The organism is Phyllobacterium sp. 22552 (assembly GCF_052044585.1).
GTDB classification, from domain to species: domain Bacteria; phylum Pseudomonadota; class Alphaproteobacteria; order Rhizobiales; family Rhizobiaceae; genus Phyllobacterium; species Phyllobacterium ifriqiyense.
This window is the reverse complement of the sequence record NZ_JBQENG010000012.1, coordinates 1-95,722: the sequence shown is the minus strand read 5'-3', so window position 1 is coordinate 95,722 and position 95,722 is coordinate 1. Positions and strand designations below refer to the sequence as shown.

Sequence of the window (95,722 nt, the reverse complement as noted above, 5' to 3'; positions counted from 1 at the left end):
GCCCCGCCCTCGTTGTGTCGGTATATAGACCCCACTCCACAAAACTGTCAACAACGTTTTTGAACTTATTATGAAAAATATGACAGAGCCTGTGAATTTCGCTTTCGCATATAATTATGTGTCCCAAACTCCGCGTGGCCCTGTGGATAAACAGCGGGGTCACAAACATGCCCGATTTGCGAAATAGCGCTCCTTCACTGCGTGGTGGCTATCCACATAATGAGAGTTAAAGACACGTCGCGTTGACACAGCGATCTTACGGGGGCAAAACTGCGACCGCATGAAATAGCAAGGCGAGGCCGCAAGGCTCGTATGCTGATCATCTCGCAAAGCCTTAATCTGATAAATGGCGATAGGTTCGACACGTAATCGTATGAATGAGTATGAGGGGCATTCTCTGATCGATCCAGGCAATGAGCCTCCGCTGATTACAGACGGGCGCCGAGGCCCTCCGGATCGCCGTGAGGTTTCCGCGCGTTGGCTTGCGGGCACGTTTTTAACCGGCATTACGTCGAGCATGCTTATTGGTGTTGCGCTCTTTGCTGCTCTTGATGGGCGCGAACAACTGGCTACGCCGCCTGAGCTTATGGCGCGCAACGCAATGCCAAGCGCCAATAATAGCGATGTTGTTAAGGGCGCCCGTGTTGCGGCGACCACCCCTATTCAGAAAAACCGCGACCGCCGACGCCTTGATGTATCAACGATGTTTAAAGAGGGTGAACGCGATGTTATTCGTACAATGCCTTTTGAACTCGTTCATATAGCGCTCGCAGATGTTCACAACACCAATCGCAGATATCCTTCATTTAATCCGCTGAATGTGTTTGCCGAAGCAAATGCCAACACCGATCCTGCCCCCCGAACCGGCTTGATCTATGGTGCCAAGGTTGAGAGTGAGGTCAGCCTGCGAACATTGGACTTTCCCTTGGCAACAGCCCAATACGATCCTTCTGACGATCTGAGCGTTGATGAGGTTGAAGAAGTCGTCCGGAATACCGGCGCGTTGCTTTCCGATGGTGCCATTCAAGTCGCCTCACTTCATTATGTGGATCCATTGCGCTTTGGTTCCGATGAGGACCCTTACAACTTGCGCAGCCCCCTTGCGGTCAAGATTATTCAAGAAAATGTAAGCGTATCGCCCAGAATGGCTGAGGACGCTGTGAGCGCCGGCTATTCGGAGGAGCTGATTCCATTCCGGCGCGACAATGACGTACTCGCTGCGCTTAGCGATGCCGGCTATGAAGGAAGCGACGCCGAAGGCATGGCAGGGGCAATCTCAAAGCTGCTAAATTCCACGCGACTGAAAGCTGGCAGTGTATTGCGGCTTGGTGTTGAGTCGGAAAACAATACCGACCGGATCATTCGTGCCAGCGTTTATAATCGTTCGACCCATATTCTCACAATCGCTCTCAATGATAATGAGCAATATGTTCCCGCTGACGAGCCGGAGATGACACCGGGACTTCAGGTCGCATTCGACGATAGCCCGCCCGTCATGCGCCGCGCTGAAGACCTGCCGACCGTCTATGATGGTATCTATAGAGCAGGACTGGCATATGGCATGACCGACACGATGATCCAGCAGCTGATAAAGATGCTGGCTTCCGATGTCGATTTCCAGGCTCAACTATCGCCAACCGACCAGCTGGAAGCATTGTTCTCTTTGCCAACAGGCTCCGAAAAAGCCGATGAACAGTCTGAAATTCTTTATGTAGCTGCCAATTTCGGCGGTGATCTGAAAAAATTCTACCGGTTCCATAGTGATGATGGCACCACGGATTATTACGACGAGAATGGCAAGAGCTCTAAACAGTTCCTGCTGCGCAAGCCTGTTCCAAATGGCGTCTTCCGGTCACCCTTTGGAATGCGTCGGCATCCAATTCTCGGCTATTCGCGCATGCATACCGGCGTTGACTGGTCAGCGCCTCGCGGCACTGCAATCATCGCGTCGGGCAATGGCGTGGTGGAGCGGGCCGGATGGACCAACGGTTACGGCAATCAGACTTTGATTCGCCATTCCAATGGTTATGAAAGCAGCTATTCCCACCAAAACGCTATTGCGAGCGGTGTAACCCCCGGTTCAAAGGTCCGGCAGGGACAAGTCATCGGCTATGTCGGTTCAACGGGTCTTTCGACCGGTCCACACCTGCATTATGAAGTGATGGTGAATGGGTCGAAAGTCGATCCGATGCGCATACGCCTTCCAAGCGGCGGCGAACTTCGCGGAGATGAGCTCGTAGCGTTCAAGCGTGAACGCGAACGAATCGACCAGCTCATTCAGGATGATGGAACACCGCCGACCAAAGTGGCAGCCAGCGGCTGATCCTATTCGTGGAACTCTACCGTCACGCCTTTTTGCACGAGCTTTGACAGTTCCGTCGCGTCCCAATTGGTAAGACGCACGCAACCATGGCTGTTGGTCTTGCCGATCTTGGAAGGTTCCGGCGTTCCATGAATGCCATAAGTCGGTTTCGACAGTGCGATCCAAACCGTCCCGACCGGACCATTGGGGCCGGGCGGAATTGTCAGCACCTTGTCATTTTCGCCCTGCTTGAAGTTCAGCTTTGGATTATAGGTATAATTGGGATTGAGTGCGATGCGCTCGACCTGAACTGTTCCGGAAGGCGAAGGCGTGTCTGTTGATCCGATTGTCGCCGGATAAGCCACAATCAGCTTGCCCTCGGCATTATATCCACGCACCTGTTTGCGCCCCTTGTCCGCAATGATCTTGGTCACCGCGCCACCGGCATTCTGTCCCGTATTAACAACCTGAATCGTTACCCCAGGCGTATTAAAATCAACGCCCGGATTAATCTCTTTCAGATAATTCTCATCCATATGGAACCGTTCCGCCAGCAATTCCGTCACTGAAGTAAATGCCATGCGCTCAAGCTGAGCCTTGTGAGCATAGTCCTCGGGAATGGAAGCGACATAGGGGTATGCGGCATCCTCCGATGAGATCGTATAAGATGTGAAAGCGGGACCGCCGGTTTGCTCTAGCGAAGCATTGATCCCCTCTTCATTCAGCGGATCAAACTGCTGTCCTGTCATTTCTTCAAATGCGGCGACGGCTTTATCAACGTTACCGCCCTTATGGCCGTCGATAACGCCAGGTGAGACGCCAATTCTGTCGAGCAAGACCTGAATAGCCGTAATCTTCGCCTTGGCGCCCTGCCCTTTCGGCAGTTCGACAGTTGGAGCTGGATTTGGATGAGCTGGAATTTGCTCTTGAGGCGCATCGCTCAACCCGTCAGCTGGAAAATCAGGATCAATGAGATTGGGATCAGATGGCTGCAAACCGGGTTCGCCATTTGCAGGCGGCAAAGGCTCACGGGACACACTTCCATAGTCCTGCTCGGAGGGGCCAGATGGTTGCCCGCCATAGGGATCGTTGGGAATTGCGCCTGTACCGTAAGGATCTTGCGGCGCTTCGGGAAAGTAATCCGGGCTTTCGCCATATTGATCGTTTTGCGGCTCTTCGACAGATACAATCCTGCCGCGGCGATCTACCGTAACCCGGCGGCCATATTCATCAAAATAGGATCGGAATGCTTCACGGCGCGGACGACGTTCTTGCGGCTCGAATAATTGTGCAACCTCAAAGGATTTCTGGTTGTTCGCATTCACGCCAGGTTCGGCAGCCGCCATTCCCATGCCTATGGTGCCCGCTGAAGCAGCGAGCAGAATCTTCATCAACGAACCGTGGTAGAACGTCATGCCTAAGCTTCCGATTTCTCTAATAACTTGTCATTAATCATAAAATGACGCGTTTTCATGTTTTTATGGTTAATGAACAGAATGATCGTCGCATTTATCGGATGAACGAGACATGAAAATGGCCGCTATGTGGCGGCCATTTTGTATCTTGAGAAAGCCGCCTACGCAGCTTCATTGTCCTCAATGACCGGACTCGCTTTCGAAGCCTTGAAATTGAGCCGGTCCGATCCAGACGTAATCTTGACAGTCGAGCCGTCCAGTATTTCGCCGAGAAGAATCTTCTCCGCTAGCGGATCCTGCACCTGCTTTTGGATAACGCGCTTGAGAGGGCGTGCGCCATAAGCGGGATCATAGCCCTTATCAGCAAGCCAATTTGTAGCATCGTCGTCGATTTTCAGAACGATCTTTCGATCGGCGAGAAGAGACTGCAAACGCTGGAGCTGGATCGCAACAATGGTGCCCATTTCCTTGCGCTTCAAACGGTGGAACAGAATCACCTCATCCACCCGGTTGAGGAACTCCGGCCTGAACGAGGCTTTGACCACGTTCATCACATTCTCGCGCACATCCTCAACATCCTGGTCCTCACCCAGCGAAACAAGATATTCCGCGCCAAGATTGGATGTCATGATGATCAGCGTGTTGCGAAAATCGACAGTGCGACCCTGTCCATCGGTCAGGCGACCATCATCAAGAACCTGAAGCAGCACATTGAACACATCAGGATGCGCCTTTTCGATCTCATCGAAGAGAACAACCTGATAGGGACGACGACGAACCGCTTCAGTCAGAGCTCCACCTTCTTCATAGCCAACATAGCCGGGAGGCGCACCGATCAAACGGGCCACCGAGTGCTTTTCCATATATTCCGACATGTCGAGGCGAACCATTGCCGTTTCATCGGAAAACAGGAACGAAGCCAGCGATTTTGTCAGCTCGGTTTTACCCACACCTGTCGGTCCGAGGAAGATGAACGAACCGATAGGCCTGTTCGGATCCTGCAAACCGGCACGGGCACGGCGCACTGCTCTGGATACAGCTTGCACGGCCTCGCCCTGTCCAACCACCCGTTTGGCAAGTTCATCTTCCATGCGGAGCAACTTGTCGCGTTCACCTTCCAGCATCCGGTCAACCGGAATGCCGGTCCAGCGGGAAACGACCTGTGCAATATGATCCGGCGTTACGTTCTCCTCAACCATTGAGGTCGAACCGTCATTCTTCTCCGACTCAGCCAGTTGTTTTTCCAATTGCGGGATCGTGCCATAGGCCAACTCGCCCGCCTTTTGAAATTCACCATTACGCTGTGCCGATGCCAATGCATTGCGTGCGTCATCAAGCTGACGTTTGAGATCAGCTGCCAGACCAAGCTTCTGCTTTTCCGCCTGCCACGTATTGGTAATTATGGTCGACTGCTCTTCCAGATCGACAAGTTCTTTTTCCAGTCTCTCGAGACGGTCGCGGGAAGCATTGTCTGTCTCAACCTTCAAAGCCTCGCGTTCGATCTTCAGCTGCATGATACGCCTATCGATTTCATCCAGCTCTTCGGGCTTGGAATCCACCTGCATGCGGAGTCGCGCAGCACTCTCATCGATCAGATCAATGGCCTTGTCCGGCAAAAACCTGTCCGTGATGTAACGGTTCGAAAGAGTGGCAGCAGCGACAAGCGCCGAATCGGAAATGCGCACCTTATGATGCTGCTCGTATTTTTCCTTCAAACCGCGAAGAATCGAGATTGTATCTTCAACAGTTGGCTCATCGACAAACACGGGCTGGAAACGCCGCGCAAGGGCAGCATCTTTCTCGACATGTTTGCGATATTCATCAAGCGTGGTGGCGCCAACGCAATGAAGTTCACCCCGGGCAAGCGCTGGCTTCAGCAGGTTCGATGCATCCATCGCACCTTCGCTTTTGCCCGCGCCAACAAGCGTGTGCATCTCATCGATAAACAGAATGATATCGCCATTTGCAGACGTGACTTCGGAAAGCACACCCTTCAGGCGCTCCTCGAATTCACCGCGATATTTTGCACCTGCAATCAATGAACCCATATCGAGGGCCATCAATTGCTTGTCCTTGAGTGATTCAGGCACATCACCATTGATAATACGCAGCGCCAGTCCCTCGGCGATAGCTGTTTTACCAACGCCAGGTTCACCGATAAGCACCGGATTGTTCTTGGTGCGGCGCGACAAGACCTGAATTGTCCGGCGAATTTCATCATCGCGGCCAATGACAGGATCAAGTTTCCCCGCCCGCGCATCGGCAGTCAGATCCCGTGCATATTTCTTCAAGGCATCATAGCTGTTTTCCGCCGAAGCAGAATCAGCCGTCCGGCCTTTGCGGATATCGTTGATAACTGCATTGAGACCCGCAGCCGTAACGCCGGCGCGGCTCAATATTTCGGAAGTCTTGGATGATTTTTCGATAGCCATGGCCGTAAGCAGCCGTTCTACCGTGACAAAGCTGTCACCAGCTTTCTGCGCCACTTCCTCGGCTGTAGCAAAAACTTTTGCCAGCGGCTGGGCAAGATAGAGCTGGCCATTACCGCCTGTTACTTTAGGCAAAGCGTCCAGGGCCGCCTGCAGCCCAAGCCGCACATCGGCAATTCGCCCGCCGGCCCTTTCGATCAAGGACGCAGCAAGACCTTCTTCATCGTCGACCAAGACTTTCAGAAGATGCTCTGGGGTAAATTGCTGATTATTGGATGAGAGGGCAAAAGTCTGCGCGGACTGTATGAAACCGCGAACCCGTTCGGTATATTTTTCAATGTTCATTCTTGTCTCCTTTTACCCGGCAACCCGATTTCGGCATTGCCTGGCGTGTTGGTGACGGATCCCCTGCAACGAGGCAGATCCATTCGCTCGATGCTGATATGGGAATATTATCCCCGGGGTACAAGACCGGATATTCTGCTTTTATGACGCTTTAAATCTAGCATGTATGCCCCCTCCTTGCCACGCCCGCTTTTGCGTCTGGCTATTGCTTGGTGGGAAAGACGGGCGGTCATCGAAGCGCGTCTTTGTAGTAGGTTAAGCGATCCGAAGACCGCCCGTCCGGCGATTTTGCATTCTGCCCGTTCCGCTTGGGAGGCCTCGGCTACCCAAGGCATGCCATTTGCGGCATGCCATGCGTTAGCCTTGCGCCCCTTAAAGTGCTCGTCCAGCACGCACCGTTCCTAGTAACGGCAGGGGAACCCTTGGACAGAACGTCCCCGGATAACGGGTCCGTAACCCGCCATCGGAGGCGCCCATCCTTCCCCAAACTTCGAACGGCTCCGGAAGCTGTTCCCCGCGGGAAGGACAGGAGCAGAATAATTCAGAGCGGGAACTGTTGGATAAGTTTGTCGAGATTATTTTAGGAAGGCCTGATTTGCACAAGCCAAGTGCGTCCTTCGACAAGCTCAGGATGAGGAAGGTGGGTTGATTGCAGGGAGCTATATTCTGGAACGCCGAAGATTACCTGTGCAGTTCGCCAATCTTCCTCATGGTGAGCTTGTCGAACCACGCACCAACTTCAAATGCAGTCAAATAAAAACGCCACCCGCAGGTTTCCCTGCGGGTGGCGCATTATTCAACTCGATCGGATCAAACGTCAGATTCAGCCGCAGCGCGGCGCTTTTTGACTTCAGCCACAATACTGGCCGGAGAAAGATCCGACGCAGCTTCCGGAGCGTTTGCCGCTTCCGCAGTGCCTTCAGTTACCCGTGGCTCACGCGGACGGGCAGGTCTGCGACCACGCGGTGAACGGCGAACAGCGGGCTTTGCCTCCGCAGCTTCTTCCGAACCAGCAGCGACAGCTTCAACTTCCTGATTTTGAGCAGGTTGGGCCTGCGGCTGACGCTGGCTGACAGTGTCATCATCATAAGCAACCTCGGCGGGCGTGCCTTCGATGACGGGCTGAGGACCGCTGCCATTGATCGGCTGGTGCACAACGCGCTCGGGTCGGTCACGGCGTTCTGAACGTTCCGGACGATCCTGGCGTTCGTGGCGCGGCTGGCGCTCCTGCCGGTCTTGACGTTCAGGGCGTTCCTGACGCTCGGCACGATCCTGACGTTCAGGACGTTCCTGGAACTCCTGCTCGTTATTGCCGACATTGTTGCCGTCGTCTTCGTAATTATTGTCGTCATCCTGTTCCTGATCATCGCGATCATCGCGCTGATATTGAACGGGTGCTGCGGCCTGTGCAGCCATGATGATTCGATTGTAGTGTTCTGCATGCTGAAGATAGTTTTCAGCCATAACGCGATCGCCCGCACTTTGTGCATCACGTGCAAGGGTCGTATATTTCTCTGCTACGTGCTGAGCATTTCCCCGAATTTTAACGTCAGGACCGTTGCTCTCATAGTTACGGGAAAGTGGGTTAGGACCTTTGCTGCGGTTATTGTTGTTACCGCGTCCGCGCATGCGCCTATTCTGCTGTACTGGCCTCATACTTATCTCTTTTCAGAAAATCAGGGGCGCTCATTTGCTCAACATTTCGAGTCAAAAAGCTTCGCTTCTCAAGTGCCGATCTGAAGCGCGCCCCGCGCTTCAATCGCATCCAAAGTTCATAAAACTTTTGTGCTACCCCAAGAACCATTTCTCCAAAACAAATGTAGGGAGAAATCAAACCCCGGAAATTTGCGTATCAATTATCTTGATAGGCAGAACCAGAGTTGTTCGGTTTCGAGCGGTAACTGGAAACTAGCGGGCTTCTCCGCAAATTCCAAGCCTTTTTTCATTATTTTTCGATTGTTGTGAACAGAAGGGCGCGGTCGTGCCCTCCGAAATCCTGCCTCACACCGCTCATCACGAAATTCCTGGCGCTAAAAATCGCCTCAATATCCTGCCGCTGCCCTGCCCCGATCTCCAGTGCGACCACGCCACCAGGACGCAAGTAACCAGCGGCATGATCAGCAATGATCCGATAGGGCTCCAGCCCGTCTGGACCTCCATCCAGCGCCCGAACCGGATCATGAAGAACAACTTCTCTTTGCAACTGCGCAATATCGCTAGTGCGGATATAGGGCGGATTGGAAATAATCATGTCATATGAACCAGTTAGCTCCGAAAACCAGTTGGATGACAATGCCGCAAAACGCGAAGAAACATTCGAAAGCACCGCATTTTCACGCGCGGTAGCAAGGGCACCGGCTGATATATCCACGCCCACGGCGCGCAATTGCGGCAACTGATCGAGCAGCGAAAGGGCGATCGCTCCTGTTCCTGTTCCAAGGTCAACAATGTCGGCGACACCATGGTTGGAAATGCGGTTTTGGAGAAAGGGCAAAGCCAGTTCCACAAGCGCTTCCGTGTCGGGACGCGGCTCGAGCGTTTCTGTGGAAAGGCTCAATTCAATGCCGAAAAATGCCCGCTTGCCGATAATGCGATGCACCGATTCACCCTTGATTCGGCGAGCAAGCATGGCCTCAAGCGCCTCATATTCATGCTGGCCAAGCTCGCGATTCGGGTTACGGATTATTTCCAGCCTGTCGCAGCCTGCAATCCATTCAAGCAAAAGACGAGCATCAAGCTCCGCAGATTCTATTCCCGCTTCGGCGAGAGAAGCACGCGCGCTCCGCAGAACATTCATCAATTGGTGTCTGTAGTCAGAAGCCGTCATTCATCTGTGCCAGCAAAGCGGTTTGGTAATCGGAAATGAGCGCGCCAATCAACTCATCCAGATCGCCTTCCATGATGCGGTCCAGCTTATAAAGGGTCAGATTGATCCGATGGTCCGTGACCCGTCCTTGCGGAAAATTATAGGTGCGGATGCGTTCGGAACGATCCCCTGAACCGACCTGGCTGCGGCGGGCTTCGGAACGTTCGCTATCTGCTTTTTGACGCTGCATATCGAACAGGCGCGAGCGCAGCACCTGCATGGCGCGGGCGCGGTTTTGATGCTGCGACTTTTCGGCCTGCACAACGACAATTCCAGATGGAATATGGGTGATGCGAACGGCCGAGTCGGTTGTATTGACGTGCTGTCCGCCCGAACCCGATGCACGCATCGTATCGATACGGATGTCATCGGGGCGAATGTCAATGTCGATCTCTTCAGCCTCCGGCAGCACCGCGACAGTTGCTGCCGATGTGTGGATGCGTCCGCTGGCTTCGGTATCGGGGACCCGCTGGACACGATGGACACCCGATTCAAACTTCAGTTTGGCGAATACGCCCTTGCCGGAAACCATGGCGATAACTTCTTTGTATCCGCCCGCTTCGCCGTCACTGGCCGAGATCAGCTCAACCCGCCAGCCATTGGCCGACGCGTAGCGTTCATACATGCGGAAAAGATCGCCGCCAAAAAGTGCCGCTTCCGAACCGCCAGTACCTGCGCGTATCTCGAGAATGGCGTTGCGCTCATCGGCAACATCCTTGGGCAAAAGCAGAACCTGAATATCCTTTTCAAGCTCTTCAATGCGCTCTTCGATTTCCGGCAATTCAGCTTCGGCAAGCTCGCGCATGTCGCGATCGGTTGAGCCGTCATCCAGCATTGCCTGCAAATCAGCCGCTTCGCTGCGGGCGGCAAGAAAATCGCGGATCTTGAATACGACCGGCTCCAGTTCGGAATATTCCGAAGCAAGCTTCACATATGTTTCGGAATCGGGATTGCTCGCCATCTGCGTTTCCATCATCGAAAAACGCTTCAGCAGCTGATCCATGCGATCCTGCGGAATAGACATCAGATTAGCCTCACAGTGATATGCCTGCCCGCTCTGCAAATTTGGTCAGGATGTGGCGCAGCGAGCCGGTATCGCCATGATTATCCATGGCATCAGCGAGTTGCGCCCCAAGCTCGTTCACATCAAGCGAACCAAGCATTGCCTTGATCGGCCCGATGGAAGCAGGCGACATTGAGATCGAGCGAAACCCAAGGCCAAGCAGTGCGAGCGCCGAAATTGGCTTTCCGGCCATTTCGCCGCAAAGCGTTACATCCGTATTATTGCGGATGCCTGCTTCGACGATCTGGCGAAGCACGCGCAGGAATGGCACGGAAAGATTATCGAAGCGGTTGCTAATGATCGAATTGCCTCGATCAACCGCCATGACGAATTGGAACAGATCGTTGGAACCAACCGAGACGAAATCAACCACCGACATCAGTTCGTCAAGTTGCCACAGCAAGGAAGGCACTTCCACCATGGCGCCGATCTTGACCCGGGTTGGCAGATTGTGAGCAAAGCGCGAAAGGTGCTGCACCTCGCGGTTGATCAACTCGCTCGCTTTGCGAACTTCGGCGATTTCAGTGACCATTGGCAGCATGAGGCGCAGCTCGCGGCCGCCAGCAGCTTTCAACAAGGCGCGAACCTGTGTGCGCAATAGCCCCGGGCGATCAAGCGTCAGGCGGATCGCCCGCCAGCCCAATGCCGGATTTTCTTCATGGGTCTCGCTGCGGAAATAGGGCAGTACCTTGTCGCCGCCAATATCGAGCGTCCGGAAAGTCACCGGCTTGTCGCCTGCAGCTTCAAGCACGGAACGATAAAGCCGCTCCTGCTGCTCCGCCCGCGGGAACGTTGATGCAACCATGAATTGCAATTCCGTCCGGAAAAGTCCGATACCGGCCGCGCCTGCCTCAACGAGTTGCGGCAGATCGACCAGCAAACCCGCATTCATCAGCAAGGTGATCGGCACACCGTCCCTGGTCACCGAAGGACGGTCGCGCAATTCGCGATAAAGTGCCTGACGCTTGGCTCGGAACTTGACCTTCTCGGAATAGGCCGCTTCAACGTCCGATTGCGGACGTAAATGCACCTTGCCATCATCGCCGTCGACAATGATCGCATCATTGTTTTCAGCCATGGACACGACGCCCTTGACCTGACCGGCAACGGGAATACCCATAGCGCGGGCAACGATCACCACGTGACTCGTCGCAGCGCCATCTTCCAGCACCAGGCCTCGCAGGCGTTCGCGCGGATAATCCAGCAGCTCGGCAGCGCCCATGGAACGCGCCACAATGATCGCATCCTTGGCCAGCGATCCAGCCATGGTCTTCACGTCACGGCCCATCAACTGACGCAACAACCGATTGGCGAGATCATCGAAATCGCTCAACCGCTCACGCATATAAGGATCGGTCAGATGCATCATGCGCGCACGTGTGTCGCTCTGCACTTTTTCCACTGCCGCTTCCGCGGTCAAGCCGTTGCGGATCGCTTCTTCAAGACGGCGAACCCAGCCATTATCATGGGCAAACATGCGATAGGCTTCCAGCACCTCGCGGTGCTCGCCCTCAAAGGCCACGTCACGGCGCGACAGCATGTCATCAATAGAAACACGCAATGATCCAAGCGAGCTTTCGAGCCGGTCGATCTCGGCATCAATATCTTCATTGAACAGGTTGGTCACAACAATGCGCGGCTCGTGCAGCACAACATGCCCAAGACCAACACCATCATTGAAAGCACTGCCGGCAAAGCTCATCGGCTTGCCCATATCGAGTTCTACGCCCGGACGCGCCAGCCGCGTAAGACTGCCCGCTGCAACCATCTCGGCCAACACCATGGCCGTGGTTTCCAACGCCTCAATCTCATCTTCGCGGTAGACCCGCTTAGTCCTGTTCTGGACAACGAGAACGCCGAGGGTTCGCCCTGCCCGCAGGATAGGTACACCAAGGAATGAATTGTAAATTTCTTCCCCTGTTTCCGGCAGGTAGGCGAATGCCGGATGGGTTTGCGCATCTGTAAGATTGAGTGGACGCGCACTAGCAGCAATCGTACCAACAAGACCTTGACCAAGGCGCAGTTGCGCCAGATGAACGGCCGAGGGGTTCAAACCTTCGGTGGCATAAAGCTCAAGCACGCCATCGGAACGCAGCACATAAAATGAGCACACTTCCGCGACCATGTTCTGAGCAATGTCGCGAACAATGCGGTCAAGCCTCTCCTGTGGCTCAAGAGCCTCCGCCATCAATTCGCGGAGCCGCTTCAGCATGACACGAGGGCCGGTTGTCTGCTCGCGCGTGGGCACCATTTGCTCCATAGCATTTATTGGCAAAGCCGGAATGACCTTGCCAATGTGAACTTTAGATCATCTTAGTCGGCAGAAATACCGGCAAACAGAATCTCTTCTGTCAATGCTTATCCAGACCGTAGACAGAATGCAAAGTGCGTACTGCAAGTTCTGCGTATGGGCCGTCAATTAGAATGGAAATCTTGATTTCCGATGTGGTGATAGCTCGGATATTAATGCCCTTGTCAGCAAGCGCCCGGAAGGCCGTTGCTGCAACACCCGCATGGCTGCGCATGCCGATGCCGATTACCGATACTTTGACCATGCCAGCTTCCGACTGGATAATATCGCAGCCGATTTCGGCTTTGACCTTTTCCAGCACCGCAAGCGCCTTATCAAGATCACCGGATGGAACGGTGAATGTCATATCGGTCTTGGTGCCGTCTTCAGACACATTCTGTACGATCATGTCGACATTGATATGGGCCTCAGCAAGCGGGCCAAAAATACCTGCCGAAATACCCGGACGATCCGCAACGCGGCGAAGCGATATCTGTGCTTCGTCCTTGGCATAGGCAATTCCTGTGACAACCTGCTGTTCCACGATTTCTTCCTCGTCGCAAATAAGAGTACCGGGCGGATTGATCAGATCACCCATGCCCGGTGCATCGGGGTCTTCGAAACTGGACCTGACAAATGTGCGCACTTTATGCACCATGGCAAGCTCGACGGACCTGACCTGCAAGACTTTCGCGCCAAGCGAAGCCATTTCCAGCATTTCTTCAAATGAAATGCGCGAAAGACGGCGCGCCTTGGGCTCAACCCGGGGATCGGTGGTGTAAACACCGTCGACGTCCGTATAGATATCGCACCGATCCGCCTTGACCGCTGCTGCAATGGCGACAGCACTTGTGTCCGAGCCGCCGCGTCCGAGCGTAGAAATGCGATTGTCCGGGCCGATACCCTGGAATCCGGCAATAACAGCCACCTGACCTTCCTCGAAGCGCTCAATCAGGAAGGAGCCGTCAATATCGGTAATACGCGCAGCACCATGCGCATTGTCTGTCTTGATGGGTATCTGCCAGCCTTGCCAGGAGCGTGCATGAACGCCCATCGCCTGCAAAGTGACCGCGAGAAGACCGGCCGTTACCTGCTCACCGGAAGCAACGATAGCATCATACTCGCGCGCATCGTGCATGGGCGAGGCCTGACGCGTCCAGGCAACGAGTTCGTTGGTTTTGCCCGCCATGGCCGAGACAACCACTGCGACTTCATGACCGGCATCGACTTCACGTTTGACATGCCGGGCCACATTACGGATGCGGTCGATATCGGCCACCGAAGTGCCACCGAATTTCATCACAATGCGAGCCATGGGAATTACCGTTCTGGAAAGGCCTGAAATTATATTGGAAGAGAACCAGTCGAATGAACAGGTTCCGCGCCAGTTGAATGCGGCTTCCCATAACCAAATTATGACATAACTGCAAGAACGCGGGACGATTTGCGCCTTGACATTTTTTATGTGAATGGGCCACTCGATAGGAAGAGCAAAGGATAAGGCAATGGCCCAGGCAGAGCGCAGTACAATTGATGCCGCAGAAGTGGAGCGTTTTTCACGCATGGCTGCGGAATGGTGGAACCCACAAGGCAAGTTCCGCCCGTTGCACAAGTTCAATCCGACCCGTCTTGCCTATATCAAGGAAAAGGTCTGCGCTCACTATAATCTCGACCCGAACAGCCCCCAGCCATTCAAGGGTCTGCGATTCCTCGATATTGGTTGCGGTGGCGGGTTGCTGTGCGAGCCGATGGCACGGCTTGGCGCGACGGTAGTCGGTGCCGATGCTGGCGAAACCAATATTGAAGTTGCCAAAATTCACGCCGCCCAAAGCGGATTGGACATAGACTATCGCGCGACGACAGCAGAAGCCCTGGCCGAAGCCGGCGAAAAATTCGACGTTGTTCTCAACATGGAGGTCGTCGAGCACGTGGCTGATGTCGATCTGTACATGTCCGCCTGTTCGCAAATGGTCAAACCGGGCGGCATGACCTTCGTCGCTACGATAAACCGGACATTGAAAGCCCTTGGCCTTGCAATTTTTGGCGCGGAATATGTGTTGCGCTGGTTACCACGCGGCACGCATCAATATGAAAAACTCGTGCGCCCTGAAGAGCTGGAAACGGCACTCGTCGCAGCCGGTCTGAGTGTAACCGAGAAAGTCGGCGTGACCTATAATCCCTTTGCCGATAGCTGGAACCGCTCAAACGATACCGATGTGAATTATATGGTGCTGGCTGTTCGAAACTAAACCACGCCAGACCTAAGCAATCGTCTATCCTGCTTTTGTCGCCATCAGTTGCGCCTTCGTGGTCATGCCCACACCAACTGTAATAATTGCCGCCCCCAGCCACGTCGTCAGCCCATAGGTTTCTCCCAAAAACAGGGTTCCTGCCAGTAAGGCTACCGCCGCTCCAACATATCCTATCTGGCTGAGATAAACCGCGCCACCAACCGCTTGCAGCCGGAAGTAGAGTGCAAACATGCAGGTGGAGGCCAGAATTTGCGCTAGCACCAGCCACGGCACATTAGCCAACGGCGCAACTGGAAAGCCACCGGTCATGAGCCAGATAGCTGGCACCAGCATGACCGCCGTCACGATATGGCTCCCTGCCGCCAATTCAGTCGGGTCAGCACCTTTGGGCCAATCAATGGTGCGATAAACATTGCCCAAGGCAAGAAGAACCGGAATCAACAGGCCGATTATAACCCAGAGCGGTTCGGCTGGCTGGCCCACCTGACCGCGGGTAAATCCAACGATCACTGCGCCGATAAAACCAACCAATATGCCCAAAAGTCCAAGCAGGCTGGGGCGTTTGAGTTTGAACAGGATCGACAGCATTAAGGTGAATACTGGCGAAAGCGTATACATGATGCCCGTATAGCCAGACCCAAGATGCGGGATAGCCGAAAGCGTCATGACATTAGGCACGGCATAGGAAATAAATGCGGCGATAAGGTAATAGCGCACCATATGCACGTCCAGCCGCGGGCGTTTGCCCATAAGCAGGAAGGCAATCAGCAAAACGGTTCCCGCACCGGTTGAAATAACGAAAGCCCAGAGCGAAGGCGCAATCCCGGCAGAAAAAGCCAATTTGCCGAATGGCAAAGTCAGCCCCAAAAACGCCCCTGTTAAAAGCAGCAGCAAGGGCGCGGAATTCAAAAATTGCATGGAAAATCACCCGGGCGGTCAGAATCGACCACCGCACCATAGACCTTAGTGCTATGAGATCAATTGTGATCTTCGGGAAAGACAGGAAGCGGCATGACATCCACGCCATCTTCCAGCAGGGCTTCCACATCTTCGGGAGTGGCTTCGCCATAAATGCCCCGCGCCTCGGCCTCGCCGAAATGAATTTTGCGTGCCTGTTCCGCAAATTCCGCGCCAACATAATCCGCATTCTCGCGGACCTTCTTGACCATTTCCTTCATTTCCTTGGCCATTTCGCTCATGGCAATGGCAATTTTCTCTTTTTGCCTGCCTGTCGAAACAGAAGGTGCCATTAGAGCTTTGCCGACCTTGTTCGAGCCGCATGATGGGCAGCTTACGAGACCTTTTTCAGCCTGAGAATCGAAGTCGTCATTGCTGCGGAACCAGCCTTCAAATTCATGGTCCTTGTCGCAATGAAGAGAAAAACGGATCATGACGCGTCTGCCAGTCTTTCGCTCCGGCCATCATTCTCGACAAGCACGCCGAACGGGCGGGCATTTTTCAAATTAGGCACTTTGGCACGGGCAGCCGCACTCAATGCCGGATCAATATCAGCAATGATGATCGCAGGATCGGCATGTGCCGCTTCAGCCAGAACTTCACCCCAGGGCGCGACAATGATGGAATGGCCAAATGTCTCGCGGCCATCTTCATGGACGCCACCTTGCGCAGCAGAAATCATGAATGCACCATTTTCAATTGCGCGTGCACGTTGCAGCACATTCCAGTGGGCTTCGCCCGTCTGGCGGGTAAAGGCCGCAGGCGCAGTGATGACCGATGCACCAGCCAGTGCCTGCGCCCGGAACAATTGCGGGAACCTGACATCATAACAAATGGCCAGACCCAGCTTGGCAAATGGCAAATCAAGAACCACCGTATCGTTGCCAGGCGAATAGACAGCAGATTCGCGCCAGCTCTCGCCATTATCCAGATCAACATCGAACATGTGGATCTTATCGTAGCGTGTCAGGATATTTCCGTCCGGACCGAAAAAGAAGGCACGATTGGCAATTTTGCTATCCTCAACCGCAATGGCCGTCGAGCCGATATGAAGGTGAATTTTGTGACGCGCCGCCAATTCGGAAGCTGTGCGAACAATTATGTCCTCGCTCTCGCCCCTTAAGACGCTGGCAAGGGCCTTGCGATCCCGCTGCAGCGCCCCGGTCATTTCCGGGGTTTGCACATAGACCGCCCCTTTGCCAACAGCATCGTCAACATAGTCAACGAGATCAGCAGCATTGCGCTGCGGGTCGACGCCCGAGCGCATCTGGATAGCGGCAGCACGAAATACACTCATTCCACTGTCCTTAAACGAGTTCGCCAGTCTTCAACAGTCCGTCAAGTCGGCCCTGGCTTTCAAGCGCGTACAGATCATCACAACCACCAACATGGGTCTTGCCTATGAAAACCTGAGGAAATGTTGTGCGCCCATTGGCACGAGCCAGCATTTCCTGCCGTGCATTTGGTTCCACAGTTGCATTGTGCTCAACAAAGGCTACGCCTTTTTTCTCAAGCAAGCCTACAGCTGTCGTGCAAAAGCCACAGCCGTTACGCGTATAGATTGTCACATCGACCATCATGGCACTCCAATTTTTCCCTTATATAGGCGTGAAAACCTGACGGGAAAAGGCCCGTTCGTTGCGCAAAAGCCAGCTTAGACAGACAATTCGTCTCCCATAACCCTGGCGAAGGTCAATACATCGACACTTTTTGCTCCAGCCCGCAGGAGTGCGCGGGTTGCTGCCTTGACCGTCGCGCCAGTCGTATAGACATCATCGATCAGAAGGACATTGCGCCCTCGAACCTTTATCTCCTGCGCCTCAGGCACTTTAAAGGCACCGCGAACATTTGTAAGGCGCTGGCTCGGACCAAGCCCCACCTGTTGCCGCGTTTTTTTGATGCGTTTGAGGGCGTCAGGTTCAAAGGCTTTGCTGCTGACATTCGCCAGATAACGGGTAAGCTCTGCCGATTGGTTGAAACGGCGCAACCAGAAACGCCTCGCATGCAGCGGCACTGGCACGATCACGTCACAATCATCGATCAGTTCGCGCCCTGCCCGCGCCATCCACCCTGCCATCCAGCGGCTTAGATCGGTGCGATCATTATATTTGAGCCGGTGAATCATATCGCGAATGACGCCTTCATGAATTGCAACGGCGCGGGCACGAGCAAAGGGCGGCATATCCGCGATTGCTTCAGCCGAAAGAATTTCAGAACCCAGATCATGGCTGAAGGGCGTTCCAAGCACCGGGCAATAGGGCTTTTCGATAAATCTGACCTTGGTCCAGCATGTTCCGCACAAGGAACCGGGTTCAGCCACATGCTTGTCACATCCGGCACAAACAGGCGGGAAAAGCACATTAAACACCTCCCGCACGGCACTGCGCGCGCCTATGCCGATGCTTGTGCGGACAGTTTTCCCAATAGTTTTCATTGCAATTCATGTCCAAGCGACGCATCTACCGGGCAATTATACATTCATCAGAGAAATTCGGAATGGATCGGCATCAGCTATTCGATCGAACTTTAGTCCTACAAAGAAGATTACGCGCGCTCAAACAGCACGGAACTTCTGCGGATTTTCTGCTCGCACGCGCAGCCGACGATCTTGAAGAGCGACTATCGGCTGTCGAGCGCCAGTTCGAAGTTGCGATTGACCTCGCCAGCCACACAGACCTTGCAGCCGAAGCGATGCAGCGCTCGGGCAAGGCTTCAATCATCATTCGCATTGAAGAAGCTGCGCCGTTCCTGACAACCCGCTTTCCCGCAATTGTCGCCGATCAGGAAATATTGCCACTTGGAGCTGCAAGCATTGACCTTGCGGTTTCCTTGCTGTCGCTGCATTTGACAAATGACACACCGGGGACCTTGCTCCAGATAAGGCGGGCATTGAAGCCGGATGGGCTGTTTCTCGGCGCCATGGCCGGTGAGAACACTCTGACCGAACTACGCGAATGCCTGATTGCCACTGAGAGTGAAATCAGCGGGGGCGTATCACCGCGTGTCGCGCCGTTTGCCGATGTGCGCGATGTCGGCGGTCTGCTGCAACGGGCGGGTTTCACATTGCCCGTCACGGATATTGAAACCTATACGGTGCGATATGATAATCTTTTCGCGCTAATGCGCGACTTGCGGGCGATGGGCGTCCAGAACAGCCTTTTCGGGCGTTCCCGTAAGCCGCTGACCCGGCAATTCTTCATGCGGGCAGCAGAAATCTATGCCGAACGCTTTAGCGATCCTGATGGCCGCATTCGCGCGACATTTTCATTCATTTGGATGTCTGGCTGGGCGGCGCATGAATCGCAACAAAAGCCGCTCAAACCCGGCTCTGCGAAGGCTTCACTGGCAGATTTCCTTAAAGAAGCTGAAAAAGATTAAAGCCCCTAACAGTCGCCTGTTTTTGTGCCATCGCTTTTGAGAATGCAAACCGAATTTGGCGTGCTTTGCAGCACGCTGCGGCGGACCGTATAGGTCGATGGATCAGCTTTCTTGATTGATCCTGTCTGGATTTCGTCCAGCGAACGTCCTGCCGAATAATCCACGACAGCTTGACTGCTCCGATTGGCAAGCGGGGCTATGATCAGCGCCAATGCGACGGCAGCAGAGCCAAACAGCAATGTAATCCGCAGGATTCCTCCAGCTGCCCCGGACAAACCGCCGGTTCGCATCATCAGATCATCATCGATGTAATCGTTTTTGCGCGCCATAAACCACCTGAAAAATGCGCCTCAAGAATGTTTAAAAGTCGCTCAATCAGGTGAAGGATGAATTAACCGTTAGAGTTAACGGGCGAGAATACAACTTAACATTGTATAAAATTACAGAAGATCGATCAAAAACGGTATGAGCGGAATATCGGCTGCGGGCATTGGATAGTCACGCATATCTTTAGGACGCACCCATTTCAGCGCCTGCCCCTCCATCGAACGGGGCATGCCTTCATAACGCCGGCAAATGAACAGCGGCATGAGAAGATGGAATTTCTCATAGGTGTGGCTGGCAAATGTCAGAGGTGCAAGACAGGCGGGTTTGACCGTAATGCCAAGTTCTTCTTGCAGTTCTCTGATAAGGCTGGCTTCCGGAGTCTCGTTCGGTTCAACCTTACCTCCGGGAAACTCCCACAGCCCGGCAAGTGATTTTCCCTCCGGACGCTGCGTCAACAGCACCCTTCCGTCGCTATCGACCAAGGCACAGGCCGTGACCAGCAGAATCGGGAGTGTTTTGTCAGTCATATTCTGCCCGCCAGTAAGCGTATCGGTATGCTTCTTTGAATCCCATGGATTGATAAAGGGCGATAGCGCCTGCATTACCCGCTTCAACTTGAAGCCACGCCTTGCGGGCACCTTGCATGACTGCCCACTTCAGTGCCGTTTTCACAATGGCGCGCCCATGCCCGCGCCGGCGCTCAAGTTCTGCCGTTTCGATTCCAAGCAGCCCAGCCATCGCGCCGTCACATATGCAAATAGCCGCTGAGACAGGTACATCTGCGTCTTCGCGGACAAACAGGCCTTTTGCCGGTCTTATGGCGTTGATCACGTCGACCAGGCTGGATTTCTTTTCAGGTGATTCTGCCTGAACACGCAACGAGGCAGCGGCGAACCGATCAGTATCCCTCTCCGGTTCCTGCTCTCTCGCATCGGATAGATCGACATCCGCCAAATCCGCAATCATCACCAGCGATTCGTCGAATCGTGTCCATCCGGATTTTTCCAGATATGATTCAAGCTTTTGCGGTGCCAATGGAGAAAGTCTGAATATAAGCGCACGACCTGCGGCCCGAAACCGCTCCGCGGCCGCGGCCACCCGCTTTTCAATATTCTCCGTATCACCCGGATCAAGCGGATTAACCGAGTTCAGCCGTTTTGCCGGATGATTTGGAGTGATTCGGATACTCCAGCTTCCGTCATAATGGACGGATGAAGCTGGCCACGCCCGGAAGCCCAGCGCCTCTATCTGCCTGACTTGCGTTAAAGCGAACGGCATCAGCTGCGGTAATCACCATTGATCGCCACATATTCCTTGGTCAGATCGCAAGTCCAGACTGTGGCTTTGCCTTTGCCAAGACCGATATCGGCGCGAATTTGGATATCTTCGTTCTTCATATAGGCCGAGGTCGCAGCTTCCGAATAATCCGGATCGCGTTCTCCTTCGCGGGCAACGCGGATATCGCCGAACCAGATTGCCAGAAGATCGCGGTCTGCTGGTTCGCCAGCCTTACCCACAGCCATGACAACCCGGCCCCAATTGGCGTCCTCACCAGCGGCTGCTGTCTTGACCAAGGGAGAATTGGCAATGGACAAGGCAATCTTTTTGGCCGATTTGTCCGATTTTGCGCCGGTGACCGTGATCTCCAGCATCTTGCGGGCACCCTCACCATCGCGCACGACCTGCAAAGCCAGATTCTTGAGAATGCGTTCCAAAGCCTTTTCAAAGGGCTTGAGACGCTTGTCTTTCAGCTTGGTGACAGGCGCCGCACCGCGTTCGGCAGCCGAACCGGTCGCAAAAAGCAGCAAAGTGTCGGACGTGGACGTGTCACTGTCGACAGTTACTGAATTGAAGCTCTTGCCCACCGACTTGGAAAGAAGTTCCTGCAAAACATCGGAAGCGATCGGAGCATCTGTTGCAACGAATGAAAGCATCGTTGCCATATCCGGCGCGATCATCCCCGCGCCCTTGGCGATTCCGTTGATGGTAACGGGAACCCCGCCTAGCAATACGGTTTCCGTGGCAACTTTTGGGAATGTGTCGGTCGTCATGATCGCACTGGCCGCATCCTGCCAACGTCCGGAGACTGCCTGCTTTGCCATGTCGCCAAGCAGATGGCTGAACTTTCCGGCATCAAGCGGCTCACCGATTACGCCAGTGGAGGCAAGGAATATCTCACCTGGCTTGCACCCTACAGCTTTGGCAGCAGCAGCAGCAGTGACCTTGGTTGATTCCCTACCCTTTTTGCCCGTGAATGCGTTGGCATTGCCGGAATTGACAATAACGGCGCGCGCATAACCACCTTTCAAGCTGGATCGGCAGAAATCCACCGCAGCAGAGGGGCATTTCGAACGGGTGAAAACGCCCGCCACAGCTGCTGGCTTATCGAAAACCATCATGACAACATCGGTTCGGCCCTTATATTTTATGCCTGCCTCAGCAGTCGCAATCCTGACCCCCTGAATCTCGGGCATTGCTGGATAATGTTTGGGAGCAAGGGGCGAAACTGCTGTGGACATCTACAACCTCGAAGATGGAAATGAAGGATCTAAAGGAGTAAAGGCCCGCTCTTTACCAGCGGGCCTTTGATTTTTACTGCTGGCCTTCGGTGGCTGCCTTGAAAGCTTTTTCAACTTCGGGGTCGGCATAGACAATCTTCAGCGATGTCCGCTCCTGCTTGATCAAATCCGTATACCGATCGCGGATCAACATGGACTTGACCTGATCCTTCACCTGATCAAATGCCGGCGGCTGCTTGGCACGCTTGTCTTCAAGCTTGATCACATGGAAACCGAATTGAGTCTGCACCGGAGTCTTCGAGTATTTTCCAATCTCGAGCTCGTTTGCTGCCTTTTCGAACTCTGGAACCATTTGCCCCTGTCCGAAATATCCAAGGTCACCACCCTGAGCTGCGGAACCGTCTGTCGATTTTTCCTTGGCAATGTCCTCGAACGAGGCTCCACCATCCAGCTGCTTGATGATTGCTTCCGCTTCTTCCTTGGTCTTCACCAATATATGACGGGCGCGAACTTCATTCGTCGCTGGCATTGCAGCGATTTCCTTGTCGTAGCGCGCGCGGACATCCGCATCCGTGATCTTGTCGATAACCTGCTGCTTGAAATATTCATTGTGCAGGGCGCGTTCTTTGAGGAAGGCCATGCGCGACTTGAAATCCGCCGTCTGATCGAGCTTATCTGCCTCAGCCTTCACAGCAAACGCCTTGATATCAATAATTGCTGCAAGGGCGGCAACGCGACGCTGCTCTTCAGGCAATTGGGAAATCTGCGGGTCGAGATCTGCGGATGCCTGATCCAGATCCTTCTGCGTAATCTTGTTGCCATTCACAGTGGCAATAACCGTTGTCGGGTCCAGCGGGGCAGCTTTTGCAGCCGGTGCGGGGGTCGCATCCTGGGCCAACGCGCTGTTTTGGACCATGGCCACAGTGGAAACGCCCGCCAAAAACGTGGCTACAGTCATCAATGAAATCGTCTTACGCAATAGTTTCATTTTCAATTTTCTCCTTGGGAGGATCGGTACGAGCTATGAATATGGCAGAATTTGGCCGTAGTGAAGCAACGCTTCAACATTGACATCATTCAAGGCCCCTCTTATCTGTCCAACGGCTTTGCGTCCAGATAGCTTGGCAGAAGTTGCTTTATACCTTTGACTTGTTAGCTCAGATATATGGCAGCTTTGTAGTTCCGGACATCAGACGCTTCAAATGCCGGGACTCACCGGCAGAACGTATTTAAAGAGAGGACCAGGGATGGTCAGTTTCGGCGGCTTAGCTCGCAAGCTTTTTGGCTCTTCAAACGAGCGTCGCGTAAAAGGATTCAAGCCTCGCGTTGATGCAATCAATGCGCTTGAACCGGAAATTTCGGCCTTAACGGACGAACAACTCAAGGGCAAGACTGCGGAGTTCCGAGCGCAGTTGGCAAATGGCACAAAGCTGGATGACCTGCTGGTGCCCGCATTTGCTGTGGCACGCGAGGCCGCCAAGCGCGTTCTCGGCATGCGTCCCTTCGACGTCCAGCTTATCGGCGGCATGGTCCTGCATGAGGGCGGCATTTCGGAAATGCGGACCGGCGAAGGCAAGACACTCGTCGCGACCTTGCCGGTTTATCTGAATGCGCTAGAGGGCAAGGGTGTTCACGTCGTTACCGTCAACGACTATCTGGCCAGCCGCGATGCGCATTGGATGGGCCAAATCTATAATTTCCTCGGCCTAAGCTACGGCATCATCGTCCACGGACTCGATGATGAAGAACGCGCCAAAGCCTATAATGCCGATATTACCTACGCGACCAATAATGAGCTGGGCTTCGATTATCTGCGCGATAACATGAAGTACGAGCGCGTGCAGATGGTTCAGCGCCCGCACAATTATGCCATCGTCGACGAAGTGGATTCGATCCTTGTCGATGAGGCGCGTACGCCGCTGATCATTTCAGGCCCGCTGGATGACCGCTCCGATTTCTATAATCTCATCGATACATTCATCCTGCCCCTGCAGCCGGAAGATTATGAAATCGATGAAAAGCAGAAAACCGCTATCTTCACGGAAGACGGCACGGAAAAGCTGGAAAACCTGCTTCGCGATGCCGGACATCTGAAGGGTGATGGTCTTTACGATATTGAGAACGTTGCCGTCGTCCATCACGTCAATAATGCACTTCGCGCCCACAAGCTTTTCCAGAAGGACAAGGATTACATCGTTCGCAACGATGAAATCGTCATCATTGATGAGTTCACCGGCCGCATGATGCCGGGCCGCCGTTTCTCGGAAGGTCTGCATCAGGCGCTTGAAGCCAAGGAACATGTGACAATCCAGCCGGAAAACCAGACACTGGCTTCAATCACTTTCCAGAATTATTTCCGCATGTACAAGAAGCTGGCCGGTATGACCGGTACGGCCTCCACCGAAGCGGAAGAGTTCGGCAATATTTACGGTCTTGAGGTTACGGAAATTCCGACAAACAATCCGGTCAAGCGTCTGGATGAAGATGACGAAGTTTACCGGACTGTCGAAGAAAAATATAAAGCCATTGTTCGCGATATCCGCGAAGCAGCGGCAAAGGGCCAGCCTGTCCTCGTCGGTACGACCTCCATCGAGAAGTCCGAGCAACTGGCCGATCGCCTGCGCAAAGAAGGTTTCAAGGACTTTCAGGTTCTGAACGCCCGGTATCATGAGCAGGAAGCCTATATTGTGGCACAGGCGGGCGTGCCGGGTGCTATTACAATCGCTACGAACATGGCTGGTCGCGGCACCGACATTCAGCTCGGCGGCAATCTCGAAATGCGCATTGCGCGTGAACTCGACGACATGCCTGCTGGCGAAGAGCGCAAGGCCAAGGAAGACGCTATTCGTGCCGACATCGCTGTCCTGAAGGAAAAAGCGCTGGCTGCGGGCGGTCTTTACGTTTTGGCGACGGAGCGGCATGAAAGCCGCCGCATCGACAATCAGCTGCGCGGTCGTTCAGGCCGTCAGGGTGATCCGGGCCGTTCGAAATTCTTCCTGTCCCTGCAGGACGATCTGATGCGTATCTTCGGTTCCGAGCGCATGGATGGAATGTTGCAGAGACTGGGTCTCAAGGAGGACGAAGCCATTGTCCACCCTTGGATCAACAAGGCACTTGAAAAAGCGCAGAAGAAGGTCGAAGCGCGCAACTTCGATATCCGCAAGAACCTTCTGAAATATGACGATGTGATGAATGATCAGCGTAAAGTGATCTTCGAGCAGCGTCTCGAAATCATGGATGGCACGGACCTCAGCCAGACGACCAAGGAAATGCGCGAGGACGTGGTTGAGGACCTGACCAACCGGCATACGCCGGAAGGCGCTTATGCGGAACAGTGGAACATCAAGCAGCTGGATGAAGACGTCCGCAATATTCTCAATCTCGACCTTCCGGTAACAGATTGGGCGCTTGAAGACGGTATAACGTCAGATGATGTTCGTGAACGCCTGTTCGACGCGGTCGAAAAGGCTGCGGCGGATCGTGCTGAGCGCTTTGGGCCCGAAATCATGGCCTATGTCGAAAAATCGATCATACTTCAGAGCCTTGATGCGCTTTGGCGCGAGCATCTGGTCAATCTTGATCACTTGCGTTCGGTGGTAGGTTTCCGTGGTTATGCGCAGCGTGACCCGCTCAATGAATACAAGACCGAAGGATTCGAGCTGTTCCAGACAATGCTGGTCAACCTGCGCCAAAACGTGACATCGCAATTGATGCGCGTTGAACTGGTTCGGGATGCGGCAGCTACTCAAGAGCCGGAATTGCCTCCGATGGAAGGCCATCATATTGATGGCACGACCGGCGAAGATGATTTCGGCGAAGGCAGCATGCTTGCCGTGCAAGAAGATTTGCGCATCGTGGATCCGGCGGATCGCGACCCCAATAATCCACAAAGCTGGGGCAAGATTGGCCGCAACGAAGCCTGTCCTTGCGGCTCGGGCAAGAAGTACAAACACTGCCACGGCTCTTTTGCCTGATTACAAAAAAGGCCGCTTTAACGCGGCCTTTTCATTACCGAGCATTCGTGTCTACTTTTCGAACCGTTTCTAAAGGTTTACTGAGTAAAGCTCCCTCATTGGCCATAATTGGAGCTGCCCATTGCGATTTTCTGCGGTACAGACTGCAGACCGGTTTCTGCCGGAGAAACTGACCCGCCAGCTCCATCCATGGCTCCTTCGCCTGGATGCTTTGCTTGACGGGACCAATCAGCACGCCGTAGCGCAGCGCGTCTCGTTGATTGCTTTCGGCATTCGTATTATCAGTGCAGCCATAGCTCTCCTGTCGCAGGTCATATTCGCCCGCTGGATGGGGCAATTTGAATATGGAATTTTTGTTCTCGTATGGGTGACAGTCGTCATCCTTGGCAATCTTTCCTGTCTCGGCTTCCAGACCAGTATTATCCGCTATGTCCCGGAATATCTTGAGAGCAACCAGCTAAATCGCCTGCGCGGTATCCTGTTTACCAGCAAGATATTTGCCATATCCATGACGACCTTTCTGGCGCTTGCCGCCGCGGCAGGCATTTATCACTTCCGCGATGCGCTGGAAGCTTACTATGTCACGCCCTTCCTGCTTGGATTTGTTTGTCTTCCGATGATCGCCCTCGGCGATACGCTTGACGGCACAGCACGCTCACGCTCATGGGTTCTGGTTGCCCTCACCCCAACCTATATCGTCAGGCCGGTCCTGACCCTCATCATCATGAGCATTGCCCATGCGGCCGGCTTTACGCCGACAGCTATTATCGCCGTGATCTGCTCAATTATCGCGACCTATCTTACAACGCTGGTTCAATTGCTCGTGGTCAATAACCGGTTCAAGTCTGTTATTCCTCCTGGAAACAGGTCCATTCGTTTCGGCGAATGGTTCACAGTCTCGCTACCTATCTTCCTTGTTGAGGGCTTTTTCTTTCTTCTCACCAATGCGGACGTGCTGATGGTCGGGCGGTTCATGGAGCCTGACAAGGTCGCCACCTATTTTGCCACTGTGAAACTTCTGGCTCTCGTGCACTTTGTCTATTTCTCGGTAAAAGCCGGTGCCGCGCAGCGATATTCCGAACTGATCCATACAACCGACCACGCCCAACTGGCTGCATTTGCAAGAGACACGGCGCGCTGGACATTTTGGCCCTCTCTTGCAATGGCGCTGGTGCTGCTTTTGCTGGGCAAACCACTGCTCTACCTGTTCGGTGACGAATTCACGGAGGGCTATCCCCTCCTTTTCATCATGGTTATCGGTGTGGTTGCCCGGGCGTCGGTTGGGCCGGCTGAAAGCCTGCTGAACATGGCCGGAAAACAAAAAATCTGTGCTGCAGTTTATGCTCTCACACTGATTGTTAATATCTGTCTCAGCATTGTGCTCATCCCGGCCTATGGTTTGACCGGAGCCGCATGCGCCACCGCTTTTTCAATGGTATTTGAAGCTGTGACCTTAACGCTGACTGTTTACAAACGTCTGAACATTACGATGTTCGTTTTTGCCGGCAGGGTAATCGAGAAACCTGCCAAGGAAGAAGTCTGATGGCCGCGATCCCGCTCCTTGAAGAACTGGCCGGTGGTCCTTCTGCGCATATCATTGCGCAGTTGTCGGGCATGGAATCTTCGCGCGATGCGACAAAGCAGTTCGAGGAAACTCTTAGCACGCACGCCATTCCCCGCAAGCTTTCCATCTATTCGGCTTCCGCCGGTTTTGAACTCCTTGATGAGCTGGAATATCTCACCTACCGGACGATCGAGCCAAACATCTTTTTCAATCCCCGGTTTCTGGCGCCCGCCATGCCACGCCTCGATGACAGGCAGGTCCGGTTCATGGTTATGCGCGACGAGAACGACATCAAAAGCCGCCTTCGCTTCCTGATGCCCTACACGATAGAGCGCCCGGGCTTTGCTTTTTCAGGTTCGATCTTGCGCGCTTGGGCGACGCCGTTTGGACCACAGGGAACGCCTTTGATCGATCGCGACGACCCCGTTGGCGTTCTGAATGATCTCTTCGATATGCTGGGCCGCAAACATCTGAAACTACCGGAAATCCTGGTTTTCCCGGATATGCTGCTTGACCGCCCAGTGGCGCAGCTTATCCGTTCAATAGCCATGGAACGGAACCTGCCACTGGTCACGACGCACCAGATGGAACGTCCCGCAATTGAAAGTACCAAAGAGGGGGCCGAATATTTACGCGAAGCCATTGGCGCAAAACATACCAAGGAGTACCGCCGGCTCTGGCGGCGTCTCTCAGAAAAAGGCGCCCTCACTTACGTCGTCAGCCGTAGCGAAGAGGATATAAGACACAAACTCGAGGATTTCCTGGCACTGGAAGCCAGTGGCTGGAAGGGACAGCGCGGCTCGGCGATGGCCGTAGACCGGTTCCGTGCGGCCTTTGCGCGTGAGGCCGTCAACAATCTTGCTGCACGTGATCTGGCTCGCATCCATACGCTGGAATTGGATGGCAAAGTAATCGCGGTGCTGATCGTGTTCATCGAAGCGGGCGACGCGTGGACTTGGAAAACCGCCTATGATGAGCGTTTGGCGAGTTTCTCGCCGGGTGTTCTTTTGATGATTGAAGTGCTGAAGAATCATTTGGAAGATCCCAATATTGACCGGACTGATTCTTGCGCCGTGCCGGATCACCCCGTTGCGTCTCGTCTTTTCCAGGAGCGGGAGAAAATCGGAACTCTGGTCATCGGCCTTACCCCGCAAGCAGATCGCGCCACCCGGCAGGCGGCTTCACAGATCCACCTTTACCGGCGCACCCAGAATATTGCCCGCCTCATGCGCGAGCGCTTGCGCAATTTGACCGGACGAAACTAGACCCTTTCTTGCTTATGCTTGGCATAGCCCAGATTTATCAGATGGCGCATGACATCGGCCGGAACATCAGCATCTGAAAACTGGTCATGATATGCTCCCGTATGCTCGAAGGGGTTTTCAGATACGTGGTCCCCATTGTTTTCGGCATCCGACCCCAACAGCACATAAGCAGCATGCCCGGCGCTCTGCAGTGTAAACCCGCAATAGTCGGCAATGTCTGCGGCGATCTTCTCGGGATACTGCAGCAAGTCCTCCTGTCTTATTGCAAGGTGATCAACCCGATCTTTCCATGAAAGCCAGGCTTCAATGGAATTCACCCACCGTTTGAAACCTGGGCCGGGATCTTTCTCTATGGTCTTGCGCAACATGCTGGCGACAACGTCGCGCCCATCACGATAAATGTAGATAATTTTGGCATTAGGAAAATGGGCTTTGACAGCGTCAACGTGGAAAACATAATCCGACCACTTGTCTCCCCAACGCCAAGCATCACGCCTGCCATAGACCGAGTGCAAGGCTGCCGAATAACCTTGCTCCGCCTCCAAACCTGTCAGCTCGATTTTATAGTGCCAGAACTGCAGCCAAAGGTTTTTCTCCACTTGAGCACGTTTGTTCTCAAGCCACTCAGCCAATGAAAACTGCTCTTGCCAAGCGGGCCACGCAAACAATGCCCATTCATTGGAAATCATCATTCCATTATCGTTCAAAATCCGAACAATGGCGGTCGTACCACTTCTTTGACACCCGCAAACTATTATCGGGCTGCCTTCAGCATGTTCATTCATTAATCTTCCCCAATTTAGATTTATTTTCTACAGGATCGGAAGAACTCACAATACAGATCACGACAAAATAGCCCCCAACACATTGATTTAATATTGTATCTTCTCGCCCTTGAGAAATTTGATCGAGCAAAAGACAGCGCGGTGGCGCCGCCCTGAGAAAACATCTCAACTGAAATCCGTTTCACACACGGCCCATCACGCGCTAAACAGACGACTACCGCTGATCAATTGGAATGAAGCCTATGACCGATACAGTTACCGACCGCTTTCTTCGCTATGTCGTGATCGACACCCAGTCGGATGCCAGTTCTTCAACACAGCCCACGACCCAGAAGCAGCTTGATCTTGGCCGCATACTTGTCGCTGAACTGCTCGAAATTGGCCTGACCGACGCCCATCTGGACGAACATGGTTATGTCTATGCAACCATCCCCTCCAATGTCGACAAGGACGTGCCGGTCATTTGTTTCTGTTCGCACATGGATACGGCGCCCGATTTCACAGGGACAAATGTGAAGCCCCAACATGTGCTGAATTATCAAGGCGGGGACATTCAGCTGACCGGAGATACGCAGCAGATCATTCGCGTGAAAGATCATCCTGTCCTGCTTGATCAGATTGGCAACGACATCATCACAACCGACGGCACCACTTTGCTTGGAGCCGACGACAAAGCGGGTCTCGCCGAGATCATGACGGCTGCGCAAATCCTCATGGATAATCCCGACATCAAACATGGCACCATTCGCATCCTGTTTACGCCGGATGAGGAAGTAGGGCGCGGCGCTGACAAGGTTGACCTTGAAAAGCTCGGTGCGCAATTTGCCTATACTGTCGACGGTGAAACCGCCGGACATATTGAAGATGAGACATTCTCGGCAGATGGCGTTGAGATCACCATTCAGGGTGTCGCAATCCATCCGGGTTTTGCCAAGGACAAGATGGAAAACGCCATCAAGATCGCCAGCGCGATTATTGCCGCTTTACCCAAGAATATTGCCCCCGAAACGACTGAAGGCCGCGAAGGTTTTATTCATCCGGTCAATATTACGGGTTCCATGGAAAAGGCCACGCTCGCCCTTATCATCCGTGACTTTAACGATGAGGGTCTGGCGGTAAAGGAAGCCATGCTGGAAGATCTGGTCAAGAAAGTGATCTCCGATTTCCCCGGCTCTTCTTACAAATTCACTGTGAAACAGCAGTATCGCAATATGAAAGCGATTCTCGACCGGAACCCCGAGATCGTGGAAAACGCAATCGAAGCGATTCGGCGCGCGGGCATGAAACCCGTGCGCGGCAGCATAAGAGGTGGCACGGATGGCTCAAGACTATCCTATATGGGCCTTCCTTGTGCAAACCTCTTTGCCGGCGGCCATGCCTTTCACTCGCCGCTAGAATGGGTCAGCAGGCAGGACATGGAAAGAGCTGTAAAGACAATCGTGGAATTGGCAAAAATATGGGAGGAACGCGCGTGAGGATGGCTCATCGCTTCATGCGTCCGCGTTGCCCACAAGTGGGCTAACGGTAATCTCATTGAACATTCCTCATTTAAGTTTCTATAGAGTTCGGAGGAAACACATGGGGGGGGAAATGATCGTCTGTGGAGTTGACTTAAAATCAAGTGAAGCGCGGCTAGTTTTGGTCTCGGTGGAGAACAACGACCCACATCTCATACCGTGTAAAACAAAGAAGCTCACTTTAGGAGACGATAAAGACAGCAGCGCTATCAAGTCGTTCCTTCAAGCCATAAAAACCTTTGCCCACGAAAACGGTGTCGCTGTCTTTGCAATTAAAGCGAGAGCGAAAGGCGGGCAAATGGGTGGAGGAGCTATATCATTTAAAATTGAAACACTCTTTCAGCTTTCAGATTGTGACGTGGTGTTTGTCAACGCTACCGCGCTGTCAAAATTTTCAAAGACAAACTTGGGAGGGATTCCAGACGGCGTACTAAAGTACCAATACGATGCCTACCGTTGCGGAGTGTTCCAGCTCGCCAAAGCCGGAAGATTATAATGGCTCTGGATTTTTCGCTTTTGCCGGAGTCCATCAGGCAAAAAGCCGAGGAGCTGACCAAAAATATAGAATTCAAACTGATGAACGACAAGGGAGCCAACGGTCATGTGCTGATCGGCTACAACACGCTCCTAAAGCGCGATGTCGTTGTAAAGTTCTACTATTGGGGTAACGGAGATCATGCAGAACCCGCCGTACTCGCTCAACTCGAATCCGATCACATTCTTAAGGTATATCATGCTGAAAGCATCAATAAAGACGATGCGTTTTTTATGACGCAGTATTGCACGTCTGGTGACTTAGACGACGCCTTGAAGAGTCGAAAATTTGGGACTGTTGAGGCGATTGATGTACTGAGCCAGATTGCAGGCGGGGCAAGCTTTTTGCATGGGAATGGCTACCTACACCGTGACTTGAAGCCTGCAAATATCTTTTGTTTGTCCAAGGACAAGTTCGTAATTGGAGATTTTGGTTCTGTTGTCGTCCAGAACGACGAGGGCTACGCAAAAACACTAACCCGACATTCGCTTCTTTATCGCCCACCTGAAGAGCTCGAAGAGAAACGGTCGTATCGTGAAGGGGATATATATCAGCTGGGGATGATTTTTTATCAACTCTTAGGTGGTCACCTGCCCTACGAAGAACGTGCATGGCTTTCTGAAAAAGAGGCCATAAAATATGACGGCCTCGGCGGTTGGGAACAGCAAAATTATGCCACGTCGATCATCGAATCAAAAATTGTTCGAGATCGTGTCGTTAATCGCTCAACGCTTCCCGCATGGGTACCGGCTGGTCTTAAAACGGTGGTTAGAAGATGCTGCGCTACCAAACGCGAAGACCGTTATTCGTCAGTCGCAGATCTGGTAGTACAATTAAATAATTTGAGAAGTACAGTTCCCGAATGGCGCGTTGGCGAAAATCCCATACTACATCGGGGCAAGAGACGGTTTCGTATCGTCCCACACAAAGGCAGCTATGTCATTGAAAAGTGTATTGGCGCTCAATGGAGAAAGGACCGGACTTTCTTACCAGAGACTTTGTTTGATGCAGTCAAATTCGCAGAGCAGCTTTAATCCTCTACTCTATTGAGTCCTAGACAAGCCTACATCATACTTTGGTGTCCGCCGTGAGCCACGTATGGATGCTCAACGCCCTGCTTAAATGATGTCGTGAAAAGCCTCTGGTGCCCCTTGCCGGAATCGAACCAGCACTCCTTGCGGAACCTGATTTTGAGTCAGGCGCGTCTACCAATTCCGCCAAAGGGGCCGCCAAAAAGCGTCGGAGATAAGCGAACTCAACTCCGTGACAGCCAAATACATGCAGAGGGCACCTTCGGTCAACAGCAATAAAAGCTTTTATCACGGATAACACACTCGTGTGTTGCCCCTGCCAGCGGTCAAAGCTAGAGGCGGGTGCAAGATACCTGCCAGCGAGGTTGCGAAAATTGATCGTCCCGATTCCATTTGGCGAATGTTTGCTCTAAGAGACCTTGCATATTTACTCCAGGCGGGAACCGATAATGCTGCGCAGACTGTATGATTGGACAATGTCACTGGCCGCGCGCAAGTCGGCTGAAGCATGGCTTGCGGTCATTGCCTTTGTCGAGAGCTCGGTTTTCCTCGTTCCCGCAGACGTGCTTTATCTGCCGATGGCCCTTGCCCGTCCCGAACGAGCCTATCGCTATGCGCTGGTTGCCACTATTGCCTCTGTGCTTGGCGGAATAGCCGGCTGGATGCTGGGCTTTTATGCTTATGAAACCCTCGCCAAGCCGATACTTGAAATGTATGGCAAGCTTGATGCCTTTGAGGCCATGCGCGGCTCCACCAGCGCTGACGCGATCCTGCTCCTGCTTGTTACATCAGGACTTGCTCACCTGCCTCCCATCAAGGTAGTCACCATTCTTTCAGGCGCGGCGGGTATCAACATCTGGCTGTTCATCGTCTCGGCAATTATCGCACGCGGTGCGCGCTTCTTCTTTCTCGCATGGCTTTTGCGCCGTTACGGCGAACCGATCCGCGATTTTATCGAAAAACGCCTCGGACTCATTGCCGGTGCAGCGGCGCTCATCCTGATTCTGCTCTACGCCGTGTTCCATTATCTTCATCTGTAGTTGCGTCAATTCAAGAGGACCAGCGCCGTCATGACCAATACCAAACCCCATTTGAAGACTGCACTTTTTCTGCTGCTGGCCATGATTGTCACAGTCGGCTCGGCATTGGGTTTTCAACATATTGGCGGCTATCTCCCCTGCAAGCTATGCCTTGAGCAGCGCTATCCCTATTATGCGGGTATCCCCCTGATGGTGCTGGCGGTCGCTTCATCTTCCCTGAAATGGCCTGCAGGTCTGACGCGGTTGCTTCTGGCTCTGGGCGGTCTGCTTATGCTAATCGGCCTTGGCCTTGCAATATTTCATGCGGGCGTGGAGTGGAAATTCTGGGCGGGCCCAACTGATTGCACGGCGGTGGCAATGTCGATCACAACGGACGCAGGCAGCCTTCTAAGCGATATGAATTCTGTTCGCCCGCCTGCATGCGATACCGCAGCTCTGCGCGTTCTCGGCCTGTCCTTTGCTGGCTGGAATGCCATTGCAAGCTTAGTTCTGATGATCGTAGCATTTCGCGGCGCAGCGAAATCCTAAATCTAATCCACAACGCAGAAACCTTCTGAGAATTCATCCCGATGAGTCAGGTGATGTGATTTTTGAGAACCGTAGCGCAGCGAACTTTCGGGTTCGTGAGCAACGGAAGCGCAGAAAATTGCAACAGATGGCCATCGGGGTGGATTGGCAGGAGGTTTCTACGGCTCGAGCTCGACATCCCAATAAAGATAATCCATCCAGCTTTCATGCAGATGGTTTGGCGGGAACATGCGGCCATTATTATGCAGATCGTGAACTGTCGGCGGGTAAGGCTTTTGCCTCGGCCACATCTTGGCGCGATCCGGCATAAGGCCTCCCTTGCGTAGATTGCAGGGCGAACAGGCAGCGACAACATTTTCCCAAACTGTTTCGCCACCGGCGCATCGGGGGATGACATGGTCGAATGTCAGATCTTCTTCCGAACCGCAATATTGGCATTCGAAGCGATCGCGCAGGAAAACATTAAACCGCGTAAAAGCCGGGTTGCGCGACGGCTTGATATAGCTTTTCAGCGAAACGACACTTGGCAAACGCATCGCAAATGAAGGCGACGAGACTTCATGCTCGTATTCGGCCACGATATTCACACGGTCAAGAAAAACCGCCTTGATCGCGTCCTGCCAGGACCAAAGCGACAAGGGATAATAACTGAGCGGACGATAGTCCGCATTAAGTACCAGAGCCGGCAGTCCGTCCGGCGAGACGGCTATTGTCAAGGAATCAACTCCAATCCAACCATCAGGCCTTCATATTGTAAGCTTGACGTGACAGGAATGTGAAGCGAATTGCTGCGCGGCAGCAGAAAAAGCACCGTTATTTCAACTTCATGCGACGGGTGTAGCATCACGGCCACGGGTTGCGGCGTAGTAAGCCCAGAAAAGTCTGGCAGCCACACCCCGCCAAGGCGACCAGCGCTCGGCAAAAGTCTTCAATGTTTTCGAATCCGGCCGCACTGATTCGCCATATGCATGCGCATAGGCATGTTGAAGCGCGACATCCCCTGCGGGAAAGACATCCGCATGACCGGCTGAAAAAAGCAGATAGACCTCGGCGGTCCATGGGCCAATCCCCTTGACGTTCGTCATCACCTGCATCGCCTCTTCGATGGGCCGCTCACAAAGGTCGAACAGGTCGAGTTCGCTGGCGACGATCGATTGGCTTATCCGGGCGAGCGTCGCCTGCTTGGCGCGGGAAAGACCCGCGATTCGCCACGCTTCCTCGCCCCCTGCCAGATAGTTTTCCGGCGTCAGCGGGTCGATAACGCCAATGAGGCGTTTCCATATAGAATCGGCGCTCGCCTTGGACACCTGCTGGGAAACGATGACCGATGCCAGGCTTTCAAAACCCGGCGCGGAGCGACGCAAAGGCAACGGTCCAGCCTTCTCCGCAACCACCGCCAGTTCGGGATGAGCGCGCAACAGGTCCGCAAGGCCTTCGGCAATATCGTCGAGTGTATCAATTCTGCGCATATGTCTTCATCCTTGCATGATCCGGCAAACACCGTATCAATGAGTGTGAACAACGCCAAGAATGTCCAGCGCGCATGACAGTTCCGGTTTTCAGATTCGCACCCAGCCCCAATGGCTCCCTTCATCTCGGCCATGCCTATTCCGCTCTTCTGAATCAACGGATGGCACAGAATATGGGTGGCCGGATGCTGCTCCGCATGGAGGATATAGATCGCGAACGCTGCACACCCGAACTTGAGCATTCAATGCTGAATGATTTGGAATGGATTGGCCTGAATTGGGAACAGCCTGTTCGCCGCCAGTCGGAACATTTTCCAATCTATCAGGAAGCTCTGGATCGCCTCGTCAAAATGGAACTTGTCTATCCGGCATTTCTTAGCCGCAGTGGTATCAAGCGGGAGATCGAGCGTTCCAACATGGATGATTGGCCGCGCGATCCGGACGGCGCGCCATTCTACCCTCCGATTGAACGCCTGCTTTCAAAGCGCGAACAGCAAACACGCATGGCAAGGGGAGACCCTTATGCTTGGCGCTTGAACATGGACCGCGCTCTTGAGGTGGCAGGAACGCAACTGATCTGGCATGAATTTGGTTCGCGTGAACACAAGGTCAATGCCCGGCCTCAGGACTGGGGCGACGTCATCATCGCCCGACGCGATATGCCCACCAGTTATCATCTCTCCGTCGTCATTGATGATGCTTTGCAAGGCATTACCCATGTGGTTCGTGGCAAGGATCTCTATCACGCCACCAGCGTTCACCGCCTGCTTCAACACCTCTTCGGCATTGAACCGCCGCTCTACCACCATCATAGGCTCGTTCTGGATAATGACGGCAACAAATTATCGAAAAGCCGCAGGGATACGTCCCTGCGATCTTTGCGTGAGCGAGGGGTAACACGTCAGGAGATATGTGATTTGATCGGTTTATGATCTATCGCATCTCACTTTGCGGGTATAAGTCAGTTGTCTCCTTCAATGATCCGGCTGTACCCCCAATGTCCGTACGCTTCCTTCCAGCCCTGTTCGTTCTTCTGTGGGCTACCGGCTTTATCGGCGCGCGCTACGCGATGCCCTATATGGAACCGTTTCTGTTTCTCATGGCACGCTTTGCCATTGCAGGCGCAATATTAGGCGTATGGGTTATTCTGGCGGGCAATAATTGGCCCGATAGGCGCGGAGCGATGCACGCAATCATCGCCGGCTGCCTGATCCATGGCGCTTATCTCGGAGCTGTGTTCTGGGCCATTCACAAGGGCTTGCCCGCTGGCATGTCTGCATTGGTCGTCGGCCTGCAACCCCTGATCACTGCGCTGATTGCGGGTGTAACGCTTGGCGAAAAAATACAGCCGCGTCATTGGGCGGGACTGGGTGTCGGCTTCATTGGCGTTGCCATGGTGCTTTGGCCCAAGCTTTCGATTTCTGCCGATGGTATTACCCCGGCAACTGTCGGCGCTTCGATCTTTTCGGTCATTGCCATCAGCGTCGGCACCGTCTGGCAGAAACGCTTTGTTGGCCAGATTGATTTAAAGGCAGGAACAACCTTGCAATATCTGGGTGCGATGGTGGTCATGGCAATCATGACATTGTTGTTCGAGACTCATGAAATCATCTGGTCAGGCTCACTGGTATTCGCCATGTTCTGGCTGGTCGTCGTTCTTTCCATCGGCGCGGTCCTGCTGCTGATGATCCTGATCAACCAAGGCGCAGTCTCGAAAGTCGCGTCGCTGTTTTATCTCGTGCCCGGCGTCACGGCCCTGATGGCCTATGTCCTTTTCGGGGAGACATTGACGTTATTTCAGCTGGTTGGCATGGCCATTGCCACGTTGGGCGTTGCGCTTTCGACCGCAGGTCAAAGCCGCCGCGCCACCCTTCCCTCGCGATAGATAATAATCGCAGCGTTTATTTCAGCTCCGATAATGAAGATGGCTGCGATTATATAAAGGAAAACAATAGCGGCCATAATCGAAGCAAGTCCCGCATAGGTCGAGATATAAGACGCAAATGTCTCCAGATAGCTGGCAAAGATCGTGGCCCCAATAGTCCAGGCAATCAGTGTAAGCAGAATGCCGGGCAGAATATCCACAAAACGCCTGTGCCCTGCTGGCAGCCAGAGATGAACCACAAGAAGGCCGATGATGAGCACGGCCGATGCAATGCAATAGCGCCAGAAGCTGATCGTTCCCGATAGAAGATAAATTTCAGGATACCATTTCGAAGCGATCCGCATCGCCAGCGGGGCAAGCACCAGCAGAAAGCTGATCGCCATGATGCCGATGGTCGCGATAATCACATAGCCAAGACTTTGCAGACGGCAATAAATGATCGAGCGCGTATCCACCACACGATAAGCCCGGTTGAGCGCGACCCGCAAAGCTTCAATACCATTGGATGCAAAGTAGGCAGCGGCAATCACGCTGATTGTCAACAACCCGCCGCGCTGCACATTGAGAACATTGCTCACTTCCTGCTTGATTGGGTTGGCGATCACCTCCGGCCAGGTGTCGAATACGACATGCACTGCCGTCTCGGTAAAAGCACTTGCTCCGAGGAAACTCGCCAATGCCGTGGCAAAAATCAGAAACGGAAAAAGCGCCATGATTCCTGACAGCGCAACATGGCTCGCCAGTGCCCATCCATCATCCGTGCTGAAATGCCCCAGAGCGTCACCAAGAATACGCCGAAGAAAACCATATAGTTTACGCATCAATGCAGGTTTGCCCCCATGGTCATGTACGCGAGATTGCAAGGCACAAACGAATATGTGAAGTGTTTTTTTGCGCAACCTATTGAATCGAAACCATGCCCCGTTCCAGAACGATTTTGATTACAGGATGTTCCAGCGGCATGGGCGCTTATTGTGCACGCGCCCTGAAGGCTGATGGCTGGACCGTTTTTGCTACTGCCCGCAAATTATCTGACATAGATGATCTTAAAGCGGAAGGCTTTTCGGCTCATTACCTTGACTATAGCGAGGCGCAATCCATCAGGGATACGGTCAGGGCTGTTCTTGAACAGACCGGCGGCACGCTCGACGCACTCTATAATAATGGCGCTTACGCGGTGCCCGGCGCTGTGGAGGATTTGCCGACAACGGCGTTACGCGAGCAATTTGAAGCAGCATTTTTTGGTTGGCATGAGTTGACGCAACTTATTGTTCCGGTGATGCGGCGGCAGGGTCATGGGCGAATTGTCCACTGTTCATCAATTCTCGGCTTGGTACCCATGAAACTGCGCGGAGCTTACGTCGCTTCGAAATTTGCACTCGAAGGGTTGATGACAACACAGCGGATGGAACTGGCTGGCTCCGGCATTCATGTATCGCTGCTCGAGCCGGGGTCGATCGAGTCCCATTTCAGGACCAATGCGGCGGCCCAAATAAGCAAATATATCGATATTGAAAAATCAGTGCATCGCGAGCAATACGAGAGAGAAATCGCCAAATTCTCACAGGCAAAGCCGCCACGATTCGCGCTTGGGCCAGATGCCATTTACAAGGTTCTGAAACACGCATTGGAAAATGAGCGTCCCAGACCCCATTATGTGGTGACGGTTCCAGCTAAGCTGGCAAGTTTTGCCAAAAGAATGCTATCGGCACGTGCGCTATATCGCATGCTTGCGAGCCAATCATGACAGGAGCAGACTGCAAGTCAGCCTGATAAGGAATAACATCATGGACATCATCTTCAAGTTTCTGGCAATTGTCGCCATTGCCGCCGTCGCTATCGTGCTTCTCGTCGGTCTGCGCAACATGATGAAGGGCGGCGATGCCAACTTCTCCAACAAGATGATGCAACTGCGTATTCTGCTGCAGCTCGTTGCCATCATCCTGATTGTTGGCGCCATCTACTTCCATCGCGCTGCAGGCTAGGGCGGATATAATGGTCAAGCTCAACAAGATTTATACGCGCACCGGCGATGATGGCACCACCGGCCTCAGCACTGGAGCGCGCCGTTTAAAGCATGACTTGCGCGTAGAGGCTTACGGCACTGTGGACGAGGCAAATTCCTTTGTTGGCCTCGCCCGATTGCATACGGAACGGGATTATCCCGAACTCGATGCCATGCTTTTTCGAATACAGAATGATCTTTTCGATCTCGGGGCTGATCTTGCCACCCCGGATACGGGTGAAACTCTCGCCTACGAGCCTTTGCGCATCATCGATACCCAGGTTTCAAGAGTTGAAGCTGATATTGACCAACTGAACGAAAAGCTTGAGCCTTTGCGCTCCTTCGTGCTGCCGGGAGGCTCCCCTGCATCAGCCGCTTTGCACCTGGCGCGCACGGTTTCGCGCCGTGCAGAACGTCAAATGGTCGAGCTTTCTCAAAGGCCCGATGAGATCGTCACGCCCGCCGCATTGAAATACATCAACCGCGTTTCCGATTTCCTGTTTGTTGCGGCTCGGGTTGTCAATGACAATGGCGCGAAAGACGTGTTATGGGTGCCGGGTAAAAATCGCTGACAGGCCTGAGGCAGGAACCCGGAATTAATGTTCATTCCACTATATGACGCCAATCGCCTCAAATACATCAAACTACAATATGTTACGCTTTCACTCATTGTTTTGAATGTTATGGTTTTTGGGCTTGTGGCCCTTTTCGATCCGGACACCCAAAAAGCCTCAATGATATTTGGCTACATCCCCGCCGTAGCGCAGGGTCTGGTTGTTCGCCCGCCGGAATATGACTTCATAGCTAGTGGATGGACCTACATCACCTATACGTTCATGCATGCCGACATCTACCATCTCGGCGGAAATATGCTGTTTCTCTGGGTTTTCGGCGACAATGTCGAAGATGCCATGGGGCATATAAAATTCCTGATCTTTTATTTTCTTTGCGGTGCCGCCGGTGCCTTAATGCACGGTTTTGTTTTTTCCGACTCTCATGGCCCATTGATTGGCGCATCGGGAGCGATATTCGGGGTCGTCGCCGCTTATCTCATGCTTCACCCGCGGGTCTGGGTTTGGGTCTTCGCCTTCGGACGCATTCCTTTGCCGCTTCCGGCAATCTATCTGCTTGCACTTTGGATCGCCGAACAGTTCTTGATGCTCTTCGTACATGGCGATGAACGCATCTCCTGGTCGGCCCATATCGGCGGAATTATTTCGGGCGCATTGCTGGTTGGTATTCTCAAACGCTGGAGCATTCCGCTGTTTGATCGCACCATTGTCACACCTCGCGCCGTCGTGACCGAAGACAAGCAAAACAATGAGGCCTGAAGCCGCGGCTTCAAGGTAGCGAAGAACTTACCTGTCTAAATTGGGAATCTGCTGGAGGTTGTTTGTAGACAATACCAAAGCTTTGGCTCAAATTCACCACGCACATTGGTTTCGGTGCGCTTCCAGTGTCCACGTCACGTCTCTCGATATCCGGTAGAAAGACACCAATGTTTATTCCACTGCATGACGCCAACAGCTTAAAATACATCAAGCTGCAATATGTGACACTTTCGCTGATAGCGCTGAATGTCATCATTTTTGCGCTGACCAGCATTGCCGGAGATCATGCGGAAGCCACAATTATTGGACTTGGCTATATACCCGCCATTGTCCATGACCTTGCAGCTCTGCCTGCAGCCTATGATATTGTGCCGCCAAATGCCACTTACATCACCTACGCATTTCTCCATGCCGACATTTTCCACCTCGGCGGCAATATGCTGTTTCTCTGGGTATTTGGAGACAATATTGAAGACGCTCTCGGCCACGTAAAATTTTTGATCTTCTATCTTTTGTGTGCGGCGGCGGGAGCTTTTCTCCATGGCGTCATTCTGCCGGATTCAGAGGCGCCGCTGATAGGCGCTTCCGGTGCCATAGCGGGTATTGTTGCCGCCTATCTTATACTCCATCCTCGCGTGAAAGTATGGGTTCTGGCCTTTGGACGAATTCCGCTGCGCATCCCGGCGATCTATCCACTCGTCCTTTGGGTTGCCCTGCAATTCGGTATGCTTTTGTGGGGTGGCGATGAGCAAATATCGTGGCCGGCGCATGTAGGCGGGATTATAGCAGGTGCATTGCTCATTCTCATTTTGAAGCGCCGCAATGTTCCGCTTTTTGACCGTGCCATAGTCTCTCCGCGTGCCGTCGTGGTCGAAAAAGAGCCAGCTATCGCCGTCACGCAAACCGAGCCTGCGAAATGGGGCAGATAGACCCACATCATTCAATCGGTTGAAGTACAGATTGTCGCATACCGCGCATTGACCTTTACGTCACTCATATTTACGGTCCCGCGCTGTTCAGACACAAACGTGTCGCTTTTTTCACCTCAATGTCGGCATCCGGCAAGCAGGTACTGTGATAGGACAGTTAAAGCTGTCATTTGAATGTTGAAGAGGGAGTCCCCATGAAAGTCCTCGTACCGGTAAAGCGGGTAGTCGATTACAACGTCAAGATCCGCGTCAAAGGTGACGGTTCAGGCGTTGAGCTTGCAAATGTGAAAATGTCGATGAATCCGTTCGACGAAATCGCGGTCGAGGAAGCGCTTCGTTTGAAGGAAGCCGGCAAGGTCGAGGAAGTTGTCGTCGTGTCGATTGGCCCGGCGCAGGCGCAGGAAACTTTGCGCACAGCACTCGCCATGGGTGCGGACCGTGCCATTCTGGTCAAGGTCGACGATATTGTCGAGCCGCTGGCCGTCGCCAAGATTTTGAAGGGCGTCGTTGAAGCCGAACAGCCGCAGCTCGTTATTCTTGGCAAGCAGGCAATCGATGACGATGCCAACCAGACCGGCCAGATGCTGTCAGCGCTGCTCGGCTGGAGCCAGGCCACCTTCGCCTCCAAGGTTGAACTTGGTGACAAGTCGGCCAAGGTAACACGCGAAGTTGATGGCGGCCTGCAGACCATTGAAGTCACTTTGCCGGCAATCGTCACCACCGATCTGCGATTGAACCAGCCGCGTTATGCTTCGCTGCCCAATATCATGAAGGCTAAGAAGAAGCCTCTCGATGAGAAGTCAGCTGCTGATTACGGCGTTGACACTGCGCCGCGCCTCAAGGTCCTGAAGACTGAAGAGCCGGGCGGACGCAAGGCTGGTGTGAAGGTCAAGGACGTTGCGGAGCTTGTCTCCAAGCTGAAGAACGAAGCTGGCGTTCTTTAAGGAAAAGGATAAGGAATTCACCATGGCTATTCTTCTTTTTGCCGAACACGATAACGAAACCCTTTCCGACCAGACAGCCAAGGCTTTGACCGCAGCGCTCGCCATCGGTTCGGATGTGCATGTGCTGGTAGCCGGAAAAGGCGCCAAGGGCGTTGCAGATCAGGCTGCCAAGCTTGCGGGCGTCAAGAAGGTTTTGCTGGCCGATAGCGATGATCTGGCCAACCGCCTCGCCGAAGCTACCGCTGCATTGATCGTCTCGATTGCCGACGGCTATGACACGATCATCGCCGCTGCCACCACCAACGGCAAAAACATCTTGCCGCGCGTTGCAGCGCTGCTCGATGTCATGCAGGTGTCAGACATTATCGAAGTTATCTCGGCTGACACATTCAAGCGTCCGATCTATGCGGGCAATGCCTTGCAGACGGTGCAGGCCACCGATGCCAAGAAGGTTATCACGGTTCGCACGGCAACCTTTGCCGCTGCTGGCGAAGGCGGATCAGCCTCCGTCGAGACCATTTCGGCGGCTGCCAATCCTGGCCTTTCGACCTTTGTTGAAGCAAAGCTTTCCGGTGGCGATCGTCCTGAGTTGACCTCGGCGAAGATCATCATTTCCGGCGGACGTGCTCTTGGCTCTAACGAAAAGTTCAAGGAAGTGATCCTCCCGGTTGCTGACAAGCTCGGCGCTGCGGTTGGTGCTTCGCGTGCGGCTGTCGATGCTGGCTATGCACCGAATGACTGGCAGGTTGGACAAACAGGCAAGGTTGTCGCGCCTGACCTTTACATCGCCGTGGGCATTTCCGGCGCGATCCAGCATCTGGCCGGCATGAAGGACTCCAAGGTCATTGTTGCCATAAACAAGGACGAAGAAGCACCGATTTTCCAGGTTGCCGATTACGGCCTCGTTGGCGATCTCTTCGTTATCCTGCCGGAACTTGAAAAGGCGCTGTAAAAAAATATAGCCGCAAGTTTGAAATGATTTGCATGGCCGGGGTAGACGAAAGCTACCCCGGCCATTTACTTTGGTGCTAGGAAGTTTGGGCTTGAACAAACAAACGGATGGAAACATGGCTGGATCGATCAAGACTGTAGGCATTATCGGAGCGGGGCAAATGGGCAGCGGCATTGCTCATGTATGTGCCGTCGCCGGCTATGACGTTTTGATCCATGACCAGTCTGCCGAACAGCTGGAAAAGGCTATAGCCACCGTTAATGGCAATATGGCGCGGCAGGTCTCGCACGGCAAACTCGATGAGGCGGCACGCGAAAAAGCCATGGCGCATATCCGCCCTGCTCTGCGCATGGAGGACCTTTCCAGTGTCGATCTTGCCATCGAAGCGGCGACCGAGGATGAAACAGTCAAGCGCAAGATTTTTGCGCAGCTTTGTCCAAACCTCAATCCGGAGGCGATCCTCGCCACCAATACTTCATCGATTTCCATCACACGGCTCGCTGCGACAACCGATCGCCCGGAACGGTTTATTGGCATTCACTTCATGAATCCGGTGCCGGTGATGAAGCTGGTTGAACTCATTCGCGGTATCGCGACCGAGAACACCACCTTCGAAAGTGCGCGCGAATTCGTTACCAGCCTCGACAAGACCTTGACTGTCTCGGAAGATTTCCCGGCCTTCATCGTTAACCGCATCCTGCTGCCGATGATCAACGAAGCCATTTACGTTCTTTACGAAGGTGTCGGCTCTGTGGATGCCATTGATACAGCCATGAAGCTCGGCGCAAATCACCCGATGGGCCCACTGCAACTGGCTGATTTCATCGGCCTTGATACATGCCTTTCGATCATGCAGGTCTTGCATGATGGTCTGGCGGATTCGAAGTATCGACCCTGCCCGCTTCTCGTCAAATATGTCGAGGCCGGTTGGCTGGGCCGCAAGAGCGGTCGTGGCTTTTATGATTATCGCGGGGAAAATCCCGTTCCGACACGCTGATCATGCCCGCATGAAATTATCCCATGGATAGCCAACAGGACGCGGAATATTCTGCCGGAACAAAGCGGCTATCCACCATTCTTGTTGAGCTTGGGGACACAGACGCGACCAGAATTTCCTTCGACGACATTCTTGTCGCCTTGTCGGAACGCAGCTTTGGCGCCTTGCTCATCCTGTTTTCCGCATTAAATCTGATTCCACTACCGCCGGGTTCATCCACGATATTCGGCATTCCACTGGTTCTGCTTTCCATCCAAATGTTGATTGGCTTCGAGAATCCGTGGTTTCCGGCCTTTCTGCGGCGCAAATCAATGCGGATAGAAACCTATCGTTCCGGGATCGCCAGACTGGAAAGCGTTCTTACACGTTTTGAGCGGCTTGCCCGTCCGCGTTATTGGCTCTTGCCGCAAATTATCGTCGAACGGGTCGTCAGTATCGTTGCGCTTTCAATGTCCCTGATCGTCATTTTGCCGATTCCGCTTATTAACCAGATACCGGCATTGAGCATAATCCTGCTGGCAATTGGTCTTGGCGAACAGGACGGCGTATGGTTGGGAACAGGATTTCTTGTTGCGGCCCTGGCAGCTGGAATTGCTATCGGGCTCGGCGCCTCTGTAGGTTTGGCCGCGCTGCATATTTTTGGTTGAGAATGACAGAACAGAAAAACATATCCATTTACGTCGATGCAGATGCCTGCCCGGTAAAAGCAGAAATTTATCGTGTTGCGGAAAGATATGGCGTCAAGGTTTTCGTCGTGTCCAATTCCATGATGGCAATCCCGCGCGATCCGATGATCGAGCGGGTCATTGTCAGCGACGGTTTTGACGCCGCCGATGACTGGATTGCCGAGCGGGTCTCCCGGGGCGATGTGGTCGTCACTGCCGATATTCCACTTGCAAGCCGCTGCGTAAAAGCCGGTGCAGACGCCATTTCCCCAACGGGTCGGGCATTTACCGAGGCATCCATCGGCAATACCCTGGCAACGCGTAACCTCATGGATGAACTGCGTTCGGCGGGCCAGATCACGGGTGGACCGCGACCATTTTCACCAAAAGATCGTTCCTCCTTTCTTTCTGCGCTTGATCTCGCTATTGTGCGGTTGAAACGTGCGGGCTTCACCTCCTGAAGGGTAAGTGGATGGGAGCTATGCGTTTCGTGGCATTGACGGAACGCGTCGCAGGCTCTACGAGAGCGCAACAAAGCTATATGCGTGCCGCTCGTGCTCCATTGACGCCGAGCTAAAAACACGCCCAAAACCAGCACTGAAAGTTCATTTATGACCATTTTCGATTCTATCGCTCCGGCGCTGTCCGGTGCTTTGAAAGCCCGTGGCTACGAGACCCTGACACCCGTTCAGACTGCAGTTCTCGCTCCTGAAGCCGAAGGAGCAGATCTTCTCGTCTCCGCCCAGACCGGCTCGGGCAAGACCGTTGCCTTCGGCATCGCCATCGCACCGACTCTTCTGGAAGATGGAGATCGCTTCACTTCTATCGGCGCGCCCTATGCACTGGTGATTGCGCCCACACGCGAATTGGCTTTGCAGGTTCGCCGCGAATTGGAATGGCTTTATGAGCCAACCGGGGCGCGCATCGCCTCTTGCGTTGGCGGTATGGACATGACCAAGGAGCGCCGCGCCCTTTCGCAAGGCGCGCATATCGTTGTTGGCACACCGGGCCGCCTACGTGACCATATCAGCCGTGGCTCGCTCGACATGAAAGAACTGCGCGCAGTGGTTCTGGATGAGGCCGACGAGATGCTCGATCTCGGTTTCCGCGAAGATCTCGAATTCATCCTCGGTGAAGCGCCGGAAGATCGCCGCACACTGATGTTCTCTGCAACAGTGCCGAAACCTATCGCGCTTCTGGCAAAACAGTTCCAGAAAGACGCGCTGCGTATTTCTGCCACCAATGACCGCGAGCAGCATGCGGATATTGAATACCACATCATGCCGGTTGCACCGCGTGAGCGTGAAAACGCGATCATCAATTCGTTGCTGTTCTACGATGCACAGAACACGATCATTTTCGGTTCGACCCGTGAGGCCGTCAAACATTTGACCAGCCGCCTGTCAAATCGTGGTTTCTCTGTGGTTTCCCTGTCGGGTGAACTCAGCCAGGCTGAACGCACCAATGCCTTGCAGGCCATGCGTGATGGTCGTGCCCGTGTTTGTGTTGCCACCGACGTTGCCGCTCGCGGTATTGATCTGCCTAATCTTGATCTCGTCATCCATGCCGATCTGCCGAACAATTCAGAAACGCTTCTGCACCGCAGTGGCCGTACAGGTCGCGCGGGTCGTAAGGGCATCTGCGTTCTGATCGTGCCGGCCTCGCGTCGCCGCACTGCCGAGCGTCTTTTGCAAGGTGCAAAACTAACGACAACGATGGTGCCGCCACCGGATGCCGACGCAATCAACAAGCGCAACAATGACCGCATCCTCAATGATCCTTCTCTGTCTGAAGTCATAACCGAGGACGAGGGAGATTTCGTACGCGAATTGCTCGCCCTTCATTCCGCTGAACAGATTGCTGCTGCTTATTTACGCCAGCAAATGGCTGCTCGCCCTGCGCCAGAAGAGCTTTCCAATACCCCGTCCCATGTTCTTGAGCCTATCCGCAAGGGTAGCTTTGAAGACCGCCCGGGCCGCGGCGAACGGACATCGCGCTCGGATCGCTTTACCGATTTTGAAAGCGGCGCATGGTTCAGCGTCAGTGTTGGTCGCAAGCAACGCGCCGAACCACGTTGGCTTTTGCCGCTTATCTGCAAGGCCGGTGATATTACCAAGACCGATGTCGGCTCAATCAAAATTCTGGAAACGGAAACACGCTTTGAGATTACCGCCAGCAAGGCTGATGCTTTCCTTGCACGCATCAAGCAGTTCGGTACAGGCGAAAAGGGTGTAAATATCACCCGCAGTGAAGGTCCCGGCGGTTCTGCTCCGCGCAGCGATTTCAAGCCGAAGAAGAATTTCGGCGAGAAGCGCGAATTCGACAACCGCAAGCCGCGCGGCAACGATACCAATCCACGTACAGAGTGGGCAGCCAAACCTGCAAAGGCAAAGCCGGAAGGCTGGACAGCGGAAAAGCCGAAAAAGCTTCCAAAGGAACGCAAGCCCGGTGAATTGCAGGGTTTTGACAAATACAAAGCAAAAAAAGCTCGCAAAGCCGCCACAACTGGCGAGTAAGCAATTGCCTTCCTTATCTCCCTCTTTGCGAGGGAGATAAGGAATATGCAATGATTTTGCATGAGCTTGGTGCGTGCTTCCACAAGCTCAGCATGAGGAAGTTAGTGGGTTGCAACATCTACCTGCGACGTCGTCTCGTAACATGTCAGAACTCGTTCCCTGCCAATCTCCACCTTCCTCATGCTGAGCTTGTCGAAGCACGCATAATGAATTTGCCAATCCAGCGGTCCTGATACAATTTTCTAAAGACCCAAAGCGGCATCCACAAATCGCAGAGCGTCATCGCTGGACCAGTCTGCCGGGCCGTTCATCGCTGCGATCTGGCAGCCTTCCTTATCGACCAGCATTGTAACCGGGAGCCCAAAGGCCAGACTTTTCCGCTTAAGCTCGTTGAACACGCCCATTGATGGATCACGGTAAAGATCGAGCGACTTGACGCCGATCTCGCTCAGGAATGCTTTGGGTTTCGTATCGTCACCCGTGTCAATATTGATCGTGACGACCTCAAATTTGTCGCTGCCCTTTTTTGTTTCCAGCGCATCAAGTGCGGGCATCTCCTCGCGGCATGGCGCGCACCAGGTCGCCCACAGATTGACCAGCAATGTCTTGCCCTTGAAATCGCTGATGCGCACCGGCTTGCCATCCGGTCCGGTGAAGGACAAGCTCGACATGGATTGCGGCTTGTCGGCACCGCGCATGGCGGCAATGGCACCAACAGCGGCAGCATCAATCGCTTTTGCGCCCTCTGCCTTCATCGGGCACTGATCAGCCGTATTAGTCACGGTGGCAATATTGCCAGATGGCCGTTCCATCACGTATACCGCAACCGCACCGGCGGCAATGCCGGCGAGCGCGGCAAGGGCGATGATCTTTTTGTTGCTATTGCGTGGCGTTTGTCGTGGGCCGTCTGTCATTTCCGTTCTTTCCGCTTCACACTCAAGGCGTTTTCCATGTCCGACAAGAAGAATAGCAATGAAATGTGGGGCGGTCGTTTCGCCTCAGGTCCTGCCGCGATCATGGAAGAAATCAATGCTTCCATCGGCTTTGACCAGAAGCTTTACGCCCAGGACATTCAAGGTTCCCTTGCTCATGCAGCCATGCTTGCGAAAACCGGCATAATTGCGAGCGACGATTACGACAAGATCACAAGCGGCCTGAACACGATATTGTCAGAGATCGAGAGCGGAAAGTTCACTTTCTCACGCAAACTTGAAGACATTCACATGAATGTTGAGTCGCGCCTTGCCGAACTGATCGGCGCATCGGCGGGCCGGCTACACACTGCACGCTCACGCAATGACCAGGTCGCGGTCGACTTTCGCCTATGGGTAAAAGCTGAGTTTGAAAAGACTGCGGTGCTGCTCAAGAAATTGATCGAGGCCTTTCTGAAGCGCGCCGAAGAACATTCAGCAACCCTGATGCCAGGTTTCACCCATCTCCAGACCGCGCAACCCGTCACCTTTGGTCATCATTGCATGGCCTATGTCGAAATGTTTGGCCGCGATCTGAGCCGAGTCAAAGATGCAATTGAACGTATGAACGAATCGCCGCTCGGCGCCGCAGCCCTTGCCGGAACCGGCTTTCCGATTGACCGGCATATGACGGCAAAAGCGTTGGGTTTCCGCGAACCGACCCGCAATTCGCTCGATAGCGTGTCTGACCGCGATTATGCGCTGGAATTTCTGTCAACAGCTGCGATCACTGCGACCCATCTTTCCCGGTTGGCTGAAGAAATTGTCATTTGGTCTACTTCCCAGTTCGGCTTTGTTCGACTGTCCGACAGTTTTTCGACCGGCTCCTCCATCATGCCGCAGAAAAAGAACCCCGATGCTGCCGAGTTGGTTCGCGCCAAAACTGGCCGCATCACCGGATCGCTCGTCGCTCTGCTGACAGTCATGAAAGGCCTGCCTCTGACCTATTCCAAGGATATGCAGGAAGACAAGGAAGCCGTATTCGACGCTGCAGAAACGCTGGAACTGGCGCTTGCCGCCATGACTGGCATGGTTGGTGATATGACCGTCAACACCGCCGCAATGAAGAAGGCCGCGGGTTCGGGCTATTCAACGGCCACCGACCTGGCCGATTGGCTGGTGCGGGAACTTGGCCTGCCTTTCCGCGAGGCACACCATGTCACCGGCCGGGCAGTTGCCCTTGCCGAGCAGAAAAAGATCGACCTTGGTAAATTGTCGTTGGAAGATTTGCAGCAGATTCACCCGGGGATTACCGCTGCCATCTTTGGATTCCTGACTGTGGACAAATCCGTGCGCAGCCGCAAATCCTATGGCGGAACGGCTCCGGAACAGGTGCGCAAGCAGATCAAATTCTGGCAAAAGCGCATTGCGAAATTGTAAAACAACATTGACCGGCCATGGGGGTGCAAAGCGCGCCTTCTTAGGCTAGAGCCTTTCTTGCTCAAATAGAATCGTTCTGCCGGAGGGAATTTGTGGACAAGGTCGAGGGGTTTTGCGAGACCGATGTTTATCCATCGGGCGAAGCTGAAACCCGATGGATTTGGTCCAAATTCACCCGGCCTTTGGGTTTCCGGCTGGCGGCCAATCACTTTGTCAGGCGGCATCGGACGTGGATAAACATCGACTTCGCCACCTTCCGCGTGAATTATCTCGCCATCCGAGAAACAGAACTGCTTCTATTTGAACAAGAAAGGCTTTAGACATGGCAGACCCATTTCGGACGACAGGATCAACAATGACAAGCCGTTCCCTATTATCGACAATTCTTATGTCGATCGCGATCGTAAGCGCCATATCGGCCTGTGGCCGCAAAGGCGCACTGGAGCCACCGCCCGCTTCCGTAACATCAATGCCCGGCGAGCCGAAAACTGTGGCGCCGCCCGTCCAGGACAAGCGTTTTATTCTTGACCCATTGATCTAGAGCAAGCTGGATTTTCCGTGAATCATTTTGATTATAAAGACGGCGTTCTTCATGCCGAAGGCGTCAGTATTCCTGAAATCGCCAAGGCTGTCGGGACACCATTCTACTGTTATTCGACAGCAACGATCGAGCGTCATTTCAAAGTGTTTTCGGCAGCTTTTGCCGACATGGACACGCTCGTCTGCTACGCGCTCAAGGCAAATTCCAATCAAGCAGTCCTGAAAACGCTTGCGCGACTTGGTTCTGGCGCCGATGTGGTTTCTGAAGGTGAATTGCGCCGCGCGCTCGCCGCTGGCATTCCAGCCGAGAAAATCGTTTTTTCCGGCGTCGGCAAGAAGCCCAGCGAAATGGATCTCGCATTGAGCGCCGGCATTCGTTGTTTCAATGTCGAATCCGAGCCAGAGCTTGCCATTCTCTCCAGTCGTGCCGTTGCGGCGGGAAAGATCGCGCCAGTTTCGCTGCGCATCAATCCCGATGTCGATGCAAAGACCCATAAGAAGATTTCGACGGGGAAATCCGAGAACAAGTTCGGCATTCCCCTGGCCAAGGCAAGTTCAATCTATGCACAGGCAGCCAGGCTGCCGGGGCTAAAGGTTGTTGGCGTGGACATGCATATTGGCAGCCAGATCACTGATCTTGAGCCTTTCGACGATGCATTCCGCCTGCTGGCGGAGTTGGTCGGGCAGCTGAAGGCCGATGGCCATGATATCAAGCATGTTGATCTTGGCGGTGGTCTCGGTATTCCGTACCACTTCGACAACAATCCACCACCACTGCCCGATGCCTACGCGCAGATCGTTCAAAAACATATCAAGCCGCTGGGATTGAAGACGATTTTCGAACCGGGCCGACTTATTGTTGGCAATGCTGGGATTCTTGTCAGCGAGGTAATCTTCGTCAAGGAAGGCGATGCGCGTAACTTTATCATTGTTGACGCGGCCATGAACGACCTCATCCGGCCCACGCTTTACGATGCGTTCCACATTATCCGCCCCGTCAAGGAACCTACGGCCAATCATCCCCGGATTCGCGGCGACGTTGTCGGCCCCGTTTGCGAAACAGGTGACTATCTGGGCTTGGATCGTGACCTACCGCGTCCTGCCCCGGGTGATTTGATCGCAATTGGCACAGCGGGCGCCTATGGCGCGGTTCAGGCTGGCACCTATAATACGCGGCTGCTCGTGCCTGAGGTTCTGGTCAATGGCGATCAGTTCCATGTGGTGCGTCCACGCACAAGCTATGAAGAATTGATCGGCCTCGATTCCATTCCGGACTGGCTTTAATTTTCACGCCTACACAGAAGTATGATTGCGTTTTGCCGGGTAAGGCCTCGCCTTTGCCATGATGAGTGGTATTGTTAGCTTTGTCTGGTAATGCCGATACCGGAAAGATGGAGCGAGAATGGCCGATCACAACCCGGAAGAACGGGAAGCGACCAGCATCAAATTCGATATTCTGAAAAATATCGATCGCCTCCGTTTGTCCGCATGGTTGATGATCGCGCTTGAGCGCCTTTGGCCGCTCTTGCTGCCCCTTTTGCTTGTTATTTCAGTCTTCCTCAGCGTGGCATGGTTCGGCCTGTTTCGCCTTATGCCGGATCTTGCAAGGCAAGCCTTGCTTGCCCTCTTTCTGCTGAGCATCCCTGTTTGCGTCTATCTGCTGCTGAAGTTCCGCTTACCTCGCCCGTCAGAGATCACGCAGCGGCTTGAAAACGTCAATGAACTGGCGCACCAGCCCATTACCGTGCAGACAGAAGAGCTTGCAGCCAACAGCACTGATCCCTTTGCGCAGGCATTGTGGAGCGAGCATCGCAAGCGCATGGCAACACGCATTGCCAATCTGCAAAGCGGATTGCCCCAGACGCGGATTGCTGAACGCGACCCTTGGGCTTTGCGCGGCGTTGCTGCGCTGCTGCTCGTCATTGCTTTTGCCTTTTCCGGTGGACCGCTGGGCGGCCGCATCAGCGATGCATTTCTCAGCCATGCCGCGAGCAATGCAATACGGCCTCGTATTGACGCCTGGGTTACCCCTCCGCGTTATACAGGTCGCGCTCCGCTATTTCTGACCACCGCAAGCAATTCGGCCGACACGCAGTTTTCAGTACCCCAAAACAGCACGCTTGTTGTCCGCATTATCGGTGGCAGTGGATCGGAAGCTCTCACACAGAAGCTGTCTGATGGAAAATCGGTAGAGATTGCAGCCAGGGAAACGCCTAAGATCGAAGACTCGGCAACTGGTAAAGCAACACCACGAAATTTTGAACTCACACTTGATCAAAACAGTTCTATTGATCTGGTGAATGGCCGCTCTGCCCTCTCCAGTTGGGGCTTCACAATCATTCCAGACCAGCCGCCCGCAATCCGTTTTACCAAGGAGCCTTCCAGCGCCGTCAATGGCACGATGGACGTCTTTTATGAGATCAAGGACGATTATGGCGCGATAGCTGCACAGGCAAAAATCGAACAGGCACTGCCTGCCGAAAAGGATGCACGACCGCTCTATTCCGCTCCGGAATTGCCGTTGGCATTGCCGCGTCGCGGTGAACAAGCCAAGGAGACTAAAACCACCAAGGATCTCACCCAGCACCCATGGTCTGGGTCTGAAATCCGCATGACTCTCATTGCGTCCGACGACGCAAAGCAGGAAGCCCGCAGCGAAGTCAAAACTTTCGTCATGCCCGAGCGACCATTCGCCAATCCGCTTGCTCGCGCGTTGATTGAACAACGCCGCAACTTGGCGCTGAATGCCAATGCCAAGCCCAATGTGCTGGAAATGCTGGACGCAATCACAATGTGGCCGGAAGAGACAATCAAAAACTCGTCCCACTATCTTGGGTTGCGCAGTGTTCGTTCCCGCCTTGACCTCGCAAAAAGCGATGAACAGTTGCGCGAGGTAGTAAGCTATATGTGGGACGTCGCCCGCGGCATTGAGGATGGTGCCTTGTCTGATGCGGAGCGGCGACTGCGGCAAGCGCAGGAAGCCTTGAAAAATGCCATCGAACAGGGTGCCAGCCAGGAGGAAATCGAAAAGCGCATGGCTGAGTTGCGCGATGCCATGAAGGAATTTCTGCGTGAATTTGCGCAGAAAGCTCAGAAAAACCCGAACATGGCGCAAAATCCAAATGCCAAACAGCTACGGCAGGAGGATATCGATAAAATGCTGAACCAGATTGAAGAGCTTGCCAAGCAGGGCTCTAAGGATCAGGCACAGCAATTATTGTCCGAGCTCGAAAACATGATGAACAACCTGCAGATGGGCCAGCAGCAACAGGCTCAACAAGGCCAGCAGGGACAGATGAAACAGCAGATGGACAAGCTCGGTGAGCTGATGCGCCGTCAACAGGACATGATGAACCAGACCCACCGGCTGGAACAGCAGCGCCAACAGGGCATGCAGCAGGACTTTGGCGAGGAGCAGCAAGGCGAACAGGGTGAGCAAGGACAAATGTCCGAAGAGGAAATTGCCAAGGCCCTGCGCGATCTTCAGCAAGGCCAAGGCAAGCTCCAATCCGAACTCGGCCAGTTGATGAAAGATCTGGAAGGCATGGGTATCAAGCCCGGTGAAGGATTTGGCCAGGCAGGCAAATCAATGGGTGAAGCTGGCAAATCACTCGGTCAAGCCGATGGCGATCAGGCACTCGGCCAGCAAAGCGATGCGCTGGATGCGCTGCGTCGTGGTGGTCAGGACATGATGAAACAGATGCAGGAGGCCATGGGGCAAGAGGGACAAACCGGGCAAGGCGATCAACGGCAAACCGGGGGGCGCGATCCTCTCGGCCGCCCGCAGCGCGACGGCGGGCCCGATGATGGCACCAATACCAAAGTCCCCGGCGAGATCGATATTCAGCGCGCGCGTGAAATTCTGGACGCCATCCGCAAGCGGCTCGGTAATTCGCTCAGCCCGCAAATGGAAAAGGATTATTTGGAGCGCCTGCTCAAGTTCAATTGATCAGAAAAATGTTGGGCTTTAATCGCGAACCACACCGACATAAGGCAGTTGCCGGAATGAATGGCCGACATCCATGCCGTAACCGACAACGAAATAGTCCGGGCATTCGAATCCTTTAAAATCAGCCTCTATTTCGGTCTTGCGCTTGACGCTTTTGTCCAGCAGCACGGCAATATAGACATTGCGCGCACCGCGTTCGAGCATGAGCTGGCGCGTAAACTTCAATGTGCGTCCTGATTCAAGAATATCATCGATCAAAAGTACGTCACGGCCATGCACATCGCTGTCAATATCGCGCATAAGTCGCACTTCAGTGCTTTCCGTGCCCTTGCCATAACTGGAGACAGTGATGAACTCCACATCCGGTTCTGCACCGGCATCATGCATGGCGCGGATCAGATCGGCGGCAAAAATAAACGAGCCCTTGAGGATCGAGATAACAAGCAGGTTTTCAAAACCTCGCGCCACGATTGCTTTGGCAAGTTCTAGATTGCGCGCGGCAATTGTTTCGGCACTGAAAAGAACATCAATATTTTTAGTCCCGACTTTTGGCATGCAAGTTTCCTGTGGCGCGTTTTCAGACCGAATTTCTTCATATAGCTCCCGCACCTATAGCCTGATCATCAGCCAAAATGCAAAAACCGGCGCTGCCGTATAAAATTCATGTTTCCAGTCATGCTGGTTCATGTTTGTTGGGGTGGTCAAATCGGCTCGCGCAAAATAGAACACGTTGCAGATAAGATCGGAAAGCACACTTGATTCGTTTTGAGAATGTCGGATTGCGGTATGGGATGGGCCCGGAGGTCTTGCGTGATGTCAGCCTCCACATATCGCCGCGATCATTTCAGTTCCTCACCGGACCTTCCGGTGCAGGTAAAACGTCATTGCTGCGCCTGCTTTTCATGACACTCAAGCCGACACGCGGTTCCATCACCGTCTTCGGCAAGGATATTGCAACAATTTCGTCCAGGGAAATGCCAATGCTGCGCCGGCGCATAGGCGTGGTCTTTCAGGATTTCCGGCTGCTCGATCATATGACCACCTATCAAAACGTCGCCTTGCCTTTGCGGGTACGCGGCAAGGAAGAAGCGACCTATCGCGCAGAGGTCGAAGAGCTTTTGCATTGGGTAGGACTTGGCGAGCGCATGCATGTGCTACCACCTGTGCTATCCGGCGGTGAAAAACAGCGTGCCGCTATCGCCCGCGCTTTGATAGATCAACCGGAAATTCTGCTTGCCGACGAGCCGACGGGCAATGTCGATCCGCCCCTGGCGCGGCGTCTCCTGCGCCTTTTCGGCGAGTTGAACCGCTCCGGAACAGCCGTTGTCATTGCCACCCACGATTTGACCCTGATGGACCAGATCAATGCGCGGCGTATGATCCTCGATCAGGGAAGGCTCGACGTTTATGATTGATGCCGCTGCCCTCAAGGATCGAGCCATCGAATTGGCGGACAGGCTTTGGACCCGTATCCGCAAAAACAGCGGACAAGCACCGATCGTGCCCGCAGGCAATGTGGTTGGCCATGCCTTGATGATCGTAATCGCCATCATGACCTTCCTCGCCTGCCTCACCGTCGGCTCAGTCAGCCTTGTTCAATCGACAGCCGCCACCTGGCAAAGTCAGATTTCCACCGAAGCGACTATTCAGATCAGGCCGGTGGAAGGTCAGGACATGGAAGCAATGCTCGCTGAAGCGAGTAAAATTGCGCAAGGATTTGCCGGCGTGAAATCCACGCGAATCATCGACCGGGATGCGACAGCCCGCCTTCTCGAACCATGGCTTGGAACCGGACTCGATATTGATGAACTGCCTGTTCCCCGGCTGGTGGTCGTTACGCTCGACGAAGCCTCGCCTCCAGATTTCGCAGCGCTTCGCAGCATGCTCGTCGGGCAGATACCGGCAGCCAGTTTCGACGATCATCGCACATGGGTCGACCGGTTGGTTTCCATGGCTCGTTCGACTGTTCTCATCGGCACCGGCGTGCTTTCTCTTGTCGTTGCAGCAACCGTCCTCACCGTGATTTTCGCCACGCGCGGAGCGATGGCCGGTAACGGCCATATTATTGAAGTGCTGCATTTCATCGGCGCGGAACAAAAATTCGTCGCCCGCCAGTTCGAGCGCCATTTTTTCTGGACAGCACTTAAAGGTGCAGCTTTTGGCGGTGCGCTTGCCATGTTCATTTTTCTGATGATCGGATGGTGGTCATCGCGTAATCTGGCAACACCCGAAGCCGATCAGGCGACAGCGCTCTTCGGCAATTTCTCCATTGGATCCGGCGGATATACGGGTGTAGTTTTGATCATATTGGCGGTCAGCGTTCTGACCATGATTACAACACGAATGACAGTCATAGCGCATTTAAGACAAGTTGATGGACGCACGGGCGAAAATCACGACACCTGAAATATTCATTTTATTTTATAGAAGTATCGCTTCCAGTTTATGAGCGGCAGAAGCACTCGAGCAAGGCATTTACGGCACAAGATGGACGGCCTTAACGACAGCAACAAGTCCCCCGATGCGGACGTAGCACGGACCCGTGGATTGTCTGCGACCATGGGCAGATATTTCGTGCGTTTTCTGTTCCTGCTTGCGATTCTTGCGATAGGTTTGTTCATCGGTGGGTTTATTGTCTTCAGCGATCGCGTCACCACGCTCGATATACCCGATATTACCGAGCCCGCTGACGGTATCGTCGTCCTGACAGGTGGCTATTCACGCATTGAGGGCGCTTTGGAATTGCTCAAGAACAAGCGCGGCGAACGTTTGTTCATCAGCGGCGTGCATCCCTCGACCAAGCGTAGCGAGTTGCAACGCGTCACTGGTGGCGATGCAACATTGTTCGAATGCTGTGTCGATATCGACCGGTCTGCCCTTGATACGGTGGGCAATGCGGTTGAAAGCATTAAATGGGCGAGCGCCAACCATTATAAGCGCGTGATTGTTGTCACCAACAACTACCACATTCCCCGCACCATGCTCGAACTCAGCCGCGCCTCGCAGGAAATCGAATTCATTGCCTATCCAATCACGAACACCAATCTCAAGGAGGGTGACTGGATAACGCGAGGACAGGTAGTACGGGTTCTGCTGATGGAATATATCAAATATCTGGGGGCCATTGTCCGCGCCCAATTGCCTGACAGTTTTTCGAGTGTCACTGATAAATTGCTGCATCAGATCAGGGAATAGCCAATTCCACGTCAGAAACTGGCATATACATGGTGCGTGGTTCGTCTTCGACAAGCTCAGGAAGGGCTCACCACGCATAACGAGCCTGCAACCCTCAACGAGATCTCCATGACAATAATCCGGTCGATCATCTTCAATGTGCTTTTCTACCTGAACCTGATCGTCCAGATGATCATTTTCACGCCATACTATTTTCTCAGCCCGCGTAAACGGGCTTGGGCCATTCCGAAGAATTGGGCGCGGTCAAATCTCTGGCTGCAAAAGGTTTTCGCCGGAACAGATATGGAAATTGAGGGCCTGGAGAATATACCGGATGGCCCCTATATCTGCGCGCCGAAACACCAGTCCTTCTGGGATGCCTACGCGTTCCTGCCCTATATTGCCGACCCGGTTTACATTCTCAAGCGCGAGCTGATGTGGATTCCGCTTTTTGGCTGGTACATCCAGAAAATGAAAATGGTGCCTATTGATCGTGGCAAACGCTCTGCGGCGATGAAGACGGCCGTCAAAGGCGCGCATTTTGCCGTGTCGGGAGGCCGGCAATTGATGATCTATCCCGAAGGCACACGCACCAGTCCGGGAGCCCCGCCCGCTTATAAATATGGTGTTGCACATATATACGGCGAACTTGGCGTTCCGGTTCTGCCTATCGCGCACAATGCAGGCCTCTATTGGCCCCGCCGCAGATTTCTGCGTCACCCCGGGGTTATCCGCTGCCGTATCCTGCCGCCCATCCAGCCCGGAATGGATAATGACGCCTTTTTGAGGAAGCTTCAGGAAGTCACAGAGGCCGCCTGTGACGAATTACTGGTCGAAGCAGCAACCTCCGCCAACCCGCCTCCCATGCCTCCCACCGCCGTCAGGCGCCTCAAAGAACTGGGTGTGGAAATCTAAGCCTTGTTGTGGTCCACCGCAGCGGCCACCGCTTCCATCCAATGGTCGCGTATATTCATCTTGCGCATATGGTCGAGCGTATTATGCACATAGTCCTCATTGCGGCCTGACACGCCCACTGAACCGCATACAGCCTCCGCAGCTTCGGCGACCGAGAGCGACCCCGCATACTGAACATGATTGCGGTCGACAATATAGGTCAAGGCTTCGACCCTCTGGCCATCGGGAAGCCGTATGCCAAGACGGCGCTCAAGATAGACATGAGTGACAAGCTCGCGCTCACGTAGATAGGCCACCACTTCGTCTTCAAGCTCGCCCGGCACGCGAAATGCCATGCCAAGGCAGGAACCACCACGATCCAGGCCGAGTACAAGTCCCGGACGTTCCGGCGTCCCGCGATGCACATAGGAGCGCACGCACAGTGCCCTGCGATAGCCATGAAGACGGGCATGATGCGTCTCTACATGTGCAAAGCCGGGCTTCCACATGAGTGAACCATAGCCAAAGACCCAAAAATCGCCCATATCCATCCCGATAGCTAGTGGTCTGATTCTAACATTTGCATCCCGTTTCGATCACGCTCGCAGCAAATGTTAGAATCAACAAGACCACTAGTAAGCCTATGTTTCTAGTGGAGTTTTCGAATTTGACATTTGTATAACAGTTTGCGATCGGATGGGAATCAAATGTCAAATTCACTCCACTAGATTTGAATCACATCATCTTCTGACCGATAGCGAGAGCCGCACCATGCCGTCAAGCAGCACCACTGAAATCCGCAAGTCGGGGAAGTTTCTCAAATATCTGGCAGGCTTCATCATCTTGCTGGCGATCATCTATACGGGCGGATGGTTTTATCTGGCCAACCAGCTTGAATCGCGTGTGGCAACAAACCTTGCCGCCTTCAAGCAGAAGGGCATCGACGCCACCTGCGACAATGCTGCGGCCAGCGGTTATCCGCTCAGGCTTGGCCTTGAGTGCACCAAAGTCGGCTGGGCCGATCAGGCGAAACAGCTTTCCGTCGTGGCAGGCAGTTTCAACGCCGCTGCACAGATTTACGATCCAATGCGCATTGTCAGCCAGATCGAAGGACCAGCCGCTATCGATGCGCCCGGCATGGTTCCCTTGGACATTACCTGGAAAGATCTTGGCTCCAGCGTCCGCCTCGATAAGCCGCTGCCCAAGCAGATTTCGGTTCAGGGCAATGATATTGTTGTCAATCAGCGCAATGCGGCGGCAGGGAGCGCGCCCATTGCCATCATGAAGGGTGGAAAGCTTAGCTTTTCAACCACTGAGCCAAAAATGAACATCGCGTGGTCATTTGAAAAGCTGAAAATCGCAGACAATATCGTTTATGAGCATCCCCTGCCTGAGCTGACGGGCGCCGCCGATATTGAGCTGGAAAATGGCTTTGCGCTTCTGGCAAAGCCTGAAAGAGATATAACGATTCTGCGTGGTCAATCGGGATTGTTGAACAATGTCGATCTGGGCTTTGCCGACGGCAGCGGCATTGCGATTTCCGGTCCGTTCTCAGTCGATAATGAAGGCCGGATCAGCGGCGATTTCAACGTGACCATGCGCAATCCGGAAGGTGTCGCCCAGGCAATGCGCGGCATTCTGCCTGGCGAAGAAAACACAATCTCATCCGTACTTCAGGCGATGGCTTTCGTGCCTAAAGATGCAAACGGCGCACCGACACTTCCCATTACCGTGAAAAACGGGAAAATGTCGGTGGGTTTCATCCGTATCGGGCGTCTGCCCTCTCTATGAGGGCGGCGTTGCCTTCTGGCGTCCGAAATCCGGTGCGTCGATTTCCTGCCCTGCATCGATAATACCGCGCCGCACGGCACGTGTGCGGGTAAAAAGATCAAACAGCGCGTCGCCATCGCCCCAGCGCACAGAGCGCTGCAATGATGCAAGATCCTCGGAAAAACGCGCCAGCATTTCGAGGATCGCGTCCTTGTTGTGCAGGCACACATCGCGCCACATCGTCGGATCGGATGCGGCAAGGCGAGTGAAATCACGAAAACCGGAAGCCGAGTATTTGATGACCTCGGAATTGGTGACTTCTTCCAGATCGCTGGCTGTACCGACGATATTATAGGCGATCAGATGCGGCAGATGGGAAACAATCGCCAGAACCCGATCATGATGCGCCGGATCCATCGTGTCTAGCCGCGAGCCGCAGGCCTCCCAGAATGTCTTCAGCCTTTCGATGGCAGTCGCATCAGTGCCCTCAAGCGGCGTCAGAATACACCAGCGATTGATAAACAGGTCGGCAAAACCGGCATCGGGACCTGAATATTCCGTTCCCGCCAGCGGATGCCCTGGAATGAAATGCACATTTGCAGGCAGTTCTGGCTGCATCTGCGCAATGACAGAGCTTTTGGTTGATCCCACATCGGTTACGATTGCGCCGGGCTTCAAGAAACCGGCAATCTGCTTTGCAACGGCGCCGGAGGAGCCAACCGGGACGGAAACCACGACGAGGTCGGCATTCTTGACGGCTTCACCACTATCAAGCGTATAAGCATCGCCGAGACCAAGTTCTTTGGCCCGTGCCAGTGTGCTTTCACTGCGTGTGGAAATGATGACATGGTCGGCCAGACCTTCGCGTTTGATCACGCGTGCCAGTGACGATCCGATCAGGCCAATGCCGATCAGTGCGATTGTATTGAAATGAGGCTTGGACATTTTTTACTTCAGGAATTCGGAGAGTGCAGCGACTACGCCGCGATTGGCTTCTTCGGATCCAATGGTAAGGCGCAACGCGTTGGGAAATCCGTATCCCGCAACGCGGCGCAAAATATAGCCCTTGCTCGTCAGATAGGCGTCTGCCGCTTCTGCCGATTTGGCCGCGTTGTCAGGAAAATGCACAAGCAGGAAATTTCCCACCGATGGCGTTACCCGCAGGCCAAGCTCTGTCAGCTGCTCCGTCAGCCAAGGGAGCCATTTTTCGTTGAACGCAATCGCCTGATCGACATGCGTCCGATCACGGATCGCGGCAGCACCGGCCAGAATGGCGGCGGAATTCAGATTAAATGGCCCACGTATCCGGTTAACGGCATCGACCACATGGGCAGGCGCGAACATCCAGCCGATGCGCAAAGCTGCAAGCCCGTGAATTTTCGAGAATGTGCGTGTCATCACCACATTTTCAGATGATGAAACAAGCTCTACGCCAGATTCGTAATCATTGCGGCGAACATATTCCGCATAGGCCGCATCGAGAACCAAAAGCACATTCTTTGGCAGTCCCGCATGCAGGCGGCGCACTTCTTCGAAAGGCAGATAGGTGCCGGTCGGATTGTTCGGATTGGCAAGAAACACGATTTTCGTGCGCGTCGTCACCGCATTCAATATTGCGTCAACTTCAGCCTGCTCGTTCTTTTCGCGGGCGACAACAGGCGTTCCGCCGGCAGCCATGATGTAGATTTTATACACCATGAAACCATGTTCGGTATAAATCGCTTCGTCGCCGGGCGCGAGATAGGTCTGGCACAGCAAGCCAAGCAATTCATCGGAGCCATTGCCGCAAAGAATATTTCCGGCATTCAGGCCGTGTACTTCCGCGATGGCCTGCTTCAGGGCATTGGCCTGACCATCGGGATACATTTCAAGATTTCTTGCCGCAGCCCCAAATGCTTCAATGGCAAGTTTGCTCGCGCCAAGCGGAGATTCATTCGATGACAGCTTATAAACCTTGGCAACACCATGCGCATGTTCCTTGCCGGGCACATAGGCCGCAATATCAAGCAAACCGGTTTTTGGTGTTGGACGTAGGTCTTGCAATGTCGTTGACATGATTGTTCATCCGTTAAGCGGCAAAAATCTCCGTCGCGGACATAACTGTCTGGAGACGAGATGTCGAGAACAACTTGACTTTGGCCCATGCGCGACCATAGCTACGCCCCAATCTGTTTCAGCAGGACTCTACGCCAATCAGCACCAATATGACCAAAGCCACCCGACCTACCGCTTATAAAGCACCGAAAAGTCAGGAAGCGACGAATCCCCACAGTCCAGTGGTTGAATTTGGCGCGGATAAGCCTTTGAATCTCGACAGCGGTGTATCGCTTTCGCCTTTTCGCATTGCCTACCAGTCTTATGGCACGCTCAATGAGGATAAATCCAACGCGATCCTGATTTGCCATGCTCTTACCGGCGATCAGCATGTGGCGAATGTCCATCCGGTCACCGGCAAATCGGGCTGGTGGGAATTGCTCGTTGGCCCCGGCAAACCAATCGATACGGATCGTTATTTCGTTCTTTGTTCAAATGTTCTTGGCGGTTGTCTCGGCTCAACCGGTCCCGCTTCGATCAATCCGGCCACCGGCAAGCCCTATGCGCTTGATCTTCCCATCATTACAATTGCCGACATGGTGCGTGCACAGGCAATGCTGGTCGAGCATTTCGGTATTGAGCAGCTTTTTGCCGTTGTCGGCGGTTCCATGGGCGGCATGCAGGTTCTGGAATGGGCGTCCAGCCATTCCGACAAGGTTTTCGCAGCCGTAGCGCTGGCCACCGGCGCGCGCCATTCTTCGCAGAACATAGCCTTCCACGAAGTCGGGCGTCAGGCCGTCATGGCCGATCCAGAATGGAAAGAAGGCCGTTATCTCGAAGCTGGCACGGTGCCCCGCAAGGGGCTTTCTGTCGCCCGCATGGCGGCCCACATCACCTATCTGTCGGAAACCGCCCTGCACAACAAGTTCGGGCGTAACCTGCAGGACCGGCAGAATGTGACGTTCGGATTTGATGCGGATTTTCAGATCGAGAGCTATCTGCGCCATCAGGGCAATACATTTGTCGAGCGTTTCGACGCCAACTCATACCTCTATATGACGCGTGCCATGGATTATTTCGATCTGGCCGCTGAGCATGAGGGCAGACTTGCCGATGCCTTTGCCGGGTCAAAGACCCGTTTCTGCATCGTCTCCTTCACAAGCGATTGGCTGTTCCCAACCAGCGAGAGCCGCACAGTTGCCCATGCGTTGAATGCGGCGGGCGCTTCCGTTTCATTCGTTGAGATCGAATCGGATCGCGGCCATGATTCGTTCTTGCTGGACGAACCGGAGATGTTCTCGGCCGTCAACGGCTTCCTGCGCTCTGCAGCGCGCGCAAAGGGGCTTCTTCCATCATGAGTATCAATAGTCATCCCCGCGTTGATTTTGCCGTCATCGCTTCACTGATCGAGCCTGGTTCGCGTGTGCTGGACGTAGGCTGCGGCGATGGTGAATTGCTGGAACTGTTGCAGACCACCAAGGGCGTGGATGGGCGCGGCGTCGAGCTTTCGCAAAAGGGCGTCAACGAATCTGTTGCCCGGGGCCTTTCTGTCATTCAGGGCGACGCTGACAGCGATCTGAAATATTACCCGGATGGCGGGTTTGATTATGTGATCCTCAGCCAGACTTTGCAGGCAACCCGCAATCCTAAATATGTTCTGACCGAGCTTTTGCGCATCGGCGAAAAGGCAATTGTCTCGTTTCCCAATTTCGGCCACTGGCGCATGCGCGCGTCGCTGGCCATTAATGGGCGCATGCCGGTTACCAAAGAGCTGCCCTATAGCTGGTATGACACACCAAACATCCACTTCTGCACCATCAATGATTTTGTCGACATGACAAAAGAAGTCGGCGCCCACGTTGAATCAGCCGTTGCGCTGAATGCTCTGGGTCAGCGTCTCGGCTTCAATATGCCCTGGGGCTTCTGGAATCTTTTCGGCCAACAGGCAGTGTTCCTGCTCCGCCGTTAATCTTCTTTCGGACCATCGCGCCGCATAGCAGTGCCTTGCGGTGAAAGCACGGGCACAAAGACGCGCCGGGACGAACGCTTGGCCACCGGCAGGCCCTGATAGACACGCTTTTGCGCTTCCACGATCAGCACGCCTGAAAACATTGGCCAGAACCGCCTGCCCATTCTCTCAAACAATGCGGAGGGCCGCATCATCGCGCGGCGCGATGATGGCGGAAAGAACAAGGCTTCGCCCCATGGACCGGGGGTAAAATTGGTTTCTCGCAAAAGCCGGATTAGCTGGCCTCGGCTATAGGGCCTGCCACTGCCGAAGGGCGTATGCTCGAAGCGAGCCCATAATCCGCGCCGATTGGGTACGACGATCACCAGGCGGCCATTGGGAGCCAGCACACGCCACATTTCCTTCAATGTCTCGCGTGGGTCCTCCGCATGTTCCAAAGCATGAATAAGCAACATTCTGTCAACTGCGGAATCCGGCAGGGGAAGCTCTTCCTCGAAAACCAGTGCTGTCGATGAAGGCTCAAGTGGCGGCCAGCTTGCGGCACCCTGCCCCGCTGGCATGAAGGCAAAGGTGCGCTCCGTATCGCTTCTGAAGCGATCAAGGTAAGGCGCGGCATAGCCGAGCCCGACGAGACGCTCACCCGGGAGCTTGGGCCACATGGCAGCAAGCGCCATGGTGATCGAACGCTCCGCCAGATGACCAAGGGTTGATGCGTAGAAAGTGCGAAGATCGATGATATCGAGATGCATAGTGGGCAAACTACCACGCTAATCAATAACATCAAGAAAATGCCGGTCTCGTGGCTTGCGCATCCACGGCAGCGGCTTATCTTGGTTCTGACAGGAATAAAGAGAAGCTATATGTCCAATTTGCAGATCGAACAGTTTAACGCCCGAAGCGATAATTTCGGCGTTCTCATCCATGACCCGGAAACAAATCTCACTGCGTCTATCGATGCGCCGGAAGAGCAACCAATTCTCGATGCGCTCAAGCGCCGCGGCTGGAAACTAACGCATATTCTGACCACTCATCATCACAATGATCACATCGAAGCAAATCTCGCTTTGAAGAAGCGCTTTGGCGTTGAGATCGTCGGTCCGGAAGCTGAGAAATCGCAAATTCCGGGTATTGATCGCACATTGAGTCACGGTGACCATTTTCAGTTCGGCAGTTTTGAGATTGAGGTGATTTCCACTCCCGGTCACACAAACGGGGAAATCTCGTTCTTTATCCCTGCCGCGAAGGTTCTCTTTGCTGGCGATACATTATTTTCCCTTGGTTGCGGGCGACTGCTGGAAGGCACGCCGGCGACCATGTTCGAATCGTTGCAAAAGCTCGTCGCTTTGCCCGGCGATACGCAGGTCTATTGCGGACATGAATATAGCGAAAGCAATGCGCGTTTTGCCTTGTCAATCGACCCTGATAATTCGGCGTTAAAAGAGCGAGCCAGGGAAATTACAGCGCTTCGCGCAGCAGGTCAGCCTACATTGCCAACCACCATATTGCGCGAAATGGCCACCAATCCGTTCCTGCGCTGGCATGATCCCGTCATTCGCAAAAACCTCAAAATGGAAAATGCCAGCGATGAGGCTGTCTTTACCGAAATACGCAAACGGAAGGATCATTTCTGATGGATCTTACCGCACAACAGATCAAAGACATTCTCGGGCTTGAACCTCATCCGGAAGGTGGCGCCTATATCGAAACATTCCGCGATAACAAGGCGGAACCGCAGGTCTGTAAGCGCGGATATTCCACCGCGATCTATTTCCTCCTTTCCAAGGGGGAAATATCCAGATGGCACCGCGTCAAGGACGCATCGGAGGTCTGGCACTATTATGGCGGCGCGGCGCTGGAACTTTCCATAACCTCTGGCAAAGAACCCGTGACCACCCAAATACTCGGAATGGACCTTGCCAATGGGCAACGCCCACAGGCGGTTGTTCCCGCAGGGCACTGGCAGATGGCGAAAAGCCTTGGCGACTGGACGCTGGTTGGCTGTACAGTCGCTCCGGGCTTCAACTTTGCTCAATTCGAATTGGCTGAACCCGGCTGGGAGCCTTGATTTTTCTTGAGCAGCATATCCTTGGCAGCAAGCACCGCGCCTGAAGTGATCAAGGCACATGCAAGCAATACCCGTGTCGTTGGCTCGGTCACACCAGCAATGATCAATACAAGCGTCGATAGCAGAGGCGCGGCATAGCTGGATGCCCCCAGCACCTGAATATTGCCGCGCTTGACACCGTAATCCCATACGTAGAACGCAGCGCCGACCGGAAAAAACCCGAGTCCCAAAACTGCCAACCACTGAACAAGCCCTTCCGGCCATATGGTCTGCTCAAGAAGCAGATGAGAGATCAGTGAGAGGATCGACGTTGCGATGCAAAAACCCGTTACCGCATCGGTCGGCACCTCGGCAAAACGTCGTGAGAGCAGCGAATAAGCCGCCCATGTGAGCGCGCAAAGGCCCGCCATCGCATAGCCGAAACTATATTGCGGATCGAAACCGAGCCCGCCGCCTTTTGTGATGATCAGGACAGTGCCGGACAGGCCAAGCAGCGTCCCAACAATGTGAAACCAGCGCAGACGTTCCCCCGGCATCAGCGCCGAACCAACCACGATGAACAGAGGCCACAGATAGGCGATGAGGCTTGCATCGATCGCCGGTGCATTACGCAGCGCGGTAAAATAAAGAAAATGATAGCCAAAGAGCCCGACAACCCCGAGCATCCAGACTTTCAATGGCTGGCGCAAATGTCTGGCCGCGCCCGGACGCCACAACCATGAGACCAGTCCAAGGCAAGCACCGATGGCAAATGTCATTGCGGTCAGCTGGAATGGCGGCACCTTGCCTGACACATCCGTGAACAGTGCGAGCATCGCCCACATAATGACCGCAAGAAATCCGATGAATGTAGCCACGCCGCCCCCAAATCAACAGGCGGCGCTCAGCCGCTTACTGCGTCTTTTCGAAACGGGTCGCGTAAACTGTCACCGTGCCGATTTGCGTGCCGATTTTCGCCTGCACCGGCGAATAGATACCGGACTTGCCTAATGATGCAAAGGTCATACTGATCTTGCTGGAGTTTTTCAGATATTCAATGGCTTTCCGGCCCGATTGATAGCCGGAAATCGGGATAAACTTGGCAGTACAGGTAATAGCATCACCCTTGAAACCGTTGGTTGCGAAAGGCCTGGATCCGCCCTCCGGCGAAAGCTTGAGATCAATGCGGGTCTGACCGTCATACATTTGCAATGTCCTGGAACAGACCTGATCGAGATTGTCTGCCGCGACCATGACGCCGGAAATGGGATCGGCAACAGATTTCAGATCATCGGGTTTCAATTCGACCCAGTTTTCTTTCTTCTTGATTGGGGGCACATTGACCGTCTCCGTCACATTGCCGTCTGTGAACGCAATTGATGTCGTCTTGTTGCGCTTGCCGTGCTTGTATTTCACCGCATAGGAGCTTGGAACCGGCCCGGCCTTGCCATATTGCCCCTTGGCATCAAGTGTACCGCTCGTATCGTCAAAGAGGCTGCCCAGTCCGGAACTCATCAATTCGCCGCTGACCTCATAGGCATGACTGTCGGAGACATTCGTTGAAAAATTGGCTTTCGCAATGGTTAGCCCATAGAGCGAAACCCTGTATTCGGACTTATAGGCCTGCGCAGCATTGGCGGCACCGGCCATCATGATCGCGCATGCGGCTAGACTGACCGCCACCAGTGCTCGCTTGGAGGAACGCCCTCCGGCTTTCATTTGTCGTATTCCCATCTAACACCCGTCCTTGATGGTAACTGCTCGTTTATAAAGCAGGCAAAGTTGTGTTAAACACCCCATGATCCTGACGAAATGCACAGTGCATGGAGCAAACAGCGTAGATATACACTTGACGCGTAGGGCTCATATCACTATAGAAACGCAACTTCCCAATAGGCCGCCTTTCCGAAAGCTGAGCCGCTGCGTGGCAACATGCGATGGCACCAGACAGAATTTGGATCGGCGGGAATGAAATTTAAAGGTGAGACCCAATGTCCCGCACATGTGAATTGACCGCAAAGTCGGTCCAGTACGGCAACAATGTGAGCCACGCGAACAATCGTACGCGCCGCCGCTTTTTGCCAAATCTTTGCCAGGTAACGCTGATCTCCGAAGCTTTGGGTCAGAGCTATCGTCTGCGCGTTACAGCCCATGCGCTTCGCAGCGTTGAGCATCGCGGTGGTCTGGATGCGTTCTTGGTCAAGGCTGACGAGAAGGAGCTGTCACAGCGCGCTCGTCTTCTCAAGCGCCAGATTGCCAAGAAGCTTCTTGAAGCTCCGGTTGCTGCTGCTTAATCAGCGCTTCTTCATTGCTTGATCATCGGGGCCAGCATATGCTGGCCTTATTGTTGCTGGTTCCATTACCCAGGATAAAAAAATGCCGCTCAGCCGCGCTTATTCCCTGTCTGATTTTGTTTTGCCCGTTCTGGCCATGTGCGCAGTCGTGGCTGCGTCCAATATTCTGGTGCAATATCCATTCCATCATTTTGGTTTGGGCGAAATTCTCACCTATGGCGCGTTCACCTATCCGATAGCTTTTCTGGTCAATGATCTTTCGAATCGCAGGTTTGGTCCTGTCTTTGCCCGGCGCGTTGTCTATGCAGGTTTTGCCATTGCCGTTGTTTTGTCGATCTGGCTTGCGACACCCCGTATCGCCATCGCATCCGGCACGGCGTTCCTCACGGCCCAGCTTCTCGATATAACTGTCTTCAACAAGCTGCGTCAGCTGACATGGTGGAAAGCCCCCTTCGCTTCCGCAATCTTCGGATCATTGCTCGACACCTTGCTGTTCTTTTCTATCGCTTTTGCCGCACGCTTTGCCTGGATTGATGCCATAACGGGCCAGCCCGATTCGTCACTGGCAATGCCAGTGCCGTTCTTCGGTATGGAAATTCCCCTATGGGCATCGCTGGGCTTCGGTGACCTCTTGGTCAAGATCGTCATGGCCGTGGTTATGCTGGTGCCCTACGGCGCGATCCTCGCCATTTTCGCCCCTGCCATCTACTCGGCTAGCCGAAATTCCAGATAAAGATTTCTTTGCACAACTGAGAAATTATCGTCCGATATCATCGAGACGCGGGTAGAGCCATCAGCGGCCTGCCAGACATCCAGCCCCTCCATATTGTCGATCTGGTAGCTTAGATCGGCATTGAAGATTATCCGTCCATCAACGGTCGCATCCGGCTTGATCATATCGCCCGGAATTAGCCGAAGGCGTACGCTTATGCCGGTTATGAAGCTGTATTTGCGCTCAAGCAGCAAAAGGTCGCCACCCGGCAGAAAGTCGCCATCGCTTATATCAAAGCCATCCCTGCGCTGGACATAGAATATTCCTTTTCGCGGCCCTTCAAGCACAGCAGCAAAGGCATTGCCCGCCTTGTTCAGGCTCATCTCAGTCACGGCCACGCGTGCACCACGTAGAGGACCATCAGGAGGCGAATAGGCAATGGTCTCAATGCCGCGATTGGTTCTTAGCTCTTCTTTTGGAATGGGCAGCGGCAGAATCTTCGGCCGCGAGGCGAATTTCTCCAGATCAAGTTCATATTCGGCGATCCGATGATTGCGTTCAAAAGAAACCGTGGCCTTCTGGCCGGAGATATTCATGCCTTCTGCATCGGAATCCCGTTTGCCGTCGAGAGGCAAACCGTTTTCATCCAAGATTGGCGCCAGCACATAATCGTCGATCATTGTCGGCCTGCCCTCGGCATCGCGCAAAATCTTGCCCGCATACCAGGAGCCGGTATCGGTAATACCAAGAAAGCGATGTCCGGCATCAAGGAAATGAAATGCGGACATGCTGCCAAAGCGGGCATTTGTCGATGACATATCCAAACCACCGATAAATTCGAGCGGTCCGAAGCGGGTTTCAGCCGAACCCAGTTGGAAATTGGAGATGATACGGGATTTGATTTGTAGAGGCGAAACGCCCTCTTGCGCCAAGGCCGTGTTGGTAGCCGCCGCAGCAAAGATCATGATCAACCAGACGCGCCAGCAACGTAGCGCAACTGATTTCATCTTATCGGCGTCCAGCTTTTTTGGCTGCCGCGCGTCCTTGCTCTTCAAACAGGGAAGCGAGTTGTTCGGTCATCGCACCGGCCAGCTCTTCTGCATCGACAATCGTCACTGCACGGCGGTAATAGCGCGTCACATCATGACCAATACCGATGGCAATAAGCTCGACTGGCGATTTGGTTTCAATCTCTTCAATCACCGCACGCAAATGCCGCTCAAGATAATTGCCCGGATTGACCGATAAGGTGCTGTCATCAACGGGAGCACCATCGGAAATCATCATCAGAATACGGCGCTGTTCAGGACGCGCCAGCAGACGTTGATGCGCCCAGATCAGCGCCTCACCATCGATATTTTCCTTCAGCAGCCCCTCGCGCATCATCAGGCCGAGATTGCGCCGTGAGCGCCGCCATGGGGCGTCAGCGCGCTTGTAGACGATATGGCGCAGATCATTCAGCCGGCCTGGATTGGCCTGTTTGCCCCGCTCCAGCCAAGCTTCACGGGCCTGTCCGCCTTTCCACGCCTTTGTGGTGAAGCCGAGGATTTCAACCTTCACGCCGCAACGCTCCAGCGTACGTGCCAAAATATCGGCACAGGTCGCAGCAACGGTAATCGGGCGACCACGCATGGAGCCGGAATTATCGATCAGCAGCGTAACCACGGTGTCGCGGAAATCCGTGTCGCGCTCCATCTTGTAGGAGAGGGGCTGAGTGGGATCGATAACGACGCGCACAAGGCGGGCGCTGTCGAGATATCCCTCTTCCAGATCGAAGTCCCAGGAACGGTTCTGCTGCGCCATCAGGCGGCGCTGAAGCCTATTGGCCAGACGCCCGACAACGCCGGATAGGTTGGCAAGCTGCTTGTCGAGGAATGCACGCAGACGCTCCAGTTCAGCTTCGTCACAAAGCTCTTCCGCGTCGGTCGTCTCGTCAAATTCCTGCGTATAGACCTTATACCCGCTTTCAGCCCCAAGATTGGAGAAAGGCTGGTTAGGGCGCCTTGCTTCGCCCGGAATCTCCGCATCAGCGTCCGAATCTTCATCCATATCATCAGATGAAGCATCGGCAGCCTCGGTCTCGCCCGCCTGACTATCGTCGCTGGATGTCTCGGAATCATCATTTTCGGATGAATCGCTGCCTTCGTCCTCGTCGGAGCCGCCCTCATTGTTTTCTTCAGGCTCGGGCTGGTCTTCTTCGTTGCTCTGGCTGTCGTCGTCTTGGCTTTCCTGCGCCAGTTCTTCCGCCATTTCCATTGAGGCCAGCATTTCGCGCACAACGCGCGCAAATGCATTCTGATCATTGATCTTGTCGGACAGATGATCAAGATCGGTGGCGGCTTTCTCTTCGATCCAGTCGCGCCACAGGTCGAGCACATTGCCCGCTGATTCCGGTGCCTTGCGCCCCGTCAGCTTTTCACGCACCAGCAAGGCGACAGCTTCTTCAAGCGGAGCTTCTGCCTTGTCCGTGATCGCAGGAAAATTGGCGCGGGCATATTTGTCCGCCAGCATGGAGTTCAGATTTTCCGCCACGCCTTCCATGCGCAAAGAGCCGATAGCTTCGACGCGAGCCTGTTCGACCGCGTCGAAGATTGCCCTCGCCTGCTTGCCTTCCGGCGCAAGTGTCGCGTGAATGCGATCATTATGGCATGCCTGACGCAATGCCATCGAATCGCCAATGCCGCGCGTGACCGCTATGTCATTGGCACTCGGACGTTTGGGCAGATCAGGAAGCCGTGCCCGGTGGCCGGTCAGCGCAGGCTTGTCATTGCCGAAGCCGACTTCCAGCTCATGATCGCCGGCAATTGCACGCATACAGGCCGTGACAGCGCGCTTGAAGGGCTCGCTATCAACCGGACCTTTCGGTACCGCACGTAAATTGTCTCCCGGACCTGCCATCTTCTGCTGTGCTCTTAGCTCATAACCACATTGGCTGTGGATTCAGGCAGTTCCTTGCCAAAGGCACGCTGATAGAACTCGGCAACGATTGGACGCTCCAATTCATCGCACTTGTTCAGGAAGGTCAGGCGGAATGCAAAACCGACATCCTTGAAGATATCGGCATTTTCAGCCCAGGTGATCACCGTACGCGGGCTCATCACTGTCGAAAGATCGCCATTGATGAATGCTGCACGGGTCATATCGGCAACGCGGACCATCTTGGAGACGATCTCCATGCCTTCCTTGTTCTGATAATGCTTGGCCTTGGCAGCAACGATTGCCACCTCATTGTCATGCGGCAGATAGTTGAGCGTCGTCACGATCGACCAGCGATCCATCTGCGCCTGATTGATCTGCTGCGTGCCGTGGTAAAGACCGGTCGTATCGCCGAGACCGACCGTATTGGCCGTAGCGAACAGGCGGAAGGCAGGGTGCGGACGGATAACGCGGCTTTGATCCAGAAGCGTCAAGCGGCCGGATGATTCCAGCACGCGCTGGATAACGAACATAACATCCGGACGACCGGCATCATATTCGTCAAAAACCAGAGCAACATTATGCTGGTAGGCCCAAGGCAGAATGCCGTCGCGGAATTCTGTAACCTGCATGCCCTCTTTCACCACAATTGCATCCTTGCCGACCAGATCGATACGGCTGACGTGACTGTCGAGATTGACGCGAACGCAGGGCCAGTTGAGGCGCGCAGCGACCTGTTCAATATGCGTGGATTTACCCGTGCCATGATAGCCGGAAACCATAACGCGCCGGTTGAAGGCAAAACCTGCCAGAATGGCCAGCGTCGTTGCCTTGTCGAACAAATAGTCCGTGTCGATTTCCGGGACATAGGCATCGCCGGCCTTATAGGCCGGGACCATCATGTCGGATTGGAATCCGAAAAGCTTTTCTACAGAAACCGTTGTATCCGGCAAATTCGCAATATCGCGATCAACCTTATTCATCATGCCTCCAGCGCGACTGCATGCGCAGACGCATAAAAATAGCGAACCCCGCAACGAGATTCTGAATTCAGCCCATGAGTGGTTAGCAGAAACCAGCCGTCTTGAGCAATTGATAGGCCTGGATTACGTCACGGAAACGATCCTCGGAAGCCCGATCACCGCCGTTTGCATCGGGGTGGTGGCGCTTCACCAGTTCTTTATAGCGCGACTTTATATCTTCGCCAGTGGCTTTTGCACCTAGTCCAAGCGTATCCAGCGCTTTTGACTCCAGCGGCTTCAATTTGCGCACATGGACACGTGCATTATTGAAAACACTATTGGGATCCCGGAACCTGTTTTGGTAGGCAGCACGCCCCGATCGCAATTTGGAAAAATCCGGCGATGTCTTGGCGCTTGCACTGGCCTGCGCGCGGGTGCTGGCGCTTGGCCCTGCCCCGCTGCCCGGCAATCCTGCAACAGTCCATGTCGGGCGATCGCCCGTCAGCGCTTCCTTCTGGTAGCGCGCAACCTCTGCATCAGACAGGCCGGAGAAATAATTATAGCCTTTATTATACTCGCGCACATGGTCGATGCAGAAATGGAAGAACTCGCCTTCCTTTTCGCGGCCCACGGGAGCGCGGTGCGGACCAGGTTTCTCACAGCCGTCCCACTGGCATATGGGCGTGCGCGATTTCTCCTCTTCCGCCTTTTTCGGGCGGATACGGATGCTGTCGAAATATTTAGAGCTTGTCGTCATCGAATACGTTTATCTTGGCTTGGCGTGAATTGACATTCGGACATGATTTATGACCTAACGCCTGAAATGGCGGTAAATTTATGAACATGTTCGGATTTGCCAAATGAAACTACCATATGGGCGCAGGAGAATGAAATGTCCACTCAGTCCGCGATCGAAAACAAACTGACACAGGCTTTCCATCCCGTTTCATTGGCTGTCATCAATGAAAGCCACCTTCACGCAGGCCACCATCATTCTGACAGCGAGCATCATGGCACATTTGACGGTTCAGGCGAAACGCATTTTCGCGTGCGGATTGTCGCGGAGGCTTTTTCCGGCATGTCGCGTGTCGAACGCCACCGCGCAATCAATGAAGTTCTCGAAGCAGAATTGAAGGGAAGCGTCCATGCCTTGGCGCTTGAACCAGCAGCGCCCGGCGAAGCAACACGGCGGTAAAAAGCTCAACTAAAGTGTGACTTGCAATTCCTGAAAAGCATTGCGACAGGAAACTGCATACATCCAGTGCGTCGAACCACGCACTGGATGTATGCAACTAATATTCAGTCCTGCACCAGTTGCCGCTTCAATCGCGCAATCATTCCAACTTGCAATTCACTCGGCTCACCGTAGGCTGATGCGGTCTGTTGCAGCATGTCGATCAATTGCAGCCGTTCTCTTCTCGTCAGGCGTTCGCGCAGCATGGGTGCCATTTCATCAGCCATGGGCGAAAAAAATCCCCGCTGCTTGGTATAAGTCCAGGCCTTTCGAAACAATGCGTCTGGATCTTCGATCTGAAGCGTTTCGCTAATCAGTTCCAGAATCTTCATCTTTTCGTCTGCGGTCACCGGGGCGCCCGTCCGCACAAGCTGAATCATCAAGACCGCAGCGGCCAGACGCGGGTCTTTTATACGGCTATAGGGCGAACCGATCAGATTCTGAAAACTGAACTTTGCCTTCCGTTGCAGGCCTTTCGTGTCGCGATCAAGATCGCGTACTGCCCTGACAGTCGAATGGGCTCGCAGGGTCCAGAATAAAACAACAGCCGCCAAACCGATAATCGCAATGAGAATATGCATTTTAATCCCAGTTATATGAACCTGAATGCCTCGTGAACTACCGCGCCTTTGGTTTGTCCTCACCTTCAATCGGCCGGATGCGCAGTCGCGTTATTCTGTTTTTTTCCCGCTTGATGATCGTAAACCGCTTGCCATGGAACGTATAAGCCTGTTTTTCCTTTGGAATGCTCTGCGTCTGATGGATCACAAACCCTGCAATGGTTGTCGCCTCCGTATCGGGCAGATTCCAGTCGAGCGCGCGGTTAAGGTCGCGTATCGGCACGGACCCGTCGACAAGGATTGAGCCATCCGGCTGCGGGCGAACACCCTGCACGTCAATGTCATGCTCGTCGGCAATATCGCCAACGATCTCCTCAAGAATATCTTCCAGCGTGATCAGCCCCTGCACGTCGCCATACTCATCGACGACAATGGCAATATGTGCCTTGCGCCGCAAAAACGCATTGAGCTGATCCTGGAGCGTGGTCGTATCCGGCACGAACCAGGGCTTTGTCGCAACCTTCATAATATTGATCTTCGAGAAGTCGCGATTGGCATCCCTGATCGCCCGTACAAGGTCCTTCGCGTGGACAACCCCGACAAAATTATCGTTCGTGCCTCTCCACACAGGAATACGCGTATGATGGCTGGCAAGGATTTCGGTGATGATCGTCTCGATTGGATCATCGGCATTGACCGAATCCATATCGGTGCGGTGGATCATGACGTCGTAGACTTCAAGCTCGCGCAGATCGAGCAAGCCACCAATCTGGTCCCTGTCGCCCTTCACCACGGAACCTTCCTTGTGGAGCAGGTCGACCGCACCGCGCAGCTCTTCCTGCGCCGAAAACATTGAAATTCCCGCAGCAAGATTGATCCCGAAAATCGCAAGTATATTGCGTACGATCCAGTTCACCAGATCGGAAAGAGGACCGAATATCCAGACTGCAAGCTGCGCAAACCGCACCAGCGAAAGCGAATTGCGTTCGGGACTCGATATAGCCCAGGATTTTGGCAAAACCTCCGCAAAGATCACAAGGAGAACGGTCATGATGGCTGTCGCATAGGCCACACCAGCCTGCCCGAAAATATCAAGCAACATGCTGGTCATTAGCGACGATGCGAGAATATTGATGAGATTATTGCCGATCAGCATGACGCCGATCAGCCTGTCGCGTTTCTCGATGAGATTTTCGACAATGCTTGCACGCCCGTCGCCGCGGTTCGCCAGCCGATGCATGCGTGCCCGCGACACCGCAGTCAATGCCGTTTCGGACCCTGAAAAGAGAGCGGACATCAGGATCAAACCCAAAATAACCCCGCAGAAAATCCAGAGTTCCAAGGTCATGCTGGATGTTTCTCCTTCAGGAAGCTCAAGACCGCCGATGGTGGAACATCTTTGGCGATGAATGACTGACCGATACCGCGCGTGAGAATAAAGGTCAGCGTACCACGCGTCACCTTTTTATCCTGCGCAATATATTCCATCAATTTTTCCGCTGGCGGAAGCTGGCCTTGTATCTCGTTGATAGATACCGGCAGGCCGACATCGCGCAGATGCTTTTCCACCCGCAAAGCATCATCCGGGCTGGCCAGATTCATTTTGGCCGAAAACTGATGCGCCAGAACCATTCCGATGGAAACGCCCTCACCATGAACAAGGCGTGAGGAATCATATTTGGTTGCTGTCTCCAGCGCATGGCCGAATGTGTGGCCAAGATTGAGCAGCGCCCTGTCTCCCATCTCGAACTCGTCGCGTTCAACGACATCGGCTTTTGACTGGCACGCTATGGCAATCGCCTGGGTCCGTTCCGGCCCTCCATCGAAAATCCCGCGCCAGTTGGCCTCCAGCCAAGCGAAAAAATCCGGACGGTCGATCAGACCATATTTGGCAACTTCCGCATAACCTGCACGAAATTCACGTAGAGAGAGCGTGTTGAGCACATCCGTGTCGGCCAGAACCAGCTGGGGCTGATAGAACACGCCGACAAGGTTCTTGCCATGCGCCGTGTTAATTCCGGTCTTGCCGCCCACGGAACTATCCACCTGCGCCAGCAATGAGGTTGGTATCTGCACAAAGCCCATGCCGCGCCGCGCAATGCCAGCCGCAAAACCGGCAAGGTCACCAATGACACCGCCACCGAAAGCAATGACAATATCGCCGCGTTCTAGCCGCGCCGCTAGAATGGCGTTGGTAACAGTCTCCAGCGTCGCGAAACATTTTGATTGCTCGCCCGGGGCAACCACCACCGGCGTCGATTCTATTCCTGCGGCAGTGAGCCCCGCTTGCAACCGCTCCAGATGCAGCCCGGCAACTGTCTCGTCGCTGATGATGGCCGCCCGCATTGTCTTGCCTGCCCGTGAGACGATCTCTTGTCCTGCACGCTCAATCAAACCGCCACCAATCAATATGTCATAGGAACGATCGCCGAGCTTGACGGGAACGATTGTGCTTGTCGCTTGATCCGTCATGACCCGGCCTCCTCATCCGTTTTTGTCTCGTTGGAGAGGGCTTGCCCGCCCAGATGCCCTGCAATGGCCTGCATCGCTTCGAAAGCGATGATTTCTTTCTTTTCTTCGCGCGAATTGATCGTGAGATCGGCATATGCATAGATTGGATAGCGCTCGCCCATCAGCCGCTCCATCACACCGCGCGGATCACTGTTCTTCAGCAATGGACGGTTCTGCTTGCGTACGACACGCGACATCAAGACATCAAGCTCTGCTTTAAGCCATACGGAGATACCGGTGGATGCTATGGCGCTTCGCGTCTGCTCGTTCATATAGGCACCGCCTCCTGTTGCCAGGACAATCGGCCCCTCTTCCAGCATGCGTGCAATGACCCGCCGTTCAAGATCGCGAAATTCGGCCTCGCCATAGGCTTCGAAAAGCTCGGGGATCGACATTGTCGAGACCTTTTCAATCTCGTGATCCGCGTCGAAAAAGGGCAGTTCCACCAGCGAGGCCAGTTTCTTTCCCACTGTCGACTTACCTGCACCCATGAGGCCGACAAGCACGATTGAACGCGCGCCAAGCCGCTCGCGGATGGATTTTGCCAGCTCAGATGTTTCATCTGGCAGAGTTGTGTCTTCCGTCGTATTCATGATTGCGTTTCGACAGTAAAACCTTGGTCCAGTCAAGCAGACTATGGCTTTAAGGACCATCGATGTTCCATTTTACATCAATAGTGTGCGTGGCTCGACAGGCCTACCATAAGAGAAGTTGCGGATTGTAGGGATCTACACTCGCCTGTGGTGATCATTTTGGTTGCAAATCGCAATCTCGCCTCATGGTGAGCTTGTCGAACCACGCAGAACGCCAGTGCAGCAACTCAGCCATTCACCAAATTATTAAGAGTTTGCGTCCAAGATTATGGAACCGACCAATGCAGCCTGTTCGATAGAGAAAATGCCGACACTCACGCGACTTATCATTGTCCTCGCCATCCTTACGGGGCTTGTCTATGCCGGGATGGTCGCGCTTGTGACCTTTGTTCACCCCACCCAGACCGAGATGACCATTCGCGTGCCGAGCGAAAAGCTCAATCCGAAACCCCAGCAACCAAAGTAAAAATCATGCGCGCTTCAGCAGCCATCGAGAATTTTCTTGAAATGATGAGCGCCGAAAGAGGAGCTGCGCAGAACACGCTCGACTCCTACAGGCGAGACCTTGAGGATGCCGCATCCTTCAGCGCTGGCACCGGCACACAGCTGCCCCTGGCGGAGCCGGTCACCATTCGCACTTATCTTGACGATATTGCCAATCGCGGCTTTGCCGCCACCTCGCAGGCCCGCAGGCTTTCGGCACTTCGTCAGTTCTTCCGCTTTCTTTACATGGAGAACATCCGCGCGGACGATCCCACCAGCACATTTGACGCCCCGAAGAAGGATCGTTCCCTGCCGAAAATCATGAGCGAAGCCGATGTGGAAAAGCTGCTTGCCCGGGCGGAAGTGGAAACGCTCGATGCAAAGGCTTCAAACACGGTACATTTCCAGGCTTTGCGCCTCCATGCGCTGCTTGAAATACTTTATGCAACCGGCTTGCGCGTTTCTGAACTTGTCGGCCTGCCTGTCACTGTTGCGCGCTCCGACAATCGCTTTTTGATGGTGCGGGGTAAGGGATCAAAGGACCGTATGGTCCCGCTTTCCGGCAAAGCCCGCATCGCCATGATGAAATATCTTGAACTGCGCGACGCCCTGCCCGGCCTTTGCGACAGTCCGTGGCTCTTCCCGGCAGTCTCGGAAAGCGGCTTTCTGGCGCGTCAGGTCTTCGGACGCGACCTCAAAGGGCTTGCAGCTCGCGCTGGCCTGAAGACCTCCGCGATTTCACCCCATGTCCTGCGTCACGCATTCGCCAGTCACTTGCTCCAGAACGGTGCTGATCTGCGGGCGGTACAGCAATTGCTTGGCCATTCGGATATTTCTACCACGCAGATTTATACGCATGTCATGGAAGAGCGGCTGCACCAGCTTGTCACCAAGCACCATCCATTGGCCGATTAACACCACACCTTTGCCGGAATTCACCGTATAAGTTGCGTGGCTTATGCCTCATCTGAGGCATGGTTCCTTGACATGCGCGCTCGCAACAGCCAGTTAGGCTTTGAAAAATCCACCTTTTTGCAGGCAGATATTCAGTCCATGTACAACTATCTTGATTTTGAAAAGCCGGTTGCCGATCTCGATGGCAAGATTCTTGAGCTGAAAAAGCTTGCAGAAGAAGGCGGCGCGCTCGACACCAATGACGAGATCGCGCGGCTTGAAAGACGCTCCGGCGATGCATTGCGCGATCTTTATCGCAAATTGACGCCTTGGCAGAAGGCGCAGATCGCACGTCATCCGGACCGGCCCCATTGCGTGGATTATATTGCAAGGCTCTTTACCGATTTCACACCGCTGGCAGGTGATCGCAACTATGCCGATGATGATGCGGTTCAGGCTGGTCTTGCCCGCTTTAATGGTCAGGCCGTTGCAGTCATTGGACAGGAAAAAGGCAGCGATACCAAAACGCGCCTCAAGCACAATTTTGGCATGGCCATGCCCGAAGGCTACCGCAAGGCCGTGCGCATCATGGAACTTGCAGACCGGTTCAACCTGCCCGTGCTGACGCTTGTTGATACGGCGGGCGCATTTCCAGGCATCGCCGCCGAGGAACGCGGCCAGGCCGAGGCCATTGCCCGCTCAACTGCCGCCTGCCTCAATGTGAAGGTGCCAATCGTTTCCGTCATCATCGGTGAAGGCGGCTCCGGCGGCGCTATCGCGATTGCCACGGCCAACCGCGTCTACATGCTCGAACATTCCATCTATTCGGTTATTTCGCCCGAAGGTGCCGCGTCTATTCTCTGGCATGATTCGACCAGAGCCAAGGATGCGGCCACATCAATGCGCATCACTGCGCAGGATCTTTACGAATTGAAGATCATTGACGGCATTATTCCGGAGCCTCTCGGCGGCGCCCATCGCGGCCGGGATGCAGCAATAGAAGCGACTGGAAACATCATCAATGTCGCGCTGAAATCCATGAGCAATATGGATCGCGATGCTTTGCGTCAGGACCGCCGCGAGAAGTATCTGGCCATCGGCCGCAATCTTTAGGAATAAATAGTTGCGGTTTTTTTGGAAACCGGCTTGCATTTACGCAGCCAACCAATTAGGAACCGGCCTGCGCAGACGAACGCGCATTTGTGGCACGCGCCCGTAGCTCAGCTGGATAGAGCACCAGACTACGAATCTGGGGGTCAGAGGTTCGAATCCTTTCGGGCGCGCCATTTTTTCCCACACACCCAAGTGTAATAATTTTTCGAAAACTGCGACAGGGCAGATCAACGTTTGCGTCTCGACTATTTGAGCTTGCAACGGGTGGAAATAGCCTCTTTCGACCTTATCTCCGTTGGCATCGCTCAGCTCACTGACGACAAGCAGACCCACAAGACAGGACGATCACGATGACCGAAGCACTGGATACGGGCCCCTTCTTTCATGGCACAATCGCGGATTTGCGCGTGGGTGATTTCCTCACCGCAGGATACAGGTCGAACTATCGTCCTGAAGTGGTGATGAACCATATCTACTTCACTTCTCTTGTGGATGGTGCCGGGCTTGCCGCTGAAATTGCGGCTGAACTCACCAAAGGCGGCGCAGCCCCGCGTGTTTACATCGTAGAGCCCACAGGGGCATTCGAGAACGACCCGAACGTGACCGACAAGAAGTTTCCTGGCAATCCAACGCGGTCGTATCGCAGCAGCGCACCGCTCAAGATCATTGGGGAAATCACGGATTGGACCAGATTGACCCCCGAAGCACTACAGCTATGGAGAGAACGTCTGATCGCGTTGCCTTCGCACGAACGAGGCGAAATCATCAACTGATGCGGCGCGGCGCGCCGTGTGCTCATTACGCAAGCGAATCGCTAAAGGGAATGATCAGCTTTCCACCAATCGCAGCCGTTCAAGGATAAATACCTTGGCAATCGACATTCCATTATCAAGCATGAACAGCACCTCAGTCATCTATTTGCAATGGCTGTCTTGTTCATTGTAAATATTCCAACTCACGTGATTATTGAGGAGGCGCAAGATGGACCGGTTCACGGGCGGGTGCAGCTGCGGAGATGTCCGAATCGTTGCAACGGGACGGCCTTATCGGGTCGGCATTTGTCACTGTTTCGACTGCCGCAAACATCATGGCGCTCTTTTTCACGCTTCAGCAATATTTCCTGAAGCTGCTGTGTCCATCGAGGGAGAAACGGGCGACTATGCCGGGCGTCATTTCTGCCCCCGTTGCGGATCGTCGGTTTTTGCCCGCACCGACGACGAAATCGAAGTGAACATTGGCTCGCTGGACGATATTGACCAACTGACACCGACTTATGAAAGCTGGGTCATCCGCCGCGAATCCTGGTTACCGACCTTCCCGACCAAGCATAAATACGAGCATGATCGCGACGCCACGACCCGCTTTGAGGATTAATCGCCTCGTCCAGTACACACTAGTAGAGGGCTGATTTCAGCTTTGACTACGCCCTCTTACGGACGGCGGGATACCGCGCCATTCCGACGGGTGCACAAATGCACCGGCCGGAGCTACAAATCAAACAGACTATTGAGGAGTGGTGACCTTTGGCTCCGGCTCGGTCGTTGTCTGTGTCGGCACCGTATTTGCGGGAAACAGGTATGTGGCCGCAGCGCTGAGAATAACTGTTGCTGCCCCTTGGATTTCGGGGGATGTCAGCTCCGGCGGCAGGGCGTAGCGTGAGGCAAGCCAGCCCGCAATACCTCCGATAATCGATCCAATCAGCTTCGAATAGCTACCCATGTCGGTATTCCCTTCGCAAGGTTGGCGATTCTGGAAGGATAATAGCCGTTTACGTCAAATGCTAGTTTTACCGGGAAATTTGACCATCTGCCCCGTATTCCACCATACGAGGCAGATATTGCTTTTACATTTCGTGCGCCGGAACAACTGCACGGTAAAGGTGCCAGGTGGCATGTCCGAGAACGGGTATGAAAATCGCCAGACCCACGAACAATGTTGCGAAGCCCACAAACAGCAGTGCGGCGACAATCAAGCCCCAAACGATCATGGGTAGCGGATTTTTTGCCACCACGCGCGCTGACGTGGCTATCGCCGCATAAGCGCCGCCATCGCGGTCGAGCAGGAAGGGAAAGGCGATCACCGTCGTGCAAAGCACAAAGGCCGCGAAGACAAAACCGATTGCATTGCCGAGTATGATCATTCGCCAGCCTTGAGGCGTGTTGAAAACCTGATCTATGAATACCGCGATAGAAGCCGGGGGCGTATCGCCGAAGAGGTTCACATAAAGCGCCTGGGCGATCAGCAACCATGCCACGAAAACGGCGACCAGCATGGCCCCTATCGCAAGAATGGATGGAACGGCGGGTGAATGCACCACCTGCCTTGCATGCCACCAGGATGTGTCCATACCCCGCTCGCGTCTGCGGCTGATTTCATAAAGCCCGATGGCTGCCAGAGGTCCGATCAGTGCAAAACCTGACATTAGTGGGAAAATCAGCGGCAGGGTGTTAGCACCGGACGACCATCGGATCAGCACCAGACCAGCAATGGGATAAATCAGGCAGAGAAACACATAATGCGACGGCTTCTCCCAGAAATCGTCAAGACCCTTGCGCAGCGCCGTGAAAACATCCCTGACGGCAATCTTGCGCACATCGGGATGGGCAATACCTGAATCAGCACCGGCAATCACATGGAAATTCGCCATCTCAAACCTCCCATAAGTTCAGGGCGGAAAAGGAGCTCGGTGACCATGGACGGGTCACTATGGACCTCAACCTGCATGGTTAAGCATACGCTCCCGGACGTTTTTTGACCACCCTGAAACGCAGATGCATGTTGGTTTCCTGTCGCGGAACCAACAGCCTCGTTCAAAAGTTATTGAGTGCCAGACTCATTATCGCCGGTCACAAAGAGGATTACGCATGTTCGATCAGATCTTCACCAAGGTCGCCAACACTGTGGCTCTGGCTGCAGGCAAACCTGTAACCTTCATCCTTTGCGTGGCAATCGTAGTCATATGGGCATTTAGCGGACCGATATTCGGCTTCAGCGATACGTGGCAGCTCATCATCAATACCGGCACGACAATCGTGACCTTCCTCATGGTGTTTCTCATCCAGAACACGCAAAACCGCGATAGCGTAGCCATTCAGGCCAAGCTGGACGAGCTCGTGCGCGTCAGCAACGGAAAGAATGCTTTTATCGGCATCGAGCATCTGACCGAGGCTGAAGTCGAGAAGTTTCGCAAACAATGCGAAGAAGCAGCGAAGAAGGCCGACGAGGAACTTAAGAGCCGCACCGCTGCAAAGAAAAAGAGTAAAGCTGCACCGCGCGAAGCGGCCAGAAAGCCACCCCGCGCGAAAGCGCACGCCTAAGCAGTTTTCACCGTTAACGAATATGGCCGACTTGGGCAGTTTTACAGCCGAATCCACCATTTTTCTCAAATTTCAGATCGATAATGACAAATTAATGGCGGAAACCTTCAGTTTCAGTGGTTTAGAGGCCCATTTTCCTGCAAACCAGCTATGCAAACTTGTGACTCCAAGTTCTGAGTGCACTGCACTATATCCAGCTCACCGATCGATAACGATCCAACAAACAAAAGAACTTTAGGTGAGTGAAATGAACTTGATCCGCTCGTACAACAACTGGCGCCGCTATCGTGACACAGTCACGGAATTGAACCGCCTGTCCGCACGTGAACTGAACGACCTCGGCATCTCCCGCGGTGACATCGCTTTCGTTGCGAAGAAGGCCGCTTCGGCATTCTAATTAAACAGACCTCCCACGTCCGTGGCACTCCTCCTCCCAGCCACGGTCGCTTAAAGAACAGCGTTCCTCCCAGAGCCGTTCTTTACAAGTAACACCCATCGCTCCTCCCAGCGGTGGGTGTTCTCTTTTGTGCTGTCATCTGCGATTGCGCCTTTCCTGCTTTCCCCTTATCAAGCGCCTCATGAAAAGAGGGACCTCGGACATGACAGGCGGCATTCATCACATCACACTGATCACCCGCAAGGTTCAGGCGAATGTGGATTTCTATGTCGGGTTTCTCGGACTTCGGCTGGTCAAGCGCACCGGCGGCTTTGAAGACGCAACACAGCTCCATCTGATTTATGGCGATGCCTCTGGCACTCCCGGCTCCCTGATCACATTTCTGGTCTGGGAAGATGGCTCGCTTGGCCGCGTCGGCTATGGCCAGCCCAGCGAGGTATCTTTCGCTATTCCAACTGAAACTATTGGTTTCTGGCTGACCCGTGCGCTGCAATTCAACATCGCGGTTACAGGACCCGCGCAGGAATTCGGCGAAACCGTCCTGCGATTGCACGATCCTGACGGGGCGATCATCAAACTGGTCGGAACAGACGCCGTCAGCCCCGGGGACCCGTGGGAAAGCGATGGCATATCGCAAACAGATGCGATCATGCGCTTACGCGGCGCAACGATCCTCACCGAAAAACCCAACGAGACTGCTGCGTTTCTCAGCAGGCACTTTTCATATGAAAGTGCGGGGCAGAGCGACACAATAACGCGAATGGTTTCCTCGTCAGGAGATTGCATTGACGTTCGCGATGCAACCGGCTTTTGGAGCTCCGCCCCCGGCACCGGCACCGTGGATCATATTGCCTTTCGCGCCGCAGATATTGCCGAAGTGAACGCGACTTATGAGCAGATGATTGCTGAAGGTGCCGATGCAACTGCCCTGCACGATCGCAAATATTTCCATTCCATCTATGTGCGCGAGCCGGGCGGTACTCTGCTCGAAATGGCGACGGATGGTCCCGGCGTGCTGATTGACGAACCATTGGAGACTTTGGGCACAGAGCTTTTCGTCCCCCCGCATTTTGCCGATGAAACGGCGAATGTAAAAATCATCTTGCCGCAATTCGGTCTGCCAAAGGAACCGCGTTTCATTTATCGCGATCTGCCATTCGTCCATCGCGTCTATACGCCCGAACCGGCAACCGGCCAGGCATTTATCCTTCTTCATGGTTCTGATGGCAGTGAAACAAGCCTTATGCCCTTGGCGGCCAGTATCGCACCCGGCGCAACGCTGTTTGGTCTGCGTGGTCGCAGCACGGAAGAAGGAACTGCGCGCTGGTTCCGCCGTTTTGGACCTTTGAGCTTTGATCAAAACGACATCCGCTCGGAAGCGGAAGCCTTCGCCGCATTCATTGAAGGCGCTGTCGAAGCCTATGGTCTCGACCTGCAATCAACGATTTTCATGGGATATTCCAACGGCGCCAATCTTCTGGCTGCCATGATGCAGTTGCATCCGGGCCTGGTGCGCAATGCCATTTTGCTGCGCGCAACCAAAGTGCTTGAAGAGACACCTGAAGCTGATCTGAGCGGCACGCATATTCTCAGCCTGACCGGCGATCACGACCTCTTTGGTGCGCATGCCCCCGCACTCGAAGCCGATCTGCGGCAGGCTGGAGCCAATTTGACTGCCCTCAGCGTTCCTGCCGGTCACGAGACCAATCAGCATGATATTGACGCCGTCAGAAGCTGGCTGACAGAAATGGAAACAGGCCGGAATTGATCCGGCCTGTTTGCTGCTTTTTCATAATCAGACGAGCGGCTTAAGCCCGGCCTCGATTGCAGCACGCTTGCTTTCAAGGAATGGCGGCAAGGAAAGCTCTTCGCCCAACGTTTCCAACGGCTCGTCCACTGTGAAGCCCGGACCGTCGGTCGCGATCTCGAACAGAATACCATTTGGTTCGCGGAAATAGAGCGAACGGAAATAGTAACGCTCGACTTCACCGCTGGATGGCATGCGGAAACTTTTCAAACGCTCGGTCCATTCATGCAAGGCATTGACATCCGGGGCGCGGAAAGCCACGTGATGCACCGCCCCTGCACCCTGCCGTGCGGCGGGAAGATCAGGTTGAACGGCTACGTGCAACTCCGCAGCCGGACCGCCCTCGCCCATTGCAAAAACATGCACATGCCCGATGCCATCGGGATCGGCATAATCGCGGACCTTTTGCATGTTCATCACGTGCAACAGAATTGCTTCCGTATTGGTGATGTCCGGCACGCTGATGGTGATTGGGCCAAGCCCGCGGATCTGATGTTCGGCAGGCACAGGGCTCTTGTCCCAAGGGTGGGAGTCGCCAGCACCGCCATCATCAATCAACCGAAAGCGCTGTCCTTCGCCATCCTCGAAATCCAGCGAAGCATGACCGCCTATCTCTGTCACCTCACCGGACTTGACACCCAATTCGGTAAACCGGACTTTCCACCAGTCGAGGCTGGCCTTGCTGCCAACCCGCAAACCAGTGCGCGAAATACTATGGGTGCCGCGGCGCTCCGGTGCAGTTGGCCAGTCGAAGAATGTCAAATCCGTACCGGGCGTTGCTTCACCATCGGCATAAAAAAGATGGTAGGCGCTCGTATCGTCCTGATTGACGGTCTTTTTGACCAGCCGCAAACCAAGCGTCTTTGTGTAGAAACGCACATTTTCCGGCGCATTGGCGGTAATTGCCGTCAAATGGTGGATACCTGTCAGTTGCAAGCTCATGAAAACCTCCTGCGTGATTGAGTGGCGACATCGCCGTTGGGCTGAATATCTGCGCTCAGGCTCCAGCAATAAAGATCAGAAAGATGCAACTCATGTTCGTTAAAACAGAACTATAACTATAAAATCATCTGTTAAATGCGCACCATGTCCCGTATGGTGAAACCATGAAGTGGCGCTTTGACGATTTACTGACTTTTCTTGATGTTATTGAAACCGGCAGCATCACGGCCACAGCCGCGCGGCTTAACCTGTCAAAATCCGTTGTCAGCAAGCGCATCTCCGATCTGGAGGGTGGGCTTGGCATTGAATTGTTTCAGCGAACGCCGCGCAAGCTGGTGGCATCGGCAAATGCGCTGGATTTCGTCGAGCGCATCCGCCCGCTTGTCCGCGACATCATGGAGGCGGCTGATACGGCGGCGACACGCAATAGCGCCATTCGCGGCACATTGCGCATCGCTGCGCCCATGACCTTCGGCACAATGTATCTGGGGCGGATGATTGCGGATTTTGCCCGGCAATATCCCGATCTGGAAATCGCCGTGGAGTTTGAAGACCGCATGATCGATCTGGTGCGTGGCGGTTATGATGTCGGCATACGCATTGGTATATTGCGCGATTCCAGCCTGATCGCGCGCAAATTATGCACCGATCCCCGTGTCATCTGTTGCAGCCCGGATTTCGCCAATACGCATGGCCTGCCGGAAACGCTGGGCGCGCTGGATCGCTTTTCCTGCATCGACTATTCCAACGTCAATACCAGCCAGCTCTGGCAATTTGAAAATCCGGACAAGGATGGCGAACCGATTGCCGTGCCGATGCATGGCCGCATCGTTGCCAATAATGGCGAGGCGATGCGCGATATGGCGATTGCCGGCCTTGGGCTTGTACTCCTGCCGATGTTCATCGCCGCCGAACCGTTGCGGGCAGGAAGACTCATTCCCGTTTTGCCGCAAGCAAAGCCGCTACCCTACAATATATATGCCGTCTACCCTCCCACGCGCCATGTCTCTGCGAAGGTGCGCGCCTTTGTCGATCATATTGCAAGACATATTGGCAGCCCGCCAATCTGGCAAATCAACGAAGCTTATCGCCCTGTCGATAGCTGATTAAGGACCCGCACAAGCCGAATCACTTGGCGCGATTTTTGGGTCAACCGGCATCGCCATCTGGCAAATCAGGGCTTAATTCGAAAAAAACCCCGTAAACACTGGGTATAAACCCGCTTTTTGCCTGTAGTTCCTGATGACAGAGTGCGTAACGCGTGCCATACAGACCCCTCCGATCAACGAATATACTGAGGAAACCGCCAAATGAATACGTCCGATCTCATTGATAAGCTCGTCGCTGATCAGGGTCTTACAAAAGTTCAGTCCAAGGCGATTGTTGATAGCATCCTTAAAGGCATCACCGATTCAGTCGTAGCTGGCGATGAAGTTTCGCTGCCAGGCTTCGGCAAGTTCAAGGTACAGGCTCGCGCCGCTCGCGAAGGCCGCAACCCTGCAACCGGCGCAACAATTAAGATCGCAGCTTCCAAGAAAGTTGCTTTCCAGCCTGCAAAGGCTCTGAAGGACGCCCTTAACGGCTGATCTTTCGGACTAGACTTAAAAAAGGCGGTGCAATTTGCGCCGCCTTTTTTGTTTTGCGGCACTTCGAAGCAATTATGTGTGCTTCATGATTGTTTGCCATAAATCCGCCGTCAGTGCGTGAAAGGTGACATCTGCGTGATCGGGGCAATTTTATGCGGTTGCGTCAAGACTTTATCAACTATAACGGGTGCATCTATAATGGTGCGAATGTTATATTCGCGGCGAATCCGACCTCGGCAAACACATTGATGAACTGGCAACTGCTGCTGCAATGAAGATAAAGACACACATTCTTGCGCCTTTGATGCTCACGCTTTTCCTTGCCGGATGTCAGGGCGGGACGGTGAACGATCTCGTTCCCAATGGCGCGAACACGCAACTGCCCGCCAAACTTGTCCAGAGCATGAAGACGAAAGGCATGACTGCCACCTCGCCGATCATGTTCCGCATCTTCAAGGAAGAAAACGTTCTTGAAGTCTGGAAGCGCAAGGACAATGGCCGCTACGATATCGTCACCAGTTACCAGATTTGCAAATGGTCCGGGAAACTTGGCCCGAAATTCATTGAAGGTGATCGTCAGGCGCCGGAAGGCTATTATGCTGTCCGCCCCGCTCACATGAATCCGAAATCCAGTTACTATCTGTCATTCAACACCGGTTTTCCCAATGCGCTTGATCGCGCGCTTGGCCGTACGGGTGCAAATCTGATGGTTCACGGCGCCTGCTCGTCTTCCGGTTGCTATTCTATGACTGACGGCCAGGTTGCGCAGATTTATGCTTTCGCCCGCGATGCCTTCAAGGGCGGGCAGGAATCGATCCAGCTTCAGGCCTATCCGTTCCGGATGACTGCCGCCAATATGGCGCGCTACAAGGATGATCCCAATTACGCTTTCTGGAAAAATCTGAAGGAAGGCTACGACCACTTTGAAATCACCAAAGTGCCGCCGAAAGTCGATGTCTGCGAGAAGAAATATGTCTTCAACCACACATCCGACCCGAACGCGCCTATCGCTGCGACCAGCACCTGCCCGCCATCTGATCAGCCGGAATCGCTGAAAATGGCCTATCAGTCCTATCAGACCAATTATGAGAGCGCTTTCTCATCCATGGTTGGCAAGGGCAAGATTCAAGCCCCTGCCCGCTCGATCCAGGGTCTGACCGAGGCTAAGATCATTGCTGAATGGAGCCAGCGCCGCGCGCGCGGTGAACGCGTAACGCAAGAGCCGCCATCCTTGTCACCACAAGATGCCGATGCGGCGAACAAGCCACAGATCATGGTCCGGCTCGCCTCTGCTGTGGCAGCCGACAAGGCGAAGGAAGAGCGCGAAGCTTCCAAGCGCTCGCGCATGCACACGCCTGCCGTTGCAGCTACGCCTGTTCCACAACAGACGCCGGCACCTGCTCCGATGACAACAGCCGCCATTGCAGCGCCTGAAGCCGCCGCACCGGTTGCAGCACCCGCGCCCGCCAAAAAGGCGTGGTGGAAAATCGGCGGCAATTAAGCACGTTTAATTTCTTCGCGGATGAGCAGGATTCAAAACGCATCATGGAAGCCGAAGTCTACGATCTTCGCGGCCTGAATTGCCCGCTTCCCGTGCTTAAAACCCGTAAAAAACTGGCTGAAGCCGCAGCTGGAACGCGCTTATGGGTAGAGACCACCGACCCGCTGGCCGTTATCGACATGCCCAATTTCTGCCTGACCGAGGGCCACCGTCTGATTGAAACAATCAGCGTCGAAGGCGGCCACCGCTTTCACATCGAGCGCGGCTAAAGATAGGCTGCATTACCCGATTGCGTGGTTCGACAAGCTCATCATGAGGAAGTTGGCGAACTGCAAAGATAATCTTCATCGCTCCAGAACATGGCTCCCTGCAATCAACTCTCTCCCTCATGGTGAGCTTGTCGAACCACGCACAACTGCCCAGCAAAACTTAAACCCGCTTCACACCCGGTATAGCCAGTGGATTATCAAACAATGCGGCGCGGTCAGGCATATCGATCTGCGGCCTGTTGAGAAACGCGTTGAAAAGCTGCTGTACATAGCTCTCCGGCAGATCCTTGACGATCATGACCAGTCTCGTTTCGCGCACACCTTCCGGCCATGCGGCGAGCCGTACGGGGGGGTGAAAAATCTGCTGGACGCCATGAATGACCAGCGGCCGCTCGGGGTCATCCTCCAAGAGAACAATGCCTTTGACACGCAACAGCTTTTCCCCATGGGCCGAGCGTAGCAGATCGATAAACATATCGAAGCTCGATAGCGGCACAGGCTTGTCATGGGTCAGGGAGAATGACCGGATGGCCGCATCATGGCGGTTCACATCATGGTGATGGTCATGACTGTCGTGGTCATGATGATCATGATGATCATGATGGTGGTGGTGTCCATGATGCTCAAGCTCGTGGCGCTCGTGCTCACGGTCTCGCCAGGCTTCGCTTTTCAGCCAGCGCTGCACATCGACCGTCTTGGTTTCCGGATTATAGACACCACATTCAAACAGTGCCGCAAAGCCCGTCCGTTCATCGCTGACATCAATAATATCGGCACCAGGATTAAGCGCCTGCAAACGCGCGCGCAGCGGATCAACCAAGCCCACCGACTGACGCAGATCCGTCTTGGTGATGACGATGCGATCAGCCACAGCCGCTTGCTTTACTGCCTCTTCATGTGCATCCAGCGTCGCCATGCCGTGAACCGCATCAACGGTCGTGATCACGCCGTCCACACGAAATGCTTGCAGCAAAACGGGGTGTCCCATAATCGCATGAAGCACCGGCGCGGGATCGGCGAGACCCGTGGTTTCGATGATGACGCGCTTTAGCCGCTGCAATTTTCCGGTCTGCAAACGATCGATCAGATCAGCAAGCGTATCAACGAGTTCGCCACGCACTGTGCAGCATAAACAGCCATCCGAAAGTTCGATAATGCCTTCGCTCGCCTTTTCCACCAGCAGATGGTCGATGCCCACATCACCAAACTCATTGATGATAACGGCAGTATCGGTAAGCGCCGGATCTTTCAGCAGGCGATTGAGCAAAGTCGTCTTGCCGGAGCCGAGAAAGCCCGTCAGAACGGAAACTGGAATGGGACCAGCCATTAATTGATCACCTTCGCAGCACTGCCCGCATCGCTAAGCGACGAACGGTCGGGGCGAGGCGTTGGCACTGGCAGGCGATTAAGTTCCATGCCGAGCGCATTGAGCTTTGACGGCAGCAAGGCGACTTTTTCAGCCACCGGCTCGCGGTCCATGCGGTTCATATAGGGCGATCCGGCAATGATATGACCTTCAAGATCCTTGCCGTCCCATGTATCGGAACCCGACGTCTTGGAGCAAACCTCCGGACGCATATTCACAGCAACATCAAGCTCCGGCGAACCGTTGGATTTCAGATTGTCGATCGTGATGCTAGTGCCATGGGTCTCAAAACCCTTGGCAAGAAGTTCAGCAGCTTTGGTGGCACGGGTCGAAAGCTTGAGTTCGCCAAGAACGACCGTAATCACCGTCCGGCCATTGCGCGTCGCTGAGCCGATCAGATTATAACCAGAAGGGCAGACAAAGCCGGTCTTCATCCCATCCGCACCGGGAAAGCGTCCAATCAAGGCATTCAAATTCGGCTGTACTTTCTTGCCGCCGTAATCGATGGCCTCAATGTCGAAGAAATGCGCAAATTGCGGAAACTCACGGCGCAGTTGCAGGGTCAAAACTGCCATGTCGCGCGCTGTCGTATAATGATCGTCCGAATGCAGCCCGTTCGGATTAACGAAATGCGAGCCTTTCATGCCAATACGTTGGGCTTCCTCGTTCATAAGCACCGCAAATTTTTCTGAAGAGCCGCCCAGCGTCTCGCCAACCGCCATGGCAACATCATTGGCCGATTTGACCATCATGATCTTCAGCGCGTCACTGAGCGTCAATTCCGAGCCAACCTTGTAGCCCATTTTGCTCGGTGGTTGCTTGGCTGAAAGCGCGGTGATTCGAACGGGCGTATCAAGCGTTACCTGCTTTGATTCGAGCATGCGGAAAGCCACATAGACGGTCATGAGCTTGGTCAAGGACGCTGGATACCAGCGCTGAAAGGCGTTTTTTTGCGAAAGAATCTCGCCGCCGCCTGCATCAAGTGTGATATTCGCCTCGGCAAGGGCCGTTGATCCAAGACCGAGCATCGCAACGGTTGACATCGCGCTACCGACTAGAAAAAGTGCTACAGTTTTCCGCATTCCTGAAATCCAGCCTGTCTGTATAAAAACCTTGGGAAGGCAAAAGGCATTAAGCCGCGCTTCACGTGGAGCGGCAATGGCCTTATCTATCTTATGTGGCATCGAAAAGGCAAAGTGCCTTTCTTGTCACAGGTAAATTGGAGTTGATGTAAAAATGCCCGTGCTCAATCGCGCTGTCGAAATGCAGGATGAAGTATCGCAATGGCGCCGCCATTTGCACCAAAATCCCGAATTGATGTTCGATGTGCACCAGACTGCAAAATTTATTGAAGAAAAATTGCGCGGTTTTGGTTGCGACGAAGTGGTTACAGGCATTGGCCAAACCGGCGTTGTCGGCATAATCCGCGGTCGCCACGGCGAAGGTCCAACAATCGGCCTGCGTTCCGATATGGATGCCCTGCCGCTGACAGAAATCACCGGAAAGCCCTGGGCTTCGACCAATGCCGGCAAAATGCATGCCTGTGGTCATGACGGGCATATCTCCATGCTGCTTGGCGCAGCGCAATATCTGGCCGAAACACGCAATTTCAAAGGCTCGGTAGCCGTAATCTTCCAGCCTGCCGAAGAAGGGGGCGGCGGTGGCCGCGAAATGGTCAAGGACGGCATGATGGAGCGTTTCACCATTTCCGAAGTCTACGGACTGCACAATATTCCCGGCATACCGATTGGCGAATTTGCGATCCGCAAAGGCCCGATCATGGCCGCAACCGACGAATTCACCATTACAATTGAAGGTCGTGGCGGCCACGCTGCACAGCCTCACACAACGATTGATCCTGTTGTTATTGGCGCACAGCTGGTGAATGGACTGCAGACAATTGTTTCTCGCGGCACCGATCCGCTTGATTCTGTCGTTATTTCAGTCACCAAATTTCATGCGGGCGATGCCTACAATATCATTCCGCAAAAAGCGGAACTAGCGGGAACGGTCCGCACGCTTCGCAAGGAAATGCGAGACTACGCGCAAAAGCGGCTTACTGAAATTGTCGAGGGCATCACGGGCGCCTTGGGCGCGACAGTCACAATCGATTACGCACGTAATTACCCGGTTACATTCAATCATGATCGCGAGACTGATTTCGCCGCCAAGGTTGCACGTCAAGTTGCCGGAAATAATGCGGTAAATGAAGAGGTTGCGCCTATGATGGCAGGCGAGGACTTCTCCTATATGCTTGAAGCGCGTCCCGGCGCATTCATTTTCATGGGCAACGGAGCAAGCGCATCACTGCACAACCCGGCCTATGATTTTAACGATGACGCAATCCCGCACGGCATCAGCTATTGGGTAAATATTGCCGAAAACGCGCTCCTGCCATCCACCTGATGGCTTTGCCGCGCATTCTACCAAAGTTGAGACTTGGCGGCGGCATTGAAAAACGTTAAGTCTCTGCGGATCGCCCCTATTCGCGATCCGCTTGAATGGTCCCGTAGCTCAGTAGGATAGAGCGACAGATTCCTAATCTGTAGGCCACTGGTTCGAATCCAGTCGGGATCACCAATAATTTCCAGAACTTTGGTACAATGGTTTTCTTTGAAGCACGGTGAATCCATGCAACATGAATGCCATGGGCTTCGGTTATGCCCGAGGCTGGAAGCCAAAGCTTTCGCGGCATTGAGATGGCGAGGAGCAGAGGCGAGCCGCCACCCACCTTGATCGACAAAGAATATCCTTTTCAGGTCGCGCTGCATTGTGAGGATGTGGGGTTGCATTTTGACAGGGTTGGTTTCTTGTCGAAAACGCTTGGCTGCTATCGATTGAACCGGAATGTTTATGTTCATCCCGATCGCTACATTGTCTATATGTTTGCAGAACAGCGAAACGCCGAGTGCTTCTTAAAGCCCTTGACGGGGAACGGATAACGCCAGAACAGAGTAGAAGAGGCAATTGGACGCCGCGATATAAGCGCATGCTGGGTTGGCTATGATATCGAGAAGACAGCTTAGACCGATCCGCGAAACGAGCCGGACCAAGAAGCGCTTCAATTGCCACGGCCGCTGGCCGACAACAATTTAGTTCGTTATACCGCAACAAAGAAGATAGAGAAAGAAACGCTCTTGCTTTAGGATTTGGGTTCACTAATCGCCGCAATGTAGTCGTCATCTAACAGCATCAGACTGAATTCTATGACAGAAAAAGCAGCGACCGCGCCCTCTGGTTCAAAGCCATTCTCAGCCTTTGAGCGTATGATTGCCTGGCGCTATCTGCGTGCCCGGCGCAAGGAAACGTTTATTTCGGTTATCGCCGGGTTCTCGTTTACGGGTATCATGCTTGGGGTGGCGACGCTTATCATCGTCATGGCGGTGATGAATGGTTTTCGGGCCGAGCTTTTGACCCGAATTCTCGGAATCAACGGCCATGTCATCATGCAGCCAATGGATCGGC

General features: G+C 53.9%; 96 protein-coding genes, 3 tRNA genes and 1 pseudogene. 57 read left to right on the top strand and 43 right to left on the bottom strand.

Annotation, left to right across the window (positions count from 1 at the left end; genetic code table 11):
- Window positions 1–346 precede the first annotated feature (346 nt).
- Complete coding sequence (locus ACTJI9_RS21980) at window positions 347–2,323, top strand: M23 family metallopeptidase (RefSeq protein WP_307280025.1); 1,977 nt, start codon at window positions 347–349, stop codon at window positions 2,321–2,323.
- Window positions 2,324–2,325: 2 nt separating this feature from the next.
- Here the strand turns inward: ACTJI9_RS21980 and ACTJI9_RS21975 are convergent, their stop codons facing one another.
- The 7 genes from ACTJI9_RS21975 to ACTJI9_RS21945 form a co-directional block, all read right to left on the bottom strand.
- Window positions 2,326–3,717 carry a L,D-transpeptidase family protein gene (locus ACTJI9_RS21975; RefSeq protein ID WP_440810944.1) on the bottom strand — a complete coding sequence of 464 codons (1,392 nt, stop codon included), beginning with the start codon at window positions 3,715–3,717 and terminating at the stop codon, window positions 2,326–2,328.
- A gap of 161 nt (window positions 3,718–3,878) precedes the next feature.
- Window positions 3,879–6,491: an ATP-dependent chaperone ClpB gene (clpB, locus tag ACTJI9_RS21970; protein WP_115055799.1), complete on the bottom strand. Its 2,613-nt coding sequence runs from the start codon at window positions 6,489–6,491 to the stop codon at window positions 3,879–3,881.
- Window positions 6,492–7,301: 810 nt separating this feature from the next.
- Window positions 7,302–8,147, bottom strand: coding sequence for a DUF4167 domain-containing protein (locus tag ACTJI9_RS21965; RefSeq protein WP_336442370.1), 846 nt, complete (start codon window positions 8,145–8,147; stop codon window positions 7,302–7,304).
- 289 nt (window positions 8,148–8,436) lie between these two features.
- Window positions 8,437–9,318, bottom strand: coding sequence for a peptide chain release factor N(5)-glutamine methyltransferase (gene prmC, locus ACTJI9_RS21960; RefSeq protein ID WP_440810941.1), 882 nt, complete (start codon window positions 9,316–9,318; stop codon window positions 8,437–8,439).
- Window positions 9,305–10,384, bottom strand: coding sequence for a peptide chain release factor 1 (gene prfA / locus ACTJI9_RS21955; RefSeq protein ID WP_115055570.1), 1,080 nt, complete (start codon window positions 10,382–10,384; stop codon window positions 9,305–9,307). The genes prmC and prfA overlap by 14 nt, the downstream gene beginning before the upstream one ends.
- A gap of 7 nt (window positions 10,385–10,391) precedes the next feature.
- Window positions 10,392–12,671, bottom strand: coding sequence for a phosphoenolpyruvate--protein phosphotransferase (gene ptsP, locus ACTJI9_RS21950; RefSeq protein WP_115055421.1), 2,280 nt, complete (start codon window positions 12,669–12,671; stop codon window positions 10,392–10,394).
- 100 nt (window positions 12,672–12,771) lie between these two features.
- Window positions 12,772–14,025: an aspartate kinase gene (locus tag ACTJI9_RS21945; protein ID WP_115055423.1), complete on the bottom strand. Its 1,254-nt coding sequence runs from the start codon at window positions 14,023–14,025 to the stop codon at window positions 12,772–12,774.
- A 190-nt stretch (window positions 14,026–14,215) separates the two neighbouring features.
- Here ACTJI9_RS21945 and ubiG point away from each other — a divergent pair, with 190 nt between their 5' ends.
- Window positions 14,216–14,959 (top strand): bifunctional 2-polyprenyl-6-hydroxyphenol methylase/3-demethylubiquinol 3-O-methyltransferase UbiG, encoded by a 744-nt coding sequence (ubiG, locus tag ACTJI9_RS21940; protein ID WP_115055425.1) that lies wholly within the window; start codon window positions 14,216–14,218, stop codon window positions 14,957–14,959.
- A 24-nt stretch (window positions 14,960–14,983) separates the two neighbouring features.
- Here the strand turns inward: ubiG and ACTJI9_RS21935 are convergent, their stop codons facing one another.
- The 5 genes from ACTJI9_RS21935 to ACTJI9_RS21915 form a co-directional block, all read right to left on the bottom strand.
- Window positions 14,984–15,880, bottom strand: a complete 897-nt coding sequence (locus tag ACTJI9_RS21935; RefSeq protein ID WP_440810937.1) for a DMT family transporter — start codon at window positions 15,878–15,880, stop codon at window positions 14,984–14,986.
- 59 nt (window positions 15,881–15,939) lie between these two features.
- Window positions 15,940–16,353, bottom strand: a complete 414-nt coding sequence (locus tag ACTJI9_RS21930; protein WP_115055428.1) for a DUF1178 family protein — start codon at window positions 16,351–16,353, stop codon at window positions 15,940–15,942.
- The gene (locus tag ACTJI9_RS21925; RefSeq protein WP_307280052.1) at window positions 16,350–17,216 is read right to left on the bottom strand and encodes a carbon-nitrogen hydrolase family protein; all 867 of its coding nucleotides are present in this window, start codon (window positions 17,214–17,216) and stop codon (window positions 16,350–16,352) included. Before ACTJI9_RS21925 ends, ACTJI9_RS21930 begins: the two co-directional genes overlap by 4 nt.
- A gap of 10 nt (window positions 17,217–17,226) precedes the next feature.
- A complete protein-coding gene (grxC, locus tag ACTJI9_RS21920) occupies window positions 17,227–17,496 on the bottom strand; it encodes a glutaredoxin 3 (RefSeq protein WP_440810951.1) in 270 nt (89 codons plus the stop codon).
- Window positions 17,497–17,573: 77 nt separating this feature from the next.
- Entirely contained in the window at window positions 17,574–18,353 is a 780-nt protein-coding gene (locus tag ACTJI9_RS21915; protein WP_440810934.1) for a ComF family protein, read from the bottom strand.
- 62 nt (window positions 18,354–18,415) lie between these two features.
- Here ACTJI9_RS21915 and ACTJI9_RS21910 point away from each other — a divergent pair, with 62 nt between their 5' ends.
- Window positions 18,416–19,297 (top strand): methyltransferase domain-containing protein, encoded by an 882-nt coding sequence (locus ACTJI9_RS21910; protein WP_336442363.1) that lies wholly within the window; start codon window positions 18,416–18,418, stop codon window positions 19,295–19,297.
- Between the two features lie 5 nt (window positions 19,298–19,302).
- Here ACTJI9_RS21910 and ACTJI9_RS21905 read toward each other — a convergent pair whose 3' ends face one another.
- The 5 genes from ACTJI9_RS21905 to ACTJI9_RS21885 form a co-directional block, all read right to left on the bottom strand.
- Complete coding sequence (locus ACTJI9_RS21905) at window positions 19,303–19,626, bottom strand: hypothetical protein (RefSeq protein ID WP_307280062.1); 324 nt, start codon at window positions 19,624–19,626, stop codon at window positions 19,303–19,305.
- A 111-nt stretch (window positions 19,627–19,737) separates the two neighbouring features.
- Window positions 19,738–20,151: a (deoxy)nucleoside triphosphate pyrophosphohydrolase gene (locus tag ACTJI9_RS21900; protein WP_336442361.1), complete on the bottom strand. Its 414-nt coding sequence runs from the start codon at window positions 20,149–20,151 to the stop codon at window positions 19,738–19,740.
- The gene (locus ACTJI9_RS21895; protein WP_440810931.1) at window positions 20,144–20,902 is read right to left on the bottom strand and encodes a GNAT family N-acetyltransferase; all 759 of its coding nucleotides are present in this window, start codon (window positions 20,900–20,902) and stop codon (window positions 20,144–20,146) included. The genes ACTJI9_RS21900 and ACTJI9_RS21895 overlap by 8 nt, the downstream gene beginning before the upstream one ends.
- Entirely contained in the window at window positions 20,902–22,143 is a 1,242-nt protein-coding gene (gene argJ / locus ACTJI9_RS21890; RefSeq protein WP_115055440.1) for a bifunctional glutamate N-acetyltransferase/amino-acid acetyltransferase ArgJ, read from the bottom strand. The genes ACTJI9_RS21895 and argJ overlap by 1 nt, the downstream gene beginning before the upstream one ends.
- Before the next feature lie 73 nt (window positions 22,144–22,216).
- Complete coding sequence (locus ACTJI9_RS21885) at window positions 22,217–23,131, bottom strand: peptidylprolyl isomerase (protein WP_307280070.1); 915 nt, start codon at window positions 23,129–23,131, stop codon at window positions 22,217–22,219.
- 259 nt (window positions 23,132–23,390) lie between these two features.
- Here ACTJI9_RS21885 and secA point away from each other — a divergent pair, with 259 nt between their 5' ends.
- From secA to bspF, 3 genes are all read left to right on the top strand, one after another.
- Entirely contained in the window at window positions 23,391–26,117 is a 2,727-nt protein-coding gene (gene secA, locus ACTJI9_RS21880; RefSeq protein WP_354347343.1) for a preprotein translocase subunit SecA, read from the top strand.
- A 121-nt stretch (window positions 26,118–26,238) separates the two neighbouring features.
- Window positions 26,239–27,660 carry a lipopolysaccharide biosynthesis protein gene (locus ACTJI9_RS21875; RefSeq protein WP_115055446.1) on the top strand — a complete coding sequence of 474 codons (1,422 nt, stop codon included), beginning with the start codon at window positions 26,239–26,241 and terminating at the stop codon, window positions 27,658–27,660.
- Window positions 27,660–28,946, top strand: coding sequence for a type IV secretion system effector crotonyl transferase BspF (bspF, locus tag ACTJI9_RS21870; protein ID WP_440810926.1), 1,287 nt, complete (start codon window positions 27,660–27,662; stop codon window positions 28,944–28,946). Before ACTJI9_RS21875 ends, bspF begins: the two co-directional genes overlap by 1 nt.
- On the opposite strand, the gene ACTJI9_RS21865 is transcribed toward bspF, so the two are convergent.
- The gene (locus tag ACTJI9_RS21865) at window positions 28,943–29,731 is read right to left on the bottom strand and encodes a sulfotransferase family protein (RefSeq protein WP_336442357.1); all 789 of its coding nucleotides are present in this window, start codon (window positions 29,729–29,731) and stop codon (window positions 28,943–28,945) included. The genes bspF and ACTJI9_RS21865 overlap by 4 nt on opposite strands.
- A gap of 242 nt (window positions 29,732–29,973) precedes the next feature.
- Here ACTJI9_RS21865 and pepT point away from each other — a divergent pair, with 242 nt between their 5' ends.
- The 3 genes from pepT (at window position 29,974) to ACTJI9_RS21850 (ending at window position 32,817) form a co-directional block, all read left to right on the top strand.
- Complete coding sequence (gene pepT, locus ACTJI9_RS21860) at window positions 29,974–31,206, top strand: peptidase T (RefSeq protein WP_440810924.1); 1,233 nt, start codon at window positions 29,974–29,976, stop codon at window positions 31,204–31,206.
- Window positions 31,207–31,309: 103 nt separating this feature from the next.
- Window positions 31,310–31,744, top strand: a complete 435-nt coding sequence (locus tag ACTJI9_RS21855) for a DUF3010 family protein (protein WP_440810922.1) — start codon at window positions 31,310–31,312, stop codon at window positions 31,742–31,744.
- Window positions 31,744–32,817, top strand: a complete 1,074-nt coding sequence (locus tag ACTJI9_RS21850; RefSeq protein WP_115055457.1) for a protein kinase domain-containing protein — start codon at window positions 31,744–31,746, stop codon at window positions 32,815–32,817. The genes ACTJI9_RS21855 and ACTJI9_RS21850 overlap by 1 nt, the downstream gene beginning before the upstream one ends.
- A 108-nt stretch (window positions 32,818–32,925) precedes the next feature.
- Here the strand turns inward: ACTJI9_RS21850 and ACTJI9_RS21845 are convergent.
- A tRNA-Leu gene (locus ACTJI9_RS21845) sits at window positions 32,926–33,010 on the bottom strand.
- Window positions 33,011–33,263: 253 nt separating this feature from the next.
- Between ACTJI9_RS21845 and ACTJI9_RS21840 the strand changes: the two genes are divergently transcribed.
- Both ACTJI9_RS21840 and ACTJI9_RS21835 read left to right on the top strand, forming a co-directional pair.
- A complete protein-coding gene (locus ACTJI9_RS21840; RefSeq protein WP_440810920.1) occupies window positions 33,264–33,854 on the top strand; it encodes a YqaA family protein in 591 nt (196 codons plus the stop codon).
- 30 nt (window positions 33,855–33,884) lie between these two features.
- Window positions 33,885–34,382, top strand: a complete 498-nt coding sequence (locus ACTJI9_RS21835) for a disulfide bond formation protein B (RefSeq protein WP_336442353.1) — start codon at window positions 33,885–33,887, stop codon at window positions 34,380–34,382.
- 158 nt (window positions 34,383–34,540) lie between these two features.
- Here ACTJI9_RS21835 and ACTJI9_RS21830 read toward each other — a convergent pair whose 3' ends face one another.
- Entirely contained in the window at window positions 34,541–35,098 is a 558-nt protein-coding gene (locus ACTJI9_RS21830) for an HNH endonuclease (RefSeq protein ID WP_008127884.1), read from the bottom strand.
- Between the two features lie 108 nt (window positions 35,099–35,206).
- Window positions 35,207–35,851, bottom strand: coding sequence for a DNA-3-methyladenine glycosylase family protein (locus ACTJI9_RS21825; RefSeq protein WP_440810916.1), 645 nt, complete (start codon window positions 35,849–35,851; stop codon window positions 35,207–35,209).
- Window positions 35,852–35,925: 74 nt separating this feature from the next.
- Between ACTJI9_RS21825 and gluQRS the strand changes: the two genes are divergently transcribed.
- Window positions 35,926–36,783 (top strand): tRNA glutamyl-Q(34) synthetase GluQRS, encoded by an 858-nt coding sequence (gluQRS, locus tag ACTJI9_RS21820; RefSeq protein WP_440810914.1) that lies wholly within the window; start codon window positions 35,926–35,928, stop codon window positions 36,781–36,783.
- A gap of 65 nt (window positions 36,784–36,848) precedes the next feature.
- Window positions 36,849–37,736, top strand: coding sequence for a DMT family transporter (locus ACTJI9_RS21815; RefSeq protein ID WP_115055575.1), 888 nt, complete (start codon window positions 36,849–36,851; stop codon window positions 37,734–37,736).
- On the opposite strand, the gene ACTJI9_RS21810 is transcribed toward ACTJI9_RS21815, so the two are convergent.
- Complete coding sequence (locus ACTJI9_RS21810) at window positions 37,703–38,557, bottom strand: YihY/virulence factor BrkB family protein (RefSeq protein ID WP_115055466.1); 855 nt, start codon at window positions 38,555–38,557, stop codon at window positions 37,703–37,705. The genes ACTJI9_RS21815 and ACTJI9_RS21810 overlap by 34 nt on opposite strands.
- A 95-nt stretch (window positions 38,558–38,652) precedes the next feature.
- On the opposite strand from ACTJI9_RS21810, the gene ACTJI9_RS21805 reads away from it, so the two are divergent.
- The 11 genes from ACTJI9_RS21805 (at window position 38,653) to ACTJI9_RS21755 (ending at window position 48,075) form a co-directional block, all read left to right on the top strand.
- Window positions 38,653–39,483 carry an SDR family oxidoreductase gene (locus ACTJI9_RS21805; RefSeq protein ID WP_336442350.1) on the top strand — a complete coding sequence of 277 codons (831 nt, stop codon included), beginning with the start codon at window positions 38,653–38,655 and terminating at the stop codon, window positions 39,481–39,483.
- Window positions 39,484–39,523: 40 nt separating this feature from the next.
- On the top strand, window positions 39,524–39,721 hold the full coding sequence (locus ACTJI9_RS21800; protein ID WP_307280322.1) for a twin transmembrane helix small protein: 198 nt from the start codon (window positions 39,524–39,526) through the stop codon (window positions 39,719–39,721).
- A gap of 10 nt (window positions 39,722–39,731) precedes the next feature.
- Window positions 39,732–40,313 (top strand): cob(I)yrinic acid a,c-diamide adenosyltransferase, encoded by a 582-nt coding sequence (locus ACTJI9_RS21795; protein ID WP_307280325.1) that lies wholly within the window; start codon window positions 39,732–39,734, stop codon window positions 40,311–40,313.
- A gap of 27 nt (window positions 40,314–40,340) precedes the next feature.
- Window positions 40,341–41,072, top strand: coding sequence for a rhomboid family intramembrane serine protease (locus ACTJI9_RS21790; RefSeq protein ID WP_440810911.1), 732 nt, complete (start codon window positions 40,341–40,343; stop codon window positions 41,070–41,072).
- A gap of 167 nt (window positions 41,073–41,239) precedes the next feature.
- On the top strand, window positions 41,240–42,001 hold the full coding sequence (locus ACTJI9_RS21785; RefSeq protein ID WP_440810909.1) for a rhomboid family intramembrane serine protease: 762 nt from the start codon (window positions 41,240–41,242) through the stop codon (window positions 41,999–42,001).
- 194 nt (window positions 42,002–42,195) lie between these two features.
- On the top strand, window positions 42,196–42,945 hold the full coding sequence (locus ACTJI9_RS21780) for an electron transfer flavoprotein subunit beta/FixA family protein (RefSeq protein ID WP_307280332.1): 750 nt from the start codon (window positions 42,196–42,198) through the stop codon (window positions 42,943–42,945).
- Window positions 42,946–42,967: 22 nt separating this feature from the next.
- Window positions 42,968–43,897, top strand: coding sequence for an FAD-binding protein (locus ACTJI9_RS21775; protein WP_115055481.1), 930 nt, complete (start codon window positions 42,968–42,970; stop codon window positions 43,895–43,897).
- Window positions 43,898–44,012: 115 nt separating this feature from the next.
- Window positions 44,013–44,894, top strand: coding sequence for a 3-hydroxybutyryl-CoA dehydrogenase (locus ACTJI9_RS21770; RefSeq protein WP_440810949.1), 882 nt, complete (start codon window positions 44,013–44,015; stop codon window positions 44,892–44,894).
- 23 nt (window positions 44,895–44,917) lie between these two features.
- A complete protein-coding gene (locus tag ACTJI9_RS21765) occupies window positions 44,918–45,541 on the top strand; it encodes an exopolysaccharide biosynthesis protein (RefSeq protein ID WP_307280339.1) in 624 nt (207 codons plus the stop codon).
- Between the two features lie 2 nt (window positions 45,542–45,543).
- The gene (locus ACTJI9_RS21760) at window positions 45,544–46,020 is read left to right on the top strand and encodes a YaiI/YqxD family protein (protein WP_440810906.1); all 477 of its coding nucleotides are present in this window, start codon (window positions 45,544–45,546) and stop codon (window positions 46,018–46,020) included.
- Between the two features lie 150 nt (window positions 46,021–46,170).
- Window positions 46,171–48,075, top strand: coding sequence for a DEAD/DEAH box helicase (locus tag ACTJI9_RS21755; protein ID WP_440810904.1), 1,905 nt, complete (start codon window positions 46,171–46,173; stop codon window positions 48,073–48,075).
- Window positions 48,076–48,317: 242 nt separating this feature from the next.
- Here ACTJI9_RS21755 and tlpA read toward each other — a convergent pair whose 3' ends face one another.
- Window positions 48,318–48,989, bottom strand: a complete 672-nt coding sequence (tlpA, locus tag ACTJI9_RS21750; protein ID WP_336442347.1) for a thiol:disulfide interchange protein TlpA — start codon at window positions 48,987–48,989, stop codon at window positions 48,318–48,320.
- A 36-nt stretch (window positions 48,990–49,025) separates the two neighbouring features.
- On the opposite strand from tlpA, the gene argH reads away from it, so the two are divergent.
- The 5 genes from argH (at window position 49,026) to ACTJI9_RS21725 (ending at window position 54,915) form a co-directional block, all read left to right on the top strand.
- On the top strand, window positions 49,026–50,426 hold the full coding sequence (argH, locus tag ACTJI9_RS21745; RefSeq protein ID WP_115055491.1) for an argininosuccinate lyase: 1,401 nt from the start codon (window positions 49,026–49,028) through the stop codon (window positions 50,424–50,426).
- Between the two features lie 92 nt (window positions 50,427–50,518).
- Window positions 50,519–50,746 carry a hypothetical protein gene (locus ACTJI9_RS21740; protein ID WP_115055493.1) on the top strand — a complete coding sequence of 76 codons (228 nt, stop codon included), beginning with the start codon at window positions 50,519–50,521 and terminating at the stop codon, window positions 50,744–50,746.
- Window positions 50,747–50,781: 35 nt separating this feature from the next.
- Window positions 50,782–50,967, top strand: coding sequence for an LPS translocon maturation chaperone LptM (gene lptM / locus ACTJI9_RS21735; protein WP_115055579.1), 186 nt, complete (start codon window positions 50,782–50,784; stop codon window positions 50,965–50,967).
- Between the two features lie 17 nt (window positions 50,968–50,984).
- Entirely contained in the window at window positions 50,985–52,250 is a 1,266-nt protein-coding gene (gene lysA / locus ACTJI9_RS21730) for a diaminopimelate decarboxylase (protein WP_440810898.1), read from the top strand.
- A gap of 118 nt (window positions 52,251–52,368) precedes the next feature.
- The gene (locus tag ACTJI9_RS21725) at window positions 52,369–54,915 is read left to right on the top strand and encodes a TIGR02302 family protein (RefSeq protein WP_440810895.1); all 2,547 of its coding nucleotides are present in this window, start codon (window positions 52,369–52,371) and stop codon (window positions 54,913–54,915) included.
- Between the two features lie 18 nt (window positions 54,916–54,933).
- Here the strand turns inward: ACTJI9_RS21725 and hpt are convergent, their stop codons facing one another.
- A complete protein-coding gene (gene hpt, locus ACTJI9_RS21720) occupies window positions 54,934–55,470 on the bottom strand; it encodes a hypoxanthine phosphoribosyltransferase (RefSeq protein WP_115055499.1) in 537 nt (178 codons plus the stop codon).
- 200 nt (window positions 55,471–55,670) lie between these two features.
- On the opposite strand from hpt, the gene ftsE reads away from it, so the two are divergent.
- The 4 genes from ftsE (at window position 55,671) to ACTJI9_RS21700 (ending at window position 59,004) form a co-directional block, all read left to right on the top strand.
- Window positions 55,671–56,330: a cell division ATP-binding protein FtsE gene (ftsE, locus tag ACTJI9_RS21715; protein WP_115055501.1), complete on the top strand. Its 660-nt coding sequence runs from the start codon at window positions 55,671–55,673 to the stop codon at window positions 56,328–56,330.
- Window positions 56,323–57,321 carry a cell division protein FtsX gene (locus tag ACTJI9_RS21710; protein WP_336442344.1) on the top strand — a complete coding sequence of 333 codons (999 nt, stop codon included), beginning with the start codon at window positions 56,323–56,325 and terminating at the stop codon, window positions 57,319–57,321. The genes ftsE and ACTJI9_RS21710 overlap by 8 nt, the downstream gene beginning before the upstream one ends.
- A 153-nt stretch (window positions 57,322–57,474) precedes the next feature.
- Window positions 57,475–58,110, top strand: a complete 636-nt coding sequence (locus tag ACTJI9_RS21705) for a YdcF family protein (protein ID WP_440810891.1) — start codon at window positions 57,475–57,477, stop codon at window positions 58,108–58,110.
- 108 nt (window positions 58,111–58,218) lie between these two features.
- Window positions 58,219–59,004, top strand: coding sequence for a lysophospholipid acyltransferase family protein (locus ACTJI9_RS21700; protein ID WP_440810889.1), 786 nt, complete (start codon window positions 58,219–58,221; stop codon window positions 59,002–59,004).
- Here the strand turns inward: ACTJI9_RS21700 and ACTJI9_RS21695 are convergent.
- Entirely contained in the window at window positions 59,001–59,528 is a 528-nt protein-coding gene (locus tag ACTJI9_RS21695; protein WP_115055583.1) for a gamma-glutamylcyclotransferase, read from the bottom strand. The genes ACTJI9_RS21700 and ACTJI9_RS21695 overlap by 4 nt on opposite strands.
- A 226-nt stretch (window positions 59,529–59,754) precedes the next feature.
- Here ACTJI9_RS21695 and ACTJI9_RS21690 point away from each other — a divergent pair, with 226 nt between their 5' ends.
- A complete protein-coding gene (locus ACTJI9_RS21690) occupies window positions 59,755–60,774 on the top strand; it encodes a DUF2125 domain-containing protein (RefSeq protein ID WP_440810885.1) in 1,020 nt (339 codons plus the stop codon).
- Here ACTJI9_RS21690 and ACTJI9_RS21685 read toward each other — a convergent pair.
- Both ACTJI9_RS21685 and hisC read right to left on the bottom strand, forming a co-directional pair.
- On the bottom strand, window positions 60,769–61,698 hold the full coding sequence (locus ACTJI9_RS21685; RefSeq protein WP_115055509.1) for a prephenate/arogenate dehydrogenase family protein: 930 nt from the start codon (window positions 61,696–61,698) through the stop codon (window positions 60,769–60,771). The genes ACTJI9_RS21690 and ACTJI9_RS21685 overlap by 6 nt on opposite strands.
- Before the next feature lie 3 nt (window positions 61,699–61,701).
- Complete coding sequence (gene hisC, locus ACTJI9_RS21680; protein ID WP_440810883.1) at window positions 61,702–62,808, bottom strand: histidinol-phosphate transaminase; 1,107 nt, start codon at window positions 62,806–62,808, stop codon at window positions 61,702–61,704.
- A 149-nt stretch (window positions 62,809–62,957) separates the two neighbouring features.
- Between hisC and metX the strand changes: the two genes are divergently transcribed.
- On the top strand, window positions 62,958–64,145 hold the full coding sequence (gene metX, locus ACTJI9_RS21675) for a homoserine O-acetyltransferase MetX (protein WP_307280375.1): 1,188 nt from the start codon (window positions 62,958–62,960) through the stop codon (window positions 64,143–64,145).
- Window positions 64,142–64,756, top strand: coding sequence for a methionine biosynthesis protein MetW (metW, locus tag ACTJI9_RS21670; RefSeq protein WP_115055513.1), 615 nt, complete (start codon window positions 64,142–64,144; stop codon window positions 64,754–64,756). Before metX ends, metW begins: the two co-directional genes overlap by 4 nt.
- Here metW and ACTJI9_RS21665 read toward each other — a convergent pair.
- Window positions 64,753–65,505 (bottom strand): class I SAM-dependent methyltransferase, encoded by a 753-nt coding sequence (locus ACTJI9_RS21665; RefSeq protein ID WP_115055515.1) that lies wholly within the window; start codon window positions 65,503–65,505, stop codon window positions 64,753–64,755. The two genes, metW and ACTJI9_RS21665, sit on opposite strands and share 4 nt — an antisense overlap.
- Before the next feature lie 111 nt (window positions 65,506–65,616).
- On the opposite strand from ACTJI9_RS21665, the gene gloB reads away from it, so the two are divergent.
- Together gloB and ACTJI9_RS21655 are read left to right on the top strand one after the other, a co-directional pair.
- Complete coding sequence (gene gloB / locus ACTJI9_RS21660; RefSeq protein WP_307280382.1) at window positions 65,617–66,387, top strand: hydroxyacylglutathione hydrolase; 771 nt, start codon at window positions 65,617–65,619, stop codon at window positions 66,385–66,387.
- Window positions 66,387–66,821 carry a cupin domain-containing protein gene (locus tag ACTJI9_RS21655; protein ID WP_115055517.1) on the top strand — a complete coding sequence of 145 codons (435 nt, stop codon included), beginning with the start codon at window positions 66,387–66,389 and terminating at the stop codon, window positions 66,819–66,821. The genes gloB and ACTJI9_RS21655 overlap by 1 nt, the downstream gene beginning before the upstream one ends.
- Here ACTJI9_RS21655 and yddG read toward each other — a convergent pair.
- Together yddG and ACTJI9_RS21645 are read right to left on the bottom strand one after the other, a co-directional pair.
- Complete coding sequence (gene yddG, locus ACTJI9_RS21650; RefSeq protein WP_440810878.1) at window positions 66,785–67,678, bottom strand: aromatic amino acid exporter YddG; 894 nt, start codon at window positions 67,676–67,678, stop codon at window positions 66,785–66,787. The two genes, ACTJI9_RS21655 and yddG, sit on opposite strands and share 37 nt — an antisense overlap.
- Before the next feature lie 34 nt (window positions 67,679–67,712).
- Window positions 67,713–68,534 carry a DUF3108 domain-containing protein gene (locus ACTJI9_RS21645; RefSeq protein ID WP_336442336.1) on the bottom strand — a complete coding sequence of 274 codons (822 nt, stop codon included), beginning with the start codon at window positions 68,532–68,534 and terminating at the stop codon, window positions 67,713–67,715.
- 257 nt (window positions 68,535–68,791) lie between these two features.
- Here ACTJI9_RS21645 and rpmB point away from each other — a divergent pair, with 257 nt between their 5' ends.
- Window positions 68,792–69,094: a 50S ribosomal protein L28 gene (gene rpmB, locus ACTJI9_RS21640; RefSeq protein WP_008127961.1), complete on the top strand. Its 303-nt coding sequence runs from the start codon at window positions 68,792–68,794 to the stop codon at window positions 69,092–69,094.
- A gap of 82 nt (window positions 69,095–69,176) precedes the next feature.
- Window positions 69,177–69,827, top strand: a complete 651-nt coding sequence (locus tag ACTJI9_RS21635) for a queuosine precursor transporter (RefSeq protein WP_336442335.1) — start codon at window positions 69,177–69,179, stop codon at window positions 69,825–69,827.
- Here the strand turns inward: ACTJI9_RS21635 and ACTJI9_RS21630 are convergent.
- The 4 genes from ACTJI9_RS21630 to ACTJI9_RS21615 form a co-directional block, all read right to left on the bottom strand.
- On the bottom strand, window positions 69,800–70,813 hold the full coding sequence (locus ACTJI9_RS21630; RefSeq protein WP_440810874.1) for an esterase-like activity of phytase family protein: 1,014 nt from the start codon (window positions 70,811–70,813) through the stop codon (window positions 69,800–69,802). The genes ACTJI9_RS21635 and ACTJI9_RS21630 overlap by 28 nt on opposite strands.
- A 1-nt stretch (window position 70,814) precedes the next feature.
- On the bottom strand, window positions 70,815–72,704 hold the full coding sequence (cobT, locus tag ACTJI9_RS21625) for a cobaltochelatase subunit CobT (protein ID WP_440810872.1): 1,890 nt from the start codon (window positions 72,702–72,704) through the stop codon (window positions 70,815–70,817).
- A 14-nt stretch (window positions 72,705–72,718) separates the two neighbouring features.
- Window positions 72,719–73,705 (bottom strand): cobaltochelatase subunit CobS, encoded by a 987-nt coding sequence (gene cobS / locus ACTJI9_RS21620; RefSeq protein ID WP_115055529.1) that lies wholly within the window; start codon window positions 73,703–73,705, stop codon window positions 72,719–72,721.
- Window positions 73,706–73,787: 82 nt separating this feature from the next.
- On the bottom strand, window positions 73,788–74,441 hold the full coding sequence (locus ACTJI9_RS21615; protein ID WP_115055531.1) for a J domain-containing protein: 654 nt from the start codon (window positions 74,439–74,441) through the stop codon (window positions 73,788–73,790).
- Between the two features lie 135 nt (window positions 74,442–74,576).
- Between ACTJI9_RS21615 and ACTJI9_RS21610 the strand changes: the two genes are divergently transcribed.
- Entirely contained in the window at window positions 74,577–74,879 is a 303-nt protein-coding gene (locus tag ACTJI9_RS21610) for a BolA family protein (RefSeq protein ID WP_115055533.1), read from the top strand.
- Window positions 74,880–74,983: 104 nt separating this feature from the next.
- Here ACTJI9_RS21610 and ACTJI9_RS21605 read toward each other — a convergent pair whose 3' ends face one another.
- The 4 genes from ACTJI9_RS21605 to ACTJI9_RS21590 are packed head-to-tail and all read right to left on the bottom strand — an operon-like array spanning window position 74,984 to window position 78,585.
- Window positions 74,984–75,499: a TerB family tellurite resistance protein gene (locus ACTJI9_RS21605; protein WP_440810869.1), complete on the bottom strand. Its 516-nt coding sequence runs from the start codon at window positions 75,497–75,499 to the stop codon at window positions 74,984–74,986.
- A 37-nt stretch (window positions 75,500–75,536) separates the two neighbouring features.
- Window positions 75,537–76,826, bottom strand: coding sequence for an HlyC/CorC family transporter (locus ACTJI9_RS21600; protein ID WP_307280415.1), 1,290 nt, complete (start codon window positions 76,824–76,826; stop codon window positions 75,537–75,539).
- Complete coding sequence (gene aroB / locus ACTJI9_RS21595; RefSeq protein WP_354347297.1) at window positions 76,823–77,950, bottom strand: 3-dehydroquinate synthase; 1,128 nt, start codon at window positions 77,948–77,950, stop codon at window positions 76,823–76,825. The genes ACTJI9_RS21600 and aroB overlap by 4 nt, the downstream gene beginning before the upstream one ends.
- Window positions 77,947–78,585, bottom strand: coding sequence for a shikimate kinase (locus tag ACTJI9_RS21590; protein WP_440810948.1), 639 nt, complete (start codon window positions 78,583–78,585; stop codon window positions 77,947–77,949). Before ACTJI9_RS21590 ends, aroB begins: the two co-directional genes overlap by 4 nt.
- A gap of 301 nt (window positions 78,586–78,886) precedes the next feature.
- On the opposite strand from ACTJI9_RS21590, the gene ACTJI9_RS21585 reads away from it, so the two are divergent.
- The 6 genes from ACTJI9_RS21585 to ACTJI9_RS21560 all read left to right on the top strand — a co-directional run bounded on the left by ACTJI9_RS21585 (window position 78,887) and on the right by ACTJI9_RS21560 (window position 82,446).
- Complete coding sequence (locus tag ACTJI9_RS21585; protein ID WP_354347293.1) at window positions 78,887–79,048, top strand: histidine kinase; 162 nt, start codon at window positions 78,887–78,889, stop codon at window positions 79,046–79,048.
- A gap of 5 nt (window positions 79,049–79,053) precedes the next feature.
- Window positions 79,054–79,980, top strand: a complete 927-nt coding sequence (locus ACTJI9_RS21580; protein ID WP_440810866.1) for a site-specific tyrosine recombinase XerD — start codon at window positions 79,054–79,056, stop codon at window positions 79,978–79,980.
- 138 nt (window positions 79,981–80,118) lie between these two features.
- Entirely contained in the window at window positions 80,119–81,072 is a 954-nt protein-coding gene (locus ACTJI9_RS21575) for an acetyl-CoA carboxylase carboxyltransferase subunit alpha (RefSeq protein WP_115055591.1), read from the top strand.
- 96 nt (window positions 81,073–81,168) lie between these two features.
- Window positions 81,169–81,245 (top strand) — tRNA-Arg (locus ACTJI9_RS21570).
- 177 nt (window positions 81,246–81,422) lie between these two features.
- Window positions 81,423–81,845: an NAD(+)--rifampin ADP-ribosyltransferase gene (arr, locus tag ACTJI9_RS21565; protein ID WP_440810863.1), complete on the top strand. Its 423-nt coding sequence runs from the start codon at window positions 81,423–81,425 to the stop codon at window positions 81,843–81,845.
- Between the two features lie 208 nt (window positions 81,846–82,053).
- Complete coding sequence (locus ACTJI9_RS21560) at window positions 82,054–82,446, top strand: GFA family protein (RefSeq protein WP_115055547.1); 393 nt, start codon at window positions 82,054–82,056, stop codon at window positions 82,444–82,446.
- A gap of 129 nt (window positions 82,447–82,575) precedes the next feature.
- Here ACTJI9_RS21560 and ACTJI9_RS21555 read toward each other — a convergent pair whose 3' ends face one another.
- Together ACTJI9_RS21555 and ACTJI9_RS21550 are read right to left on the bottom strand one after the other, a co-directional pair.
- On the bottom strand, window positions 82,576–82,791 hold the full coding sequence (locus tag ACTJI9_RS21555; protein WP_115055549.1) for a hypothetical protein: 216 nt from the start codon (window positions 82,789–82,791) through the stop codon (window positions 82,576–82,578).
- A gap of 124 nt (window positions 82,792–82,915) precedes the next feature.
- Window positions 82,916–83,719, bottom strand: a complete 804-nt coding sequence (locus ACTJI9_RS21550) for a DUF2189 domain-containing protein (protein WP_440810860.1) — start codon at window positions 83,717–83,719, stop codon at window positions 82,916–82,918.
- A gap of 217 nt (window positions 83,720–83,936) precedes the next feature.
- Here ACTJI9_RS21550 and ACTJI9_RS21545 point away from each other — a divergent pair, with 217 nt between their 5' ends.
- The 3 genes from ACTJI9_RS21545 (at window position 83,937) to ACTJI9_RS21535 (ending at window position 86,554) form a co-directional block, all read left to right on the top strand.
- Window positions 83,937–84,389 carry a low affinity iron permease family protein gene (locus tag ACTJI9_RS21545; RefSeq protein ID WP_337354335.1) on the top strand — a complete coding sequence of 151 codons (453 nt, stop codon included), beginning with the start codon at window positions 83,937–83,939 and terminating at the stop codon, window positions 84,387–84,389.
- Between the two features lie 247 nt (window positions 84,390–84,636).
- Window positions 84,637–84,786 carry a DUF1127 domain-containing protein gene (locus ACTJI9_RS21540; RefSeq protein ID WP_008127986.1) on the top strand — a complete coding sequence of 50 codons (150 nt, stop codon included), beginning with the start codon at window positions 84,637–84,639 and terminating at the stop codon, window positions 84,784–84,786.
- 202 nt (window positions 84,787–84,988) lie between these two features.
- Window positions 84,989–86,554, top strand: a complete 1,566-nt coding sequence (locus ACTJI9_RS21535) for a VOC family protein (RefSeq protein ID WP_440810857.1) — start codon at window positions 84,989–84,991, stop codon at window positions 86,552–86,554.
- Between the two features lie 27 nt (window positions 86,555–86,581).
- Here ACTJI9_RS21535 and ACTJI9_RS21530 read toward each other — a convergent pair whose 3' ends face one another.
- Window positions 86,582–87,535, bottom strand: a complete 954-nt coding sequence (locus tag ACTJI9_RS21530; protein WP_337354333.1) for a ring-cleaving dioxygenase — start codon at window positions 87,533–87,535, stop codon at window positions 86,582–86,584.
- Between the two features lie 164 nt (window positions 87,536–87,699).
- Here ACTJI9_RS21530 and ACTJI9_RS21525 point away from each other — a divergent pair, with 164 nt between their 5' ends.
- The 4 genes from ACTJI9_RS21525 to ACTJI9_RS21510 all read left to right on the top strand — a co-directional run bounded on the left by ACTJI9_RS21525 (window position 87,700) and on the right by ACTJI9_RS21510 (window position 90,891).
- Complete coding sequence (locus tag ACTJI9_RS21525) at window positions 87,700–88,641, top strand: LysR family transcriptional regulator (protein ID WP_440810854.1); 942 nt, start codon at window positions 87,700–87,702, stop codon at window positions 88,639–88,641.
- A gap of 204 nt (window positions 88,642–88,845) precedes the next feature.
- A complete protein-coding gene (locus tag ACTJI9_RS21520) occupies window positions 88,846–89,121 on the top strand; it encodes an HU family DNA-binding protein (protein WP_008127996.1) in 276 nt (91 codons plus the stop codon).
- 271 nt (window positions 89,122–89,392) lie between these two features.
- Complete coding sequence (locus ACTJI9_RS21515) at window positions 89,393–90,622, top strand: L,D-transpeptidase family protein (RefSeq protein ID WP_115055562.1); 1,230 nt, start codon at window positions 89,393–89,395, stop codon at window positions 90,620–90,622.
- Window positions 90,601–90,891, top strand: coding sequence for a sulfurtransferase TusA family protein (locus tag ACTJI9_RS21510; RefSeq protein WP_435530250.1), 291 nt, complete (start codon window positions 90,601–90,603; stop codon window positions 90,889–90,891). Before ACTJI9_RS21515 ends, ACTJI9_RS21510 begins: the two co-directional genes overlap by 22 nt.
- 160 nt (window positions 90,892–91,051) lie before the next feature.
- Here ACTJI9_RS21510 and ACTJI9_RS21505 read toward each other — a convergent pair whose 3' ends face one another.
- Both ACTJI9_RS21505 and ACTJI9_RS21500 read right to left on the bottom strand, forming a co-directional pair.
- A complete protein-coding gene (locus ACTJI9_RS21505) occupies window positions 91,052–92,218 on the bottom strand; it encodes a CobW family GTP-binding protein (protein WP_440810851.1) in 1,167 nt (388 codons plus the stop codon).
- Window positions 92,218–93,339 (bottom strand): D-alanyl-D-alanine carboxypeptidase family protein, encoded by a 1,122-nt coding sequence (locus ACTJI9_RS21500; RefSeq protein ID WP_115055593.1) that lies wholly within the window; start codon window positions 93,337–93,339, stop codon window positions 92,218–92,220. Before ACTJI9_RS21500 ends, ACTJI9_RS21505 begins: the two co-directional genes overlap by 1 nt.
- Window positions 93,340–93,493: 154 nt before the next feature.
- Here ACTJI9_RS21500 and ACTJI9_RS21495 point away from each other — a divergent pair, with 154 nt between their 5' ends.
- The 3 genes and pseudogenes from ACTJI9_RS21495 to ACTJI9_RS21485 form a co-directional block, all read left to right on the top strand.
- On the top strand, window positions 93,494–94,663 hold the full coding sequence (locus ACTJI9_RS21495) for a M20 aminoacylase family protein (RefSeq protein ID WP_440810848.1): 1,170 nt from the start codon (window positions 93,494–93,496) through the stop codon (window positions 94,661–94,663).
- Between the two features lie 97 nt (window positions 94,664–94,760).
- Window positions 94,761–94,837 (top strand) — tRNA-Arg (locus ACTJI9_RS21490).
- 626 nt (window positions 94,838–95,463) lie between these two features.
- A pseudogene (locus ACTJI9_RS21485) lies at window positions 95,464–95,722 on the top strand (lipoprotein-releasing system transmembrane subunit LolC); the annotation flags it as partial.

Bases quoted from the DNA above. Each gene is read 5' to 3' on its own strand.
- ACTJI9_RS21980 (WP_307280025.1), top strand. From the start codon at position 347: ATGGCGATAGGTTCGACACGTAATCGTATGAATGAGTATGAGGGGCAT.
- ACTJI9_RS21975 (WP_440810944.1), bottom strand. From the start codon at position 3,717: ATGACGTTCTACCACGGTTCGTTGATGAAGATTCTGCTCGCTGCTTCA.
- clpB (WP_115055799.1), bottom strand. From the start codon at position 6,491: ATGAACATTGAAAAATATACCGAACGGGTTCGCGGTTTCATACAGTCC.
- ACTJI9_RS21965 (WP_336442370.1), bottom strand. From the start codon at position 8,147: ATGAGGCCAGTACAGCAGAATAGGCGCATGCGCGGACGCGGTAACAAC.
- prmC (WP_440810941.1), bottom strand. From the start codon at position 9,318: ATGACGGCTTCTGACTACAGACACCAATTGATGAATGTTCTGCGGAGC.
- ptsP (WP_115055421.1), bottom strand. From the start codon at position 12,671: ATGGTGCCCACGCGCGAGCAGACAACCGGCCCTCGTGTCATGCTGAAG.
- ACTJI9_RS21945 (WP_115055423.1), bottom strand. From the start codon at position 14,025: ATGGCTCGCATTGTGATGAAATTCGGTGGCACTTCGGTGGCCGATATC.
- ubiG (WP_115055425.1), top strand. From the start codon at position 14,216: ATGGCCCAGGCAGAGCGCAGTACAATTGATGCCGCAGAAGTGGAGCGT.
- ACTJI9_RS21935 (WP_440810937.1), bottom strand. From the start codon at position 15,880: ATGCAATTTTTGAATTCCGCGCCCTTGCTGCTGCTTTTAACAGGGGCG.
- ACTJI9_RS21930 (WP_115055428.1), bottom strand. From the start codon at position 16,353: ATGATCCGTTTTTCTCTTCATTGCGACAAGGACCATGAATTTGAAGGC.
- ACTJI9_RS21925 (WP_307280052.1), bottom strand. From the start codon at position 17,216: ATGAGTGTATTTCGTGCTGCCGCTATCCAGATGCGCTCGGGCGTCGAC.
- grxC (WP_440810951.1), bottom strand. From the start codon at position 17,496: ATGGTCGATGTGACAATCTATACGCGTAACGGCTGTGGCTTTTGCACG.
- ACTJI9_RS21915 (WP_440810934.1), bottom strand. From the start codon at position 18,353: ATGAAAACTATTGGGAAAACTGTCCGCACAAGCATCGGCATAGGCGCG.
- ACTJI9_RS21910 (WP_336442363.1), top strand. From the start codon at position 18,416: ATGGATCGGCATCAGCTATTCGATCGAACTTTAGTCCTACAAAGAAGA.
- ACTJI9_RS21905 (WP_307280062.1), bottom strand. From the start codon at position 19,626: ATGGCGCGCAAAAACGATTACATCGATGATGATCTGATGATGCGAACC.
- ACTJI9_RS21900 (WP_336442361.1), bottom strand. From the start codon at position 20,151: ATGACTGACAAAACACTCCCGATTCTGCTGGTCACGGCCTGTGCCTTG.
- ACTJI9_RS21895 (WP_440810931.1), bottom strand. From the start codon at position 20,902: ATGCCGTTCGCTTTAACGCAAGTCAGGCAGATAGAGGCGCTGGGCTTC.
- argJ (WP_115055440.1), bottom strand. From the start codon at position 22,143: ATGTCCACAGCAGTTTCGCCCCTTGCTCCCAAACATTATCCAGCAATG.
- ACTJI9_RS21885 (WP_307280070.1), bottom strand. From the start codon at position 23,131: ATGAAACTATTGCGTAAGACGATTTCATTGATGACTGTAGCCACGTTT.
- secA (WP_354347343.1), top strand. From the start codon at position 23,391: ATGGTCAGTTTCGGCGGCTTAGCTCGCAAGCTTTTTGGCTCTTCAAAC.
- bspF (WP_440810926.1), top strand. From the start codon at position 27,660: ATGGCCGCGATCCCGCTCCTTGAAGAACTGGCCGGTGGTCCTTCTGCG.
- ACTJI9_RS21865 (WP_336442357.1), bottom strand. From the start codon at position 29,731: ATGAATGAACATGCTGAAGGCAGCCCGATAATAGTTTGCGGGTGTCAA.
- pepT (WP_440810924.1), top strand. From the start codon at position 29,974: ATGACCGATACAGTTACCGACCGCTTTCTTCGCTATGTCGTGATCGAC.
- ACTJI9_RS21855 (WP_440810922.1), top strand. From the start codon at position 31,310: ATGGGGGGGGAAATGATCGTCTGTGGAGTTGACTTAAAATCAAGTGAA.
- ACTJI9_RS21850 (WP_115055457.1), top strand. From the start codon at position 31,744: ATGGCTCTGGATTTTTCGCTTTTGCCGGAGTCCATCAGGCAAAAAGCC.
- ACTJI9_RS21840 (WP_440810920.1), top strand. From the start codon at position 33,264: ATGCTGCGCAGACTGTATGATTGGACAATGTCACTGGCCGCGCGCAAG.
- ACTJI9_RS21835 (WP_336442353.1), top strand. From the start codon at position 33,885: ATGACCAATACCAAACCCCATTTGAAGACTGCACTTTTTCTGCTGCTG.
- ACTJI9_RS21825 (WP_440810916.1), bottom strand. From the start codon at position 35,851: ATGCGCAGAATTGATACACTCGACGATATTGCCGAAGGCCTTGCGGAC.
- gluQRS (WP_440810914.1), top strand. From the start codon at position 35,926: ATGACAGTTCCGGTTTTCAGATTCGCACCCAGCCCCAATGGCTCCCTT.
- ACTJI9_RS21815 (WP_115055575.1), top strand. From the start codon at position 36,849: ATGTCCGTACGCTTCCTTCCAGCCCTGTTCGTTCTTCTGTGGGCTACC.
- ACTJI9_RS21810 (WP_115055466.1), bottom strand. From the start codon at position 38,557: ATGCGTAAACTATATGGTTTTCTTCGGCGTATTCTTGGTGACGCTCTG.
- ACTJI9_RS21805 (WP_336442350.1), top strand. From the start codon at position 38,653: ATGCCCCGTTCCAGAACGATTTTGATTACAGGATGTTCCAGCGGCATG.
- ACTJI9_RS21800 (WP_307280322.1), top strand. From the start codon at position 39,524: ATGGACATCATCTTCAAGTTTCTGGCAATTGTCGCCATTGCCGCCGTC.
- ACTJI9_RS21795 (WP_307280325.1), top strand. From the start codon at position 39,732: ATGGTCAAGCTCAACAAGATTTATACGCGCACCGGCGATGATGGCACC.
- ACTJI9_RS21790 (WP_440810911.1), top strand. From the start codon at position 40,341: ATGTTCATTCCACTATATGACGCCAATCGCCTCAAATACATCAAACTA.
- ACTJI9_RS21785 (WP_440810909.1), top strand. From the start codon at position 41,240: ATGTTTATTCCACTGCATGACGCCAACAGCTTAAAATACATCAAGCTG.
- ACTJI9_RS21780 (WP_307280332.1), top strand. From the start codon at position 42,196: ATGAAAGTCCTCGTACCGGTAAAGCGGGTAGTCGATTACAACGTCAAG.
- ACTJI9_RS21775 (WP_115055481.1), top strand. From the start codon at position 42,968: ATGGCTATTCTTCTTTTTGCCGAACACGATAACGAAACCCTTTCCGAC.
- ACTJI9_RS21770 (WP_440810949.1), top strand. From the start codon at position 44,013: ATGGCTGGATCGATCAAGACTGTAGGCATTATCGGAGCGGGGCAAATG.
- ACTJI9_RS21765 (WP_307280339.1), top strand. From the start codon at position 44,918: ATGGATAGCCAACAGGACGCGGAATATTCTGCCGGAACAAAGCGGCTA.
- ACTJI9_RS21760 (WP_440810906.1), top strand. From the start codon at position 45,544: ATGACAGAACAGAAAAACATATCCATTTACGTCGATGCAGATGCCTGC.
- ACTJI9_RS21755 (WP_440810904.1), top strand. From the start codon at position 46,171: ATGACCATTTTCGATTCTATCGCTCCGGCGCTGTCCGGTGCTTTGAAA.
- tlpA (WP_336442347.1), bottom strand. From the start codon at position 48,989: ATGACAGACGGCCCACGACAAACGCCACGCAATAGCAACAAAAAGATC.
- argH (WP_115055491.1), top strand. From the start codon at position 49,026: ATGTCCGACAAGAAGAATAGCAATGAAATGTGGGGCGGTCGTTTCGCC.
- lptM (WP_115055579.1), top strand. From the start codon at position 50,782: ATGACAAGCCGTTCCCTATTATCGACAATTCTTATGTCGATCGCGATC.
- ACTJI9_RS21725 (WP_440810895.1), top strand. From the start codon at position 52,369: ATGGCCGATCACAACCCGGAAGAACGGGAAGCGACCAGCATCAAATTC.
- hpt (WP_115055499.1), bottom strand. From the start codon at position 55,470: ATGCCAAAAGTCGGGACTAAAAATATTGATGTTCTTTTCAGTGCCGAA.
- ACTJI9_RS21710 (WP_336442344.1), top strand. From the start codon at position 56,323: ATGATTGATGCCGCTGCCCTCAAGGATCGAGCCATCGAATTGGCGGAC.
- ACTJI9_RS21705 (WP_440810891.1), top strand. From the start codon at position 57,475: ATGGGCAGATATTTCGTGCGTTTTCTGTTCCTGCTTGCGATTCTTGCG.
- ACTJI9_RS21700 (WP_440810889.1), top strand. From the start codon at position 58,219: ATGACAATAATCCGGTCGATCATCTTCAATGTGCTTTTCTACCTGAAC.
- ACTJI9_RS21695 (WP_115055583.1), bottom strand. From the start codon at position 59,528: ATGGGCGATTTTTGGGTCTTTGGCTATGGTTCACTCATGTGGAAGCCC.
- ACTJI9_RS21690 (WP_440810885.1), top strand. From the start codon at position 59,755: ATGCCGTCAAGCAGCACCACTGAAATCCGCAAGTCGGGGAAGTTTCTC.
- ACTJI9_RS21685 (WP_115055509.1), bottom strand. From the start codon at position 61,698: ATGTCCAAGCCTCATTTCAATACAATCGCACTGATCGGCATTGGCCTG.
- hisC (WP_440810883.1), bottom strand. From the start codon at position 62,808: ATGTCAACGACATTGCAAGACCTACGTCCAACACCAAAAACCGGTTTG.
- metX (WP_307280375.1), top strand. From the start codon at position 62,958: ATGACCAAAGCCACCCGACCTACCGCTTATAAAGCACCGAAAAGTCAG.
- metW (WP_115055513.1), top strand. From the start codon at position 64,142: ATGAGTATCAATAGTCATCCCCGCGTTGATTTTGCCGTCATCGCTTCA.
- ACTJI9_RS21665 (WP_115055515.1), bottom strand. From the start codon at position 65,505: ATGCATCTCGATATCATCGATCTTCGCACTTTCTACGCATCAACCCTT.
- gloB (WP_307280382.1), top strand. From the start codon at position 65,617: ATGTCCAATTTGCAGATCGAACAGTTTAACGCCCGAAGCGATAATTTC.
- ACTJI9_RS21655 (WP_115055517.1), top strand. From the start codon at position 66,387: ATGGATCTTACCGCACAACAGATCAAAGACATTCTCGGGCTTGAACCT.
- ACTJI9_RS21645 (WP_336442336.1), bottom strand. From the start codon at position 68,534: ATGGGAATACGACAAATGAAAGCCGGAGGGCGTTCCTCCAAGCGAGCA.
- rpmB (WP_008127961.1), top strand. From the start codon at position 68,792: ATGTCCCGCACATGTGAATTGACCGCAAAGTCGGTCCAGTACGGCAAC.
- ACTJI9_RS21635 (WP_336442335.1), top strand. From the start codon at position 69,177: ATGCCGCTCAGCCGCGCTTATTCCCTGTCTGATTTTGTTTTGCCCGTT.
- ACTJI9_RS21630 (WP_440810874.1), bottom strand. From the start codon at position 70,813: ATGAAATCAGTTGCGCTACGTTGCTGGCGCGTCTGGTTGATCATGATC.
- cobT (WP_440810872.1), bottom strand. From the start codon at position 72,704: ATGGCAGGTCCGGGAGACAATTTACGTGCGGTACCGAAAGGTCCGGTT.
- cobS (WP_115055529.1), bottom strand. From the start codon at position 73,705: ATGAATAAGGTTGATCGCGATATTGCGAATTTGCCGGATACAACGGTT.
- ACTJI9_RS21615 (WP_115055531.1), bottom strand. From the start codon at position 74,441: ATGACGACAAGCTCTAAATATTTCGACAGCATCCGTATCCGCCCGAAA.
- ACTJI9_RS21610 (WP_115055533.1), top strand. From the start codon at position 74,577: ATGTCCACTCAGTCCGCGATCGAAAACAAACTGACACAGGCTTTCCAT.
- ACTJI9_RS21605 (WP_440810869.1), bottom strand. From the start codon at position 75,499: ATGCATATTCTCATTGCGATTATCGGTTTGGCGGCTGTTGTTTTATTC.
- ACTJI9_RS21600 (WP_307280415.1), bottom strand. From the start codon at position 76,826: ATGACCTTGGAACTCTGGATTTTCTGCGGGGTTATTTTGGGTTTGATC.
- aroB (WP_354347297.1), bottom strand. From the start codon at position 77,950: ATGACGGATCAAGCGACAAGCACAATCGTTCCCGTCAAGCTCGGCGAT.
- ACTJI9_RS21585 (WP_354347293.1), top strand. From the start codon at position 78,887: ATGCCGACACTCACGCGACTTATCATTGTCCTCGCCATCCTTACGGGG.
- ACTJI9_RS21580 (WP_440810866.1), top strand. From the start codon at position 79,054: ATGCGCGCTTCAGCAGCCATCGAGAATTTTCTTGAAATGATGAGCGCC.
- ACTJI9_RS21575 (WP_115055591.1), top strand. From the start codon at position 80,119: ATGTACAACTATCTTGATTTTGAAAAGCCGGTTGCCGATCTCGATGGC.
- arr (WP_440810863.1), top strand. From the start codon at position 81,423: ATGACCGAAGCACTGGATACGGGCCCCTTCTTTCATGGCACAATCGCG.
- ACTJI9_RS21560 (WP_115055547.1), top strand. From the start codon at position 82,054: ATGGACCGGTTCACGGGCGGGTGCAGCTGCGGAGATGTCCGAATCGTT.
- ACTJI9_RS21555 (WP_115055549.1), bottom strand. From the start codon at position 82,791: ATGGGTAGCTATTCGAAGCTGATTGGATCGATTATCGGAGGTATTGCG.
- ACTJI9_RS21550 (WP_440810860.1), bottom strand. From the start codon at position 83,719: ATGGCGAATTTCCATGTGATTGCCGGTGCTGATTCAGGTATTGCCCAT.
- ACTJI9_RS21545 (WP_337354335.1), top strand. From the start codon at position 83,937: ATGTTCGATCAGATCTTCACCAAGGTCGCCAACACTGTGGCTCTGGCT.
- ACTJI9_RS21540 (WP_008127986.1), top strand. From the start codon at position 84,637: ATGAACTTGATCCGCTCGTACAACAACTGGCGCCGCTATCGTGACACA.
- ACTJI9_RS21535 (WP_440810857.1), top strand. From the start codon at position 84,989: ATGACAGGCGGCATTCATCACATCACACTGATCACCCGCAAGGTTCAG.
- ACTJI9_RS21530 (WP_337354333.1), bottom strand. From the start codon at position 87,535: ATGAGCTTGCAACTGACAGGTATCCACCATTTGACGGCAATTACCGCC.
- ACTJI9_RS21525 (WP_440810854.1), top strand. From the start codon at position 87,700: ATGAAGTGGCGCTTTGACGATTTACTGACTTTTCTTGATGTTATTGAA.
- ACTJI9_RS21520 (WP_008127996.1), top strand. From the start codon at position 88,846: ATGAATACGTCCGATCTCATTGATAAGCTCGTCGCTGATCAGGGTCTT.
- ACTJI9_RS21515 (WP_115055562.1), top strand. From the start codon at position 89,393: ATGAAGATAAAGACACACATTCTTGCGCCTTTGATGCTCACGCTTTTC.
- ACTJI9_RS21505 (WP_440810851.1), bottom strand. From the start codon at position 92,218: ATGGCTGGTCCCATTCCAGTTTCCGTTCTGACGGGCTTTCTCGGCTCC.
- ACTJI9_RS21500 (WP_115055593.1), bottom strand. From the start codon at position 93,339: ATGCGGAAAACTGTAGCACTTTTTCTAGTCGGTAGCGCGATGTCAACC.
- ACTJI9_RS21495 (WP_440810848.1), top strand. From the start codon at position 93,494: ATGCCCGTGCTCAATCGCGCTGTCGAAATGCAGGATGAAGTATCGCAA.